Annotated in this window: 78 protein-coding genes, 4 tRNA genes, 25 pseudogenes and 1 riboswitch (2 of these 108 cut by a window edge); of the genes and pseudogenes, 51 read left to right on the forward strand and 56 right to left on the reverse strand. The window is 42.1% G+C overall.

The genetic code is table 11. From position 1 onward, the window contains the following. The 4 genes and pseudogenes from nhaC to purH form a co-directional block, all read right to left on the reverse strand. A protein-coding gene (nhaC, locus tag N4T56_RS00290; protein WP_261731822.1) for a Na+/H+ antiporter NhaC crosses the window boundary here: on the reverse strand, positions 1-367 show its beginning. Its footprint begins 1,133 nt before the window's first position; only the first 367 of its 1,500 coding nucleotides appear in the window; it begins with the start codon at positions 365-367; its stop codon lies beyond the left edge, outside the window. Between the two features lie 343 nt (positions 368-710). Beyond that, complete coding sequence (locus N4T56_RS00295; protein WP_261731823.1) at positions 711-935, reverse strand: hypothetical protein; 225 nt, start codon at positions 933-935, stop codon at positions 711-713. A 353-nt stretch (positions 936-1,288) separates the two neighbouring features. Beyond that, a pseudogene (gene purD / locus N4T56_RS00300) lies at positions 1,289-2,591 on the reverse strand (phosphoribosylamine--glycine ligase). Positions 2,592-2,677: 86 nt separating this feature from the next. Then, positions 2,678-4,267, reverse strand: a complete 1,590-nt coding sequence (gene purH / locus N4T56_RS00305) for a bifunctional phosphoribosylaminoimidazolecarboxamide formyltransferase/IMP cyclohydrolase (RefSeq protein WP_261731824.1) — start codon at positions 4,265-4,267, stop codon at positions 2,678-2,680. Positions 4,268-4,586: 319 nt separating this feature from the next. Here purH and zntR point away from each other — a divergent pair, with 319 nt between their 5' ends. Together zntR and N4T56_RS00315 are read left to right on the forward strand one after the other, a co-directional pair. Then, on the forward strand, positions 4,587-5,048 hold the full coding sequence (zntR, locus tag N4T56_RS00310; RefSeq protein ID WP_261731825.1) for a Zn(2+)-responsive transcriptional regulator: 462 nt from the start codon (positions 4,587-4,589) through the stop codon (positions 5,046-5,048). A 2-nt stretch (positions 5,049-5,050) separates the two neighbouring features. Further along, positions 5,051-6,466, forward strand: a complete 1,416-nt coding sequence (locus N4T56_RS00315) for an SO_0444 family Cu/Zn efflux transporter (RefSeq protein WP_261731826.1) — start codon at positions 5,051-5,053, stop codon at positions 6,464-6,466. A 99-nt stretch (positions 6,467-6,565) separates the two neighbouring features. Here the strand turns inward: N4T56_RS00315 and N4T56_RS00320 are convergent, their stop codons facing one another. Further along, the gene (locus N4T56_RS00320; protein ID WP_261731827.1) at positions 6,566-7,372 is read right to left on the reverse strand and encodes a S1/P1 nuclease; all 807 of its coding nucleotides are present in this window, start codon (positions 7,370-7,372) and stop codon (positions 6,566-6,568) included. A gap of 365 nt (positions 7,373-7,737) precedes the next feature. On the opposite strand from N4T56_RS00320, the gene N4T56_RS00325 reads away from it, so the two are divergent. Both N4T56_RS00325 and N4T56_RS00330 read left to right on the forward strand, forming a co-directional pair. After that, entirely contained in the window at positions 7,738-8,565 is an 828-nt protein-coding gene (locus tag N4T56_RS00325; protein ID WP_261731828.1) for a TonB-dependent receptor, read from the forward strand. Further along, entirely contained in the window at positions 8,543-10,798 is a 2,256-nt protein-coding gene (locus N4T56_RS00330; RefSeq protein ID WP_261731829.1) for a TonB-dependent receptor domain-containing protein, read from the forward strand. The genes N4T56_RS00325 and N4T56_RS00330 overlap by 23 nt, the downstream gene beginning before the upstream one ends. A gap of 88 nt (positions 10,799-10,886) precedes the next feature. Here N4T56_RS00330 and N4T56_RS00335 read toward each other — a convergent pair whose 3' ends face one another. Both N4T56_RS00335 and N4T56_RS00340 read right to left on the reverse strand, forming a co-directional pair. Then, entirely contained in the window at positions 10,887-11,009 is a 123-nt protein-coding gene (locus N4T56_RS00335; RefSeq protein ID WP_261731830.1) for a hypothetical protein, read from the reverse strand. A 221-nt stretch (positions 11,010-11,230) separates the two neighbouring features. After that, positions 11,231-12,175, reverse strand: coding sequence for a LysR family transcriptional regulator (locus N4T56_RS00340; protein WP_261731831.1), 945 nt, complete (start codon positions 12,173-12,175; stop codon positions 11,231-11,233). A 96-nt stretch (positions 12,176-12,271) separates the two neighbouring features. On the opposite strand from N4T56_RS00340, the gene N4T56_RS00345 reads away from it, so the two are divergent. The 4 genes and pseudogenes from N4T56_RS00345 (at position 12,272) to N4T56_RS00360 (ending at position 15,879) form a co-directional block, all read left to right on the forward strand. Then, the gene (locus tag N4T56_RS00345; RefSeq protein ID WP_261731832.1) at positions 12,272-13,366 is read left to right on the forward strand and encodes an HlyD family secretion protein; all 1,095 of its coding nucleotides are present in this window, start codon (positions 12,272-12,274) and stop codon (positions 13,364-13,366) included. 1 nt (position 13,367) lies between these two features. Then, positions 13,368-14,992, forward strand: a pseudogene (locus N4T56_RS00350) (DHA2 family efflux MFS transporter permease subunit). 91 nt (positions 14,993-15,083) lie between these two features. Next, positions 15,084-15,545, forward strand: a complete 462-nt coding sequence (locus N4T56_RS00355; protein ID WP_261731833.1) for a GNAT family N-acetyltransferase — start codon at positions 15,084-15,086, stop codon at positions 15,543-15,545. A 16-nt stretch (positions 15,546-15,561) separates the two neighbouring features. Then, entirely contained in the window at positions 15,562-15,879 is a 318-nt protein-coding gene (locus N4T56_RS00360; protein ID WP_261731834.1) for a putative quinol monooxygenase, read from the forward strand. Positions 15,880-15,966: 87 nt separating this feature from the next. Here N4T56_RS00360 and N4T56_RS00365 read toward each other — a convergent pair. Continuing rightward, positions 15,967-16,973 (reverse strand): annotated as a pseudogene (locus tag N4T56_RS00365) (porin). Between the two features lie 520 nt (positions 16,974-17,493). Between N4T56_RS00365 and tcdA the strand changes: the two are divergent. Both tcdA and N4T56_RS00375 read left to right on the forward strand, forming a co-directional pair. Then, positions 17,494-18,291, forward strand: a complete 798-nt coding sequence (tcdA, locus tag N4T56_RS00370) for a tRNA cyclic N6-threonylcarbamoyladenosine(37) synthase TcdA (RefSeq protein ID WP_390903984.1) — start codon at positions 17,494-17,496, stop codon at positions 18,289-18,291. 316 nt (positions 18,292-18,607) lie between these two features. Beyond that, a pseudogene (locus tag N4T56_RS00375) lies at positions 18,608-19,218 on the forward strand (superinfection exclusion B family protein). Positions 19,219-19,321: 103 nt separating this feature from the next. Here N4T56_RS00375 and N4T56_RS00380 read toward each other — a convergent pair. Next, positions 19,322-19,453: a DUF3149 domain-containing protein gene (locus N4T56_RS00380; protein ID WP_188926821.1), complete on the reverse strand. Its 132-nt coding sequence runs from the start codon at positions 19,451-19,453 to the stop codon at positions 19,322-19,324. 864 nt (positions 19,454-20,317) lie between these two features. On the opposite strand from N4T56_RS00380, the gene N4T56_RS00385 reads away from it, so the two are divergent. Then, positions 20,318-20,402: transfer RNA gene (locus N4T56_RS00385), tRNA-Leu, on the forward strand. Positions 20,403-20,532: 130 nt separating this feature from the next. On the opposite strand, the gene N4T56_RS00390 is transcribed toward N4T56_RS00385, so the two are convergent. From N4T56_RS00390 to N4T56_RS00425, 8 genes are all read right to left on the reverse strand, one after another. Beyond that, positions 20,533-20,871 carry a YegP family protein gene (locus N4T56_RS00390; RefSeq protein WP_261731835.1) on the reverse strand — a complete coding sequence of 113 codons (339 nt, stop codon included), beginning with the start codon at positions 20,869-20,871 and terminating at the stop codon, positions 20,533-20,535. 126 nt (positions 20,872-20,997) lie between these two features. Continuing rightward, entirely contained in the window at positions 20,998-21,402 is a 405-nt protein-coding gene (locus tag N4T56_RS00395; protein ID WP_261731836.1) for a DUF2787 domain-containing protein, read from the reverse strand. A gap of 18 nt (positions 21,403-21,420) precedes the next feature. Further along, on the reverse strand, positions 21,421-21,864 hold the full coding sequence (locus tag N4T56_RS00400) for a JAB domain-containing protein (protein WP_261731837.1): 444 nt from the start codon (positions 21,862-21,864) through the stop codon (positions 21,421-21,423). Positions 21,865-21,924: 60 nt separating this feature from the next. Continuing rightward, entirely contained in the window at positions 21,925-22,401 is a 477-nt protein-coding gene (locus N4T56_RS00405) for a hypothetical protein (protein WP_261731838.1), read from the reverse strand. A gap of 23 nt (positions 22,402-22,424) precedes the next feature. After that, a complete protein-coding gene (locus N4T56_RS00410) occupies positions 22,425-24,458 on the reverse strand; it encodes an AAA family ATPase (RefSeq protein ID WP_261731839.1) in 2,034 nt (677 codons plus the stop codon). A gap of 5 nt (positions 24,459-24,463) precedes the next feature. Then, positions 24,464-25,390 carry a tyrosine-type recombinase/integrase gene (locus N4T56_RS00415; RefSeq protein WP_261731840.1) on the reverse strand — a complete coding sequence of 309 codons (927 nt, stop codon included), beginning with the start codon at positions 25,388-25,390 and terminating at the stop codon, positions 24,464-24,466. 183 nt (positions 25,391-25,573) lie between these two features. Then, the gene (locus tag N4T56_RS00420) at positions 25,574-26,608 is read right to left on the reverse strand and encodes a hypothetical protein (protein WP_261731841.1); all 1,035 of its coding nucleotides are present in this window, start codon (positions 26,606-26,608) and stop codon (positions 25,574-25,576) included. 1 nt (position 26,609) lies between these two features. Further along, positions 26,610-27,425 carry a hypothetical protein gene (locus N4T56_RS00425; protein ID WP_261731842.1) on the reverse strand — a complete coding sequence of 272 codons (816 nt, stop codon included), beginning with the start codon at positions 27,423-27,425 and terminating at the stop codon, positions 26,610-26,612. Positions 27,426-27,968: 543 nt separating this feature from the next. Here N4T56_RS00425 and N4T56_RS00430 point away from each other — a divergent pair. From N4T56_RS00430 to N4T56_RS00450, 5 genes and pseudogenes are all read left to right on the forward strand, one after another. Next, complete coding sequence (locus N4T56_RS00430) at positions 27,969-28,409, forward strand: hypothetical protein (RefSeq protein ID WP_261731843.1); 441 nt, start codon at positions 27,969-27,971, stop codon at positions 28,407-28,409. 149 nt (positions 28,410-28,558) lie between these two features. Beyond that, positions 28,559-28,966, forward strand: a complete 408-nt coding sequence (locus N4T56_RS00435) for a LexA family protein (protein WP_192114302.1) — start codon at positions 28,559-28,561, stop codon at positions 28,964-28,966. Beyond that, positions 28,967-29,998, forward strand: a pseudogene (locus N4T56_RS00440) (Y-family DNA polymerase); the annotation flags it as partial. It lies immediately after the preceding gene. A 63-nt stretch (positions 29,999-30,061) separates the two neighbouring features. Continuing rightward, positions 30,062-31,228 (forward strand): annotated as a pseudogene (locus N4T56_RS00445) (IS3 family transposase). A 40-nt stretch (positions 31,229-31,268) separates the two neighbouring features. Continuing rightward, positions 31,269-31,496 (forward strand): annotated as a pseudogene (locus tag N4T56_RS00450) (DUF4113 domain-containing protein); the annotation flags it as partial. Positions 31,497-31,600: 104 nt separating this feature from the next. Here the strand turns inward: N4T56_RS00450 and N4T56_RS00455 are convergent. After that, positions 31,601-31,759: pseudogene (locus N4T56_RS00455) on the reverse strand (IS4 family transposase); the annotation flags it as partial. 194 nt (positions 31,760-31,953) lie between these two features. Between N4T56_RS00455 and N4T56_RS00460 the strand changes: the two are divergent. The 4 genes and pseudogenes from N4T56_RS00460 (at position 31,954) to N4T56_RS00475 (ending at position 37,784) form a co-directional block, all read left to right on the forward strand. Next, positions 31,954-34,491: a DEAD/DEAH box helicase gene (locus tag N4T56_RS00460; RefSeq protein ID WP_261731844.1), complete on the forward strand. Its 2,538-nt coding sequence runs from the start codon at positions 31,954-31,956 to the stop codon at positions 34,489-34,491. Positions 34,492-34,502: 11 nt separating this feature from the next. Beyond that, positions 34,503-35,033 carry a hypothetical protein gene (locus tag N4T56_RS00465; protein WP_261731845.1) on the forward strand — a complete coding sequence of 177 codons (531 nt, stop codon included), beginning with the start codon at positions 34,503-34,505 and terminating at the stop codon, positions 35,031-35,033. A gap of 341 nt (positions 35,034-35,374) precedes the next feature. Further along, positions 35,375-36,542 (forward strand): annotated as a pseudogene (locus N4T56_RS00470) (IS3 family transposase). Between the two features lie 543 nt (positions 36,543-37,085). After that, entirely contained in the window at positions 37,086-37,784 is a 699-nt protein-coding gene (locus tag N4T56_RS00475) for a TdeIII family type II restriction endonuclease (RefSeq protein WP_261731846.1), read from the forward strand. A 191-nt stretch (positions 37,785-37,975) separates the two neighbouring features. Here the strand turns inward: N4T56_RS00475 and N4T56_RS00480 are convergent, their stop codons facing one another. Continuing rightward, positions 37,976-39,247 (reverse strand): DNA cytosine methyltransferase, encoded by a 1,272-nt coding sequence (locus N4T56_RS00480; protein WP_261731847.1) that lies wholly within the window; start codon positions 39,245-39,247, stop codon positions 37,976-37,978. A gap of 144 nt (positions 39,248-39,391) precedes the next feature. Between N4T56_RS00480 and N4T56_RS00485 the strand changes: the two genes are divergently transcribed. Both N4T56_RS00485 and N4T56_RS00490 read left to right on the forward strand, forming a co-directional pair. Beyond that, on the forward strand, positions 39,392-40,102 hold the full coding sequence (locus tag N4T56_RS00485) for an Eco47II family restriction endonuclease (protein ID WP_261731848.1): 711 nt from the start codon (positions 39,392-39,394) through the stop codon (positions 40,100-40,102). Continuing rightward, on the forward strand, positions 40,089-40,472 hold the full coding sequence (locus N4T56_RS00490; protein ID WP_261731849.1) for a MazG nucleotide pyrophosphohydrolase domain-containing protein: 384 nt from the start codon (positions 40,089-40,091) through the stop codon (positions 40,470-40,472). The genes N4T56_RS00485 and N4T56_RS00490 overlap by 14 nt, the downstream gene beginning before the upstream one ends. A 110-nt stretch (positions 40,473-40,582) precedes the next feature. Here N4T56_RS00490 and N4T56_RS00495 read toward each other — a convergent pair. The 6 genes from N4T56_RS00495 to N4T56_RS00520 all read right to left on the reverse strand — a co-directional run bounded on the left by N4T56_RS00495 (position 40,583) and on the right by N4T56_RS00520 (position 42,387). Next, positions 40,583-40,658, reverse strand: a tRNA-Val gene (locus tag N4T56_RS00495). A gap of 31 nt (positions 40,659-40,689) precedes the next feature. Further along, positions 40,690-40,765: transfer RNA gene (locus N4T56_RS00500), tRNA-Val, on the reverse strand. A gap of 32 nt (positions 40,766-40,797) precedes the next feature. Further along, a tRNA-Val gene (locus N4T56_RS00505) sits at positions 40,798-40,873 on the reverse strand. Positions 40,874-40,984: 111 nt separating this feature from the next. Continuing rightward, a complete protein-coding gene (locus N4T56_RS00510) occupies positions 40,985-41,200 on the reverse strand; it encodes a hypothetical protein (RefSeq protein ID WP_261731850.1) in 216 nt (71 codons plus the stop codon). Positions 41,201-41,216: 16 nt separating this feature from the next. After that, positions 41,217-41,549, reverse strand: a complete 333-nt coding sequence (locus tag N4T56_RS00515) for a hypothetical protein (protein ID WP_261731851.1) — start codon at positions 41,547-41,549, stop codon at positions 41,217-41,219. 67 nt (positions 41,550-41,616) lie between these two features. Continuing rightward, positions 41,617-42,387, reverse strand: a complete 771-nt coding sequence (locus tag N4T56_RS00520) for a tyrosine-type recombinase/integrase (protein ID WP_261734724.1) — start codon at positions 42,385-42,387, stop codon at positions 41,617-41,619. 61 nt (positions 42,388-42,448) lie between these two features. Here N4T56_RS00520 and N4T56_RS00525 point away from each other — a divergent pair. Further along, positions 42,449-43,593 (forward strand): IS3 family transposase gene (locus N4T56_RS00525; protein WP_261731852.1). Its coding sequence is split into 2 segments (ribosomal slippage): positions 42,449-42,704 and positions 42,704-43,593, totalling 1,146 coding nucleotides; the frame shifts between segments, so codons are not numbered across the junction. Positions 43,594-43,633: 40 nt separating this feature from the next. Here N4T56_RS00525 and N4T56_RS00530 read toward each other — a convergent pair. The 6 genes and pseudogenes from N4T56_RS00530 to N4T56_RS00555 form a co-directional block, all read right to left on the reverse strand. Beyond that, positions 43,634-44,173, reverse strand: coding sequence for a phage integrase SAM-like domain-containing protein (locus N4T56_RS00530; RefSeq protein ID WP_261731853.1), 540 nt, complete (start codon positions 44,171-44,173; stop codon positions 43,634-43,636). An 836-nt stretch (positions 44,174-45,009) separates the two neighbouring features. Then, positions 45,010-48,645 (reverse strand): S8 family serine peptidase, encoded by a 3,636-nt coding sequence (locus N4T56_RS00535; protein WP_261731854.1) that lies wholly within the window; start codon positions 48,643-48,645, stop codon positions 45,010-45,012. A 234-nt stretch (positions 48,646-48,879) separates the two neighbouring features. Further along, positions 48,880-49,341, reverse strand: coding sequence for a transcriptional regulator AsnC (asnC, locus tag N4T56_RS00540; protein WP_261731855.1), 462 nt, complete (start codon positions 49,339-49,341; stop codon positions 48,880-48,882). A 110-nt stretch (positions 49,342-49,451) separates the two neighbouring features. Further along, the gene (gene rluA / locus N4T56_RS00545) at positions 49,452-50,129 is read right to left on the reverse strand and encodes a bifunctional tRNA pseudouridine(32) synthase/23S rRNA pseudouridine(746) synthase RluA (protein WP_261731856.1); all 678 of its coding nucleotides are present in this window, start codon (positions 50,127-50,129) and stop codon (positions 49,452-49,454) included. Between the two features lie 73 nt (positions 50,130-50,202). After that, positions 50,203-50,493 (reverse strand): annotated as a pseudogene (locus N4T56_RS00550) (hypothetical protein). Positions 50,494-50,508: 15 nt separating this feature from the next. After that, the gene (locus N4T56_RS00555; RefSeq protein ID WP_261731857.1) at positions 50,509-50,928 is read right to left on the reverse strand and encodes a hypothetical protein; all 420 of its coding nucleotides are present in this window, start codon (positions 50,926-50,928) and stop codon (positions 50,509-50,511) included. Between the two features lie 403 nt (positions 50,929-51,331). Between N4T56_RS00555 and N4T56_RS00560 the strand changes: the two genes are divergently transcribed. Both N4T56_RS00560 and N4T56_RS00565 read left to right on the forward strand, forming a co-directional pair. Then, positions 51,332-52,321: a 2-hydroxyacid dehydrogenase gene (locus N4T56_RS00560; protein WP_261731858.1), complete on the forward strand. Its 990-nt coding sequence runs from the start codon at positions 51,332-51,334 to the stop codon at positions 52,319-52,321. Positions 52,322-52,373: 52 nt separating this feature from the next. After that, on the forward strand, positions 52,374-53,111 hold the full coding sequence (locus N4T56_RS00565; RefSeq protein ID WP_261731859.1) for a dienelactone hydrolase family protein: 738 nt from the start codon (positions 52,374-52,376) through the stop codon (positions 53,109-53,111). 68 nt (positions 53,112-53,179) lie between these two features. On the opposite strand, the gene N4T56_RS00570 is transcribed toward N4T56_RS00565, so the two are convergent. Beyond that, the gene (locus N4T56_RS00570; RefSeq protein WP_261731860.1) at positions 53,180-53,719 is read right to left on the reverse strand and encodes a mechanosensitive ion channel domain-containing protein; all 540 of its coding nucleotides are present in this window, start codon (positions 53,717-53,719) and stop codon (positions 53,180-53,182) included. Between the two features lie 130 nt (positions 53,720-53,849). Between N4T56_RS00570 and N4T56_RS00575 the strand changes: the two genes are divergently transcribed. The 9 genes and pseudogenes from N4T56_RS00575 to N4T56_RS00615 all read left to right on the forward strand — a co-directional run bounded on the left by N4T56_RS00575 (position 53,850) and on the right by N4T56_RS00615 (position 65,462). Next, complete coding sequence (locus tag N4T56_RS00575) at positions 53,850-54,593, forward strand: spermidine synthase (RefSeq protein ID WP_261731861.1); 744 nt, start codon at positions 53,850-53,852, stop codon at positions 54,591-54,593. A gap of 211 nt (positions 54,594-54,804) precedes the next feature. Continuing rightward, positions 54,805-55,374: an alkyl hydroperoxide reductase subunit C gene (gene ahpC, locus N4T56_RS00580; RefSeq protein WP_188918820.1), complete on the forward strand. Its 570-nt coding sequence runs from the start codon at positions 54,805-54,807 to the stop codon at positions 55,372-55,374. Between the two features lie 111 nt (positions 55,375-55,485). Further along, a pseudogene (gene ahpF / locus N4T56_RS00585) lies at positions 55,486-57,052 on the forward strand (alkyl hydroperoxide reductase subunit F). A 310-nt stretch (positions 57,053-57,362) separates the two neighbouring features. Further along, a complete protein-coding gene (locus N4T56_RS00590; RefSeq protein ID WP_261731862.1) occupies positions 57,363-61,061 on the forward strand; it encodes an ATP-binding protein in 3,699 nt (1,232 codons plus the stop codon). Continuing rightward, positions 61,061-61,714 carry a condensin complex protein MksE gene (locus tag N4T56_RS00595; protein WP_261731863.1) on the forward strand — a complete coding sequence of 218 codons (654 nt, stop codon included), beginning with the start codon at positions 61,061-61,063 and terminating at the stop codon, positions 61,712-61,714. Before N4T56_RS00590 ends, N4T56_RS00595 begins: the two co-directional genes overlap by 1 nt. Further along, positions 61,711-62,930: pseudogene (locus N4T56_RS00600) on the forward strand (phosphoenolpyruvate carboxylase). Before N4T56_RS00595 ends, N4T56_RS00600 begins: the two are co-directional and overlap by 4 nt. A 31-nt stretch (positions 62,931-62,961) precedes the next feature. Next, positions 62,962-63,753, forward strand: coding sequence for a DUF7281 domain-containing protein (locus tag N4T56_RS00605; protein WP_261731864.1), 792 nt, complete (start codon positions 62,962-62,964; stop codon positions 63,751-63,753). A 2-nt stretch (positions 63,754-63,755) separates the two neighbouring features. Beyond that, a pseudogene (locus N4T56_RS00610) lies at positions 63,756-63,917 on the forward strand (hypothetical protein); the annotation flags it as partial. A 285-nt stretch (positions 63,918-64,202) separates the two neighbouring features. Then, positions 64,203-65,462, forward strand: coding sequence for a dicarboxylate/amino acid:cation symporter (locus N4T56_RS00615; RefSeq protein WP_261731866.1), 1,260 nt, complete (start codon positions 64,203-64,205; stop codon positions 65,460-65,462). A gap of 61 nt (positions 65,463-65,523) precedes the next feature. Here N4T56_RS00615 and N4T56_RS00620 read toward each other — a convergent pair. Continuing rightward, positions 65,524-66,515: pseudogene (locus N4T56_RS00620) on the reverse strand (class 1 fructose-bisphosphatase). A gap of 166 nt (positions 66,516-66,681) precedes the next feature. Between N4T56_RS00620 and N4T56_RS00625 the strand changes: the two are divergent. Then, positions 66,682-68,976: a S9 family peptidase gene (locus N4T56_RS00625; RefSeq protein ID WP_261731867.1), complete on the forward strand. Its 2,295-nt coding sequence runs from the start codon at positions 66,682-66,684 to the stop codon at positions 68,974-68,976. 76 nt (positions 68,977-69,052) lie between these two features. Here N4T56_RS00625 and arcA read toward each other — a convergent pair whose 3' ends face one another. Beyond that, on the reverse strand, positions 69,053-69,769 hold the full coding sequence (arcA, locus tag N4T56_RS00630) for a two-component system response regulator ArcA (RefSeq protein ID WP_188926210.1): 717 nt from the start codon (positions 69,767-69,769) through the stop codon (positions 69,053-69,055). A gap of 691 nt (positions 69,770-70,460) precedes the next feature. On the opposite strand from arcA, the gene N4T56_RS00635 reads away from it, so the two are divergent. From N4T56_RS00635 to N4T56_RS00645, 3 genes are all read left to right on the forward strand, one after another. Continuing rightward, the gene (locus N4T56_RS00635; protein WP_261731868.1) at positions 70,461-70,901 is read left to right on the forward strand and encodes a DUF3293 domain-containing protein; all 441 of its coding nucleotides are present in this window, start codon (positions 70,461-70,463) and stop codon (positions 70,899-70,901) included. A 286-nt stretch (positions 70,902-71,187) separates the two neighbouring features. Beyond that, positions 71,188-71,363, forward strand: a riboswitch (Lysine riboswitch). A gap of 134 nt (positions 71,364-71,497) precedes the next feature. Continuing rightward, positions 71,498-72,877: a lysine-sensitive aspartokinase 3 gene (gene lysC / locus N4T56_RS00640; protein WP_261731869.1), complete on the forward strand. Its 1,380-nt coding sequence runs from the start codon at positions 71,498-71,500 to the stop codon at positions 72,875-72,877. A gap of 3 nt (positions 72,878-72,880) precedes the next feature. Continuing rightward, positions 72,881-73,990 (forward strand): succinylglutamate desuccinylase/aspartoacylase family protein, encoded by a 1,110-nt coding sequence (locus tag N4T56_RS00645; protein WP_261731870.1) that lies wholly within the window; start codon positions 72,881-72,883, stop codon positions 73,988-73,990. Positions 73,991-74,042: 52 nt separating this feature from the next. On the opposite strand, the gene N4T56_RS00650 is transcribed toward N4T56_RS00645, so the two are convergent. From N4T56_RS00650 to N4T56_RS00700, 11 genes and pseudogenes are all read right to left on the reverse strand, one after another. Next, the gene (locus N4T56_RS00650) at positions 74,043-75,206 is read right to left on the reverse strand and encodes a site-2 protease family protein (protein ID WP_261731871.1); all 1,164 of its coding nucleotides are present in this window, start codon (positions 75,204-75,206) and stop codon (positions 74,043-74,045) included. Between the two features lie 279 nt (positions 75,207-75,485). Then, positions 75,486-75,860, reverse strand: a complete 375-nt coding sequence (locus N4T56_RS00655) for a DUF4144 domain-containing protein (protein ID WP_261731872.1) — start codon at positions 75,858-75,860, stop codon at positions 75,486-75,488. 37 nt (positions 75,861-75,897) lie between these two features. After that, positions 75,898-77,566 (reverse strand): annotated as a pseudogene (locus N4T56_RS00660) (DUF342 domain-containing protein). Positions 77,567-77,698: 132 nt separating this feature from the next. Next, positions 77,699-78,737, reverse strand: a pseudogene (locus tag N4T56_RS00665) (methyltransferase). A gap of 69 nt (positions 78,738-78,806) precedes the next feature. Then, positions 78,807-80,085, reverse strand: a pseudogene (locus N4T56_RS00670) (alkaline phosphatase). A gap of 106 nt (positions 80,086-80,191) precedes the next feature. Next, positions 80,192-81,139 carry a glutathione synthase gene (gshB, locus tag N4T56_RS00675; protein ID WP_261731873.1) on the reverse strand — a complete coding sequence of 316 codons (948 nt, stop codon included), beginning with the start codon at positions 81,137-81,139 and terminating at the stop codon, positions 80,192-80,194. Positions 81,140-81,176: 37 nt separating this feature from the next. Next, positions 81,177-81,915, reverse strand: a pseudogene (gene rsmE / locus N4T56_RS00680) (16S rRNA (uracil(1498)-N(3))-methyltransferase). Between the two features lie 50 nt (positions 81,916-81,965). Further along, positions 81,966-82,667 (reverse strand): endonuclease, encoded by a 702-nt coding sequence (locus N4T56_RS00685; protein WP_261731874.1) that lies wholly within the window; start codon positions 82,665-82,667, stop codon positions 81,966-81,968. A gap of 207 nt (positions 82,668-82,874) precedes the next feature. Then, complete coding sequence (locus N4T56_RS00690) at positions 82,875-83,453, reverse strand: SprT family zinc-dependent metalloprotease (RefSeq protein WP_261731875.1); 579 nt, start codon at positions 83,451-83,453, stop codon at positions 82,875-82,877. Positions 83,454-83,519: 66 nt separating this feature from the next. Then, a pseudogene (locus N4T56_RS00695) lies at positions 83,520-84,703 on the reverse strand (hypothetical protein). A 239-nt stretch (positions 84,704-84,942) separates the two neighbouring features. Next, positions 84,943-85,863 carry a LysR family transcriptional regulator gene (locus tag N4T56_RS00700; RefSeq protein ID WP_261731876.1) on the reverse strand — a complete coding sequence of 307 codons (921 nt, stop codon included), beginning with the start codon at positions 85,861-85,863 and terminating at the stop codon, positions 84,943-84,945. 128 nt (positions 85,864-85,991) lie between these two features. On the opposite strand from N4T56_RS00700, the pseudogene N4T56_RS00705 reads away from it, so the two are divergent. The 5 genes and pseudogenes from N4T56_RS00705 (at position 85,992) to fusA (ending at position 94,559) form a co-directional block, all read left to right on the forward strand. Next, positions 85,992-90,545: pseudogene (locus N4T56_RS00705) on the forward strand (ATP-binding protein). A gap of 180 nt (positions 90,546-90,725) precedes the next feature. After that, the gene (locus N4T56_RS00710; RefSeq protein WP_390903985.1) at positions 90,726-91,157 is read left to right on the forward strand and encodes a transporter substrate-binding domain-containing protein; all 432 of its coding nucleotides are present in this window, start codon (positions 90,726-90,728) and stop codon (positions 91,155-91,157) included. Positions 91,158-91,331: 174 nt separating this feature from the next. Further along, on the forward strand, positions 91,332-91,517 hold the full coding sequence (locus N4T56_RS00720) for a hypothetical protein (RefSeq protein ID WP_261731878.1): 186 nt from the start codon (positions 91,332-91,334) through the stop codon (positions 91,515-91,517). A 38-nt stretch (positions 91,518-91,555) separates the two neighbouring features. After that, positions 91,556-92,122, forward strand: coding sequence for a GGDEF domain-containing protein (locus tag N4T56_RS00725; RefSeq protein ID WP_261731879.1), 567 nt, complete (start codon positions 91,556-91,558; stop codon positions 92,120-92,122). 343 nt (positions 92,123-92,465) lie between these two features. Continuing rightward, positions 92,466-94,559 carry an elongation factor G gene (gene fusA / locus N4T56_RS00730; RefSeq protein WP_261731880.1) on the forward strand — a complete coding sequence of 698 codons (2,094 nt, stop codon included), beginning with the start codon at positions 92,466-92,468 and terminating at the stop codon, positions 94,557-94,559. Positions 94,560-94,619: 60 nt separating this feature from the next. On the opposite strand, the gene N4T56_RS00735 is transcribed toward fusA, so the two are convergent. Next, positions 94,620-95,522 carry a LysR family transcriptional regulator gene (locus N4T56_RS00735; protein ID WP_261731881.1) on the reverse strand — a complete coding sequence of 301 codons (903 nt, stop codon included), beginning with the start codon at positions 95,520-95,522 and terminating at the stop codon, positions 94,620-94,622. A 94-nt stretch (positions 95,523-95,616) separates the two neighbouring features. Between N4T56_RS00735 and N4T56_RS00740 the strand changes: the two genes are divergently transcribed. Beyond that, positions 95,617-95,769 carry a hypothetical protein gene (locus N4T56_RS00740; RefSeq protein ID WP_261731882.1) on the forward strand — a complete coding sequence of 51 codons (153 nt, stop codon included), beginning with the start codon at positions 95,617-95,619 and terminating at the stop codon, positions 95,767-95,769. 90 nt (positions 95,770-95,859) lie between these two features. Here the strand turns inward: N4T56_RS00740 and N4T56_RS00745 are convergent, their stop codons facing one another. The 9 genes and pseudogenes from N4T56_RS00745 to serA all read right to left on the reverse strand — a co-directional run bounded on the left by N4T56_RS00745 (position 95,860) and on the right by serA (position 107,693). Continuing rightward, positions 95,860-96,285, reverse strand: a complete 426-nt coding sequence (locus N4T56_RS00745; RefSeq protein ID WP_261731883.1) for a nitrate reductase cytochrome c-type subunit — start codon at positions 96,283-96,285, stop codon at positions 95,860-95,862. Continuing rightward, positions 96,282-97,197 (reverse strand): annotated as a pseudogene (napH, locus tag N4T56_RS00750) (quinol dehydrogenase ferredoxin subunit NapH). The gene N4T56_RS00745 and the pseudogene napH overlap by 4 nt, the downstream one beginning before the upstream one ends. Next, complete coding sequence (napG, locus tag N4T56_RS00755; protein ID WP_261731884.1) at positions 97,194-97,928, reverse strand: ferredoxin-type protein NapG; 735 nt, start codon at positions 97,926-97,928, stop codon at positions 97,194-97,196. Before napG ends, napH begins: the two are co-directional and overlap by 4 nt. Positions 97,929-97,962: 34 nt before the next feature. Further along, a pseudogene (napA, locus tag N4T56_RS00760) lies at positions 97,963-100,448 on the reverse strand (nitrate reductase catalytic subunit NapA). Between the two features lie 333 nt (positions 100,449-100,781). After that, positions 100,782-101,921, reverse strand: a pseudogene (locus N4T56_RS00765) (lipocalin-like domain-containing protein). Further along, positions 101,918-104,470: an ABC transporter permease gene (locus N4T56_RS00775; protein WP_261731887.1), complete on the reverse strand. Its 2,553-nt coding sequence runs from the start codon at positions 104,468-104,470 to the stop codon at positions 101,918-101,920. The pseudogene N4T56_RS00765 and the gene N4T56_RS00775 overlap by 4 nt, the downstream one beginning before the upstream one ends. Before the next feature lie 4 nt (positions 104,471-104,474). Next, a complete protein-coding gene (locus tag N4T56_RS00780; protein WP_188918718.1) occupies positions 104,475-105,179 on the reverse strand; it encodes an ABC transporter ATP-binding protein in 705 nt (234 codons plus the stop codon). 162 nt (positions 105,180-105,341) lie between these two features. Then, a pseudogene (gene ygfZ, locus N4T56_RS00785) lies at positions 105,342-106,303 on the reverse strand (tRNA-modifying protein YgfZ). Positions 106,304-106,463: 160 nt separating this feature from the next. After that, positions 106,464-107,693, reverse strand: coding sequence for a phosphoglycerate dehydrogenase (gene serA, locus N4T56_RS00790; RefSeq protein WP_261731888.1), 1,230 nt, complete (start codon positions 107,691-107,693; stop codon positions 106,464-106,466). A gap of 202 nt (positions 107,694-107,895) precedes the next feature. Between serA and N4T56_RS00795 the strand changes: the two genes are divergently transcribed. The 5 genes and pseudogenes from N4T56_RS00795 to katB all read left to right on the forward strand — a co-directional run bounded on the left by N4T56_RS00795 (position 107,896) and on the right by katB (position 112,607). Continuing rightward, positions 107,896-108,510: a DUF2238 domain-containing protein gene (locus N4T56_RS00795; protein WP_261731889.1), complete on the forward strand. Its 615-nt coding sequence runs from the start codon at positions 107,896-107,898 to the stop codon at positions 108,508-108,510. A 409-nt stretch (positions 108,511-108,919) separates the two neighbouring features. After that, entirely contained in the window at positions 108,920-109,588 is a 669-nt protein-coding gene (locus tag N4T56_RS00800; protein WP_261731890.1) for a helix-turn-helix transcriptional regulator, read from the forward strand. Between the two features lie 398 nt (positions 109,589-109,986). Further along, a complete protein-coding gene (locus N4T56_RS00805; RefSeq protein ID WP_261731891.1) occupies positions 109,987-110,424 on the forward strand; it encodes a PaaI family thioesterase in 438 nt (145 codons plus the stop codon). Between the two features lie 204 nt (positions 110,425-110,628). Next, positions 110,629-110,871: a hypothetical protein gene (locus N4T56_RS00810; protein ID WP_261731892.1), complete on the forward strand. Its 243-nt coding sequence runs from the start codon at positions 110,629-110,631 to the stop codon at positions 110,869-110,871. A gap of 275 nt (positions 110,872-111,146) precedes the next feature. Beyond that, positions 111,147-112,607, forward strand: a pseudogene (katB, locus tag N4T56_RS00815) (catalase KatB). Between the two features lie 277 nt (positions 112,608-112,884). Here katB and N4T56_RS00820 read toward each other — a convergent pair. Next, complete coding sequence (locus N4T56_RS00820; protein WP_261731893.1) at positions 112,885-113,862, reverse strand: CYTH domain-containing protein; 978 nt, start codon at positions 113,860-113,862, stop codon at positions 112,885-112,887. A gap of 238 nt (positions 113,863-114,100) precedes the next feature. Between N4T56_RS00820 and N4T56_RS00825 the strand changes: the two genes are divergently transcribed. Both N4T56_RS00825 and N4T56_RS00830 read left to right on the forward strand, forming a co-directional pair. Next, a complete protein-coding gene (locus N4T56_RS00825; RefSeq protein ID WP_261731894.1) occupies positions 114,101-114,781 on the forward strand; it encodes a TIGR00153 family protein in 681 nt (226 codons plus the stop codon). A 24-nt stretch (positions 114,782-114,805) separates the two neighbouring features. After that, on the forward strand, positions 114,806-115,343 hold the beginning of the coding sequence (locus N4T56_RS00830) for an inorganic phosphate transporter (RefSeq protein ID WP_261731895.1). The gene runs 731 nt beyond the window's last position; only the first 538 of its 1,269 coding nucleotides appear in the window; the start codon lies at positions 114,806-114,808; its stop codon lies off the right edge, out of view.

Below are 115,343 nucleotides of genomic sequence, written 5' to 3' on the forward strand. Positions count from 1 at the left end.
AATCGGGATTAAGAATTTGCATGCCATAGTAAATCATTGTTGGCACAGTGCCGGCTAAAATCCAGGTACCAATGAGCGAGCCCACGCTAAACAAAATTAATAATGCGCCAGTGGCAACACCAATGCTTTTAATAATGCCGCGTTCCATTTGGTTCCAGCTATAGCCATTTTTATAACCGATGATCATCGCAATACATGCGGCTAACACTAATGCTATTTGGTTGGCGCCCGATGAGCTGTCTGATGAAAACAGATATACCGCAGCACCAAGCATAATAACGAGCGCGAAAACAGGAATAAGTGCATCGAGTAGTGTGGGTTGCTTATGGTTGGAGGGTGACGGTTTTGAAGACGCGGCTTGAGACATACGATTTCCTTTATAATTATTATTTTGACCAATATCTCATTCGTGTGAGCTGGTTTAATGTTTTTTAATAACTTGGTAACGAATTTGTAACAGGTCGTATCCTGACAAAAAAAGGCCAATAAGTCGAATATTGTTATCGCGATCAAATGATTTGAATGAATGGCATTAAGTGGCGTTGTGCTTGGTTTGGTTAAATGTACTGATATTGATTGGTCGCTCGCATAAGCATCCGCTAAGGGTATATGGTGGAACCAGTGATACCCTTGCTAGGATCTCTCACTTTACTCAGTCGGATGAACGATGTGAGTGCGCGATATGAGATATGATTGCACGATATGAGTAACTACTTGGGGTTATTAAGGTGGTTAACTATGGCGGTTTCAGCTGCCTCTTTATTGGTTTTACCTTTCGCAGGAGCAATCCCAGTCATCGCGCTATGGCCAGTGATATCTTCAGCAATATGTAACCAATCAGGATGCCAATAAAAAGTGGCACCTTCTAATGTATTCCAACCATGCACGCCTGATTTTTCCCCTTTGTAAATAAGGTCTTTGATAGAGTATGACATTGTGTCCTCCAAAAATGATTTATAGGCCTTGGCAATGTTCAACAATCAGATTGATAAACATTATCCAATTCGTTTTATATTAGGGTGCACCTCATACAGTATTAAATTTGTGATCTAGATCACGCAAGGTGGTGTTTATGAACAAGGTGAATGATATTTAACCTTTGACGTTAATTGAAATATCAACCTTGCAGATCAGTCTTGGTTGGGACGTTAAGATCATAATACAAAAGTGTTTTAGTATTTATTCGGTTCACATGGAATTAAAGAGAGTTTATGGTCGTATAAATAAATACTCCCTGCGATGTAGCCATCGAAGGGAGTATTTTATGCTAACAAAATAAGCGAATTATTTACGCTTTACCTTGCTCACGTGCAATGGCGCGGTAAGCAATATCGGTACGGAAATAAACGTCATCCCAATGGATGGCATCCACTAAAGCGTAAGCTGCTTGTTGGGCTTCAGTTACCGTGTTACCTAATGCGGTAGCACATAATACACGGCCGCCATTTGTCACAACGTGGCCGTCTTTCATCTCGGTGCCGGCATGGAACACTTTGCCGTTTACATCGCCAAGGGTTAAGCCGTCAATCACATCGCCTTTATTGTAGGTATCTGGATAACCGCCTGCGGCCATCACCACACCTACGGCTGCACGTGAGTCAAACTCTGCGGTGACTTTGTCTAATTCACCACGAGTTGCAGCAAGACAAAGCTCAACAATGTCAGACTGTAAACGCATCATGATTGGCTGGGTTTCTGGGTCGCCAAAGCGGCAGTTGTATTCAAGTACTTTAGCGCTGCCATCTGGTGCAATCATTAAACCTGCGTACAAAAAGCCGGTGTAAACGTTGCCTTCAGCTGCCATGCCATCAACGGTTGGGCGGATAACATTGGCTATCGTCCAGTCGTGCACCGTTTGCGTTACAACCGGCGCAGGAGAGTATGCACCCATGCCGCCAGTGTTAGAGCCGTAATCGCCATTGTCGCGGGCTTTATGGTCTTGGCTGGTGGCCATGGCAAGAATGTTTTTGCCGTCAACCATTACGATAAAGCTGGCTTCTTCGCCTTTTAAAAACTCTTCAATAACCACGCGTGAACCCGCATCGCCAAATTTATTACCGGCAAGCATGTCATCAATAGCGGCATCGGCCTGGACTTGATCGGCGGCGATAATCACGCCTTTACCGGCAGCTAATCCATCGGCTTTAATCACGACAGGAAAGCCCGTTTTAGCCGTTAATGCTGCCGCATAAGCTTTAGCTGGTGCAATCTCAGTGAAGTTTGAGTAGTCAGCCGTTGGAATATTGTGTCGTGCTAAAAAGTCTTTAGTGAAGGCTTTTGACGATTCAAGCTGTGCTGCGCCTTTTGTTGTAGTCAAAAATAGGTAAACTGGCAGCATTAAAAGCATCGACAACGCCTAATGACAATGGCACTTCAGGGCCGACAATGGTTAGTTCAATCTTGTTGTCTTGAGCAAACTTAACTAAATCTGCGATAGCTTCAACTTGAATAGCCACGTTTTGTAATTTTGGCTCTAAAGAGGTTCCTGCATTACCAGGTGCAACAAACACTTTTGTGACTTGCGCAGACTGAGCAGCTTTCCAAGCTAATGCATGTTCACGACCGCCGCCACCAATGATAAGTACCTGCATTTTTAATCACCCTTTTCATAAATTAAATAATATGATTCTTTAAACGAAAAAAGCAGCCAAAGAAGGCTGCTTGTCTCAAGTGGAATTTAGTGGCGGAAGTGACGCATGCCAGTAAATACCATGGCCATACCGTGCTCATCTGCCGCGGCAATGATTTCTTCATCGCGAATAGAGCCACCTGGCTGGATGATACAGCTAATACCCGCAGCAGCGGCAGCGTCGATACCGTCGCGGAATGGGAAGAAAGCGTCAGACGCCATCACTGAGTTTTCAACCACTAGACCTTCATCAGCCGCTTTAATACCTGCAATTTTAGCTGAGTAAACGCGACTCATTTGGCCAGCACCGACACCGATTGTCATGCCGTCTTTGGCGTACACAATGGCGTTAGATTTAACAAACTTAGCTACTTTCCAGCAGAACATTAGGTCTTTTAATTCATCTGCCGTTGGCTGGCGCTTAGACACGACTTTAACGTCGTCTAGGTTTACCATGCCTTGATCGCGGTCTTGCACTAACAAGCCACCATTAACGCGTTTGTAATCAAGCGTTGTGGTTTTGCTATTCCACTGCCCACACTCAAGTAAACGCACGTTAGCTTTAGCTGCAACAATATCGCGTGCTTCTTGGCTAACCGTTGGTGCGATGATGACTTCAACAAATTGACGGTCAACAATAGCTTGCGCCGTTTGTGCATCTAACTCCTGATTAAAGGCAATAATGCCACCAAATGCTGATGTTGGGTCGGTTTTAAAGGCGCGGTCATAGGCTTCTAATAAGTTAGCGCCTAATGCTACACCGCAAGGGTTAGCGTGTTTAACGATAACGCAGGCTGAGCCTTCAAACTCTTTAACGCATTCTAGTGCAGCGTCAGTGTCAGCGATATTGTTGTAAGACAGAGCTTTGCCTTGTAACTGAATCGCGCTGGCAACTGAAGCTTCATCAATTTGGGTATCAACATAAAATGCGGCTTTTTGATGACTGTTTTCACCGTAGCGTAAATCTTGCTTTTTAATGAACTGAGAATTAAACGTACGTGGGAATGTAGAATCGTCGTGGCACTCATCGCTGCTGTGCGCTGGCACCATAGTACCGAAATAATTGGCGATCATGCCGTCGTAGGCAGCGGTATGTTCAAAGGCCGCAATGGCAAGGTCAAAGCGAGTTTCTAGCGTAGTGCTGCCATTGTTGGCTTGCATCTCAGCAATCACGCGACCGTAGTCTTTTGCGTTAACCACAATGGTGGTGTCTTTGTGGTTTTTGGCGGTTGAGCGCACCATGGTTGAGCCGCCAATGTCGATATTCTCAACCGCATCGGCCAAGGTGCAACCTGGCTTAGCCACCGTTTCAGCAAATGGGTATAAGTTAACAGCCACTAAATCGATAGGGTTAATGGCGTTTTGCTCCATTACCACTTCGTCAATGCCGCGACGGGCTAAAATGCCGCCATGAATTTTAGGGTGCAGGGTTTTAACACGACCATCCATAATCTCTGGGTGACCAGTGTAGTCAGAAACTTCAATTACCGGGATATTATTGTCTGCAAGTAACTTTGCAGTACCGCCCGTTGATAAGAGTTCAACACCTTGTGCATGCAGCGCTTGTGCAAACTCAAGGATTCCAGTTTTATCTGATACGCTTAATAGCGCGCGACGAATTGGTCTGACATTATTCATGTAGGTACAGGATTCACTAGTTTGATTTTAAGGATCTTTCGTAAAACAGAATTGCCTCAAGTCTGCTTTACCAAAGTCCCTCATGGTGTTGCGATAACACCACTAGATAACTGTCTTAATGATCAGGCGGGCGTATTTTATCGTAAAGCGCATGTATTGGGTGTTTTTTCTGTGTGATTTCACAATATTGAAATGAGAACAAAGATAATCAAAAATAAACCATAACTAACCCTTGACCTTGGATTAAACTCTAAGGTTTATACTTAAGCTAATTTCAGAGACTTTTAGCTGAATGCACTTTCTGAGTTGAGGTTAAATTATGTATCGAATAGGCGAGCTTTCTGCCTTGTACGACATCAAGGCAGACACATTACGGTTTTATGAAAAACATGGGCTGCTGTCTCCTTCGAGTCGCTCAGGCTCCGGCTATCGATTATATAATCAAGACGACTCTGAAAGGTTGAAGTTTATTTTACGCGCTAAAGCGGTGGGGTTTTCACTGAATGATATTGCTGATTTATTATCGATTGAAGTGGACAAGTCAAACCGAGCCTGTGCTGAAGTGAAAGGCTTGGTTGACACTAAGCTTGAACAGGTTGAAGCTAAGTTAGCGGAGTTACAACATTTTGCGACGTCGTTAAAAAGCTTATCGAACACCTGTTGCGGCGGCTCCGATAGCGCTGAACATTGCTCAATCTTAGAAGCGTTAGAGTCGTCTGATCAACATATTATAGCCAAAAAAGAACATCATCATTTCTCTCATTCAGGTCATAAGGACTAATTATGTTATTGACCAATTTTGTTCATTTATTTTTAGAGTCCGCGCCTTGGTTATTATTAGGCTTGGTGCTCGCAGGGTTGTTAAAAGTATTTGTGCCTATGGCCTGGATGCATAAACAGCTCGGTGGTCATGGCGTGAAAACCGTAGTTAAGTCGGCATTATTAGGTGCGCCTTTGCCATTATGTTCGTGTGGGGTAATCCCCGCCGCGGTTGGTTTACGTCGTGCAGGGGCTTCAAAAGCAGCAACCACGTCATTTTTGGTTTCAACGCCTGAAACCGGGGTTGACTCGATTACCGTATCTTATGTGTTACTGGCACCGTTTATGGCCATAGTGCGACCTATTGCAGCTATTACTAGCGCTATTGTGGCTGGGTTGTTAGTTGGCCGCGATGACGATGATGGAGTACCTTCAACGGTTAAAGCTGAATCGAACAATAAGTCTGTAGTTAAAGTTGAATCGTCTTGCTGTGCCAGTAAAAAGGTCGATATATCCAGTTCGTCTCAAGCACCTTTAGTTACTCACGATAACAATGCAGACACAGTTCAACATGCAGGCATTAAAATGACAGCTGTAAAAGCTGAGTCGGTATTAAGCCCTATGGCCTCAGCCAAAGTGCTGAGTGCTGAACAAGCGCCAAAGCAAAGCAGTTGTTGTGCGAGTAAAACTGAACCCCAACCTAAAGAGGTGAAATCAAGCTGTTGCAGCACCAAAGCCGAGCCAGAGGTCGCCGCAACAAGCAGTTGCTGCGCATCAACATCAGTGAAAGCAGATCATACAGAAAGCACTGCAGAGGCTAGCTGTTGCACGTCAACTCAAGATATCGCAACCGAGCTTAAGCAAAACAGTGTATTTAGCCGAGTGTTATCTGGCTTGCATTATGCGGCCACGGATTTAATTAAAGACACTACGCTATGGTTATTAGTCGGATTGTTTTTTGCTGCCCTAGTGCAAACTTATGTGCCAAGCGATTTTTTAGTGAAGTGGGGCGACGGCATTTTAGCCATGCTAGTGATGGTGCTTGTGTCTATTCCAATGTATATCTGTGCCACGGCTTCAACGCCGATTGCGGCAGGTTTACTGTTAGCGGGTGTCTCTCCTGGTGCTGTATTGGTGTTTATGATGGCTGGTCCAGCAACGAATATCGCGACACTGGGTGTTGTGACTAAAGAGTTAGGCAAGCGTGCGCTTTATGGATATTTAGGCGGTGTCATTGGTGTGTCGTTAATCTTTGGGGTGTTGGTTAACTATTTGGTTGATACCTTTGGCTTTAAAGTGATGCCACAAATTGGTGAAGAGCACGCATTATTACCACAAGGTGTGGTAGCTGTGTCAGGTATTGTGTTGGCTATCTTAATGGCGAAAGTGTTGTGGGATATGCTCCCAAAAGGCAATAAAGAGAAGAGTTGTTGCTCTTAATAACGAGCTTTAAGCGGCCTGTTTGGCTAGCGAGATAGTGTTATTTAAACGGGGATCCATTGATCCCCGTTTTATTTTGTTAACTGTTTTAACGGATGATTAATGAAAGATAGCATTCAGTTTTTCAGCTAAGCGGATGCCAGCTTGTTGCAGTCTTTTTTCAACAATAGGTTTATTGATAAACACATAGTTGTAACGTAAGTCGTCTTCACCTTGATAATTCTGTTCCAGAACATAGGCTTTTTTACGTAAAGACTTAGACTCTTGTGCCCAATCATAATAACTCTGTCCTGACCATTGTTGACGTTCAACATGACTAATACGATTCAAAAAGTGACTGTATTCGGTGTAGCTTAATTGCTGTTGCTCGATAATTTTGCTGTCCCAAACAGTATGCAGATTACTGTCTTGGCCAAACCATTTAAGTTTAACAGTATTGCCTCCTTTGTCGTGGTGATGACCAACGTGCAAAGGCTGATGGATGTCACCAACAAAATGTACATAAAAGGCCAGCGCTTGCCATTTATCCTGCTGGCTGGCTTGAGGGTTTTTTAATACATTTTCAAACCGTTGTAATCCTTCAATGATGTCACCATCAGGATTGCGCTTCACGCTTGTCCAGGTTTCGTCGTCAGCAATAGAAATATAGTGCCATGGCGCAGCGTGGTTCCAGTTTTTGTCTGAGCGAATTTCATCAGCCCATGTAGACATTTGTGCCAGGCTTTCACCATTTGTTAGTTGATCAATCTGTTGCTTCGCGTTATCGCTTAAGTGTTGTTGAGCCAAGTCACCAACAATACGATGCCCTAACTGACCGAAGGCAAAAGCAGAAGAACTTAGACTTAATGAGAGTAATAATCCACTTATTATCATGGCGCTTTGATTAACTAAAACTGATTTTTTCATGTGTGTTGCCCAATTTTTAATGTGGTACTTAGCTGCAATGAACCCCTGCTTTTTCAGCGTGAATATACAGTGTTTTTATGACAGTTTTGTGTAACAAATTAGTTAGTTAATTGTTGTGGTCTGTACGAATTTTGACATTAAAATGCAACAAAATCTCCCTAGAATCCCCTCTGCAGTTTTTGCTGTATTTCAATAACAAGGCTCAGCGGATTGGGTTAAACATTAAAATATAATAAATTTCAGGGGTTTGAAATGTTACTAAGTCATAAAATGAGTCGCCTTGCGCTAGCGACATGTTTTGCTATGGGGGTTGCGTTGCCTGCATCTGCAGCTGACACTGCATCAGACATACGTGGACAAATTAAGTGCCAGCAGGAAGTGCTGCTTCTGATGCTAAAATCACTATTATTCACCAACCAACCGGGACGGTTACCGAAGTGCCGGTTACTGCAGATGGTCAGTTTTCTGCACGCGGTTTACGTGTTGGTGATCCTTATATTATTAAAGTTGATTCTGATCAGTTTGCCGACACCGTTGAAGAAGATGTTTATTTGCAACTAGGCGAGACATTTCGCTTTAACCGCACTTTACAAGACGCAAACGTAATGGAACGTATTGGTGTCGTAGGCAGTGCGGGTTATTACCGTTCAGCGGGAGCCAATAGTGAGTTTGGCGAGCAAGATATTGCCAATTCACCTGGCCTTAACCGAGATTTAAAAGACGTATTGCGTCAAAACCCAATGGCTGTGGTTGGTACTGATGGTGTATCAATGAGCGTGGCGGGTTTAAATCCGCGTTTCAATACTTTTGTGGTTGATGGCATATCGCAAAACGATGATTTTGGTCTTAACTCAAACGGTTACCCAACACAACGTTCACCTATTTCAATCGATGCTGTTGAGAGCGTGGCGTTAAATGTATCGCCATATAGTGCGCGCAACGGTGGTTTTACAGGCGCACAAATCAATGCTGTGACTAAGTCGGGTACTAACGAACTATCAGGCTCAGTATTTTGGGAAACCACTAACGACAGTATAGCGGGTGACGGTAAAAACCAACAAACGGGCGAAACGTTAAAGCAAGATTTTGAAGAAACCACGTTTGGCGGCACAGTGGGTTTCCCATTAATTAAGGATACACTGTTTTTCTTTGGTTCGTATGAAAACTTCGATGCGCCAAAATCAGCAGAGTGAAATGCCAGCCGATGCAGGATATGCCAACGACTCGGATATTACTTCAGCGGAATTAACGCAAATTGAACAGATTGCCCAATCGGTTTATGGCTTAGACAGCATTGGTGGCTACACCACCACGCCACAAGAAAAAGATGAAAAAATCTTAGTGAAGCTTGATTGGAATATTAACGATGAACATCGTGCCAGTTTTACCTACCAATCAACAGAAGGTAACTTAACCAATAACATGAGCTCGAGCTCATCATCGTTAAAGCTATCAAGCACTTGGTACGATAAAGAAGAAACATTAGAAACCTATGCTGCTAATTTATACAGTGATTGGACTGATGATTTCAGTACCGAAATTAAAATAGCTTATAAAGACTCGACGACTAAATCGAAAACAATTGATGACTTAGGCATTGGTATGGTTTCTGTACAAACCTATGATCGTGCTAGCGATTATGTGGTATTCGGTACCGACAAATCACGCCAAGCGAACGAGCTAGATAATCAAAACCTTGAATTACGTTTTGTGGGTGATTATTACCTTGGCGATCATGAAATTGGCTTTGGTGCTCAGTACAATAGCATTGAAGTGTTTAACCTGTTTGCTCAAAACGTGGCAGGTAACTGGTCTTTTAACAGCATTGAAGACTTTGAAAATGCTAACGTCGATCAATTTTATTATTCTAACGCTGCATCAGGTATTGCTGATGACTTAGGTGCTAGCTTTAACATGGATACGTTAGCGTTATTTGCTGAAGATTCATGGGATATCACCGCAGATTTAACTCTCACATTTGGTTTACGTTATGAAACCATTAGTATGTCTGATTCACCTGCAATTAACCAAAATTTTGTCGAGCGCTATGGGTTTGCTAATAACGAAACCTTAGATGGTCAAGATATTTGGTTACCGCGTGTGGGCGTGCAATATGCACTGACAGAAGACATCAGCTTACATGGTGGTGTGGGGCGATATAGCGGTGGCTCACCAACGGTATGGATTTCAAACAGCTTCTCAAATGATGGTAACAGCTTACTCAGCTACAACGATGGCTGGAATTCTGCTTGGGGGACGCCTGATTTTGCTAATGTACCTTCTGAAGCGCAAGACGGTTTAGTCGGTGGCGACGGTAATGTGAATGCTATCGACCCTCACTTTGAATTACCGTCAGACTGGCGTGCCAGCATTGGTGTTGACAGCACCTGGGACTTTGGGGTGTTAGGTGATGATTGGTTTGTGGGGGCAGAGTTTTTATACATTCAAAAGGAAAACGATTTAGCCTGGGTTGATTTGGCTCGTCGTCAAGTGACGACCGATGATACTGGTCGTGTTGTGTATGAAACATGGGATCCATTGGCAAATGGTGGCTCCGGTGGCAATACTGACCGCTATGACATTATGCTTACTAATGCTGATGATGATGGCACCAGCAAAACCTTAAGCTTTTCGCTAGCAAAAAACTGGGACATGGGTTTAAGCATGCGCGCAGGATATGCTTATAACTCTGTGGAAGAAGGTAACCAAGGTTCATCTTCTACCGCAACGTCAAACTATCAATACACGCCGGTTCAGTATGATCGTAATAGCACCACAATGGGCACCGGCTATTATGAGACGCCGCATCGCTTTACCTTTAGTTTAGGCTATGATGTTGAAATCGTATCTGGGTATAACTCAAGCTTTAACTTATTCTATGAGGCGCGTGAAGGTAACCCGATGACTTGGGTGTTAGGCTCATATAAAGACGGTAACTTAGGCGATCAATCAAGTTTTGCTAATTCATCTTATTACTTACCGTATATCCCAACAGGTGCCGATGACCCTAATGTTGAGTACGATGGCGGGCTAACTTACGAACAATTTAAAGCGGCTATCGATGAGATTGGTCTAAGTCAATATGCTGGGGGTATTGCACCTAAAGGCACTGATAACCAACCTTGGGTGCATCAGCTTGATTTCCGCTTTACTCAAGAATTACCAGGCTTTACCGAAGATCATAAAGGCCTTTTATACTTTGATGTGAGCAACGTGCTTAATTTACTTAATGATGATTGGGGCGTGGTTGAATACCAAAGCTATGGTACATCTACACTTGTTGACCATGATTACAATGCCAGTACTGGGGTTTACACTTACTCAGTGCCGTACGGTCAAGATGGTATTGAAACCGATAATCAGAATACTTATGACATCAACAAGTCGGCTTGGCAGTTAAAAATTGGTGTTAAATACCTGTTCTAATTAGGCTAGCACTTAACAAAAAAATACCGAGCAGTTGCTCGGTATTTTTTATCTTGGTGAATTGCTATTAACTCAAGTGATAACGGTATTATTTACCTTTAATGACTGAGGTCGCTGGGGCTTTTTTCGCTTGCTTCACTGCACGTTTTTCTTTTAACGTCAGTTGCGGCTGTTTCTTCGACTCTTTGGCGTTATTACGTTCTTTGCTCATGTTATTTACTCCGTGTATGCACTGGGCTAGTAAAATGTTAAACAATTATTTGAATCACAATATCAAGTACAACTCATGCGAATATAGCGTTGAAATTAGCATCCTGTCGTGGCTAGGTTAAATCGATACTAGCATCAAGTTGCACAAAAATATCTATTATAGATATAGATTATTTAGTGCTAATCGTAGATGACAAAAGCATAATAAAACTCGCAAAATCGTTAACTATTTTGACGCACTTTAACATCAATAAATTCGGGGATCTCTAATACATTTTCGCCCCAATTTTCAATGAGTGCAGCGTAAAGGAACTCAATAAAAACGATATACTTACGTGGCATATATACCCGTTGGGGAAAACTTAAGGTCACTTTAGTTTGTGCCATTGGAAAGTCTTCTAAAATGGGAGTCAGTTGCTGACTCGTAATGGCTTCTTGGGCAATAATGACGGGTACAGCAGTGATACCAAGCCCTTCGATGGCGGCTTCTCGCGCAAACGTAACATTATTGACTTTTAGTTGCGCGGGCGGATCAAGATCGACCCATTGGTTACCATCAAATATTCGCCAGCCACCATTGATGTGTGCTGACTGTAATTTTATAGCAGTGTGATTGATCAAATCTTGTGGGACTTTTGGCGTGCCATGACGTTTAAGGTAGCCGGGGCTGGCCATCAGTTGTCTGTTGGCGATAACCAATGAGTAACTCTGTAACTTAGGGTCGTGAACCTCTGTTATTTGGAACAGAAAATCCACTCCTTCTTCAATCACATCGACTTTACGGTTAGTTAACTCAGCATCAATAGTCATGTTCGGGTAAGCAGCAAGAAAGCGTGCGAAAATACGTCCAAGAAATAATTGCCCTAATTCGATAGGGCAAATGATTTTTAAATTACCTTTAATGTCCTGCTGGCTAGCACTTAATAAGTCTTCTGCACTTTGTAAATCTTGTAAAATTTTATTAATTCGATGGTAATAACTCGATCCCGCTTCGGTGAGCTTTAATGCCCGAGTAGTGCGGAATAATAGCTGCACACCCACATAGGCTTCTAATTCAGCAACCTTACGGCTCACCGTCGCTTTGGTTATTCCTAGCGCTTTTGCAGCACCGGTAAAACTGCCTTGTTCCACCACTTGCGAGAAAATCTGAACGCGATTGAGATCCATATTGTTACACCTGTGAAACAGTGGGTTGAATTTTGCCTGTCTAATAAACTACAGGAAACAGTAGTAAACTAGAAGGTAATAAATTAGGAGTTAAGCATGTCTATTAATAAACGTTTTATCATTGTACCAAGCCTTATTCTGGCGGTCGTTATCGCAGGCGTTTATTGGTGGTTACAGGTGCGCTTTATTGAGTCGACCGATAATGCGTATGTAGAAACCGATATTTCAAGTATTAGCGTCAAAGTACCGGGGTATATTGTGCAATCGACGGTGAGCGATAATCAGCATGTCAATCAAGGTGAGGTGCTGGCACAGCTTGAAGACAGTCAGTTTGTAGCGCTTGTGGCTCAAAGTCAGGCCGTGCTGGCCAGTTCGCAAGCCAATTTACAGACGTTGGCGGCAAAAGTGGATTTACAACAAGCCTTAATTAATCAGGCCAAAGCGGCTGTGGTGGCATCACAGTCTGATCAGTTAATTGCTAAGCAACAATTAGCGCGCTCGCAAAAATTGAAAGTGAGCAATTACAGTTCGCAAAATGATGTTGATCAACTGCAAGCTAATTTTGATTCTGCTTCGGCGCATGTTGATGAAGCACAAGCGGCATTAGTGGCAAAGCAGCGTGAATTGTCGGTATTTAATGCCCAATTATTAGAAGCGCAAGCTGACGTTGACCAGGCGCAAGCCAGCCTTGAGTTAGCCAATATTCAATTAGCCGACACCCAAATTACCGCGCCCTTTTCTGGCATTATTGGTAAGCGTGGGGCGTTAGTAGGCCAGTACGTGCAACCCGGACAAGCGCTGTTTAGCTTAGTGCCTGACTCTCAGGTATGGATAACCGCTAATTTTAAAGAGACTCAAATTGAATATATGCAACCAGGTCAATCGGTTAAGGTTAAATTAGACGCCTACCCTGATGAAGAGTTTAACGGTTTTATCGACAGCTTGGCGCCTGCTTCAGGCTCTAAATTTAGTTTGTTGCCGGCTGAAAATGCCACCGGTAATTTTACTAAGATTGTGCAGCGTATTCCGGTGCGGATCCGTATTGATAATCATCACGCGGCAAATACCCCAATGCGTATTTTACCTGGGTTGAGCGCAGTAGTTAAGGTTGATACTCAGAGTGCAACACAAGCACATGCTACAGCCAAAGCGACCTTTAACGATAAGACCACTGTCACTGCAGGACGTTAATATGAGTCAGTCAACGGCAGAGTTAGATGTAACTCAAGTGTCTGTTGCCGATGTTAAACCTACAGGGTATCAACGTGGCAGTTACCGCTCATGGATTGCGGTTATGGGGGGACTTATTGGCGCATTTATGGCGATTTTGGATATTCAAATCACCAATGCATCAATGAAGGAAATACAAGGCAGTTTAGGGGCAACGTTAGAAGAAAGCAGTTGGATTGCGACCGCCTATTTGGTGGCCGAAATGATTGCCATTCCGTTGTCGGGTTGGCTCAGCACGGGTTTATCGACCAGACGCTACTTACTGTGCAATCACTGCAGCGTTTATTGTTGCATCAATATTGTGTTCAATGTCTTGGAATCTCGAGTCGATGATTGCCTTTCGTGCATTACAAGGCTTCTTTGGTGGTGCACTCATTCCTTTAGCTTTTCGGCTTATTCTCGAATTTTTACCCGACAGTAAACGCGCCATGGGCATGGCGTTGTTTGGCGTTACGGCCACATTTGCACCATCTATTGGACCAACGTTAGGGGGGTGGTTAACTGAGCAGTTTAGTTGGCATTATCTGTTTTATATTAATGTGCCGCCGGGCATATTAGTGATGGTTATGCTGGCGTATGGGTTGGAGCGAAAACCTATTATTTGGGACAAACTAAAAGATGCCGATTACTCTGGTATTATTACGATGGCGCTGGGAATGGGCTGTTTAGAAGTGGTGCTCGAAGAGGGAAATCGAAAAGACTGGTTTGGCTCTGATCTTATTCGTAACCTCGCAATTATTGCGGTCATCAACATTGGGTTGTTTATTTGGATCCAATTACGTAAATCTCAACCTTTAGTGAATATTAGGTTGCTGTAGCCAACGTGATTTTGCCTTGTCTACAGTGGCATATTTTTTATTGGGTATGGCACTATTTGGCGCCATTTATTTAATCCCACTATACCTGTCACAAATCCACGACTATACCCCGCTTGAAATTGGGGAAGTGATTATGTGGATGGGCTTTCCGCAATTATTAGTGTTGCCGCTAGTGCCTAAATTAATGCAGCGTTATGACCCGCGGTATTTAGCGGGTTTTGGCTTTGCGTTGTTCTCAATCAGTTATTATATGAATAGCCATATGACCGCCGACTATGCTGGTGATCAAATGATAGCATCACAAATTGTCAGGGCGTTGGGGCAACCATTTATTTTAGTGCCGATAGGTATTTTGGCGACTATGCACCTTACTGCCCATGAAAACGCGTCAGCTTCAACGGTATTAAACGTCATGCGCAATTTAGGCGGTGCTTTTGGTATTGCCTTAGTGGCGACATTAAGTGATAACTTAGCCCGAGTGCACCTTGCACACATAAAGGAAACATTACCTGCGGTGAGCGCGCCAGCCTACCAATACATCAATGACACCACTTTGTTATTGCAAAGTGCAGGTTCTGACGCGGTGAGTGCTAATACACAAGCTTATGCTTTACTTACTCAAAACATGAACCAACAAGCGTATATTCAAGCTTATAATGATGTGTTTTTCATTATGGCGTGCTTTTTATCTATTGCAGTTGTGGCAGTGTTATCAATTCGAAAACCTGCAGCATCAAATACGGCAGATGCTCCTAATGAAATGCATTAAGTATTTGTTGATAAGCATCAGTATAAATAGACTTGTATTGCCATTGTTGAATGATACCCTTGCTATAAATCTTTAGGCGAATGGGTATTTGATGACATTAACATGGTTAGATGTTGGTTTTGACCAGCTCAATGTTGAGCTTTTATACGGTTTATTGCAACTGCGGGTAGATGTGTTTGTTGTGGAGCAAAACTGCCCTTATCCTGAGCTAGATGGTAAAGATAAACATGTCCACACTAGGCATTTACTCGGCCTAAATGATCAACAAAAGATTGTGGCTTACAGTCGTGTTTTAGCGCCCAATATCAGTTACCCACAAGCCAGTATTGGCCGAGTTGCTGTGACAAAATCAGCGCGAGGGCAGGGCGTAGCAAATCAGTTAATGCAACGTGCGATAACCATTGCAACACAGCGTTGGCCAGATGATCATATTCAAATAGGCGCACAAGATTATTTACGCCATTTTTATCAACAGCTTGGTTTTGTGGTTAATTCTGAAGTGTATTTAGAGGACGGAATACCGCACCTTGATATGTTACTTACCCATTCATAAATTTTAAGGAAGATAAATGTCAGATTATGTCATTAACACTCAACAAATAGTGTGTGTTGCTCAATTTGTTGCCAAGCCCGGTCAACGTGATGCGTTAGTTGCAGCATTAGCAAGCTTAATTCCTGATACTCGTCGTGAATTAGGCTGTATTCGCTATGAATTAAATGTGAGTGTGGAAGATGAAAATAAAGTCGCCTTTGTGGAAAAGTTTGTCGACCGTGCTGCGTTTGACAAGCATTGCGCTAAAGACGCCATTGAACACTATTTTCATCATGTGATGCCAGAGTTAGTTGAGTCGCATCATGTGGAAGTGTTTAATCAGGTTATTGCTTAGTTTTTTGAAAGTCAAAATCAAAAATGCCAGTCGAGTAGACTGGCATTTTTAGTTTATGGTGTCATACCATAAAGAACATCAACTTGATTAGAAGTCGTAACGTGCACCAATAGTGAAGATGTTGTCATCTTCTAAGTCAATTTTTGCACCGTTTACAGTGTGCTCACCTTCGAACATAGCATAGTGGCCATAAACTAGAGTTGATTTAGACACGCGGTAATCAGCACCCACAGTAATTTGAGTTACTTCGATGTCAGTACCTGTGGCGTCTACACTGTTTGAGTAGTACTTACCGAAACCACCATCATCTTGACCGTATTCAGCTTTTAAGTTTACGCCGTTTAGGTTGTAAGCTACGTTAACGAAGAAAGCATCGCCTTCTTGATCAGTAGATTGGCTTTCAGTGTTTTGGAATAAACCGCCTACTTTAAAGTCGCCAAATTTAGCTTGTGCAACACCACGGTAAGAATCTGTTCCGCCAATTGTGTTGTACGCAGCAGCGAAGTAGTAGTTTTGCTTTTTGAATTTTTTATCACCAATAGTTGCACTTAATGCATATTGGTCTTCATCAGAACCTTCGTAGTTATCATCCATTAAATACGTTGCATTTAATGTAACTAAGTCAGCAATAACTGGAGAGTAGTACCAAATCGCATCAGCTTTACGATCTTGGTCATCCAGTAAACGGTCGATATCGGCATTTGAGTTACCGAATAAATCAATACTACCTTCAGACTGCTTGAATACTGTGTCGTTACGACCTACAAGTACGGTACCAGCATTAGTTTTTAAACCAAGGAAAGTGTTACGGGCTTTAAATACATCGTCATTTTGAGTGGTATTTTCTACTTGGAATTCCATTTGGTATAGAAGTTCAACACCATCAGCAATCTTTTCGCTACCTTTAACACCTAGGTGAGAAAAGTTATTTTCTAAAACTGTACCTTCTTTACCATTTTGAGTCGTAGTACCTTCATCAGAACTTGTTACTGATAAATCTAAACGACCATAGAAACTTGGCCTTCAGCAAGTGTAGCAAAAGAAACTAGTGTAAGTACTGAGGCTACTGATGCAGAGATTAAGGTCTTTTTCATCTTTCATGCTCCCTAGAACGTTATGTTCTATATTCCATTTTTCATGGTTGTAGTTAGTGAAGTCGTTGCAGATATTATTCTGTAACAATCTGGTGCAGAGTTTTACAGATTTAGCACTGTCATAGTGTGGGCTAGATCAAATAATTACCCCCTGACTAGAAAATTGTGAATCTTTCTGTGACCACAGCTGTGAATCACCAAAAAATATCACTTTTTGTGCGTTTATACCTCCTTAGGGATGTTCCAATTTGTTGCTAAATAGGCTACGGCACTAGCGAAAATCGGTAACGCAGTAGTTTAGCGTATGTTAATTTAATTGTTGAGTATATAAATGGTCTAGATCATTAGACCTTAGTCTATTGAGGTTAATAAATAATCAAATCAACAGCCTGTCGTAAATATTGCTGCTTCAAAATGGTGCAACACAGTCAGTTGCCCGTTTATTTTCAACAAACATTTAGCTTTAGGGGTAAATCGGCTAGAATCGCCCTGAAATTGGTCGTGAATTAGGGCGTAATCCATGTTGTCTGAATCTTATACTCTTCGTTTTGCTGGTGTTGGTCGTTTATATGGCCAATCCGCTTTGACGACTTTCTCGCAGGCTCATGTCGTGGTGGTCGGGATTGGTGGTGTGGGTACTTGGGTTGCCGAAGCTTTGGCGCGAAGTGGTATAGGCCAGATCACCTTAATTGATTTAGACGATATTTGCGTCACCAATACCAATCGTCAAATTCATGCATTAACCTCTACTATTGGCCAGTCTAAAGTTGAGGTGATGGCAAAGCGGATTAACGATATTAATCCTGAATGTGTGGTTAATGAAGTAGAAGACTTTGTAACGCTCGATAATTTAAGTCAATATTTTGTCCCTGTATCGCAAGGCGGCACGATTGATTATGTGGTGGACTGTATTGATGCGGTTAAGCAAAAAGCAGGGTTAATCGCTTGGTGTAAGCGTAACAAAATCCCGCTGGTGACAATTGGCGGTGCGGGGGGGCAAACTGATCCAACGTTAATTCAGGTTACTGATCTGGCTAAAACCATCCAAGATCCTTTATTGGCTAAAGTGCGCAACATACTGCGTAAAGAGTACAACTTTAGTAAAAATGTCCAACGTCGTTTTGCTGTTGATGCGGTATTTTCAAGCCAACATTTAGTTTACCCACAAGCAGACGGTAGCGTGTGCAATACCAAAGCAACGGCGGAAGGCAGTATGCGTATGGATTGCGCTTCTGGTTTTGGTGCTATTAGCATGGTGACGGGTACCTTTGCTTTTGTTGCGGTGAGTCGAGTACTTACTAAATTGGCGGCTAAATAAGCACGTTAACGCAGATGTTTTTGTCAAAGCACCTGGTCTTATATACCCTATAAACACTCAATATGTTTACGCCATTGACTATTTGAGTCTGGGAAATGCAGTTCAGTATCTCAGCAAAGATGAAGCGTAAAATATTGAGCGTCACCCACTGTCTACCTTTATTGGCCGTAAGATGAAAGCATGATTATTGTGGCCATTCTATCCTTTAACTTTTCTTAGTCATTGTTTTATACCAAATTCAGGTTATTGATACTCTCTTGGCACTATATTTGCTTTGTTGGGGTTAGGTTCAAAAATCTGACACTGTGAGCGAGCTATGATGAAAATGAATATAGGTATGATGAATTTACTGAACGGCAAACGTGTGTTGGTCAGTGTAATGGCATGGGGCGTTGTCACTTGCGCGAGTTTGTTGTTTGCCCCCCAAAATATTCTGGCAAGCTTATCTTTAGATCACCTTGTCACAGCCTATGGACAATTTATTGGCTTAGGATTGATTATTGGTGTGGCTTATTTTTTAAGTCAACTTTTTGCCTTTATTGTGGACGAAGCCATTGTCAATTTACGCCAAAAGCGCACAGTAGAAACCATTGAAGCAAAAGTTAAATTATTAGACCCTGCCGAGCGAGCCTTATTGCGAGAGTTCTTTTTACAAGGGCAAACTATTTTGACTTTGCCAAAAAATGAGTTAGCAGTGAAAAACCTAGTGGATACGAATATTTTAGAGGTGTTAGGTAATGAACGCCATTACGCTATTCAAGGCCTACCGCAGATTACAAGATTTCGATGCAAGCGCGTGTTTATTTAAATCGCGATGTGCTGCGTTTGCCGGCAGGAGAGCCAAGTGCTGAAGAAATGAGTTATTTGATTAAAACCAGACCGCATTTTATTAACGGGCTTGTTCAAGCGCGAAAACATGCAGCGTAACGTTAAAATTTGAAGAAAAAATGGGGGCTATAAAGCCCCTAATAGTATCATTCGCAAGGAAGTATTGAATAATGCAGTAAAATAACTTAACCGATTAAGAGACTCACTTAACCGGTGCAGACTTCACAATAAACATCCAAGTTAGATAAGAAATAATTCCCAGCGTACTGAAAATTACAATCATTGAAAGTAATCCAATTGGGTTACCAAACATTAAATCTAGCCAAAATGCCATGATTCTTATCCTCTGAATTATGAAATCGAGATCATCATAAAGTGAAATTGCCGCCTTGACGGTGATCTTGATCAATACTGTCGCTCAAGGTGTTATTGAAAGGTTAAATCTGCTAAACAGCTCACAAAAAAGCGTTTAGAACATGGATTAAGGGGATGCGAATGACTTTTGAGCAATCAGGTGATTTTTATAGAAAAGAATCGTTAAAGGGCTTGCCATTGTCACGAGCAAAGGTATAATCGCCCACACTTAATTGTGACAAATGCAATTGAGTTATGTTGTGCCAGTGTGGTGAAATTGGTAGACACACGGGATTCAAAATTCGCAGCGTGTACTCAACATAACTCAGTAAGTTGCTGATTGAATTAGTTATTAGATATTTATTAACGTTCAAAACCCTTGCAAAGATTTGCAAAGTTTTTTAGATTGATAATTATGTGCCTGTTCAATAACATTAGTTACCAACAGGGTTAAAAACACATAAATTAAGTACAATAAAATTGGTTTGGTTTTGCAAAGATATTTGGTCTTTTTAGATAACTTTGCAAAGCTAAATATAGCTTCAAAGCCTTTGCCTGAGTGATGAAATTGGTATACATGGGGGATTCAAAATTCGCAGCGTGTACTCAACATAACTCAGTAAGTTGCTGATTGAATTAGTTATTAGATATTTATTAACGTTCAAAACCCTTGCAAAGATTTGCAAAGTTTTTTAGATTGATAATTATGTGCCTGTTCAATAACATTAGTTACCAACAGGGTTAAAAACACATAAATTAAGTACAATAAAATTGGTTTGGTTTTGCAAAGATATTTGGTCTTTTTAGATAACTTTGCAAAGCTAAATATAGCTTCAAAGCCTTTGCCTGAGTGATGAAATTGGTATACATGGGGGATTCAAAATCCCCTGCTTCACGGCGTGTCGGTTCGAGTCCGACCTCAGGTACCATTATTTGAAAGCCCTGTTCTTAATTGAACGGGGCTTTTTTTATGCTTATAAATCAATGGTAAATACAGAGGTCTGTTACTTTCAACCGCTAGAGGGTAAAAATTATCTATAACGCTTAATTAGGTAGACTTTATCCAGCAGTTAGGTCTTTTATTGTTGATGTCTTTCCATTTTCCATTACTGAACGTATACCATTATCTCTACTCGATGTGCTCGAATACATTTGGCTTGTGCCAATGATTTGATGATTAGCCGCTTTAAGGTTGAAATAGGGTTTATCATTCTTCGCTGTTTCTTTCGCGAAATTAGCTTCACTTTGGGAGTTTGTTTGAACTGAGCTAATACCATTATTGGCACCAGCCTTAGCAGTGTAGAGTTCACTTGTTAATATGACTTCGCCATTGCCTGCCTTTAATACAAACTTAAACTGGCCATTACTGCTTTTACTTAATTCATACCATCCTGACATTATTTAGCTCCCTAATCGTTACGACACTGCCTATTCATAGCAAGGACAATTCCCTGCTTGAATATTAGTCTAGTTGGTTTCACTTATTTTGGAATATTAATTTGGTCGTATTTTGAGCATTTACGGTTAATCGGTTGAGATACTGACTTCAAACATTTCTAAATCCTGCCAATAGCACACGAAGTTTTGTTCCCATATAGGGTAAAACTCCATTGCGGCATCAAGTAATATTTCACCATTAATGCTTTGAAACACGCCAAAGTTAAAATCAAAGTCCAACGCTTTTACGAGTTCGGCATAACCACCGTGACCGACAAAGCAGAACTCGGTGATGTAACACAGGTGCCATTGTTCAGCCGTCTTTTCTAACCTGATTTCAACTGGATGAAAACCACCATGTTCGGAGCTGTAGTTTGGATCTCGAAAGTTAATGGTTAATGCATTATGAGTAGTGTTATTAATCAGCTTGGTTAACGGCAGCAGTAAGCTATCGGTAACAGGCAAAGCCAGTTCCTTATTAATGGTGTTCATTTTGTTATCTCACAGAGTTTAGAAGAGTTCGGGTTGAGTTTGACGTAAGCTGGTAAAGCGATTTAGGCCGATAATCACATGGTCGATGACTTCAATGTTGAGCACCTTGGCGCATTCAATCACCTTATGAGTAAAGTTAAGGTCACTTGTACTAGGCGTTGGATCGCCAGAAGGGTGGTTATGAACAAGGATTATCCCCGGCATATTGAGTATGACGGCCGTTCTGAGTACCTCCGATGGACGCATGCTGATACTGTTGATGCAACCTGTGGCAACGACTTCAACGCAGTTGATAGCTCGTTGGGTGGTGAGGTTAGCCACGATAAACACTTCCTTTGTTTCATATTTTAGGTAATCAAATACCTTTGCAGCATCTTCAGGTCGAAGCAGTGTCTTTTCTGCTAATTCACACTGACTTTCTCTGAACTGATACTTAACGTTAATTTCGCGTATTAATGCCATTGGCTTACCCTTACAAATAGCTTAAGCGGAGAGGGGATTAGTAATCCCCCTCAAATAGGATTACTTGGTTTTGCTGGGTTCAGTTGGTGGCTGATTACCTTTCTCTTTCTTACTTGGGAACTTAGGAGGTGGTGCAAGTAAGAACGTATCCAGCTCGCCTTTTTCTACCGCATCGATAATGACTTTAATGGTGTCTGGTAGTTTGGCTTTATCACCTACATCAATGGCGGGCTTATCTTTAACCAACTCTATGGGCTTACCGCTAATACGGACTTCAAGATAGTAATGTTCCTCACTGTCATAGAACCAAGGGCGAACGTTATAACGGCGGCGTATCTTCTTACGCTCACCAGTTTCAGCGTCTTTGATGCTCTTTTCACGGTAGGCTTCAAACTCTTTACCTTCAACAAAGCATTCGGCCATTTCTAATTGCTGCTTAAGCTTCTCTAATAAGCGTATGCGTTTACTCACAACGGGTGGCTTGGTCACAATTTCAGGGCGAGCGATTACCTTGAGCGAACTCAATAATGTGGTCATAGGATGTTCCTTTATGGGTTGGGTTAGCGAATAAAGCCGATGTGGCCTTTTGCTTGTTTACGGTTATTTTCTTCAGCCAGTAACGTAATGGCCGTTGTTCTATGGTTGTGGTTGGGTTGAAATACCATGCGCCTTGCTAAGATAGCGAAGTCGCCTGGGGTTAACTGGTTTAGCGTGTGAAGTTGGTCTTTCTCTGAATGAGTCAACTTAGTAATGCCAAGTACCTGGCGGTACATCGTGTGTCTCTGTGCTTCGGTGAGGTAGTCACATACTAACTTGAAGTCAAAGCGTCGCATCACAGCACTGTCGATTGATGCGAGTGCGTTAGTTGCTGCAAACACAGGAACGCTGTAGCATTCAAGTTGAGATAGCAGCTCATTGATAAGTTGTACTTCATACTGCGCTTGAGCGCTCTCACGCTTGCTCAGTAAGCTATCGACTTCATCAAATAGCATTAGCTTGTTTTCTCTATGTGCTTCTTTAAAGAGCGCTGCGATGTTCTGTTCACTCTCACCAACGTATTTACTCAGAACGTCAGAGCACTTGATGTGCATGATGTCCATACCGTGGTTTTCAGCCAAATGATGAACCCAGCCTGTTTTCCCCGTACCTGCGGGACCACTTAATAACACCCTTAACGGCAGACCATTTTCAATCGCGTCATCGATATCACTAATGATAGTTTCAGCATCTTGCCCATTTGTGGTGGTAAGGTTTAAGCAACTTGGGTCAAAGTTCAGCTGCCCCTCGTATTGCGGTAGTGCTTGCTCTTCACCACAAGCTTCAAGCATGGCATCCACGACTTCCAATACCACCGTTTCAGCGTGTTCACCTGTTAAGGCCAACGCATTGGCAACATGAGCAGCATTAGCAATAAAGGCGGGTGCTGCCTTTGTTTTATAAGCCAGCTCTAAACGAAAGGCATCAGATACCTTAAGTTGCTTGAGCATGGCTTTACTCATCGAATAAGCAAAGGATTCATCAGGGACGGGGATGTCCATCACCAACTTAAATCGCCTGATATAACTGGGTTCCAACATCGATATATGGTTGGTTATCCAGATGGTCGGTACAGGGTTTGTTTCAAGTAAACGCATTAAGCCCTCTTTGGAGTAATGCTCGTCGGCATGCTTAAACACGCTTTCACACTCATCAACCAGTAATAGGCTTCCATCTGTACCATTCAACAAACTTTGCATCAGGTTAAGGTAGCTAATCCGCTGGCTAGTAGGCTGTTTACTCAAGAACTCATTGGTTATATTGCCATCTTCAAACTGCACGCTTTGCACTTCAAGTAGGCTGCGCTTTAGTGACTTTGCCAAGGTACGTGAAAGCTCGGTCTTACCCGTACCAGCTGGATCATAAAGTAAAATGTTCACCCCTGTAAGACTCTGCTTGGCAGCAGCTTTGAGATACCGACACACTAAGTCGGCATTAACATGTTCAAACTGCTTAAGGGTGAACTTTGCCGCTGGGCTGCGTTTTATAATGGGCTCAATAAATGCCTCGCGGCTAGTCAATTTCTGAGTGACTAATATTCTTTTGTATGGAGTTGGTAGGGTCAAACGGTAAGGTAAATGTAATAACCCATCTTCAATAAGGTTGTTCTCAACTAAAGGCTGAAGTTGTTGTTCAATGGCGTAACGGTCTAGTCCAGTATCTTGCTCAAGCGTATGGATCAGAATGTCTGAATCATGGTCAGATAACAGACTAAGTAGCTCGTTTAGACCAAGGTTGGCATTCATTAAGATAATGAGTGTTATCACCGATTTCATCTTTAAATCTAGCTTAAACAAATCGCAGATAAACTCGGCGTTATGGTGCACTATTTGGGTGGTGGTCGGGTGTATATCCTTTATTGGGAACTCTTCTAGAGTACTTTCTATATCGTAATTAATGCCGTGCTGAAGCTTGATACCTACCAAGGCTGCTACAACTTGCGAGGGAACATATGCAAAGCCATAGCGCATTGCTGTTGTCAGTAAGGTTTCGGCAACCTGAGTAGATAGATAGTAACAATGATTGGCACGCTTAACGTTTAGCTTTGGCTTTATCATTGGCGTCATCGTCCCCGTTTAGTCTGCTTGAGTGGTGGTGTGTAATCCAACACGGATGCGGCCTGTTTCATAAAGGCATTGTCGCGTTTGTCATAAATGGTGGTTGTGCTGATATCGGCATGACCTGCCATTTGACGCACGGTATTGATATCCACATTTTGCTCAAGTAAACGAGTAATAAAGGTTCGGCGTAAATCATGAGGCGACACGTTATCTACCCCTATTTCATACAAGGTGTCTTTGACTAAGCGATAGAGTGAGGTTGGGCTTGTTGGTACGCCAAGCGTTAACTTACCCGTGAGTGTTGATTTACACAGTAGATAGCCATGTTGACGACTGCGTACTTTGAGCCATGCCAGCAGATTTTCTTCTACCCACACAGGCAAAAACAAGGTGCGGCTTTTATTGCCTTTCCCAGCTGCGACTACCAGTGAATGAGTTACGTTATCGTAGTCATGTAACATCAGCGCTGACAGCTCACTGCGACGTAATCCCGTACCCAGAAACAAGCTGAAAATGGCAAGGTTACGCATAGCCAACGTGCTACTTTGAGACTTGAAATATGTGAATACCGCCGTCACTTGTTCTGTGCTTAGCGGCGTACCTAGATGTTCTCCGTGTTTAACTTGATTAATGGTCTGTAAGTTGGCGACTTGTGATAACTCCGCTTTATCCATTAATGCAGCGACTTTAACGATATTCTTAATCGATATCATGGCGCGGTTAATAGAACGTGGAGACCACTTGGCGTGTGTCATGACAGCACGTATTTGTAAGGCTTGTTGATAGTCAATCTGGCATAGCTTGTCGTCGAGCATAGAATCTTGCCACTGCATTAGCCGTGCAATGCTGCGCATCTGTGAGCTGATAGAGCGTTGACTGTTAACAGACAGGCGGCTCAAATACAACGCATAGGGGGTCGCTGTAGTCATAGAGAACTCCAGTAGGGTAGATAGTTTGAATTGTGTTTAGAGGGTAGAACGAGAAGAGAAAAGTGATACTAGAAACACGTTCATAATATCACTTTTCGGACTAGATTTCAGTGGCTGTTTTTGACACGGTTGCGAACAATAAAAAGGGGAGCTAAGTTGCTCCCCTTTGACGTTAAACCCAGTTTACTTATTCACATTTTCAATAAGCATACTGTACAGTTTGTTAAACTCAGCCCTTAATTTATATGGTTTACATTCCTTTGAGGTTTTATTTGAATGTTCCATCATTAACCCCTTAACATTACACAATTCTTTGTTGACCGCTTCTTTGACGGCCTCACTGCACAGAGGTAATAGTTTGCATTGCTCTATGTAACGTTTCATCTTGCGGCGTTCATCTTTTGGCAAGCTCTGCAAAGCAGGTTTTAACCCGTAAGCTGTGATAGCCATAATGGTATGTGGATGTATATTAGTTAATGACTTCAAAGCATTTAAATCATATACCTCGATACGCTTAAGGTAATCACATGGACTTAAGAAAGCAGATAACTCATGTAACGTACAGTTAGGTTTTAATTGGGCTTCAAGGCGTGTTTCCTGCTCACCCGTAGTAGGCAGTTTTTTCGCCTTACAATTCGCAGTACGGTCATAAGCAACAAACCGAAATTTAGCCTTCCTATTTCCGACATAGTAACTTCCAATACCACCATTTTTAGCAAAAGCAATCATAGATGTTTGCGAACTAGCAAGGTTAAAACTTAGCTCATTTATATCAATCGCTAAATCATGAGCGATATCAATAGCTGTGACTTTCATATTATCGCTAGCTAGAAGTCCATGATCTGAAAATATATGTTCAAGCCATAACCTTGCTATGAAGAAGTGTTTTCGTTTCAGCGGAAACCCGTTAAAACTTAGCCTTATAAAAGGCCTACTCTCTGCATAGGGGTGAACTTGAATGAACAAATGAGGTACACCATTTTGTGGTCGTGCCCAATCTATGGTTTCTAGTAAAGGCAATTTAATACAGTAGCGATAGCCGCCTGAAGGCTTAAGAACTTGCGCATATGCTAGTTGATGGTGTTTAGCTATTGATTTAGCAATCTCAACAACGTTGTTGGCGATGTCATGCTTGCAAACATCATCTAGGCAACGCATAACGATTACTAACTTATCGAACAGAATGGCATTCAGAATATTAAATATAAGCTTACTCATGTTATGCCTCCAATTTCTGTAAGTGTTTGGTCAGTAACTTGATAGCTTTCTTGACGTTTTTTGGTTTTTTGCCTGCATCAGTTTTGATAAATGCAGTTATTATGGCTTTGCTACTTTTACATTTGGCAGCCTGCTTTTGGAATTGCTTAAGGAATTGGCGATGGTTTTTACTTTGTCCGTCTTCCTCTATGTTGGACTGTTTAACATTCGAGGATAGCTTGGGTGTCGATTTAGAACCTTGCTGCTTAGCTTTAGCAATAGGTTTAGTATCTTCACCTTCATCCTCTTCACTTACCGATTCATCATCAATATCATTAGCTGTTAGACCAAGTTCACGCATAGCCGCTTCAACCATCTTGCGGGTATATTTACCATTCATAGTCACATCATCACCATGTTCACTTTCAATTTCTTCAACTACATCTTCAATCTGCTCATTAGAAAGACCTTTCATGGCTAACATTGAGTTATCGCTAAAGAAGCCAATAGCATCGACCCCATTCACTACATAAGCCACTTTCGCAGCCCAAACTTGCTTGAGTGCGGCGTCATATGTAATGGTGAAATTCGCTTGGACGTAGTCTTTAAAGCTCTTACATTTGTAAAACTTATAACCTTTATTTTCATGGATAATGAGTAGAGCTAGCTTGATCTGAACATTTGACGAACTAACTAGCTTAGCTAGCCTTTTAAGATGCTTACCTGTGAGTTTGAACTTGCCTTCAACCGCAGATGCATAATCATGCTTATTTTTGAATACTGATTGAACTAACTCCTGTGTTTGTTCATGACGTGTAACTTTGCGTTTAATAGTCATTGTAAAACTCCTATTGGATCTGTTTGTTTGTGTGATCGGCGTTAACCGAACTTTTGATTTACAGATTGATTCCCTCATCTCAGGAACATCTTTTCCTGCAATCACAGATCCGTTTACAGTTTGTAATTAGCACCTCCTTTCTTACTTTTTATTTATAGTGTCTTAGGCGTATTTAACTGCGAGCTCTCAGTTTTAGCTACACTGATTACTTTAAATTACTACTATGCTGATATAGAGTGATGCTCTAGAATACCCTTATTAGACAATGTGTTAAGATATGTTTTTTGAAGGTTTTTTCATGTTTTTTTTGTCGGGACGACTTTTTGTGATAGTTTCGTTGCGAATTGTACGAACCAGTTTTTTAAGTCGTCCCGATAGTCTTTTTTTTGATAATCAAATATAAAAAGTTGAGATGAATATTTGCGGTTTTACTACGTTAATTTTTTGTATCTTTTCTGCTTGAAACGCATGTGAAAACACTATAAGTTGATATTGATTTAGTCATGTAGATAAAACTGCGGGCTCGCAGTTAAAGGAGATAAAATGAGTGATGGGATAAAATGGAAGTTGGCTATAATCAATAATTCAATTGAAAAATTAGTTAAGATTGTCGAGCAAAATGAAGATTCGAATAGGTTGCAAGAATTAAAAAGTTTTTTGGGAAAAGATAACAAATTAAAAGCTAGTTCATTTGATGATATTAAAAATTGGTTTGACCTTCTAAAGACTGAGACGCTTAAGGATTTTAAAAAAATAATAAGCCAAGTTAAATATGAAGAAAGCCATGAGAGAATTAGATTAGATGCTAGCTTATATTCAGCCCTTGAATCCATAAGAAAAGAAAAAAATCTTAATTCTATAGAGGACGTTATCTATAACTTAGTGATTTTTTTGAGAAACAGTGAACTTAAACATGGAAATAATACATTTTTATCGATGACAAAGGATGAAGTAAACAGCAAAGGATCTGTTTTTCCTCTGTAAAGTCGAACTAGAACATCAATATACTAGTTCTGCGATGTGTAAGAATCAAAGATGCTGATGTGCAGCCGCAGTAATGGGTGATTGAACGTATTGGCAACGTTCAGGGTTGATGCTAAAATAACTGTAATTATATACAGTGGTTTGTTGCTATGCGTGTTATCCCTATACCTGCAAGAGCAGGCATTACAGGTTTTGAAAGTCCCGCAGCTGAATACAGCCAGCTAGGCATGAGCTTGGATGATTTACTGATTGAGCATCCAAGCTCAACTTTTATAGGCATTGCTCAAGGCGAGTCGATGCAAGACGTCGGCATCTTTGATGGTGATATGATCATTGTTGATCGTCATGAGACTGCTCGAAATGGCGATGTTATCGTTGCCAACTTTAATGGCGAGTTTGTCTGTAAGATTCTAGACACCAAGCGGCGTGTCCTCCTTTCTTCTAACCAACAATACCAACCTGTCATTATTCATGAATACGATGATTTTAGTATTGAAGGCGTAGTTACTCGCTCTATTCGTTGCCACCGTCAAAGCCCTCTGTTGTGTGGTAATTAGATGTTTGCTCTAGTTGACGCTAATAGCTTTTATTGCAGTGCTGAACAAGTCTTTCGCCCTGATTGGCGCGGTAAGCCTGTTATTGTGCTAAGTAACAACGATGGGATGATTGTTGCTGCTAATCGTCAAGCTAAAGAAGCTGGCATTGGGAAGTTTCTACCTTACTTTCAAGTTAAAGCCTTATGCGCTCAACGTGGCGTTATTGTCTGTTCCTCTAACTATGAACTCTATGCTGACTTATCTAGCAAAATGATGGACATCATTGGCCGCTTTGCCCCTGAGCAACATGTCTACTCTATTGATGAAAGCTTTCTCTCTTTTAAAAACTGCTATCCCGCTATCAAATGTCTCAATACTCAAGGCAAGTTAATCCGCCGTGCAGTCTGGAAAGAAGCACGGTTAGCAGTCTGTGTGGGTATTGGTGAAACACTTACTCTAGCTAAAATCGCCAACCATGCAGCTAAGAAGATTGAGGGCTACAAAGGGGTTTGTTTCATTAGTAATGAGCAAGAGCGTATTGCTATTTTAAAGCAGCTTGGTATAGGGGATGTTTGGGGCATAGGACGCCGAATAAGTAAGAAACTTGAACTAATGAATATCCGTACAGCATTTCAACTCGCGTCTATGCCGCCGACACTGGCCAGAAAGCAATTTAGTATTGAAATAGAACGTACCGTTCGTGAGCTTAACGGCCAAGCGTGTAAAGTATGGGATGAAGCGAGGGCAGATAAAAAGCAGATATTTTCAACTAGAAGCGTAGGCGAGCGCATCACTGATTTTGAGTCGTTACAGCAAGCATTGAGTAAGCATGTTGCTATCGCAGCGAGTAAAGCACGTAAGCAAGGCTCACACTGTAAGACTATGCTGATTTTTGCCAGTAACTCACCTCATGATGAACGGCCAGTAAGCTACAAAGCTATTGTGCATTTTCCATGTCCAACCAACTGTACTGTTGAGCTAACCAAAGCTATGAGTGAAGCCGCACCAAAGCTTTTTCGTGAAGGCATACATTATTACAAAATCGGTATAGGGTGACGTGGTTTAATTGATACGACTAACCCAGTTAAGACATAATTGATTTAACTGGAGATTAAAATGAAAACACGTAAAACCTATTCAAAAGAATTCAAACTTGATGCTATCGCATTAGTTAGAGAGCAAAATTACAGTATTGCTGAGGCTGCTAGAAATTTAGAAGTAACACCTCAGCTTCTTGGCCGATGGATAAAAGAAGCAGAAAATTATGATGGCCATGCTTTTAGAGGTAACGGCAAGTTAACGTCTGAGCAGGAAGAGATCCGCAAGCTAAAAGCACAAGTTAAGCGTTTAGAAATGGAGCGTGAAATACTAAAAAAAGCGACGGTCTTCTTTGCCAAAGAAACGAAATAAAATACGCGTTTATTGCCCAAAATAAGAAGATCTGGCCAGTGATATTAATGTGTCACGTGTTGGGTGTGAAAAACAATAATTACTACAGTTATCAAAAGCGGAAGTCTCAGGCCTGTTGATACAGAGCATCAAGAGATGTTGCAGTGGGTGAAGAATATCGCCGAGTTTAGCGATAACACCTATGGACAAAGACGTATTCGAAAGGCTTTGAATTCACTTGATTACCCTGTTGGGCGTAAGAAAACAGCGCAGTTGATGAAAGAAGCAAACGTTTGGGTGCGCTATAAAAAGAAGTACAAGACAACAACCAACAGCGACCACAAGAAGCCTATATATGATAATGAACTTAAGCAGGATTTCGACGTTCAGCGCGCTAATCAAGCGTGGGTGCAAGATATTACGTACATATGGACTTCTGAAGGATGGCTGTATTTAGCGGTCGTAATCGATCTCTATTCGCGTAAAGTTGTTGGTTGGAGTATGGGCAGCAGAATGAAAGCACAGTTGGTTTGTGATGCCCTAACAATGGCAATATGGCAACGAAAGCCAAAAGCCGGATTGATCATACACTCAGATCAAGGCGTTCAATATGCGAGCCACCAATACAGACGGATACTGAGGCTACATAAGTTTGTCGGCAGTATGAGCAAAAAAGGCTGTTGCTGGGATAATGCAGTAGTAGAAAGCTTTTTCGGTAGCTTGAAGCAAGAACGAGTTCATTGGCGCAATTATCGAACGCGCTATGCAGCTCAACAAGATGTCTTGAATTACATCACAATGTGGTACAACAGCCAACGAATGCATTCTTACCTCAATTATCAAAGTCCCAATGAGTTTGAACGTATGGATAAGCATTTGAAGGATGTAGCTTAAGGAACTTAACTAGGTTGTCCGAATTCAGTTGACCAGGTCAGGGCTTATCGACTTAGCCAGCGAAAAGCATAACCAATTCGATTTGTTTAACCCTCCTAAAGCTAATCCAGCTTTGATGCATACGCTAGATGACATTAACCAACGTTATGGAAGTGATACGATGTTTCTAGCAGCGCAAGGCATAGATCATAATTGGTCAATGCGTCGTGATTTGCTAACGCCGCAATATACAACCAAATGGCTAAGTGTACCCAGTATTAAGTGCTGACAAGGTTTTGCCCCAAAACGAGTTTGAGATGCCAGACAACATACTTAGTTTTAGTAATGCTAAAGTGGGCAAAAATCAGTGGCGCTTGATGCAGAGCTTATAGCAGCCAGATTGCCTGAAATGTTACGGCCTAGTTGCGTTAAAGAGAGTTGATAGCCATCGAGTAATGACTTAGTTACAACCATCAGAGACATAAGAAGTTATTTGTGAATAGTCGGGAATTGCGAACCCATAGATTGATGCAGTATGGCAATGTTGCGTATGGTGTTGTTCTAGTTTGTTCCTGGCGAAATTGATTAGATCAAACAGCACTATGCATGTCTACATATTGATTGTAAGAGGAATTATCTGGGGATTCCCTAGAGTTAAGTGTTAACTGTAAAGTAGGTTTTTTTGGTAAGCTTTTGCTGGCGAACTATAGTTCTTACCTCAAATAAAGAATAACAGGGACGTTTAAATGAATGTAAGTGGTTTCATCGTTAATGAAGATTTGTGGCAAAGTCTGAGACACTGCCAGCAAGAAAGTATTCAAACGGCGTTAAGTTACTTAAAAAAGCCGTTAAATGACAACGCAAACTCTTGCCTTATTAGCTTGCCAACGGGTGCAGGTAAATCAGGTGTAATTAGTATCGTCTCTCACAAAGCAACCCAAAAGCGGGTGCTGGTTTTATGTCATCGACGTGCTGTGTGTGATCAACTCTTTAAAGAAATAGATGGGAAGTTTTTTAGTGATCGTGTTGAAGGTGAGGTTATCAAGCGCAAGGTTGTTTATAGTGATGTAAATGATACCTCTAAAAATGGCGTTTATGTTTCCACCTTCCAGAAACTACAAACTTTCGATAGTGCTCAGCTTGAGCGGTTAAAGCAAGATATTGATCTTATTATTATTGATGAGGGGCACGCTGAACCTTCTCCCGTATGGAGCACGTTGGTACGCGGTATTGATGCTCATAAAGTCGTTATAACTGCGACTCCGTACAGGAATGACTTGTATCAATTCGACGTTACCGAAGACGCTAGTTATATTTATACCTTTGAAAGAGCACTTGCTGATGGTGTTTTAAAAGAACCAACTTTTGAGTCAATTACTTTAGCAGAATTAAGCGGGAAAATCACAGACTTCTTAGAGGCTAATGATGGCACAAAGTGCATTATCAAATGTGAAAAATTCGAAGATATTAAAAGCTATTACGACTTGCTAAACGATGACTTTTCAGTATTAGCAATACATGAACAATTTACTAAAGATGAACGAGATAATGTAAAAGTTTCCGTGCCAGCGAACCTTAAGGGTTCTGATTACCAAGTCATTATTCACCAGCGGAAACTAGATGAAGGGGTCGATATTCCAGAAGCGAAGTTATTGGTTTTAGCCTATGCAGTTAATAGTGGTCGGGAACTAGTTCAAACCATCGGAAGAGTAGTTCGTCTGTACGGTGATATTGAGCCTAAGATTTTGGAGATTGAAAACGATGCAAATAGCCAAATGTGGCAAAACTACAGAAAATTTGATCGTTCACTAGATAGTGCTGATTCAGTTAAAAGATTCATAGCATCATTAGACAGTAATAAGTTGATTGAGCGTTACTTAGAAGCATTTCCTGATGTTAGTTATTACGGCAACCGCTTTGTTAGTAAGTTTGACTTTAATACGTTTAAACCTGAGCGCTCTCTTAATATCCCTACGGCATCAATTTGTTTTTTAAATCAGTCGCAGGGGTTCAGCATTCAGCTTTTATCAGACCATCTATACTGGCGCTGCAATAATGCTGGTGAACTCGCGAAAGTCTTTTCTACAGAATCTGGTATTCATGGTGTTATCTCAATCGCATTCAATAAGTCACGGTTTTTAACAGACCAGTTTTTCTTTGAGCCTTCATTTGAAATAACATTGTATAAACAGCTCTCGAACAACGTTGTTGCAATTTATGATAGCCGAGGTCGCAGATTTAATGGTGAGAAAGATTTAAAACTCGGCTCTGCTGTGTCTCTCGATAAACTGCTTAAGGTAATGTCATTAGGTGAATCAGCCTCAACGAGAGAAGCAAGTAGTAAATCGATTAGTTCTGCTAGAAAACGTCCTGAAAGCATCGCCGTAAAAGGAAAAGGTTTAGAGGAAATGGCTGACATGCAAGCCAATGCATCATATCGATTGGCCACAATGCGTTGTGATACCTATGATCAATATAATAGAAAGGATGATAATAAAAAGAAGGGTAGTTATTATATTGGCGCAGATTCTGGGCGAATCTCAGATCAAAAAGAGTCATCGTTTACTTTGGGCGATTTGAATGATTGGCTTACAGGTATTGATAAAGCCATATCTGCAAACATTAATATAAAAAACGCCCTAGTACATTCATATGCAAAGCCAATATCTGTTGATGAAAATGTTGAAGCTCACACTTTGATTTTTGATTTAACAGGACTAGAGTCTCCGATAAGTATTTTGATAGATGGAGAGCGATATACTCTTGACAACTCTTTTTTATATTTGATTTATGACAACGGTGCTTTGCTTATTGATAACATGGTTAAAAGTAGAGTCTTAGTCAATTTTAAGCAAGAAGAACCTTATCTAGAAATTGTATCAGAAGCGGAAATACTATATTCACTTGAAGGTGAAGAATACCAAGACATAACTGACTTTCTTAATAAGCACTTACATAAAGCTCTCTTAGCGAATGGGATCAGTTATTCAAAGGGTAAGTTTTATCAATTAACGCTTCCTGTGGCGGATAGTTTTGAATTAGTTAACTCCAACCTTGCCAATGTTGTGGTTGGGCTTGAACCTCTTATTGGTAGGGGATTAGATGAAAAAGGATGGCAAAAAAAGACAAAGCATCAAGATGGCTTTTATCAAATAGTAAATGGTGGCTTTAGTCCGAATTCTGTTTTTTATTTAGTAGATAAATTAAAAGCTAATGGATTAGATGACCCAACAAAAAACCAACTAGGCCATTTGCTCCCTATATACCTGACGCTGATTTGCTGATTAACACGGATATGGGTACTGAGCCTGCTGACTTCATCGTTTCGTCAAAAAATAAATTGGCTTTTATTCACGTTAAATGTGGCAGTGCAATAACCCCCCATTCATCGGCAGGTGCTCTTGCTGAAGTTGGATCTCAAGCCATAAAAAATATTGAAATGCTAATTAGTGGAAATGCCGAACTGAAACCAACAAATTGGAATAGGCTTCATACAGCTTGGCCAGCTCCAGAAGCAGCACAAAATATCGCTGAAAGAATTAGAATGTTCCAAGGTGCTACTTTTGTAGCTCAAAATGAACAGGAAAGATTAGAAAAACTTAATGAGCTGTGGGATACCGTTGCAATGAGAAGACGCTCAACAGCAGTAAAAAAGGAAATTTGGATTGTTGCTGCCAATAGCTTTTCGACTGCCCATTTTGAGCAACAATTAAAGTTAGGTTCAGAGGCAAATGGCGAAACCTTACAGGCTTTTCAATTATTAAATAGTTGGCTAGCGACTGCGCATAATAATGATATTGAGTTGAAAGTTTTTGTTTCACCATAGTTTAAGGCAAGAGCTAAGGAATAATGATGAGAGGTGGTCAAATTGCCTAGGGATTTTACAAAATATACTTTTAACGGGCAGACTCTTGGTAACGGGCGTTTGGTTTTAGCTGTAGTAAAAGAGTGAAATTGCACCTAAAGATAATCCACTTCACTCCCTGATTTGCACCGAGGACTGATCCGCATTTGGCGTTTTGATATACGAGACGTTATCTGAAACCTAGAAACAAGTCGGTGGTCGTAACTCACAATTGTCCACTAATGTGTTAGAGCACTGTTTGACGTGGTTTAATTGATACGACTAACCCAGTTAAGACATAATTGATTTAACTGGAGATTAAAATGAAAACACGTAAAACCTATTCAAAAGAATTCAAACTTGATGCTATCGCATTAGTTAGAGAGCAAAATTACAGTATTGCTGAGGCTGCTAGAAATTTAGAAGTAACACCTCAGCTTCTTGGCCGATGGATAAAAGAAGCAGAAAATTATGATGGCCATGCTTTTAGAGGTAACGGCAAGTTAACGTCTGAGCAGGAAGAGATCCGCAAGCTAAAAGCACAAGTTAAGCGTTTAGAAATGGAGCGTGAAATACTAAAAAAAGCGACGGTCTTCTTTGCCAAAGAAACGAAATAAAATACGCGTTTATTGCCCAAAATAAGAAGATCTGGCCAGTGATATTAATGTGTCACGTGTTGGGTGTGAAAAACAATAATTACTACAGTTATCAAAAGCGGAAGTCTCAGGCCCTGTTGATACAGAGCATCAAGAGATGTTGCAGTGGGTGAAGAATATCGCCGAGTTTAGCGATAACACCTATGGACAAAGACGTATTCGAAAGGCTTTGAATTCACTTGATTACCCTGTTGGGCGTAAGAAAACAGCGCAGTTGATGAAAGAAGCAAACGTTTGGGTGCGCTATAAAAAGAAGTACAAGACAACAACCAACAGCGACCACAAGAAGCCTATATATGATAATGAACTTAAGCAGGATTTCGACGTTCAGCGCGCTAATCAAGCGTGGGTGCAAGATATTACGTACATATGGACTTCTGAAGGATGGCTGTATTTAGCGGTCGTAATCGATCTCTATTCGCGTAAAGTTGTTGGTTGGAGTATGGGCAGCAGAATGAAAGCACAGTTGGTTTGTGATGCCCTAACAATGGCAATATGGCAACGAAAGCCAAAAGCCGGATTGATCATACACTCAGATCAAGGCGTTCAATATGCGAGCCACCAATACAGACGGATACTGAGGCTACATAAGTTTGTCGGCAGTATGAGCAAAAAAGGCTGTTGCTGGGATAATGCAGTAGTAGAAAGCTTTTTCGGTAGCTTGAAGCAAGAACGAGTTCATTGGCGCAATTATCGAACGCGCTATGCAGCTCAACAAGATGTCTTGAATTACATCACAATGTGGTACAACAGCCAACGAATGCATTCTTACCTCAATTATCAAAGTCCCAATGAGTTTGAACGTATGGATAAGCATTTGAAGGATGTAGCTTAAGGAACTTAACTAGGTTGTCCGAATTCAGTTGACCAGGTCAGTTATTCGATTATGAGAAAGCTGTCGTGATACGAAGTCGAATCTTCACTTTCATCTTTATCAAGCTATGACAGTTTCAAATGCAGCAAAATATGACTGTTTATGCAGTTTTGTGTGCATAAGTTCAGTTTTACTTTGAATCTGCACAATTACGCGCAGAATGCTCTGATTAAGCGCTAAAACACGTGAAAAGTGCACGTTAACAGTTATTAAAGTGCAGTAATTTTAGAATCAGAGATGTGCAAGCTAATTAGAATAGATTCTATCATGCTGGCTCATTTTTGCAGGCCACTACACTAGTCACGATAGAATTTTAAATCTCTTTTAGATAAATGTCCGGTTGTAGTTGACCAGAACAATTTACTGCGGTTTACTAGTCCTTTGAAAGTTATTTAAATCAATTGGTTAATAAGGGAATATGAAGGAATTAATTAAAAGTACTGTGGAAGGTTCAATAAATGCTTTTTTTCTAGGAAAGATGTAAAAGTTGAGCATGTACTAGATTTGATTTTTCCTAAAGAGAGAAGGATTCGCTCTTTAATAGGTGGACTTGAAACATCTTTAGGGACAAGAGTATGGGAGCCATTAGCAAAAGCCTTTGCTAATAACAATGGCTTTAGTGTTAAGGATGAAAAAATATTTAACTCAAAAGTTCCAGTTATTCCTGAAATGCTTAGACACTTCATTGACAATCTGAGGGCTGCCAAACAAGCCAATCCTTTAATTACTCATCAAGAGCAACTTGAAGAAATGCGTGAATTTATTATTGCAAACAACATAAAGCCCACTGAGTATAAGAAAATACCAAAAGGTGAGGGTATTGATATTTGGCTTGAAAAGGCGGGTGTTGAATATATTTATGATATTAAAACAACACAAATTAATGCTGGAAGCGAATCCAAGTTCTCTTCCAACTTTATGAATTGGTATGCATACAGGTTACTTGTTAATAACGCTTTGAAAATTGAGTGTAGATTAGCATTCCCTTTTAATCCCCATAAAGGTAAAAATTTTTGGGCTAAAGAAGGAGGGAAATCTATTCCATTATTACCTTCTATTGAGGCCGTTGTTGGGAATGAATTTTGGGATTTTTTACTTGGTCAAGAAAAAACTATCGAACTTATTTTTGAGTGTTTCAAAGAATTAGGTGAGGAGAATTTTGGCGCTAAATTTGACTCCGTATTTACCCCTAAATTAGGATAGTATTTGCCCTTAACTGTTTCTGGCTTTACCTTTAGCTTGTTTATCGAACTAAAGGTAAAGTCAAAATTATTGAGTAAATCAACTTATAATTAAATCAGAAAAGCAAAATGTTACCTAAACACGCTAAACTACAGCAGTATGAAGTTAGTAGAACTTTAAAGACCATAATTAAATTTAAAGATTGAATTATTTTACTTTAAGTCAATGGTTTCGGGTTTAATTTCATCTCGTTCTTCAATATCATTAAGAAGTTGGACAAGTGAATGCCCTAGTGCTCTTGCCAGATTTACAGGAACAGCATTACCAATCTGCTTATATGCTGCGTTCTTCGAGCCTTGAAACTCCCAATTGTCTGGAAACGTCTGAATGCGAGCATATTCTCTTACTTGTAAGGGTCTCGTTTCTATTGGATGACAACGTTCAGTTTGTTTTTGCGCCGGAGATGTTGTCAGAGTTAGGCTTGGTTCATCTAGCGATAATCGACGAGCCATGCCTGTTTTACCTCCACCTAGGAAGTAACTTCCCTGCATATACTCTCTTTGTAAATCATCCGATAGATCACGCCAGTACCCACCCTGAGGAACTTCAGACATGATTTCTTTTTTACGTAGCGGATATTCTTGCCCTGGAGACTCTTGAACATCAGTTGGGTAGAGCTCTCCAGCATAAAAAGCATCACGCAATGTCATCACTCTTTTGTAAGGTGATGGCCAATGAAATTTTACTTTTTGAGCCAAATCTTTTCGAATTGCAACTAAGATAAGACGTTCGCGCTTTTGTGGCACTTTATAGAAAATAGCCTTAAGTACTCTAGGTTCAACTAGTTCATAGCCAAGCTCATCTATAACATTCTTGATAGTTTCTAAGGTTCGGCCTTCATCATGGGTAAAGAGTGCTTTAACATTTTCTGCCATGAAGACTTTTGGTTGTGTTTCTTTGATGGCTCGTGCCATTTCAAAGAATAGAGTGCCGCGCGTATCCTCAAAACCTAAGCTTTTTCCAGCGTACGAAAAAGCTTGGCAAGGAAATCCGCCAGTTAGAATATCAACCTCTTTTGCCTGAGTGAAATCTACTTTCGATATATCACCCTCAATTACATTCCAATCAGGCCGATTGTGACGAAGTGTGTTACAAGCGTGTTTATCCATTTCGTTCAGAAGAACGCTTTCTAATCCTGCTTGCTCCATTCCAATAGCTAAACCACCACCGCCAGCAAACAATTCAACTAACCTATAACTACGGATTGGTTTTACTGCATGCTCTTCATCCCATTTAGTTAGAATCATTTTTTGAATTTCTGTATTCATTGAGACTTGTTCTAATGGAATTTTCCCTGAATCAGGGCAGGGAGTTAGTTCGCCGCGTTTGATGCGAGCTGCAATTGTAGCCTTAGATTGGGAAAGAATGTCCGCTAAGACTGCAATACTGTATTTTATTTCTGTTTTATTTTGGACATCAAACATACGACGCTTCCATTTAGTTGTACTGATACTGGTTAAATATACAGTATTAATGTTCAGAGAGTCACTATTTTAACGTTTTTTTTTCAAGTACTAATTTTTAATCTTCTGTTCCATAATAGCCTTTTATAATAAGAGGTTAAAAAAATGAGAGCATTTAATCGGGACAATTTAAAACATGCAATTAGAAGTAGTGTTCGTCGCGTGTACGAAGCGCAAACAACAACGCCAGATCTTTATCGTAATACACTTGATTGCTTTTCTGCTGCGATCGATTCCGTTGTACAAGGCATCAGTTTAGATGATTGGCTATTGCAGGAACGAGAACGTCAGATCCAGAAGACGAAACAGAATGCAATTGGTTCCTTACATGAAGAGGTTATGGGCTCAATCGAAGGAGTCACAAATCCCCCTGTCGGTAATTTGATTGATATAATTTGTCATGAAAAGAGAATAGTTGCTGAGGTTAAAAACAAACATAATACAACTAAAGGCAACCATAAAGTCTCTATCTACAGAGATTTAGCTACAGCTTTAATACAATATCCGGGTTATACAGCTTATTATGTTGAGATTCTTCCAGCAAATTGTGCTGTTTATAATGATGTATTTACTCCTTCAGATAATCAAACTAGATCCCGACTGCCTGAAAGACACGACATTCGTAAAATAGATGGACGTTCCTTCTACGCACTCCTTACAGGTCAGAGCGATGCGATTGATGAGCTTTATCGTGAATTACCTCATTTGATCGCAGAGATTATAAATGAGGAATTTGGTACACAATTAAATTCTAACGCGGTAACCTCATCAAATGCATTTGACACTAATTTTACGAAAGCATATGGAAAAAACTAAAGCAGGCCTTTTGCTTGAGCAGTTACAAATAGTTGCCCAAGAAAAAGCGCAAATTGACTTAATTGGGACGTGGTTTCAAGGTAGCCAAACATATCTTGATGCACTTGCTGAAGAAATTGTTGAAGTAAAAACGGAACTTCAACTCGGGAGACAATGTTATCTGGAGGATGAGCTGGCTGATCTACTTTGGAATATTGTTTGTTTGATTGAGCATTTAGAATTAGAAGAGAAAGTTGATCAAAAACAAGTTTTTCAGCGTGCTGTAAAAAAATACACAGAGCGAGTTACAGCACGTCTTCCTCACGAAACTTGGGATGACGTAAAAGTCCGTCAAAAATTAGATCTCGAAAAAGAGTTTAGTAAACAATGAAAGTAAACTTATCATAGCTTTGAATTTAAAATGATTAAATTTTAATAATGTTAATAAATAATTTATTGGAATATATAAATCGTTTAGGATTTTAAATGGTAGTTTAGATATGGTGGTCGCTACTGGGCTCGAACCAGTGACCCCCTCCTTGTAAGGGAGGTGCTCTCCCAGCTGAGCTAAGCGACCTGGGATATAACGCAGATAGATTAAATTGATATGGTGGTCGCTACTGGGCTCGAACCAGTGACCCCCTCCTTGTAAGGGAGGTGCTCTCCCAGCTGAGCTAAGCGACCTGGGAATATCAATTTATAAAGTATGTAAAACATGGTGGTCGCTACTGGGCTCGAACCAGTGACCCCCTCCTTGTAAGGGAGGTGCTCTCCCAGCTGAGCTAAGCGACCTCAACAAGAAAACTGATTATATGGAGTTTTTATTGGTTGTCAATTTTTTAATACCATATCAAACTTCTAATATATTTTTTCTTCATTTTTATTGTTAGATTATTGAACTGCTTACTTTGTTTTACTATTTAAGTTTGCAATAGTATCGCGAGCTGCATCAATTGCCATCTTGATATCAAACTCTATACCTTCATCGATACATTCATCATTCTTGCTTACAGACCAGCTATAGCCTTCGTTATAATGGTCTGGGTTTTCTTCAACATAGATTTCAAAGCCTTGGTATTCTTCTTCAAAAGGTATGGTAATACTTGGTGAGTTACTCATGGTTTTACCTTATATGTTAGTATGCAGAGGCTAGTTTTTTTAGATACGTAGTTAGCTCAGAGGGGCTTTCTGTTGTAAACACTACTTCACTATCTTCACTGGTGAAGATTTCTGGTTCATTATCGGTGCCTTCGTTTATAGCTGTCATGACAAGGTAACGCTCTTCTGATTCCTCTCGGTCATCAGGAGCCTCGAAGTCCACCCATAGTACTAAATGTTGAATACCCATTTTAAAGTAGAAGCTCGGGCACATGTCGTTGTGCCAGCTCTTATCAGTTAGCCACGGAAAGTCTTCAATGTTAAAGCCCAAGTTAAAGTTTTCACCAAACTCGCTTTTGTATAGTGCCATTTTTAACTCCTGAATTTATTACACATCTTATCATTGAGATACAAACACCAGAAGTATCCTGATGAATCTAAATACAACCACGCTGCTTGTAGCTGGCTTGCCATTCTTTAAACAATTCAGAAAGCCTCGCTTCATTTTGCTTACTGCCAGAAGTCTTTTTATCTTTTACTCTTTGTTTGGCTTTTCCTAAGTCAATACCTGATAGTTCTTTACTGTACATCTTGGGCGTTACATGACTGTAATGCTGTTCAATCATGGCAATGCTCGTTCCACATTGTTTAGCCAATACCTCTATGCTTACTCCAGCCAGTAGTTGCCAAGTAATATAAGTATGGCGGAGTGAGTAAAGCGTTCTAACGCCATGAGGAGACTCCTTTAAATCTGCTTTGATTAATGCTCTATCAAAGTTTTTGGTAAGTGCATTAGTTTGGTTGCCATCAAGCAAACAAAATAATTTGTCAGTAGGCTTCCTATTAGGAAATCGCTCTCTCAATGTTTGAATACTTGAAAAGATTTCATCGCGACAAACAACTTCTCTTGTACCCGTATGCTTGATTGTTTTCCCTTTTCTTACGGTGATATAAAAAATAATGTTATGAGCATTAGTATCAATATGTATATCACCCCAAGTGAGACCTTCCATTTCAGTTCCTGGTCTAATACCTGTATAAACGGCAAATTCCATATAATCGAGCAGTAGTTCGCGAATTTGGCGGGTTTTCTCCCTTACACTGTTTTCCTCTAAATGTATGACGGCATCAAAAACCTTTTCATACTCTTCAGGAGTAAAATGTGCTCTTCGCTGCGCACTAGCACCTTTTGTGGAAAGTTGTGTTATGGCTTAATGAATCTGTACACCGATATGGGGTAAACTCCCCTTAAGATAAATTGGTGTAAAAATGATGACAACTCAACCTACTTACTCAACAGAGTTCAAAATTGATGCGGCTAATCTTGTGATTAAACAAGGCTATAGCGTTCGAGAAGCTTGTGAAGCAACAGGCGTAGGCTCAACAGCTATAAGACGTTGGGTTGCACAACTAAAAGAAGAATTTAGTGGTATTACACCATCAACAAAAGCCCTGACGCCCGAACAAAAGAGAATTCAAGAGCTTGAGGCTCAAATTAAAAAGATTGAATGGGAGAAAGATATCCTAAAAAAGGCTACCGCTCTCTTAATGCAAGACAACATCAAACGATAGCGTTAATTGAGTCACTATCAAGAGAGCAAAGTATTGTTAAACAACTATGTCAGTTGTTTGAAGTGCCACGAAGTAGCTATCACTATCACCTAAAACAGCGCGGTATAGTTAACCCTGATTATCAGCGATTATGCCAGCAAGCTGTTGAGATACACAGTGATAGTCGAGGCTCTGCGGGAGCTAGAACAATTGCAGGTCAATTAAATCAGCAAGGCGAAAATATCGGTCGCTATAAAGCAGCAAGCTTAATGAAGCATGCAGGCTTGGTGAGCACTCAGCTCAGAAAACATCGATACAAAATAGCTAAAGGCGAGTCAAAAATAGCTCCTAACCTGCTAAAAAGACAATTTAATGTTAACGCTAAAAACAAGGTTTGGTGTGGCGATGTCACCTACATTTGGTCTGGAACAAAATGGTTATATTTAGCGGTAGTCATGGATTTATATGCGAGAAAAATAGTTGGCTGGGCTTGTTCTGATAGCCCGAATACAGATTTGACCTGTGCAGCTTTAAGAATGGCGTTTGAAAGCCGTGGATGGCCTAAAGGTCTATTATTTCATTCAGACCAAGGTTGTCACTACAGCAGTCTTCAGTATCGACAAATGCTCTGGAAATACCAAATCAATCAGAGCATGAGCCGTCGAGGTAATTGCTGGGATAATGCCGTAATGGAGCGTTTTTTTAGGAGCTATAAAACGGAATGGATGCCCAAGAATGGATATCAACATTTTGATGAAGCAAAACATGATGTGCTGAACTACATATTGAAACATTACAATACAAAACGCGGGCATAGTTACAATAATTATATGACCCCAACGGCAGCTGAAATGGCGGCATGATAATAACTCCCCTAAGCGTGTACAGATTTACTTGACCACATCATTGAGGTACTTGAGACACCAGCATCCATTTGCATTGAACTGCCTCTTTAAAAACCTGTTGGAAGGCAGCATTATGGTTAAGTAACGTTGATTTTGCAGGGGCTCGGCCAAGAAGTTCTTCGCGCCATATATCAAATTCGCTTAACTTGTCGCTATCAATCGAGGTAATGTAAATACGGTCGAAAAAAGGAATATGGTACTTTCTTAAAAGTTGAATGTAGGCGGTATATTTATCTACTAATGGATCCTTATCTTTGGCCTTACTTTTATTAATTAAAACTTGCATGGCATTGATGGCTTTTTCAGCCACATCCCTAAAACGTTTAGAGCTTACCAACTGATCATTATCAGCCATGAATTGGTATTCTATTTGAAGTCGATAAGCCATGGCGATGGCTTTCTCTTTTTCTTTTTGCTTAGTCGCTTTAGAGTGCCACTTACCAGCGACTTTGATACGGGCATACCAACGCTTGCTATTGTCTTGTAGGTAGACGTATAGTTCGTCTGAGATATCGTGTCTTTCAACCTGTTTGGTCATAGTATGATTCTGAATTGGTTTTGCAAAGAATTTGCAAAGTAAGATATTTATATCGTAACTAACTGATAATTAACAGTGGTTTTACACGCTATATATTCAAAATCCCGCGCCCTTAAAAGCGTGCCGGTTCGAGTCCGGCCACTGGTACCAAAACTTTAAATCAGCCTATGTGCTGATTTTTTGTTTTATAAGCTAAGAGCTGAATGGATATTGAACCCGTGACGGGATCCGCTTATTACAAAAGATGCCACGCCCTTAAAAGCGTGCCGGTTCGAGTCCGGCCACTGGTATCAAAACTTTAAATCAGCCTATGTGCTGATTTTTTGTTTTATAAGCTAAAAAACTATTAGTTAAAAGCTAAGAGCTAAGAGCTGAAAGGATGTTGAACCCGTAACGGGATCCGCTTATTACAAAAGATGCCACGCCCTTAAAAGCGTGCCGGTTCGAGTCCGGCCACTGGTGCCAAAACGTTAAAACCGACTTGAGAGTCGGTTTTTTGTTTTAAGAGCTAAGAGCTGAATGGATGTTGAACCCGTGACGGGATCCGCTTATTACAAAAGATGCCACGCCCTTAAAAGCGTGCCGCTTCGACTCCGGCCACTGGTACCAAAACGTTAAATCCGACTTGAGAGTCGGTTTTTTTGTTTTAAATTCACCAAAAGCAATTGCCAATGGCATTTTTTGTTACGTGGCTTAGTTTGAGAGCGTCGTGTTAACAGCACATGTGTGCCGTTATAGCCTATATCATCGATCATATTTGACGCATAAAAAAACCAGCTACTTGCGCAGCTGGTTTTTGATTAATTTGGGGTTACCAAATTATTAATTACTCAGAATTAGTGCTTACGACGACGTAATGCAGCTAATGGTAGTAATAATGCAGTTAACCACCCCATAGAACCACCAGAAGATTTCTCTTGTTTTTCGGTTACAGTAATCGTTGCTGTACCTGGCTCACTCTCTAAACGCGTGTCAGACGCCGTTACAGAGAACTTAATTGAGCTACTACCTGATGGTGCTGTAAAGTTAATTTTTTCACCACCATTGGTAAAGCTAACCGATGGATCACTTGTTTGTACCCAGTTGTACGTTAGTGTATCGCCGTCAGCATCGCTACCGTTCGCTCGTGCTGTAACAATAAAGCCTTCAGTACTTGTCATGCCTGTAGGCGCAACAGTTGGAGTCGTGTTGTTAATCATGACAGAAACCGTTGCCATTTCAGAACGGTTACCCATGGTATCGATAGCAACAACTTGTGCTTCCATCGTTTCGCTAGTTTGGTCAATGACAGCAGTATCGCTTAAGCTGACTTTACCTTTAGCGTCAATCATGATCATGCTTGAATTAGCGCTAATAACAATAAACTCTGACACTGGACTTGTTAGCATATCAGGGTCTGTAGCAACAACTTGACCAAGTTCAGTGCCTGCAGCAGCGCCTTTGTCTACATATAGCACTAGGTCTTCAATTGAAGGGGCTTCGTTACCTTCATCTGTTGTGTTTGCAACAACTGACATAGCACCATTATCAGACAGCAACATATAACCTAATGAGTTACCACCCACTTGACTAATAAGTATTGCGCTTTCACCTGGTTGTAGTTCAGTAACAGGTTCGCCATCTTCGTCAACTAAACCTGCAGTGACATCTGTACCGTCAAGCAATAACGTCGCTTCAGATTCATCTCCTGTTCCTGTTGATACAGGTGCCCAGTCAGCTTCTTCTACACGGAAACGTACTCCAATAGATGCGCCTAAATCCGTAGCTGCTAGCCCAATATCTTCAAAACAAGCTTTGATTGATAAGAAGTCATTACCGGTAACATGGTAAGCTGGAGAGAAGACTCCGCTACCTGTGCCATAATCAGTAACAAAGCCGTAAAGTGCTCGTGGGTATGTTACTGTGTCGCTGCTGAACCAATCTAAGTTGATGGTTTTTGCTGTGAAATCATAAACACCATCATTATCTATATCATAGTCAACGTTATAGCTAGCCACTAAACCATGTACAATTGGATCACGCATTTGGAAAGTGTTCCAAATTGCAATGCCTTCATCACATGTTGAGCTACCCGCTAATTCACTTGATGCATTGAGTAAGTCGTGACGTAAAGACATGTCAACAGGGCTCGTTGCGGTTAATGGGGCACTAAATGGAGCGGTAATTGCTGTTGCACCTACGTTAGTGAATGTTCTCACAATACCGTCTTCGGTGACTTCAGTTGAAACCGATGCAGCAGCAGCGGCTTTTGGTAGAATGTGATAAACAACATGCAATGCTTGCTCTTCACCATCCATAAACTTAATTGCACCATCATATTCTGATAATGTTAACGCATCAGAAGCCTCACTAGCAGTACCGCCTAACTCATATGATGAATCTAAGATCCACTCAGGAAGATTAGTAGGATCAATTGTGACCGTTACATCAAATGTTTTCGTTTGACCAGCAGGAATTTGGATGCTTTCTGGCATCTCAAAAGTCACCGCTTCTGAATCGATATCATTTTGGAAGCGCTGCTCTGCCATTAATGTGTACGTTTTCGCTTCTGCTGAGAAGTTTTTCACAGAAATGGTCTTAGTCATTGATGTTGTTTCACTTAATGAAACAAGACCAAAGGCTAAAGCAGCTTGCATGGTATCTTTATCGTATGCAGCTACAGGTAGGTTGATTGATTTCTCAATGTCAACAAGACCTGCACCAATGTAACTAATCGGTGCTAACTCAGCATCCTCATTTAATGAGGTTGGCTCTGCGGTCACATTTAAGTTTGCAGCATTCATCATCGTGGCTTTGATTTCAAGCGCACTGCGATTTGGTAATGCTTCTTTAATAATACTCATTGCACCAGCAGTAATAGGGCTAGAAAATGAGGTTCCGCTAATAGGTGTTAAGCCATCACCGAGCCCTGGGTGAGCAGTCATAATCGACGTGCCTGGAGCTGTGATTTCTGGTTTTAGTGTTCCAGCAATTGATGGTGCACGTGAGGTGAAGCTTGCCATTGCCCCCGCTGTAGTGACTTCTTCTGATATAATTGAGAATACAACATCTCCTTCAGCAAGTGCTTCTTTAAGCGCATCTCCTTCTTCTTTAGATATCATTACAGATGGGATGGTGATGTCTGAGTTTGTACCACCCATAGTGAATGCACCGTCACCCTCAACGTTATTGGCAACAATGACAAATGATGCACCATTTTCTTGAGCGTGAAAGACTTTATCTACAAAACCACAGCCACCTCGGTCAATGATTATCGTTTTACCAGTAAAGTCGACGTCATCTGCAAATGGGTCACAACCATTTAAGTTATCCGTAGGGAGTACTAATGGAGCAGTTGTGTTGCTAAATGAAAATTCATTAGTGGTATTAAATGCTGCGCTAATTGGGGCTAATTCAACTCCAGCAGCCGTTGCTGTGATTTTTCCTGCGGTCACGGTTGGGTGAGTCATTGCACCAACAGATAATGCATTCGCTGATGTACTTGGTCCGCCAACAACAAATGGTGTCGCGCCATCGTTACCTGCTGAAATCACGAGGTTTACACCTAGCTCAACCATTTCATCAATCAGTTCTTGAACTGCGCCTTCTTTAGAGTCACCGAAATCACCACCCAATGACATATTAACTGTGTCAACGCGGTCAGAGATATCACCATCACCATTAGGATCCATGGCGGCTTCTAACGCGTAAAGTTGTGCTAGACCAGGGCAACCTGAATCACATACAGAATAAACATACAACTCAACATCTGGCGCGATGCCTACAACTGAATGGCTTACATGAGTACCATGGTTATTATCAACATCAATCGGGTTAGGGTCGTTATTAATAAAGTCATAACCGCCAACGACTTTACCTTGTGGCCAGTTTGGCATATCACCTTCAGCTTCTACAGCGGCTTCATAGTCGGCAATATCGCCTGAACCACCTAATGCTGCGTGAGTGTAATCTACACCGGTATCTAATACGGCAACGGTTTGACCTTGACCTGATGCAGTTCCAGCTTCGATTACCGCAGTTGCACCGATATAATCTGCACTATCTGCTACATGCAGATCGTAGTCGTAAATAGGTAGAATATCTGCAACGTCAGCGTTTTTTAATAGTGATACTAACTGTGCTTTGTCAGCTTTTACTAAAATCGAGTTAACTAGGTTTGAGGTTTGTCCTACGACTTCAATATCAGCGCCCAGACTTTCAATTGAGCTTAACACTCGAGCTTGAGACTCTTGAACCGATGCAGCTGCTTGTGCTGATGAGACTTTTGATAAGCGTGATTGTTGTGATACTGACTGAGTATTTAATTTTATCATCCAAGCAGAAATGTTTGATTGCTTTTCTGATTTAGTGGCTTTTATGCCTGCATATTCATTATTAACTCTGTCAGTGGTGTTGTATTTACTTGCAGTTTCTGCAAATGCTGCACTAGAGATTAATGCGGCCGAGATGGCGATGGCTAGTTTTGTCTTCACAACGTCTTCCTTGTTATTAGACATCACTTAATTGGGGGGGTATCGTGCTAACACGATGATTATTAAGTGATGGTGTTTTTAATGTCATTAATTTTATGTTGCATTCTGTGATGCATCACTGCATTTGTAGCACAACTAATTAACAAAAGTCACACCATTAATTAATAAAAAAGTAATTAAATGTTAACTGAGGTTTGTGATGGGGGTCATACTAATGGAGGAGGCTATTGCATGTTAAGGCTTTACAGCCCTAACAATAGGGTTTTGTAGGCTAATTAAGGTTTCAGTTGATTGGATTTCATCAATCGATTGAATGCGATTAATAAGCACATGTTGTAAGCCATCGATAGATTGGCACATTACCTTTACAAAAACAGAGTAATTTCCGGTGGTGTAATATGCTTCAACCACTTCTTCAAGGGCATTGAGTTTGGCGATTGCCGAAGGGTAGTCACCGGCACTTTTGAGGTTTATGCCAATAAAACAACATACATCGTAGCCCAGAGCTTTTGGGTTAACAGTGATTTGTGCACCGGTAATAATGCCAGCTTGTTTCATTTTTTCAACGCGTACGTGAATGGTACCTGCGCTTACATTAAAGCGTTTTGCCAGCTCTGCAAATGGTGTGCGTGCATCTTCCATTAGTGCTGTAAGAATTTGATTGTCTAATTCGTCGCGTTGAAATGAGCTATCCATAGTATTGCACCTAATAAATCACTATTTGGCCATAAATTTACGTCTTTCATTGCATAATAGCCAGAAAAATTACCAGTGAAATTAACAATGTTTATCTTTATTGCTTAAGATTATTGGCTTGTTGAGGGGTCGATAAACTCTGCTGGTGATTCGAAGTGAATTTGCGCTTGTGTATACGGATGACGAATGGTTAATGCCGCCGCATGAAGCAATAAACGTGGAGACAAACTTTTTGCCAATGGATCGGCATAAAAACCATCACCTAAAATTGGGTGGCCAAGTGCCATCATGTGTACCCGCAACTGATGCGAACGCCCTGTAATCGGCGTGAGTTTTACCAATGTTGACTTAGCAGCATAACTGACGACTTCGACGAGTGTCTTTGAGGGTTTTCCAAGAATATGGTCCACTTTTTGTTTTGGGCGATTAGGCCAGTCACAAATCAGCGGTAAATCAATTTGAGTGACTTGTTTGCTCACATGACCAGCGACTCGTGCATAATAGGTTTTACTGGTTTCACGATCGCGAAATTGCCTTTTAAGTTCTCGCTCAGCATTGCGGCGCAGTGCCACAACAATGACACCAGATGTTGCCATATCAAGGCGATGAACGATTTGTGCATTAGGATGTTCGGCCAACACTCGCGAGTAAATACTGTCATGATAAATCGCTTCTCTACCCGGCACTGACAGTAATCCCGATGGTTTATTGATCACGATAATATCTTTATCTTGATGCAATATATCTAACCAAGGTGTGGTCGGTGGATTATAAATAAAGTCAGCCATTATGAGGTTCTCGTCGGTCAATTCGCGGCAACAATACCGCTGGACACCGAGATGTGCAAGTGTTGCACAATGATTAAGAAAAGGCGTGGCCGTTTACGTGCATTATGGTAAATGTCCACACCACAAATGCTAATGGAATATGCACTAAAGCATAGAAGCACTGATCGAGGCGCTGCATTCCTTTTGACATGATGATGAGGTATAAATGCGCCCCCATAACAACAATAAATAGTAAAAATAATGGATATAACGCAAACGGGCTCGCATCAGCGAAAATGGTATGGCTTAAAATGGCCTAAATAACCATAAACCCCGTCGTGAGGGGAGGGAGTGCGATGCGATATTGTTCTGGGTAAGGGAACATCCCATGTCCTTTTTGTTAACCTTTAATTTCTTTGCGACTCTGGATTACTTTGCGATGCACGATTGAGTAATGGCGCAATCCCGCAGAATCATGAGATACAATAACAGATAATAGAATAATAAAGATGACTAATTCAGATTTACACTGACTTATTTGAATAAAAAAGCCAAGCAGTACAACCTTTAATAACGTTAACACCCCTTTTAATTGAATAAGCCAACGCCAATCGCGTATGATTTCCCAGCTCATCAGTAACACTCCAGAGCAAACGGCGGCGAGCCAGTAGTTAAACCACAGTGATAAATCGAGATCAAACATAATCCCACCGCCGCTGCCAACGACGCCGATAATATGAATCGCCCTAAGGGATGTTTTACTGATCCGTTCTACCCAAAATCGCCCTTCAGATACCGGCATTTTATCTTTATTCTTCATAAGTGACTGTCTTCGTTTAACAACACTTTAATACTAACAAGTAATGCTAATGTAAACAGTGATTAGCTCGCCAATTTGTGGTTTGTTTCACACACAACAAAATTTAATTATCAGTATAAAAAATGACTGCCCATAGTGTTTGATGCCACCGATACGCTGTTATCGATAGCCAGATCAATCGATAATGTGAGTTAAATAAAGCGATTACAACAGGATTATGAAGAGTTAATTAGAGCCTGTAGATCTTTCGAGGTTGTTTTTACAGCGTAAACTGGATCACAATTTGATGTTTATCCAATGTGATATTAACGACAACAACGGTGGATTCACATACAATTAACCTATCTTTTAGGGGGAGGCACAGACTCATCCCCACCATCTACCACGGGTAATTTGGATACTTATGAGAATCGGATTTTTTAGCGCAAAGCCTTACGACATTGTTCATTTCAATCGTACTAATCAGCAATTTAATGTTGATATTGAATACTTTGATTACCGCCTATGTATGCAAAACGTCAAACTAGCAGAAGGTTATGAAGTGGTTTGCGCGTTTGTTAATGACTCATTATGTGAAGAAGTGTTAGTTGAGCTTGCTCAAGGTGGAACTAAAATTATTGCCATGCGCTGTGCTGGGTTCAACAATGTTGACCTTATTGCTGCCGAGCGTTTAGGCATGAAAGTGGTCAACGTACCAGCTTACTCACCTGAGTCAGTGGCAGAGCACTCAGTCGCATTAATGTTAACCTTAAATCGCAAAATCCATAAGGCATACCAGCGCACTCGTGATGCAAACTTTGCCTTGTCTGGCTTAGTGGGTTTTAACATGTTTGGCAAAACGGTTGGGGTGATTGGTACCGGTAAAATTGGTGTGGCAACGATCAAAATTTTACTGGGTTTTGGCTGTAAAGTGATTGCCTATGACCCTTATCCAAACCAGGCGGTCACTGATCTTGGCGTCGAATACGTTGACCTAGACGCTTTATATCCTCAATGTGACATCATCAGTTTGCACTGCCCATTGACTCAAGATAACCACCATTTACTTAATCAAACGAGCTTTAAGAAAATGAAACCAGGCGTAATGGTGATTAACACCAGCCGTGGCGGATTATTAAATGCATTTGATGCGATGGAAGCATTGAAAGATGGTCATATTGGTTCGTTAGGTTTAGATGTTTACGAAAACGAAAAAGGACTGTTCTTTGAAGATAAATCGAGTGAGATTATTCAAGATGATGTGTTTCGCCGTTTATCAGCATGTCATAATGTAATCTTTACTGGACACCAAGCGTTTTTAACTGACGAAGCACTCAATGCTATCGCATCGACTACGTTAATGAACGTCACTCAATTAATGTCTGGCGAAGTGTGTGACAATGAGTTGTTTTAGTATTGCTAACGGCTAACATTCATCACCAGCATGACAATGGAATGGGGACAATATGATTACTAAAACTGAAGTTCACGACATTGCAACGCCTACAGGCGTCATGCGTACTACATTGTATCGCCCTGATTGCAAAGGTCAGTTTGCGACGATTATTTTTTATTCGGAAATATTTCAGCAAACGGCACCCATAGCTCGCTCAGCGGCTATTCTTGCCGGTCATGGTTTTGTGGTGCTTGTGCCTGAAGTGTTTCATGAGTTAAACCCAATCGGTACCGTACTCGCCTATGACGAAGCAGGTAAAAATAAAGGCAATGCCGACAAATGGGCTAAACCACTAGAGCAGCATGACACTGACACTCAAGCATTAGTCGACTTTGCCCGCTCACAGTCATTTTGCTCAGATAAAGTGGGTGCAATGGGCGTGTGTATTGGCGGCCATCTAGCTTACCGCGCAGCTTTAAACCCTGACATCAGCGGTGCTTTTTGTTTATACCCGACCGACATTCATTCTAATACTTTGCCTTGCCAAGCCGGTAATGACTCACTGACCCGTTCAGGCGATATTAAAGGTGAGTTAGTGATGGTGTTTGGCAAACAAGACCCGCACGTGAGTAAAGAAGGCCGTAAGCTTATTTACCAGCAGCTTGAGCAAGTTAATGCTAATTTTACCTGGCTCGAAGTGAATGCTCAGCACGCTTTTATGCGCGATGAAGGCGAGCGTTATGATGCCGCAATAGCGTTGCAAATGTATTTGCAGTCGGTGGCGTTTTTTCAGCGCGTGCTGAACTAGCATCAATGGCTGGGGTAGGCATTAAAAAGGCGCATTAGCGCCTTTTTTGATTTATGTGGGTAAAAGCGTTATTGACGCTTTGGGATCGCTCTACGAGTGGTGGCTTTTTTGGTTGCCACTTGATTATTAGGAAGCTTGACCACCCCTTTTTGCAATAACAAACTGTTCGGGTAAGTCATCACATCACCGGACTCGCGTTTAAGTAAAATATGAAACAGCGAAATTTCGACAATCACCCCTGACATGTCTTCATCTTTTTCAACAATACGAATACGATCGCCAATACGATAAGGGAAAACAAAAAATATCAGCACGCCAGCGGTAATGTTGCTCAAAATAGACCACTGCGCAAATAACGCCACGCCTAGTACAGCAAACGCTGACGACACAAAAAGAGACACTTCCTGATAGCCTAAACCTAGCGACACGGCCATAACCGACAAGGTAACAAAAAACATAAAGTAGGATATTAATCGGGTCACCATTCTGCTGCGCACTTCATTAACTTGTTTTTTCTTAGCTTGCTGGCGGATCCAATGGCTCACCTGACGCTGAGCAAAGGTAAATACAGCCAAATACACAATACATATCAACAACGGATTAAACATGTCGGTTTCCTGCTAGAAAAATTCACGCTTATTAATGGCCATAAGCCACGGACTTGTGGCATTAACCTAGGGTACAATATGGCTTTGTTGCTGGCGAAACCCATTAGCCAAACCTGCCATAGAGTAAAGTATGTCCGATTATAAAGTATTGCATGTCGACAGTGATAGTTTTGGTGATTTTTGTGTGCTCGATGATGGCGATTATCGCGTGTTATCTTTTGGTGACAATGACGAACAAAGTAAACTGGATAAAACGCAGCCTTACATACCGCAACACACTTATGTGCAAGCGATGTTGTCTGTGTTGTTATTCACGCAACCTAAAAGCGTGATTATTTTAGGGTTAGGGGGCGGTGCCTTAGTTCACTCGCTTCGTCATGTTGATGCCGCGATTAAAATTACCGCAGTAGAATTACGCGAAAGAGTCATTGAAGTGGCCAAACGCTTTTTTCAGTTACCTTTGAGTAAAAAGCTTACGTTGCTCAACCAAGACGCCAACGTGTTTTTGGCTGATGGTGAACATAAAAAAGTGGATGTGATTTTTGCCGATATTTACAGTAACAAAGGTGTTGATAAGCAGCAGTTAACGGACTTATTTATTAAGCAAAGTAAACAGTTATTAAAAGCAGATGGTTTTTTAGTGCTTAATTGCTGGAAAGAGCATAGCCGTGATACACACTTACGCGACACGCTTTATAGCCACTTTACCCAGGTATACGCTTGTTTAACCGGTGGTGGCAACTGGGTGGTCTATGCCACTAATGGCTGTGGTAACTTTACAGGATCTAATAATAAACAAGCATTACAAAACTTATCGCAAAAGCTTGATACTAATATTAGCCGAGTATTAACCCGCTTTGATTCATGGCAATAAAGTGTGTTTACAAAAAAGAATGCTATGTGGTTTTATCGATTAATAATAAGTTCAATATAAAAAACCGATTAAGGTGATAGTTTTTATCCGTTATACTTAATCGGTCTCCATCGCTATTATGATTCACATCAGATGACGAGCAGCTTGTTCATCATCTCCGACACCACAAGGTTGTCGGGTTAATATGAATCTTAATCTAATGGAGTATGACATGACACAATCTATCATCAACAGCACTATCAAGCCATTCAAAGCAACTGCATTTCACAACGGTGCATTCGTAGACGTTACCGAACAAGATTTACTAGGTAAATGGTCTGTTGTCTTTTTCTACCCAGCTGATTTTACTTTCGTATGTCCTACTGAATTAGGTGACATGGCTGACCATTACGAAAAGCTACAAGCTATGGGCGTAGAAGTTTACTCAGTATCAACTGACACTCACTTCACTCACAAAGCATGGCATGCAAGCTCTGACACCATCGGTAAAATCACTTACCCAATGATTGGTGACCCAACTGGCGCAATCACTCGTAACTTCGGTGTGATGATTGAAGAAGACGGTTTAGCACTACGTGGTACTTTCGTGATGAACCCAGAAGGCGAAGTTAAAGTGGCTGAAATTCACGACCTAGGTATTGGTCGTAGCGCTTCAGAACTAGTTCGTAAAATTCAAGCTGCACAATATGTTGCAACTCACGATGGCGAAGTATGTCCAGCTAAATGGCAGCCAGGTGAAGAAACATTAGCACCTTCAATTGACCTAGTAGGTAAAATCTAACCGCTAAGTTCACCCTTAGGTTAGTAATTTCATCTCCAGTTAGTCGGTGTTCCCCCGGCACCGACTAACACTCTCCACTTTTCCATTATTTCCCTTTTTTTAGGAGTTGTTATGTTAGACGCGAATGTTAAAAATCAACTGAAAACCTATCTGCAAAACCTCAAGCGCCCAGTTGAACTTGTCGTGTCTGCGGATGACTCAAACAAAGCCAAAGAATTAAGCAGCTTGGCGCAAGATATTGTTGATTCATCTGACTTGGTGTCGGTGACATATCAACAGGGTAAACGTACACCCAGTATGAGTGTAATTAACCCACAAAATGGCACAAACATTACGTTTGCTGGCTTACCAATGGGTCACGAATTTACCTCACTTGTATTAGCGTTATTACACAGTGGCGGTCACCCAATTAAATTGGATGAGCAAGTCATTGAGCAAATTCGTCAGTTACCTGGTGAATTTCATTTTGAAACGTATGTGTCATTAAGTTGCCAAACCTGTCCAGAAGTGATTCAGGCACTGAACATGATGGCGGCAATTAACCCAAATATTACTAACGTGATGATCGACGGTGCACTGTTCCAAGAAGAAGTGACCGATCGCAATATCATGTCAGTACCATCAGTATTTTTAAACGGCGAAGCTTTCTCTGTCGGTGCCATTAGTGTTGTTGAAGTACTGAATAAATTAGATAAAAATGCAGCCGGCAGACAAGCCGAGCAATTAAACCAAAAATCAACATTTGATATGTTGGTTGTCGGTGGTGGCTCTGCGGGTGCAGCTGCCGCGATTTATTCTGCTCGTAAAGGCTTAAACACAGGTATTGTTGCCGATAAGTTTGGTGGCCAAGTGGCTGAAACCGTCGGTATTGAAAACTTTATCTCTGTGTCTAAAACCGAAGTGCCAAAACTGGTTGCCAATTTAGAAGCGCATGTTAAAGACTATGACGTCGATATTATGGCGAATCAACGCGCATTAAGCCTCGCTAAAAATGGCCTATTTGATGTGACGCTAGAAAGCGGCGCAACCTTAAGCAGTAAAACCGTATTGTTGGCCACAGGCGCACGTTGGAGAGAAATGAACGTACCTGGTGAGCAAGAGTACCGCGGTAAAGGCGTGGCATATTGCCCACATTGTGATGGCTTCGTTATTTAAAGGCAAGCGTGTTGCCGTTATTGGTGGTGGTAACTCAGGTATTGAAGCCGCGATTGACCTAGCTAACATTGTTGAACATGTTACTGTGCTTGAGTTTGACAGCAAGTTACGTGCAGATGAAGTGTTACAACGTAAAGCTAAATCAATGGGTAATATTACAATTATTACTCAAGCGCAAACTACCGAAGTCAAAGGCGATGGTACTCGCGTTAGCAGCTTGATTTATACCGACCGTGCTAGCGGCGAAAGTAAAGAAGTTATCTTAGCCGGTATCTTTGTGCAAATTGGCTTAGTGCCAAACACTGAATGGTTAAAAGGTGTGGTTGATATGACACCTCGCGGCGAGATTATCGTTGATGAGCGCGGTCAAACATCTATTCCAGGTGTGTTTGCTGCTGGTGATGTGACCCACACACCATATAAGCAAATTATTATTGCCATGGGCAGCGGCGCAACAGCATCGCTTGGTGCGTTTGATTACTTAATCCGACACTCAGAAGAAACAGATGTAAAAGCAGCTTAATCACCTCATATAACAGTTGTTATTATCAATGCCGCTCATATCAATGAGCGGCATTTTTGTACATTTATACCATTCTATTTAGCCAATCTTTGTTTTCTCACGTGCGAATTGAGTACTATCACAGCAATTGCACTTAATAGTTGTCATGTTAAGCGTCACTTGTTAATGAAATAGCGTATTATCAAGGCAATTTTTTAGCTGAAAATTGCCTCAAGACTGTGTTTGTTTTACTTTAATCAACAGACTCGGTTGCTCAGCACAATTTCGCTTATTTTTCACTGTAATGTGAGCTGTTTGGAAAAGGATTATCATGCCAAGCTTGATTAGAATCGTATTAATTAATACTCACCTGCCAGGTGTTGTTGAATTGCTATTAAAAGGCCACACCAACATTTGTGGTACTAACGCGTCAGGTAAAACGACTCTACAGCGACTAGTGCCGGTATTTTATGGTGAATACCCAAGTCGTGTGGTGCCGTCAACCCGTGACAGCTTTGAACGTTGGTATTTACCGCACGATTCTAGCTACATTATTTATGAATACCAAAAAGATGATGGCTTACTATATCAAGCAGTATTAGCGTCAGCTGGCGACGGTAAAGGGGTTAATTATCGCTTTATTGCCCGCGGTTTTGAGCTTGAGGATTACATTAAATCCCGCAATGGCGATACCATCATTTGCCACTCGATGGCTGAACTTGGCCGTGAAGTTAAACGTGAAGGCATCGCGCACACTAACTTACTTAATACTCGCGAGTTCCGTGCCATTATTCAAAACGATCGCAGTTTACTTAATACTGGCAGTAACCGAAACGAGCTGCGTACTTATGCTCGACAGTTCTCGTTATGCGATGGCGAACACAGCCTGCGCCATATTGAAAAGCTGGCTAAAGCAGTGCATTCAAAAGAAGGTAAAATGGAAACGGTCAAATCCATGATCGCCGCCATTTTAGAAGAAGACGGGGTGAATCCACCCACTTCACGCCTTAATCCGCAGCGGGTCGAAACCTGGATACGTGAGAGTCAGTTAGTACAAGGTTTTGAGCAAATTCGTCCAGAATATGACAAGCTTGAGCAAGAATTTAACCAACTACTGAGCGCCGAATTACGTTTAGCCAGTTTATCGCGCGGTTACCGTGACGATGAAACCCTTGAAGCAGATCGTCAAGACCGTAATCAAACCTTAGGCAAAGAACTTAATCTTAAACTGCGTTTACTCGACGACGAGTGGAAAGATGTCCGTGATGAGCTCAACCAAGAGTTGTCAGCCGCTAAAGGTGATGTCGGCAAGTTTGAATATGAGTTAGATGCGATTGAAGATCAGCACGCTGCTTTTTTAGATGCCGACATTGAGCAAGCTAAAGCCGATCTAGATAATCTACCTAGTTGGCGCAGTGACGTTGAAAACTTACAAGAGCGCCATAAGTTACAAACTGAAAAACACCAAGATATTGAAGCTGCTTTTAATGCTCGTCGCAGTAAAATTGCCGAGCAACTTCACCGTGAGCTTGAGTCGCTACATACCGAACAAGACACTCAACGTGAAGCCCGTGATAAACAGCGTGAGCTAGCCAGTGACGATTTAGCTAAATTAGAGCAACAATGGCGCGAGCAAACTGACGCGGGTAAAGCCAAGTTTAGTGAACAAGAATATCAACTTAAATTGCAGGCTGCAGAGCTTAAGCATCAAGTTGATGGCGTGACGTACACTGAAGATGAAAAGATGCGCTTGGCTATTTTTGATGAGCGCATCAGCCTTGCCGACGAAGAGCAAGAAACCTGTAATGCCAAAGTTGAGCGTTTAACCACCGAAGAACGTAAGCAGCGCGCTAAGCGAGACCAAGCTAACGAAGCACTGCGCATTGCTAGCATTCGCGTGAGTGAGCGCGAAAATGCCAAAGAAGAATTGCATCATATGCTGTTCCCGCAGTCGCATACGCTGTTGGAATTTTTGCGCAAAGAAGCCCAAGGTTGGGAGCAATCATTTGGTAAGGTTATTGCGCCAGAGTTGTTACATCGCAGTGATTTACATCCAAGCCTAACCAAAGACAGTAGCGACAGTTTATTTGGGGTACACTTAGACCTTAACGCCATTGACGTGCCTGAATACGCGGCCACAGAGCAAGATTTGCGTATCCGTTTTGCTAAAGCCGAAGAAGCACTGCAAAGCGCCCAAGAAATACATGCCGAAGCGGAAGATCAGCTGGTGGTCATGAACAGTGCGCTGGATGCCATAACCCGTGAGTTAACCTTCGCCCGTACTGCCTATAAAAATAGCCGAGAAGATTTACGCCGACTCTTTGATGAAAAGCGCAGCGAGCAACAAAAGATCAATCAAGCCGTAGCCGATCGCAAAACCGAATCTGGCAAGCGCTTAGTGCAACTTGACAACGAATTAAAGCAGCTGCATAACCAGCACCTTGAATGGCTAGCCGAGCAAAAAGATCAGGCGTTAGAAGCACGCATGGACAAAAATGCTTACTGGCAAGAAGTTGTGGGCGCTATCGACAATCAACTTGGGCAAATTAAAGCCAATATTGAACAGCGTCGTGCTAATGCCAAAACAGAGCAAAAAGCCTGTGAAACTTGGTACAAAAATGAACTGAAATCACGTGGTGTCGACGAAGGCACTATTTTAGCGCTTAAAAAGCAAATTCGTGAACTTGAGGCAAAAATAAGTCAGGCAGAACAACGTCGTAGCGACGTGTTACGTTATGACGATTGGTATCAGCATACCTGGTTAGCGCGTAAGCCTAAATTGCAAGCACAGCTGGCAGACGTTAAACGGGCTGCGCTTGAGTTTGAACAGCAATTAAAAGCCAAAACCGCTGAAATTAAACAGCGACGTACTAGCCTAGAAACCGATCGAAAAGCTTGTGATGCAGCACAGGTTGAAGCATCTGAAAACCTCACTAAGCTGCGCGCGGTAATGCGTAAGTTGGCCGAGCTGAAGTTACCTGCCAATAACGACGAAGCCATCGGCAGCATTGGCGAGCGCCTGCGCCAAGGCGAAGACTTATTGCTAAAGCGTGATTATTTAATGGGCTCGGTGAAGCAATATGTTGAGCATTTCGACTCTGTTATTGCCAGTAAATCGGGCTCAAGTTTGGCCGAGTTCTGGGAGCGCGCGCGTGACGAGTCTAGCTTTGTTAATGACAAAGGTATTCGCCTACTCGACTACCGTAAATTAGTGCCACAGCTTGAGCAGTTACTCAATGTGATGGTGCCGCAATCGCTAATGGCGATCCGCGAGCAAGGGCGTATTTTTGGTATCGACTTAACTGCGTTTTACGACGTATTAACCGACATCGACCGCCGCATTGCCAGCCAAAGTGCGCGCATTACTCGTGAAGTGGGTGAAGAATTGTTCCTCGATGGGGTTTCTGAATCTGCTGTACGCATTCGCTCGCGTATCAGTGAACTCGAGTTTTGGCCTGAGCTTGAAGTGTTTGTAAAAGCCTTTAAAGCCTGGAAAGCCGACGGCTTTAGCAAGCTACCCGATGAGCACTACACTAGTTCAATGCGTCGCGCCCTAGATATTATTGGCCGCGCGGCATTAACCGGTGGCATTGCCAAACTATTGGAAATTGAATTGCGCTTAAAAGAGGGCAATAGTGATTTGATCATCCGTACCGATCGCCAGCTAAATGAATCCTCTAGCCACGGTATGGCATACCTGATTTTATGTAAGTTCTTGTTGGCATTTACCCGTTTATTACGCGGTAAAGCCCATGTGACCATTCATTGGCCTATTGATGAGCTCGGCACTCTACATCACACCAACGTGAAGAAGATTTTTGATGCCTGTGAAAATAATAACATCAGCGTGTTAGGGGCATTCCCGAACCCAGAATCTGAAGTGCTTAACTTATTTGCTAATCGCTACATTATTAACAAACAAACCAAAAAACTGCAGGTGGTTAAACCTAAAACTAACCCTCTTGCAGAGCGATTGTCACAACGAAATGCTGAAACTACTCATCCCACAACGGCTAAGGAGCAAAGTTAATGTCAGACTCAAATGAAACAACCTTAGTGGGAACCAGTGCCTTAATCGAACAGTTGTTGCGTGGTGAGTTTATTTGTCGAGTCACTAACGAAGATGGTTGGCGCGCACTAAAAAACAACAGCACCCGCGAGCGAATAGAAACTTACTTAAATCAAATTAACCGCACTTTAGCCAGCGCAGGTGAAGGTGAAGTGTTCTTTTGTGGCTATTTACAGCTTGGCGATGCTGAGCGCAAAGTGATTTCATCGCAGTTTAAAGATATATGCTCGGCGTTGATCCCGCTGGTGGAATGGTTAGTGTTAGTGCAAGAGGCCAGCGGCCAAGATGCGCCATTAAGCGAAGGAGCACCGATCCGCTTAACTGATTTACAAGCTCGAATCGAAGATACTCCAGCCTTTAGAGAGCAACTGACAAAGCTTAGCCAGTACCGTTTATTTGGCTCTAGCAGCAGCAATGTCGATGGCCAAATTAAGCTAGTGTTTAAGCGTTTGGTTGAACTGGGTTATCTGACTAAACCCAACAGCGAGAAACAAATTTACATCGCCACCGGCAAGCTTGATTACTTATATGAAGTGATCCGTTTTATTGACGAAACCGAAGGCCTAAGCCTTGAGGTGCAGGCTGAAACGGCGACCCAAAGGGAGTTAATATGAGCAGCAACATACACCAGGCCGGGGTAAAGCTGCTCAAACAACTCGGGCGGCATGCCGATGTGATCATGGATGCTTATTTAGCGGGGTCGATTAACGACACCGCCCATGATGCAGGCGTGATTGAAAAACTCAAAAAAAGCGGCATTTTGTGGCGACCAGAGCCAGACCAAGAGCTGCGTTTAAAGCGCTCAGTCAGAGCGTTGCTTGAAGAGGCCTTAAGCGATGAGCGTAATCGTCAAATTGACTCTAATGTTGGCTCGTCTTTAGCGACCATTAAAACCCTGGCCGATCACTATAAAGAGGCGCGTCATAATATTGATCACAGCGCAGCAGAAGCTTATTTAGCGGACTTAAACGAACACGTTTACAGCTTTACCGATAGCTTACGCTATTCAATTAGGGTGTTATGGGCCGCATTAATAACGAGTTTGGTTATGTCGGGACGATTAATGCCAAAATTCGCGAAAATGAACTGGCGCAAAGCCAGGTGTCAGACTTGCTCAATGGCCTCGAAATGTTCCAGTTTAGTGAGCTCGGTGAAATTGCTGGCGACATCCGCGAACTACGCCGTTTATTAATGACCAGCCTACAAGAAACCCTAAGCCAATGTACTCAAGAGCTGAGTATTGTGCAGAGTAGGTTATATGAGTTATTAGGCCGCTTTAGACAAATTCAAGGCCGTACACGGTTACTCAAAGGCTGGTTACTGCACACTGACATGCACCCAGATTACCAAGTTGATAATCATGTTGGTCATAAAGCGATCCCCAATTTATTTAATTGTGCTGAAGCACTGTTGGCGCCAGCCAGCGTCGATGTGAGTAACCCACATCATGAGCTAGAGTTAATGGGTTTAGTTGCGCAAGTTAAAGCCATTAGCCGTGATGCATTACCGCACATTGCACGTGAGCAAAACGTTACCTTTGAAATGGGCGACAGTGAAGACTTTGATATCCCTGAAAACCCACTCAAAATTGCCGTGGATGAGTATTTCTGTGAGGTGATTGATTCTGGTTTACGTCAATCCGCATTGAGTTATTTAACCGAAAAACAATTACAATGGGATGCTGAAAGTTGGCTTTATCAAGTGATAGGTGGTTATGAAGGTTTGGCGGATGAGCATAAAAATTACTTTGAATTAGAACCAATAGGCAAGCCCGATCCTGTGTATAACGGTAATTTTATCATCCATGATGTTGAGTTATGGCTAGCCTAGGTTAGTCGGTGTGTTTACATAAGGACGGGTTATGGCATCACTTTCAAAACAGCAGCTTAATTTAATCGCCAATGTGGTGGTTAAGCAAGTGGCGAAAGTGAGCTATAAACGCAATTGGCAATCTATTTTTGCCTTGTTTGAAATCGGGAGCGTGAGCCCATCTGGCAAACATTTAGAGTTTCTCCCAAAGGACTGGGACTTACTTAGAGAAATGGCCTTAAAAGATTCAGGACTAGATGTGCTTGAACTCGATTTTGATGTGCCTCGTCAACAAATGGCGCAGCAAAGTGCTAATGAGAAATACGCGAATATCAGCCCCGATGCCGACCATGTGTTAATAAAGCTGGCACCTAACATTATTCAATCTCTACTCTCTAGAGCCGCAGCTGACCCTGTAGTGGATATGCTATCCATATTGAGTAGTTCGTTAAGATTAAAGGTCGATGCCGCAGTTACACTTTGTCAGCGACTCAATATTGCTCAACTCATCGTAGTCGAAAACCTCGACAGTTTTGACAATATATTTGCCTATACATTCACGCCCGAGTTACAGCCAATTATTGACAATTGCATGGTATTGTATCGTGGCAGTCACGATTATTCGCCAGCAGGGCGCAAGCATTTTTTACATTTAGTCGCCGCACTTAACTTGGATGTGATCGCCTTTACCGACCTTGATCCCGCAGGGTTGATGATTGCCAATACGCTTGAAAATTGTCACAGCATGATAGTGCCGAAATGGGTGCTCGATGCGCCAAATGAGTTACTGACCTCAAACAAGTTAATTCGGTTGGCGACTTTAATAAACAACATAAGCAATTAACTTATCTTGACAATATTATGTCGCAATCTACTCACAACACTGTGAGCCATACTTCCCAATGGCTCACGTTAGCACAGTGGGTTGGCCGTAATCATGTCAGTATTAAGCAGCAGCATATGTTAGCGAATGCATTGCCGCTCGCTCGCATTAGTATTGACTATTAATAGCGAAATTTTACTGTAGTTCTCGCTGATTCAACCCTTCTTAAGCAGTTTTTTGACTGGTTATACCATCATAACAATATTTTAAAATTTCATAATGCATTGTTATTTATTGTTTTTTCGCATCTCCTATTATTTTTGGTGTTTTTGTGTGCGCTTTTGTTTATCAAGTTGATTGAAATATCGTGCGCAATGTCTCAGTATTTCTGCGCTCGAAAAGAATAAACACCAGGATTGGTATAACAATAATCAGCAACATAAGTTGCCATTTCGAATGGGAAATAACAGATGACAAAATCACTTTCAGCCCGGATCTTTATTGGTCTTTTTTTAGGTGTGCTACTCGGCAGTATTGTGCAATTTTCGCTTGCCGATAATGCCTTTTTTGGTGGCACATTAGTCACCTTAGCAAGCGGTATTGGCACCATGTTCGTTAATATGATCATGATGTTAGTTGTGCCTTTAGTATTTGTCAGTATTGTAAGTGGTGTATGTGAGTTACAAGATTTAAAAAGCTTCGGTCGTTTAGGTGGAAAAACGTTTGGCTTTTACATTATTAACACTTTAGTTGCTATTCTTGCCGCATTTACGGTGGCAATGGTATTTGAGCCAGGTAAAGGCGTTGATATGTCGAGCAGTGGCTCAGTCGATATTACCGCAACAGAGCTGCCTGACTTAATGTCACTCATTGTGAGCATAGTGCCTAACAATCCATTTTCTGCGTTTACCTCTGGCAACATGTTGCAAGTGATTTTTATGGCACTGTTGATGGGCGGTGTCATTAAATCAATGGGCTCATCGGTTGAAGGTGCGGTGAAAGGCTTTCAAACTGCTAATAAAATTATGATGCGCTTAATTTCAGTGGTCATGAGCCTTGCGCCATACGGTGTATTCGCCCTAATGTTTAAATTAGGCGCCACCTTAGAACCTGAAATTTTTGGCAGTGTTGTCGAATATTTAGTGCTGATTTTAGCCTTATTATTGATGTGGATTTTTATTGTTTACCCTATTGCTGTGGGTGTGTTTACCCCCGTTTCGGCCAAAACCTTCCGCGACAAAACCCAAGAGCAAATCCTATTTTCGCTGTCAACGGCAAGCTCTAATGCCACTATTCCTGTCACCATGCGTACCTTGACAGATAAACTAGGTGTAAGTAAAGCGGTTGCCGGTTTTGGCGTGCCACTAGGTGCTACGATGAACATGGGTGGGGTATCGATTTACATCACCATCGCTATTTTCTTTGTGGCCAATGCGTTTGGTATGCCAATCAGTAATGATCAAATTCCGTCACTATTATTCAGCGTGTTTTTGCTCTCTGTTGGTGCGGGTGGTGTACCGGGTGGCGGTATGGTAATGATTGGGGTATTAATTTATCAAATGGGCTTGCCGGTAGAAGCGTTTGTGATTGTTGCAGCACTTGACCGGATTATTGATATGATTCTGACATCTTGTAACGTAGTGGGTGACACCGCGGTACTGACTATTGTTGACCAGACCGAGAAAAAGCATCAAGTGACAGAAGAGAGCTTAGTGACAGCGAAAGAATAAGTGATTTTGCATGATATAAAAAAAGCCGCTCAATGGTCTATTGAGCGGCGTTACAACCCGTTTAATCAATCGCTGGTTCTTCGCTGTAATCAATACCGTGATAGCTTAAGCAGGTATCAACTTCATTCGCGCTGCCTAAAATCACAGCTACGCGCTGGTGGATTTCAGTCGGTTGAATATCCAATATGGTCTCATAACCTGTAGAGGCTTTACCGCCAGCTTGCTCAACGAGCATTGCCATAGGGTTGGCTTCGTACATTAGGCGTAATTTAAATGGTTTAGCCGGGTTTTTATTGTCAGTTGGGTAGGTAAAAATACCGCCGCGACACAAAACACGATGCACATCACCTACCATTGCTGCAATCCAACGCATGTTAAAAGACTGCTCTCGCGGGTAAATTTTACCCAGTAGCAAGTCGGCAATATAGGTTTGCATTGGCGCTTCCCAAAAGCGCTGGTTAGACATGTTAATGGCAAATTCAGCCGTGTCAGGGGTGATTTGCACATTGTCGTTGGTCAGCAAAAAGGTTTGGCTGTCTGGGTCTAGGGTATAAAACTGTGTACCCTGGCCGGTAGTTAATGCCATCATAGTTGATGGCTATAAAGCACGTAACCTGCAGCAACTTGCTTGCGCCCAGCTTGTAAAAAGCTTTGTTCGTTAAATTCGCCAGCTTGTGCAGGTAATACTGAGAAAATGGTTCCCACTAACGAGTTAATGTCGATATTAGATGAGCCATCTAAAGGATCAAAACTTACTAGGTACTTACCTTGTGCATTGGCTTCTACAACATAATCTTCTTCTTCAGAGGCGATGCCGCGCACTGTTGCGTCAGCCTTTAAAGCGTCTTTAAGCATGTCGTTTGTGATCACATCCAGTTTCTTCTGGGTTTCACCTTGAACGTTTTCTTGCTCTGTTGCCCCTAATACACCTGCTAATGCGCCGTGACGAACGGCACCACTAATGGCGATTGAGGTTTCTGCTAAAGTGAACAGCAATTGCGTGAGTGACGTATTTACCGCTTGTGCGCTAAGAGTTTGGGCCAAAGTCTGCATGATTTTTCCTATGAGATTTTGCGAGGTTAAGGTCGATGTTATTCATTTTATAGGCAAATCATACCCCACAATGAGGCTAATTTCAGCGATTGTTATCTGAGGTTTTAGTTTTACTGCAAATTAAGGCAAAATGTTGACTGATTGATTGCCCCTAGGATTAATAATAATGACAACAACATGGAAGCAGCATGCTTTAGCGGCAATGACTGCCGTACCGTTTCTCTTTACTAGCCAGATTTCTGCAGCAAACCAAGGCAGTGCTATGACTTCACTTACTACCGCACCGTTAAATGCAATAAACGGCAATAAAACGCCACTCACTATTGAGCGTATTCATGCCTCTCCCGCATTAGCAGGTTCAAGCCCGCGTGGCCTGGCATTATCACCCGACGGTAAACGGGTGACCTATTTATCGAGCCGTGCCGATAACCAACATTTTTATGATTTATGGCAAATGAACATTGCTACGGGTGAGCGTAGCATCTTGATAAATGCAGATCTGCTAGCCAGTGGTGAACTGTCTGATGAAGAAAAAGCGCGCCGTGAACGTCAGCGAATTTATGGCGAAGGGATCATGGAATATTTTTGGTCTGAAAACAGCCAAAGTATTTTAATTCCTGCAGCAGGGCAATTGTATTTATATGATGTGGCTAGCAATAAAGTCACAGAGCTTAACACGGGCGAAGGCTTTGCCACCGATGCGCGTTTGTCGCCTAAAGGCCGCTATGTGTCGTTTGTGCGCGATCAAAATCTATATGTGTTATCGCTCAACACTCAAAAAGTGATCGCATTAACTACAGATGGGAAAGGCTATATTAAGAATGCCATGGCGGAGTTTGTTGCCCAGGAAGAAATGGATCGCATGACCGGTTATTGGTGGGCGCCGGATGAGTCAGCTATTGCTTTTACTCGCATTGATGAGTCAGGTGTTGAACTGGTGACACGAAATGAGATTTATGCAGAAGGCATTAAATTAACCGAGCAACGTTATCCTTATGCCGGTAAAGCCAATGTTGAAATCGCCCTTGGTGTTGTGAGTTTGCACGATAAGAGTATCAATTGGATTGATTTAGGCAAACAAAAAGACATGTATTTACCGCGTGTTGAATGGCTTCCCGACAGCAAGCATGTGTCTTTTCAGTTGCAAAGCCGTAATCAACAAGCAGTAGACTTACGGATTGCTGCTGTGAGCCAACCAGATCAAGCTAAGACGGTGATTGAAGAGCGCAGCCAAGCTTGGATAAACCTCAACGATGACCTGCATTTTTTAAAGCAGCAGTCAGCATTTATTTGGGGTTCAGAGCGTGATGGGTTTAACCATCTGTATTTGTTTGACCTACAGGGTAAACAGCTTAAACAATTAACCCAGGGAGATTGGGCAGTTGATGCGCTTGAGTTTGTCGATGAAGCCAGCGGTTGGGTGTATTTTAGTGGCCGTAAAGACAGTGTGGTAGAGCGCCATTTGTACCGCGTTAATATGAATATAGGCGTAGAGTCAATCGAACGTATTAGTCAAAGCGCTGGTATGCATGACGCGGTTTTTGCTGACAAAAGCCCGGTATATTTAGACTATTTTAATAGCCTGCAACAACCGCCACAGATCAGTTTACACAATGACTCGGGTAAATTATTAGCCTGGGTTGAGCAAAACGAAATCAATGAGACACATCCTCTTTATGATGTGGCTGGTTTATGGCAAATGCCTGAATTTGGTCAATTAAAAGCAGAAGATGGTCAGCCATTAATGTACCGTTTATTTAAACCTGTGCCGTTTGATGCCAATAAAAAGTACCCAGTGGTGGTGCGTGTTTATGGCGGTTCGCACGCCCAGTTAGTGGTTAACAGCTGGAGCGAAGCAGACTATTTTACTCAGTATTTGTTGCAACAAGGCTATGCAGTATTTCAATTAGATAATCGTGGCTCGACTCACCGTGGCACTGCGTTTGAATATGTGATTTATCAAAACATGGGAGATGCCGAGGTAAATGATCAAAAAGTGGGTGTGGATTACTTACGCAGCCTGCCTTTTATTGATGGCGACAACGTGGCGATTTATGGTCACAGCTACGGCGGCTACATGGCATTAATGAGCCAATTTAAGGCGCCAGATTATTTTAAAGCGGCTATTTCAGGAGCACCGGTTACCGACTGGCGTTTATATGATACCCATTATACTGAGCGTTATATGGGTAACCCTGAAACCAATAAACAAGGTTACGATGCCAGTAGCATTTTACCTTACGTAAAAAATTACCAGTCAGGTTTGCTGATGTACCATGGCATGGCGGATGACAATGTGTTGTTTGAAAACAGCACACGCGTTTATAAAGCATTGCAAGATGAGGGGAAATTATTCCAGATGATGGATTACCCGGGGTCTAAGCATTCCATGCGCGGCGAGAAAGTGCGTAATCACTTATACAAATCGTTGGCTGCGTTTTTAGACCAGCAATTGAAATAATCATAAACTAATCGTTAAAAGCGGGCATAAAAAAACCAGGTTAACTACCTGGTTTTTTGTTGGATAACCGCAAAGATTAGTCTTCTAAGTCACCACAAAAACGATAGCCTTCACCGTGGATAGTGGCGATGATTTCTGGCGTATCAGCTAAGCTTTCAAAATGCTTACGAATGCGACGGATTGTCACGTCAACAGTACGGTCATGTGGCTTTAACTCACGGCCAGTCATTTTTAATAATAAATCAGCACGAGTTAAAATCTTACCTGGGTTTTCAACAAAGTGAAGCATCGCACGGAATTCGCTGCGTGGTAGTTTATAAGACTCACCTAGTGGGTTCACTAAAGAACGGCTGTTAATTTCTAAGCTCCAGCCATTGAAGCGGTAATATTCAACAGAACCTTTTTCTTCGGTTTCTGCCGCAGCACTGTTAACACGCGTTAATAGGTTACGAGCACGAATTGTTAATTCACGAGGGTTGAATGGCTTGGTGATATAGTCATCTGCGCCGATTTCAAGGCCAAGAATTTTATCGACTTCGTTATCACGACCTGTTAAGAAAATAAGACCGATGTTATTGATTTCACGTAATTCTCGAGCAAGTAATAAACCATTTTTACCGGGTAAGTTAATGTCCATAACCACTAGGTTAATTTTATTATCTTGCATAGCTTTGTGCATTTCTGCACCGTCATTAGCTTCTGTAACGACATAGCCTTCGGCTTCAAAAATACTGCGTAATGTATTACGGGTTACTGCTTCGTCTTCAACAATCAGAATGTGCGGGTTTTGCATGATATTTACCTAATTTTATAAAATTCGACTCTAGCGTTTCGCTGCTAGGTAAGTTGTTATCGCGTATTAATGAACGCTGATACTCCAGTATTTTTATGGTGTTTATCTATGTCTGCCCTGAATAAAACACTCTTATTAACTCGTATGATGTAACGCTATATGGTTACTGAGTCGTCTCGCGTATAGTCAATCTCATTACGCCAATGCAAAATGCATGTTAGTGATAGTGCCTAATGAGTTAAATTTTTTGCCAACTGGCTTACTACTATGAATACGATTTAGGAAGATAGTTCCATTTGTTGCAAACTTAATTTAATCGTATTGCTGTTCTAGTCATTAGTTTATTAAATGTAGAACATAAATCGTTCATGTGTAAACTAAGCACATCAACGTAGTTAATTTCCAGTAAATTCGTTTAAAACACCGTAACGTAAAAGGTGGCTAAAGCTATTGTGACTGGCTTATCTAGGCGATTTAACAGTTGGTAAGCACTATTGTACTCGTTTTAGGCATTTGTTAACAAATTAAATGTTAAAAAATTAATTCACTGTCAATTATATGAAAGATTCGACTCCATAACGTTATAATTTTAAAACTATTTTAAATATTATACTTGTGACTGATGTCACAACCTTTAAGAATCCAAAAGCCTCTGCTAAACTGAATTTGGCTTAATTGACGAATTTATATTATGGAAAATGTTATCGATACATTGTGGCATGAGTACCAAAGTACGCATTTTTTGCTGACTCAACGCCTTTCACATGATTATCCATTTGCTATTGTTACTGCTCATAACCCCAGCGGTTTATTGCTCAATCCTTCGCAAAATCGTTTACTCGATCGCCAGCTTCAATCCAAAATCCAACAATACAAAAGTCCATACCGCTCATTAATCGGTGCGGCACCAGATTTGTCTCACATGGAAAAGAGCTGGGCTGTTTTTATTGATAAAGAACAGGCGCTTGAGTTGGGTAGGGAGTTTAATCAACATGCCATCTACTACGTTAGTCAGGGACGGTTATCTTTGGTCGCTTGTGCTGACTCGGCAATGCCCGAAGTTGAAATGGGCATTTTTAATCATAGGTTACGCTTAGTGAGTGAGTTGCCTGATATTGGTGCTTATATTTAATCTTTGCTTAGCGTTGATGTCTTCTTTAAGTGCTAACCATCTATTGCTCTATTTTTTGAGTCAATAAACTCTAATTGTCTCGGTTATGTTAATTTATTTGGCTTATGATTGAGATTTTGTCGGTTTTTTCGCTATACAGAACAATCCTGTTGTGGATAGTAGATTTTGGCAAATGGCCGGTATTGTTTGAATTAAGATGAAGATAAGTAAAATAGTGTATTTTTACTACGATTGTAGATTGACTTGTCAGTAGGTTTGTTGCTATTTTTCAGGTCCCTCCTTCGGGAGGCACAGAAGAGGAGCGTTAACTAGGTAGTAAGTTTGAGGATGCCAGTCCGATGAGAACTTATGATGGAGATTAGCGCCGAGGTATCAAATTGTGTGGCACACATTGGTACCGGTCGTATAGGCTGAATCCTAACGATTGTCACCTGTTTTTATTGGTGGAGAGCTTCTGGTGATGATTGCTGTTTCCCTTCTTTAAGGGTGCGTTATCTTAGCACCAGGCTCTTCGAACGTAGTGTGTTCGGAGCGTATATCATGTTAGTTAATCAAATCTTACCTTTTAGCCTTGCGCATTTTTCGGAGGCATCACTATGAGCGTAGTGTCTCAAGAATCTCATCCTGAGTTAGTGGTCGCTAAATTTGGCGGTACGTCGGTTGCCGATTATGCATCAATGAGCCGTTGTGCTGACATTGTATTAGCTAACCCCGCTACGCGTTTAGTGGTTGTGAGTGCCTCAAGTGGTGTGACCAATTTACTCGTTGAATTGACTCAAGCGAATGTGAATGATGAGCGCCGTTTAGTGCTGTTAAAGCAAATTGCGCAAATTCAATATGCGATTTTAGATGAGTTAGGCCGTCCGCAAGACGTTGCGGCGAATATTGATAAAATTCTGAGCCGAATGTCAGTGTTAAGTGAGTCGTTAGAGCTTGATCGCAGTAAAGCTATCATGGACGAGTTACTCTCTACCGGTGAGCAATGCTCATCTATTCTATTTTCTGCTGTTATCCGTGAAAAGGGTACTGCATCTGATCATTTTGATGTGCGTCAGGTCCTTCGCACTGACAGTCATTTTGGCCGTGCTGAACCACATATTGAAGCGATAGCGACATTGGCAGGCGATTTTTTAAAACCGCTACTCGCTCATTATGTCATCGTGACCCAAGGGTTTATTGGTGCAGATCAAGACGGTCGTACAACAACGCTTGGTCGTGGTGGTAGTGATTATTCTGCAGCGTTATTAGCTGAAGCATTGAATGCCACAGCGGTGGAGATTTGGACTGATGTTGCCGGGATTTATACTACCGACCCAAGATTGGCACCTAATGCTCGCCCAATTGCAGAAATTAGTTTTAACGAAGCGGCCGAAATGGCGACTTTTGGCGCCAAAGTGTTGCATCCAGCAACCATTTTACCTGCGGTAAGACAAAAAATTCAGGTGTTTGTGGGTTCCAGTAAAGCCCCTGAAATGGGTGGTACATGGATCCGTCATCAAGTTGAGGACACACCTGTTTTTCGTGCTGTTGCATTACGCCGCGACCAAACTTTATTGAATTTGCATAGTTTACAAATGCTTCATGCGCAGGGCTTTTTAGCTGAAACGTTTGCCACACTTGCACGCCATAAAATTTCAGTCGATTTAATTACAACTTCTGAAGTTAACGTATCGCTGACTTTAGATAAGACCGGTTCAGACTCAAGTGGTCAAGGTTTACTGAGTGAGTCATTGCTGCAAGAGCTGTCTCAGCACTGTCGTGTTCGTGTTGAAGATAATTTAGCGCTAATTGCGATTATTGGTAATCGCATTGCGTCAACCGCGGGGATTTGTAGCCGCGTGTTTCAGGTGCTTGAAAGACACAATGTGCGCATGATTTGCCAAGGTGCTAGTCCACATAATTTATGTGTTTTAGTGTCTGAGTCAGAAGCTCCACAAGTGGTAAATGCATTACATCAGAACTTATTTGAGTCGTAATTGATGACTAAGGTTATACCGTCAAGTATTCAAGTTGGCGAGCTTGCTACAGGGCAAGCTCTCACCATACCGCTTTATGATATTCAAGGCTCTGATAGCGCGGCACCAAGCGTATATATTCAGGCCAATGTGCATGGTGCTGAAGTGCAAGGTAATGCGGTTATTTATCAATTGATGACCTTGCTCGAAGGCTATGAGGTCCTTGGTGATATTCGCTTTGCTCCTTTGGCTAACCCGTTGGGGATTAATCAAAAAAGTGGCGAGTTTACCTTAGGACGGTTTGATCCGATCACTGGAGTGAATTGGAATCGTGAATACTTTGATCATAAAGTCGATTTAACTGCTTGGTATACCGAGCATCATCACTTAGCGGATGATGCATTATTTCAAGCATACCGAGCAACGTTAATCGACTCGTGTCAGGCAAGGCTTAACCAAGCGTTTGGGGTAACAACTGGTCATCGCCTAGCCATAAGCTTGCAAGCTATGGCGCATCAAGCGGATATCGTACTGGATTTACATACCGAGCCTAAGTCATGTAAGCATTTGTATTGCCCTGAGTATGACATTGATGCTGCCCGTTTTTTCTCTATTCCTTACACTTTGGTTATACCTAATAGCTTTGGTGGCGCAATGGATGAAGCGGCATTTTGTCCCTGGTGGCAATTGACTGATTTTGCGGCAAAGCATGGGCGCGAATTTGCTGTGCCAGTGTCGGCTTTTACACTAGAGTTGGCGAGCCAAGAGCGGATTGATTTAGCTGATGCATTAGTCGATGCAAAAGGCATTTTGGCCTATTTAAGTCACCGAGGTGTGATCCGTGAAAAAGTCGAGCCAGCTGATATGGCGCGCTTTGGTTGTTATTTGAAAGATTATAAAAAGTTTCATGCCCCTAAAGCGGGTTTAATTGAATATTGCGCAGCGGTTGGCCAGCCACTTAATGCCGGTCAACCATTAGTGAATATATTGCGTATGGACTTATATGGTAGTGATGAGGCGCATCAAGTGATTAGTTTGCCAATGGATTGTGTGCCCATTTTACATTTTGCGTCAGCGTCGGTGCATCAAGGCACTGAGCTGTATAAAGTCATGACCAATGTGTTTAGGTTATAGACGAGCGCAAGAAAAAACGCCTGCAATTTAGCAGGCGTTTTTATATTACTGACTAACTGCCTAAAATTTGCAGTGGAATGGCAAGCATGTCGTTCCCTGAGCTGGCAAAGTACCAAATAATCCCCACTAGGCCTGCAACTGTGAGTAGATACCATACGGTTGAGAATATTTGTCCATATCGGTCAAGCGGGAGTAAGTGGCTTTGATGACGACCGCGCCATTCAAAGACGATTTCAACACTACCAATCAGCAGTAAAAAGCCTAATAGAGCAAGGCCTAAACTATAGCTGATAAATACACCTGCAGCAGCCCCTAAAATACAGGCAATAAGGCCAACTAAGCTATTCATTGAAAAGCTGATGCTTTTTAAAATATGACCACCATCGAGTGGTAAAATCGGTAATAAATTAAACAGGTTGAGTAGCGCATTAAAGCTAGCGAGTCCGGCAAAAAAGAGATTACCGGTGATCCAGTAAAGGCCTAAGCTGATGACAGATAAAATCAGTCCAAAAGTCAGTCCCATAATCGAGATATAGACATCTTGCCAACGGGTGTTAATTCGCTCATCGCTTAAGGCTAATCCGCCAACAAACGGGATCAGGTAAATGCCTTTGGTTTTCATGCCAAAGTGTTTCATCGCCCTAATATGGCCGTACTCATGAAACACTAAACAACCAATGAGCGCTAACGCAAACTCTAACGAAAATAGCCATGAGTATGCCGCCACACTGGCACCTGCAAATAATACTTTAACCACTTTGGCGCTTTTAAGAAGCTTAAACCCCAGAGAAGCTAAACCAACAACACTGAGTTTTTGCGTTTTAGCGACAGGAACTTCAGGAGTTTGTTTTTCAATATCCGCTACTGTACGTTGCCCTTGGGTGATCTGTTCATCATCGACAAGTAAGCAGTAGTCGAGCTGAAAAGGTTGCCAGTTGACGTCTATTTCTAAGCGCACTGGGATTGCTTTGGTGTGGGTGGCCATATTCTCATTGGCCATATTCTCATTGAGACGGTCATTGGGAGCATCAACGGGATTAACCGGTTGAGAAAATTGTTGAGTGAGTTCAAACGAGTGAATATGAAAAGCCTGGTCACTCGCACTGGCTGACTTTTGCGAGACGAGTTGGTTGTCCCAATAAAGTTGCTGCCAACCTGCAATAGAGCCTTCTAGTCGCAAACGTTTACCAAGACATTCAATATTTAGTAATTCCATTAAGGATTCTCAGAGCTTATAGACGGTGAGTATGCGGGCATTTTGCCAGACCGCAGTTTGATGCTCAATGGGGCTAAAGAGTTTATTGTCTAATAAACCTCAGCTCTGGATAACAAACGCCTTTCAAGCAGTCCTTTGCCTTCCTCACTGCGTTGAATTAACTAGCTATTGACGCGTTAATTCGCCTTGTTAGCAAAACAAATCACAAGCTTGACAGTGGATTTTAGTCAATCTATTGATTTATATCGTTATCAATACATCTCTTATCCAGAGTTGAGGTTAATAAAGCTGTTCTAACTCAGCAACAGTGGCAATTCCTTGAGCTATTGTGGTGAAAACAATTTTTGCGCTGCAACAATGGCCTTGAAATTGACCGTATTGGCGTACTAAAGACAACATTTGCAATACGTTTATTGATTGAGGTTGTTTAACGAGGTGCGGCAGTTGTGCAACGCTCTTTTCAGCAGAGGTGGTTTCTGCAAGTGGCTTTTCTATGAGGTAGATATCGCCACAGCTGTCTATCAACTGATCTTGAAAACAGACAGCATATTGGTTGGCACAAATAAAGCTTAACCAATCTTGATGGTTGGCCAAATACATAAGCTCATCATCTTGATCAAACTTCAAAATAGCTGGCCAATGTATTTGTTGCATAATGAACAATAGTCTCAGTCGAATGTGTTTTTGTGAATTAACGATTACTGTAATCGTATGATATCTCATGATTGATGTTTTTTACCACACAAGAGCCATGTTCTCGTTGAGTACGATTAAAAGCATTACCTATGTGGATTTCAACGTTGGTGAAAATATGTTTTTCCGCTTTGATGAAGTAATTGTCATAGTAGTTTTCAACTTCGGTGAGTTGTTGAGTATATTCAACTTCCTCTTTAGCTTGCTCGGCCGACATTTGATGCTTTTGATCCAACATCATTTTCACTTGTTCAATCATGCCTGCATCGTTTTGCCACTCTGCTTTTGGCGGCAGTTTACGTAATCTTGCTTCGAGTTCAAGGCCGGCCACGACCATGGCTTTGATGCTGCCATCTAACTCTTTTAGTTGCTGCTTAAATTCGTCTTGATGCATAGCGCAATAGAGTACTGTTTTAGTACTTGCGGTGGCGCCAAAGGCAATGGCTCTTATCCCTTTATTGGCGGTAGCGATGCCGCCGACAATGTCACCACGCCGACATTGGGGATCACAGACGGTAATGAAACCATTGGAGGTTGAATGACTGTGCAGTAATTGCTTGGTGACTAAAATGTCGCCTTGGGCTTCTAAATGTGAGTATTGGACAAATTGAGCGCATATTTGGCCACTGGCTTTAATTTGAGTGCTGAGATCTTGCTCTTTAATTAAACGGCCAATGACGCCTTTACTCACAATCACATCACCCTGGGCTTCAATACTGGCTGATTCGACAAAGCCCATAACGGTCACATCGCCACTGGCTTTCACTTCCATACCTTCATGTACGTCACCGGTAATTAAAATACTGCCTTTGAAGTTGACGTGGCCATAGCGCACGTCAACATCTTTAACTTGTAGCATGTCATCAACTTGCATCCCTTTACGGTTTTCTACAGGCTGCCCAGATAAGGTTGCAATCAGTTTGTTAGGATCTTTAGGATGTATGCTGGTACCTGTTCCTGGCTCCATAGGCTTATCTTTGCCGGGTATTTGCTGCAGTACATCACCATGAACATTAAAACCTGGGGTGCCTATAGTCGCAGGGGTCTTTACCATTAATATATCATTAGGCTTTACCGTAATAAGAGCGCCTAAATTTCGCATGTCTACTGAGCCATCCTCACGTTCTTGAGGTTGCAGTAATCGTTCTCGGGCGAGGGCAACTTTACGGGTTAATATGGCATTTTCGCCATTTACAGCAGGTTTTCCATTAGCAATAATCCCTTCGCAGCTTTCACCTGGAGGCAGTATGGATAAGCGCTGCATTAACGCCATGATCCTTGGTTTGCTTAGGCCCATTTTGATTTTTTTGCTTTTTAGTGTCGTCAGAATATCAGGTAGGCTGACGTCTTTACCGCCCCAAGCAGAGGTGATTGTCATGCTAGCCTGCATTTTATCTTCACTGACGTCGATAATGACCGACCCATCCTTACGTTCAGCAATGACAAAAAAAGTTCATGGTCACCCATTTTTTGGCCACAAAGTGTATTAATTTCAGTAGCGGCTTTATTAATACCGGGAGAGATGGGGCATAGCATGACAAAATCGGGCTGGCTCAGTATCGTAGTGATATCTTCAACTGTCACCGGCTACCATGTGTATTGGGAATCACACGTAATTCTACTTTGGTTTTATCTGCACTTAATGTGGCTACTGAGGGCTCTAACATAACATCCTTTGTTTTTATTCAGCTCAATTAAAGAAAGCATAGAGTAACAATCGTAATAAAGAAAAAATGTGAGTCACTTAGCTTTCATCAATTTAGCTGATATCGAAATCCATTTCCAGCTACATACACTTATTAGGCTTGGTGTAAATACAACTTATATCTGTTATTTTCTGCTTGGACATTCACTTTGCCGAAATAAGCTGCAATGGTGTCAGCGTAAGGTAAATGTCTGTTAGCGACAATTTGCCATATGCCTTTAGCGGCTAAACTCGACGCACTGTGTTTAACAAACTGGGTTGCGATGTCTGTGGTGCTCGTTAACCCATCGTGAAATGGCGGGTTAGACATGATAGCGTTGAATTGGCCAGTGATTTGGTTAAAGCCATCTGATGGATATATTTTTGCTTGCATGTTGTTGGCGGCAAGCGTCAGCTGGCAAGAAGCAAGTAGCCATTGCATTAATGTCAATGCATTCAATATTGAGTTGTGGATTAGATTTAAGTAGTGCAGCGCTTATGACTCCTGCACCACAGCCAAAATCGAGCACGCGACCTTGGAGGTTATCGGGTAAATGTGACAACAATAATTCAGTGCCTTGATCGAGTCTTTTTTCACTAAATACACCCACTAAGTTACAGATTTGCAGTTGCCCTTGTGGGGTGTCTAGCGTGTATTGGCTTAGCCAGTCGGTCAGTGATAATGGTGGTGCAGCTTGTGTTAAGTAACTTGTAAATAACAAGCAATGGCGTGCGTTATCTTGTTTAATTGGCGCAGAAAAATACGCTGGCATGAGTTTAGCAATAGACTTAACCCCACCTTTGTTTTCGCCTATTACAACGAGCAACCCATCGATTGCCATATGTTGAGCCGCTAATTGCAACAAGTAGCCCATAAGCGGCTTAGCTTTAGGAAAATAGATAATCACACTGTCGTATTTTTCGTTGGCTAAGTTATCTGGTAATTGATGACCAAAGTAGCACTCTAATGTGTTGTTGGCATAAGGCGACAAGGTTTGATGATGGTTAAAATCAAAGGCTAATGCGGTAACATGGCTTGCTGATTCTAGGCATTGGCTAGCAAATGTATCGGCTTCATAATTGAGGATTAGCACTTTTTGCTGTTGAAAAAGCTCGCTATTTCTAATTAATGCTAGAGAAGGATTTGTTAGCACAGGGGTTACTCACGGTAAAGATAAATGAATAACAGCCCGTTGCTATAGGCAAAAGGCTGTTTCGAGTAGTTACTGTTTTACGGCTGATAAAGGCAATAAACTTATTACTTTGTTGGCGATGTCGATATTGTCTTGGTGACCGCTAAATAACCTTGCCCCCGATCAGATGAAAACACCTGAACGTCTACCGCAGTATGACCGCCGCTGATCCAGCCGGTGTTAGAGTGCACATCAATTAATTTACGCAGTGCAATAGTTAATGGCTCATTACCTTGCATACGCGCATTGTCTAATAATGTGTATTCAGCCGCGGTTGGCGTAAAACCAATGTGTGCGGCAATAACGTCTTGCCAATTGTTGTCTGCAACAGCGCGCGTAGCAATTTCATCTGGGCTGGCTTTGACTTTATGCAGCACTGCGGGGTTCCACTCATATTTGTCGTTTGCCCCAACAGACAATCCGCCAGTATTATGATCGGCAGTGATAACGACCAGAGTGTCTTTGCTTTGGCGAACAAATTGTTCAACCACTTCAATGGCAGCAGCAAACTCGTCCATTTCACCCATTGCGGTGGCAATGTCGTTACTGTGGCCGACCCAGTCAATTAAACTTCCTTCAACTAATAGTACAAAACCTTGTTGATTTTTCGACAGCAAGTCGATGGCTTTTTGTGTCATCTTGCTGAGTTTGTGACTTTGATTGTCGTTAATGGCTACCAAGGCAATTGTACATCGGCAAAGAGGCCTAATACCTTAGGAGTGCTTATTGCATCAAGCTGCGAAAACTCGTCAATGTGCTGATAGCCTTTGGCAGTAAATTGAGCCAATAATGAGTCAGAGAAATATTGTTGTCCGCCGCCTAAAATGACATCGGCGTCAGAGTCTAAATAGGACTCTGCAATGTCGATGTAGTTTCTACGGCTTTCGTTATGAGCCAAAAATGCCGCAGGGGTAGCATGGTTAACCTGTGAGGTCACTGCAACTCCGGTTGCTAACCCTAATGTTTTGGCTTTTTCCATTAACGTTGGCAGCGAACGTTTTTCAGTATCGACAGAAATGGCACCGTTGTAACTTTTGAACCCGGTAGCGAGCGCGGTAGCTGCCGCAGCTGAGTCGGTTACATAGCCACTGACGGATGCCGGATAAGTACTAGACATACCAACCAGTAAGCGATCAAAGACAGTTTGTTCTATCTCTTCGGTTTCAGGGTTATCTTTATAATAGCGGTACGCAGTAGTGTAAGCAGGCCCCATGCCATCACCAATCATAATAATGATGTTTTTAGGTCTGGCGGGCGCAGCAGTTGGTACGTTGCTATTAGCCGATCCAGTTACTGCCGGAGTAATCATGACATCATTTGCTGTTACACTTGCCACGCTAAGGCAAGGTAATAGCAATAAACAGCTTAATGAGCGTTTACATGTCGCTAAAAAATTCATAATGAACCCTAACTGGTTAAGCGTTAATACGTGCTTCAATCGCATCCATCAACATACCTGTGATGTTGACATCAAACGCAGCTTCAATTTCTTTAATGCATGTTGGACTAGTGACATTAATTTCAGTCAGTTTGTCGCCAATAACGTCTAAACCGACAAAAATTAAGCCACGTTTTTTGAGCTCAGGACCAATTGTGCGGGCTATTTTCCAATCGCTTTCAGAAAGCGGTTGGGCTAAGCCACTGCCGCCTGCGGCTAAGTTACCACGAGTTTCGCCTTTCATTGGAATACGTGCCAAAGCGAAAGGGACTGGTTCGCCATCAACCACAAGGATACGTTTGTCGCCTTGAGTGATCTCAGGAATAAACGCTTGTGCCATGGCGTATTGCTGACCATAACTGGTCAATGTTTCAATAATAACACCCACGTTTGGATCGTCTTTTTTCACTCTAAAAATAGAGGTGCCACCCATGCCGTCTAATGGCTTTAGGATGATATCTTGCTTTAATTGGTGGAATGCACGAATACGTTTAGCATCACGAGTCACAATGGTTTCTGGGGTAAATTCAGAAAACCATGCTGTGAACAGTTTTTCGTTAGCATCACGTAAACTTTGTGGTTTGTTAACGATTAATACGCCTTCTTCTTCGGCGCGCTCTAGCATATAAGTTGCGTAAATAAACTCAGTATCAAATGGTGGGTCTTTACGCATTAATATGACATCAAGGTCGGCTAATGGCGTGTCTTCGGCTTCGCCTAGGGTAAACCACTCATTAGCATCTTGCTTAACGGTTAACGGACGCATGTTTGCCATGGCTTTGCCATTGACCATTGCCAGATCGTGCATTTCCATATAAAACAACTGATAACCACGAGCCTGCGCCGCTAATAACATCGCAAAGCTGGAATCTTTTTTAATGTTAATGTCGCTGATTGGATCCATTACAATGCCGAGCTTAATCATGGATACTTCCTTTATATTAGGGGGAATAGCGGTTGAGTTAACCGATATCGCCAAATTTAACTTGTAGTGCGGTAATCGCGGTTAGCGATGCCGTTTCGGTGCGCAGCACGCGAGGCCTAACAATATATCGGTAAAATGGTGGTTTTCGGTCATGGCAATCTCTTCATCTGACAAACCACCTTCAGGCCAATTAGCAGTCTCACTTTGTGATTTCCCGTATCTAATTGCAAGCCATTTATACCGTGTGATGCGCGCGGATGTAAATTGAGCTTAACCGCATTGGTTTGTTCTTCACACCATTGCGCGAGCGTCATTGCTGGGCGCACAACTGGGACTATGCTGCGACCTGACTGCTCACAGGCGCTGATAACAATCTTTTGCCATTGCTGCAGTTTTTTCTCTAGGCGTTCACCGTTCAGTTTAACGCCACAGCGGTCAGAAAAAAGCGGGGTAATGGTGGTCACCCCTAGCTCTACTGATTTTTGCACCGTAAACTCCATGCGATCGCCACGCGAAATTACTTGGCCTAGGTGTAAATCAAGTGGTGACTCACTGTTATTGGCTTCACAGTTTAAGACCGTGACAGTGATGGATTTCTTACCTGCATCGATAATTTCGGCTAAATAATCATTGCCGTCGCCGTTAAATAAGCTGATGTGGTCGCCATTGCCCATACGCAATACTCGGCCAATGTGCGCGACGCCGTCATCATTTAACGTAACGGTTTGCCCTTGCTGTAGGTTGTCTATGGGCTGGTAAATGCGTGGAACTCTCATCAGTGGTGACCTTTTATCATTTGTGGCTCAAGTCAGTATGGGTTATTCAATTAATGGAACAAACCGTTATTTTGGCATTGTTTGAGTACAAAATCATTATGATTGCCTTGGCGAGAAGCGATTAAACTATCACGTTGGCATTCTGTTACTGTTACTGGGAACATTTTGTCCCAAGCGACAAATAGTTTTTGCTGACTGCTACTGATTTGTAATCCATATATTTGTTGCATATAAAAATATGTTCGGGCGATTTGGCCGCGAGCTCGCGCTGGCGGTTGTACCTTACGACCTTTAAAATCAACTATCATTTCACATTGACCATATTGACTCGCTTTTCCATTCCAATCACTAAAGCGATAATTACTGCGATCGCCGTTTACCTCACCGATTGCTGGCACTAAATTGTGTAGGTCAGCTTCCATCTTTTTAAACTGATCATTGTTTTTACCACAATTTTTACGGCCGCCGTCTTGCCAGCATTGTAATTGATGGCCAAATTCCCATGCGGGTACCACGTGTTCCCATTCAATTCTATTCGCGCGGATTATCTGTTTGCGAACACCATAGCCACACGTTGGATGGTCGGCTTGCCAAAGCTTGCCACTAATGGCGATATCACAACCACAATAAAAGGTGCTTAAAGGAAGATTTTGCTGGTAGATGTCTTTCGCAATGGTTTTTGCTTTGCGAAAACTACTCGGGTGCTCTGCAGCCTGAACGGTAGTTAAAAAAATGCCGCACAAAAGCGACACCCAAAAAAGCCATGAGTGATAGTAAGATAAGCGCAAAATAAACCCTAAAAATAAACTAAAAATCGTCAGGACTGGTGTTCTTTTGTATCTCGCTAGAAACAAAAGCAGGCTCTTATTGCGGAGTTAATCCGTCATTTTGCGCTGATGTTAAGGCATAGGGTGCGATGACGCAATTGATAAAATGTTACGCGTTGATGGCGCTAAGTGTTATTGCACCGCTTGAAGTGTTTGTTGACAGCGGCGACAGCGATACTGAGTTTGACCACGCACCACTCGATTATGCCGTCTAATAGAAAGTGTGGTGTTGCCACAGCCACAAAAATAGTCAAATTGTTGCCCGCTTACCGATTGAATATTTAGTTGATGGGTGGTTTTGGGTGCCACGTTAAAAGTAGACACCATAATGCTTTGCCATTCTTTGCCATGGGGTTTTACTCGGCCAAACAGCTGGTAACACAGTAAGTGGCTTATTTCGTGTGGCACCACCTCAGCCAAAAACACTTGTGGGTTTTCTGCTAATAATACTGGGTTAAAGCGTAAGCGGTTGGTTTGTAAATGGGCGGTGCCGGCACTTTTTCCGCGTAAACTAAATTGCACTACAGGGCGTGGAAACGGGCGACTAAAATGACGTTCAGCATGCTGGTAATCGCTTTCGACTTTGTTGAGTATTTGCTGTTGCAAAGCTGATTTGGCCGGGCAGGATGTTAATGCCGCTTTGGCGCTTGCTTTAGGTTTGCCCAACGCGGCTTGTTTGGGTGAGGTAAAATTAAATAGATTCTTTAGCATGGCTTCATTCTTGGCTTGAGTAGCGTTGGCTACTCAAGCGCTGGGTTAGCAATTGAGGTTATGCCATTACAAGCTCGTCGCGGCGGCAGCAATCATGGCCTTAATTTGCTCAACAATGTCTGATTCAACTTGCGCATCATAACCTTTTATTCGCGGAGTATGAATGTGCCCTACTGGCAAAGTTAAATTAAATTGGTCGCGCAATAAAATGCTGCGATAGGAAATTTCATTCGACAAGTAACCGCCGCCAGAACCTTCGACTGAGGTTTCATTTTGCAACTCGGCTAATGACGATGCTAAAAATTGCCCGCGTGAAAGGGTTCTAACCTGGTGGTTGTCATTCACTGTCCAATGGCCTTTAACGGCTTGCATTAATTCAACCGGCAATGAGAATTCAACAAATTCAGGGCCATTCAACTTGCCGTCGCTCGAGGTACCACTGGTAAATAGTGGCGCTTTAGGGTGGCTAAAATTGGCACCTGTTAATACATTTAAATTATCGGGAGCATCGGCACTACGATTGCGAGCAGGAAAGCGTTCAATATCAAAGTTTTCACGCCCCATGCTTACTGTAAATACCATGTCTAAGCTATTTTCTCGATAAAACGGTGTGAGTAATGATTCAATAATTCCGTTGTCGAAATCGCTAAAACGAACGGGGATCATCACAGTTTCAATTTGGGCTGTTTTACCCTTTACTGTAAAGCGGTAACCATCTAAGGCCAATGCCGCTAATCCCGAAGGGTTGCTCTGGCCAATATTACGGTCTAAAAAAACGGATCAAAACCGGTAAGTAGAATATTAATCTGAGAGTTTGCATCAAACTCGATGTCACTAAAACCACGTGATGATTTTTCTACGGTTTTGACTAAGATTTCGCGTTGCCAATCGGCAATATTAAATCCTACTTTATCTTGCTTAAGTGTGTTGCGCATACTTAAGCGACTCCAATACAGCGAGCGGTCGTCATGATAACCAGATTGCACATCTCTTACTGCTTGCTGCCATAAGCGGTGGCCTTGTTGCGCCGCCATTTCGGTTACCGACAATTCATCCGTTGAACTCTGCAGTTTAACTTCGAGCGTGTCGTTAATTGCTTGGTAGCGATTAACTACTTGCGGCAGGGTTTGGCCTGCTTTTGATACGCGCATTTCTTCGATATTTTTCGGCAGTTGTCCAGAAATGACAGAATTAGAAAAAGTGAGCAATGCCAATGAACTTAACACAACTAAAGTGTTGCACTTAATCATCATGGTTCCTTAAGGTCCTCAGGTGACCTTTTATGGTTATGTTTACAATCTTTAAGGGTATAAGTGACAGTTATATCACAGTTATAGCAGCGACTTAACTGTTCATTAGTGGATAAATGTTATCGCGTAGTTCATTTTGTAGCGGTGTAAAACCTAACGTTTTATCGTGATTGAATCGTTATACTGTATGCGATTTAAGCATTGGTTTTTTATAACCAATATGCCAATAGGGCAAACAATCAATTTGATTGCCCCATCATCGAATGCAAAGATTCTTGGCTGGTGTATCGTTTAGTGAAAAAGTCTAAAAAGGCACTGATGTTACTGGCGAGCTGGCGCCGACTTGAATACACCCCGTACACTTTAAATGATTCCATTGGCCAGTCTTGTAAAATGGGCACTAAGCTGCCTGCCGCTAATTCTTGTTTGCAACTCGTGTTCGATAACATCGCAATGCCAAAGTCATCTATTGCTAGGCGCTTAACCATGCTAGCACTGTTAACTCGTACTTTACGTTTGAAGGTGGCCATCATTTTTCGGTTACCTTTACCCAATGGCCAAATTGGGGCTGATAACGTGGTACCTAATAATATGCCATTATGTTGGGCAAGTTCTTGCGGCGTTGCTGGGCTGTTATATTTTTTGATGTAACCCGGGCTGGCCACTAAAATAGGTTGGCGTTCAAATAATAATCTGGCAACTAAATCGGATGACTGTAATGCACCATATTTAATCGCTATGTCGTAACCTTCACCCACTAAGCCGACATCGTTATCGGTAAACTGAATGTCGAGTTCAATGTTAGGGTAAAGTCGCATAAAGCTTGAGCATAAATGGCCAATCACATCTTGCGAAAATGACACAGGTATAGCAATGCGTAATGAGCCTGAAATGTCAGTATGGGTATTCTCTATAATCGCTTTGGCGGCTTCAATTTCGTGACTAATGGAATCGCAATGTTGATAAAACAGTGCGCCAACTTGCGTTAGACTCAAATTTCGGGTGTCGCGTTGTAATAAACGCACCCCGAGTTGCTCCTCTAACTGGGCAACTTTACGACTTATTGTTGATTTAGGTTGTCCGATGTCTCGTGCAGCTTGGGAGAATCCTTTGGCTCTTACAACCGCTGCAAACAGCATCATACCGTTCAAATCGGGCATTTTAGTCTCACTGTCTCATTAATGGAACAAAGCGTCCAAGGTAGTTTATATGGTAATTTGCCTACTAACAAAGTTATATTTACGAGCTATAAAAAATTTCAGAGGCTATATAAGCAGAGGATCTAAGGATGACCAGCAAAAAGCAGCCCGCTAACAAGACTCAAGCACTATCGGCTGACCCACTTTTCTTACAAGCTGAACACTTGGCTAAAGACTTTTCGTTATTTCCTGCTCATAACAAGCAGAGTTTATCTGAAGAAGTGAAAGGACTATTAAATGAAGACGCAATACAAGCTAATTTAAAAAGCTTAGCGTCTTTAGATGTTGACGGTTACGTGACTAAAGTCATTCAACCAACACTGGATAAAAACCGCCCAGGTGCGAAGCGTATGATCGCTGACTTGAAAGGCAAAATTATTGCCGAAAGTCATGCGGCCCGTTTTATCGTGCAGAGGTGGAGCTTAATTTTGGTACGCGTACCCGTCGTATCGGGTTTATTGCTCAAGAGCGTACAACCGCCAATGGCGCGTGGATGCCTGAGCATCACCTCGCTGCGTGTAAAGCGATACGTCACTTTGCTCAGCTGTCTATGCCTATTGTGTACTTAATTGATACACCAGGTGCAGATGCTGGTGAGGTCGCTAACAGCCAAAACCAAGCACACACCATTTCAAAAGCGATTGCAGAAAGTGCCAATGTTGATGTTCCTACTGTCGGTATTGTGATTGGTGCAGGTTATTCTGGTGGTGCGATTCCATTAGCTGCAGCTAACATTTTATTGTCGGTTCGTGATGGTATTTTCAACACGATTCAGCCGCAAGGTCTACAAAGCATTGCGCGCAAGTACAACTTGTCGTGGCAAGAGTGTGCTAAGTCTGTAGGTGTATCGCCAGAAGAGTTATATACCTCTGGTTGTATTGACGGTATTGTCGACTTCTCCCCGTCTGATAAAGATGAGCGTCAGCATAATTTGCGCCGCGCCATTATTAGCTCAATTGAAGCAGTAGAGCGCGCAGCAATCAACTTCGTGCGCGACTCTAGTGATTTAAAAGAGCATTATGACCGCAGCTTACAGCGTTTTTTAACGCCGTCTAAAAACCTACTAACGCTAGAAAATAATACTCGTTTATCGGTCGCCAGCGACCCGACCATGTACCACAATATTTTTGGTAGTGCGTATCGTTATTTGCGTTACCTAACGCTGCGTAGTCGTATTCAATCGATCTCGCTAGAGCAGTATGGCCGTTTATCGAAAGTGAGCGTACCAGAAGGTGACTTGCTAGAGCGTATTAAGCAAGAGCAAGAACGTGTATTCCAAGCTTGGTTAACAAACCCAGACAAATTGGTTTACGACGAAGAGCTTAACAAGCTTTGGACCACTTTTAGTGCCAAGCGTGGTGAGATTTCGACTGAACGTAACATGATTACGCGTTTTATTTTGGGTGAACCAAAAGAGAACTACAAAAAAGCGCGTAAAGCGCTGTTGTTTAACATTGGTTGGTCTTTGTATCACCGTTGGAAGAGTAACGCAGCAAACAACTTTAACGGCTTAATTAAATATTTAGAGTCATTACCAAAGTCGACAACTCAAGCGCCATGGCCTGAGCTAAACCAACTGACAGTACTTGATATTGTGGTTAATGACGAACTGCGTGAAGACTTTATTTGGCAATGCCATAACGTGCTTATTTTTAACGCGTTATATGACAACGTAGTGGGTAGCCTTGCGTCGATTTCGAAAGAAGCAATGATGTCTAAAAGCTTGTCACGCGAATCTGTCGATAAGCTGTTACACAAGTCTATCGACCATGCACTATCAACGAACGACAAAGCTAACGATAAAAATAAGTTCTATAAGTGGCTTAAATACTTTATGGACCAATCTAACCGTGCTGAACTATTAACACGGGTAGAGCAGTGGAAGAGCGTTGGTTTTCCACAGTTAAACGATTCATTATTCGTTATTTTGACTTACTTCTTTGAGCGTTTGTTGCCTGAGTATTTTGACAGTGAAGAAGATCACGACAAATACACCGGCACAATTAACCCTGTGCGTATTGGTCGTCGTAAGGATTTCTGGAACCGCTTGACCATGGGTTACCAAGACTTACTGATTCAAAAAGTACTTCGCGAAGAGAAAAAGCAAGGCAAGATGGGGTGGGAAAATATCATCAAACAGTTCTTTACTAAGTTTGATGAAGTTGATGCCGACAAAATGTCAGCTAACTTGCTTAACTTCCCGGGTTTCCGTTTATCAATTGAAGATGCCATTGATAAAAAGATCCGTCCTTGTGGTTTGATTACTGGCTTAGCTGATTTTGACAACAATGGCACTAAGCTGCGCGTGGGTGTGGCGGTTTCAAATACTGCATTCCAAGCCGGTGCATTTGATATGGCCAGTGCTGAGAAATTCAGCGCGTTATTAATTGAATGTGCGAAGCGTAAGTTACCGGTTATTTGCTTTATCAGCTCGGGTGGTATGCAGACTAAAGAAGGTGCTGCGGCGCTATTCTCAATGGCTGTAGTTAACGACCGCATTACGCGTTTTATTCGTGATAACGAATTGCCTGTATTGATGTTTGGTTTTGGTGACTGTACCGGTGGTGCGCAGGCGAGTTTTGTGACTCACCCATTAGTGCAAACCTATTACTTGTCTGGCACTAATATGCCGTTCGCAGGCCAAATGGTGGTACCGGCTTATTTACCGTCAACAGCAACGCTATCTAACTACTTGTCTAAAGTACCGGGTGCGATGACTGCATTGGTGCATAATCCATTCTGCGAAACACTAGATACACAGCTATCTGGAATTGATCCGTTAATGCCGCTACCTTCGGTTAACATTGAAGAGGTGATCAGCAAAGCATTATCTTCACTTGTGCCAGAAGTGGTAGAAGTAGAAGAAGAGATTGTGCAAGACGACCCACGTGCATTGATGAAGCCAATCGACAAGGTATTAGTGCATGCGCGTGGTTGTACTGCGGTTAAATTGATCCGTAAAGCGCATGATAACAATATCAATGTGGTATTAGTGGCGTCAGATCCTGATATGACCTCTGTACCAGCAGACATGCTGAAAGAAAACGATAAACTGGTTTGTATTGGTGGTAATACATCAGATGAAAGTTACCTTAATGCTTATTCTGTATTAAAAGTCGCAGAGTATGAAGATGTAGATGCATTACACCCAGGAATTGGATTCTTATCTGAAAGCCCACAGTTTGCTGCATTATGTGTTAACAACGGTGTTAACTTCGTTGCACTCAAGTGTGCACTCAATGACAACCATGGGTAACAAGTCTAACGCTATCCATACATCACAGGCGCACAACGTGCCAGTAGTGCCAGGTAGCCACGGTATTTTGACCAACGCAGAACAAGCGGTGAATGTGGCGTCTGAAATTGGCTATCCAGTTCTGCTTAAAGCGGTACAAGGTGGAGGCGGTAAAGGTATTCAGGTGGTTAAACGCTCTGAAGACATGATTGGTTTATTCCAAAAAACCGCAACAGAAGCCGCGGCTGCATTTGGTAATGGTGACTTGTATTTAGAGAAATACGTTACCTCATTACGCCACATTGAAGTGCAGTTGCTGCGTGACAAGTTTGGCAATACTAAAGTACTGGGTATTCGTGACTGTTCTGTACAACGTAACAACCAGAAAGTGATTGAAGAGTCTGGTTCTACAATGCTACCTGGAGAGCTTAAGCAACGCGTGATGGAATACACTCGTGCCTTAGGTGATGCGACCGATTACATGGGCGCGGGTACTGTTGAGTTTATTTATAACCTTGATGCTAATGAAGTGTACTTCATGGAAATGAACACGCGCCTTCAGGTCGAGCATCCTGTGACCGAAGCCACCTCTGGTATTGATATTGTGAGTGCACAGTTTGATATTGCCGCTGGTCGTTCAATTGAGAAACTCGAACCGGTTGAGCAAGGGTATGCGATGGAAGTGCGTGTTACTGCCGAAAAAGCAGCCCTTGATAGCCAAGGTATTCTGCAGTTGATCCCTAATCCAGGTAAGATTACAGAATGTGTTCTACCACAACGTGACGATGTAGAAATCATCTCGATTGCTGAAGCCGGTAAAGAAGTGTCGCCATATTACGACAGCTTAATTGCCCAAATCATCATTCGTGGTAAAGACCGTGCCGATGTCGTAGCTAAAATGTACGCTTACTTAGATAGCGTAGTGATTAAAGGTATTGCGACTAACATACCGTTGTTAAAGCTGATCCTTAAAGATCCTACTTTCAATGAAGGTGTGTATGACACGAACTACTTGCCACGTTTAATGGCTGAGTTAGATATTCCAGCATTGATTGCTGAAATGGAAGCTGCTGCAGAAGCAATGCCTGTGGATACTGAATCTTTACGTGTTGGCGAAAGTAACGAGCTTAAAGTCTTGGCACAAGGTGCAGGCATTTTCTATACCTCTCCAGCGCCAGGTGAAGCAGACTTCGTTAAAGAGGGCGATATTGTCACTGTAGAGCAAAATTTAGCGCTAATGGAAGCGATGAAGATGTTCTCTCAGGTGACGTTAGCTGGCTTTAATCGTCAAAGCGGTGTGTTATATCCTGAAGATCAAAAGTATCGTATTGAGCGAATTCTCAATAGCAATGGTCAACAAGTCTCGCAAGGTGACTTACTGTTTGTGATATCGCCTGTAGAGGCTTAACTCGCACTCGTGATTGTTGAATAAAGTACCCGCCCAATGGCGGGTATTTTTTTGTCATACTTTTGGTTGTTTATACTACACTTCACTCAATACAAACTGATTTTGAAATGTCATTGGGTGCCCGTAGTGTTTAATCATAAAGGTAGGGTGTTACTTTGTGCGTTGTTAACAAGCGCAATTGTGTTAGTTTCTCTCAACTTGATATCACCTACTTTTGCGTTTGCAGAAGCGGATAATTCGGCTCCTTCTAAAGATGACTATGTGGTTCGTTATTGTGTTGACCCTGATTGGTTACCCTACGAGGCAATTATTGATGGGCGTCATACCGGAATATCATCAGATTACCTTAAATTATTGACAGGTTATACCGAACTCAGTTTTGTGTTAGTGCCTACATCATCATGGCGACAGAGCTTGGAGTTGCTTCAACAGGGAAAGTGCGAGCTAACACCCATGTTGAATCAAACGCTTAAACGAGACGAATATCTGCTATTTAGTGACATTTTTTTAAATCCCCCAATGTACTTGTCTCACTCAAAAGCCAACCATTTTTACAAGGCTTTGAACATATTGGTCAGCGAACGCTTGCTATCCCTAAAGACTATCGTTTAGTTGAATACATTCAACAGTATTATCCTAATATCGATACGGTGTTAACAGATAGTGAACGTGAAGGTTTAGAGAAAGTAGCTCAAGGAGAAGTAGACGTATTTGTTGGTTCAATGTTTTCAGTGAACGCGTATATACAACAACAAGGTCTGACTTCATTAAAAATTGCCGGTTGGGGTGAATCCTGAAGACGAGCTGCGTTTAGGGGTCATTCATTCCAAGCAAGCTTTACTGGCAAAGCTTAATGCGGGGTTGGCAAAAGTAACACATGCAGATCATATTTCGATTTATAAAAAATGGCATAACATTACAGTGATAGAAGATATTGACTACAGTTTGGTCTTTCAGGTGCTAGGGCCTTAGGACTGTTTATTCTATTTTTATTGTATCGAACGATTAGTATGACTAAGTACAATCTTCACCTCACCGCAAACAATAAAGAACTACAAAAATTGCAGCATGAGTTAGAAATAAAAAACAGTGACTTAGACTTTTTAGCTCAGCATGACCCATTAACTAAATTGTATAACCGTCATTATTTCAACCAAACTTTTTTGAATGATGAGCGCGCATATGACAATGATCGTGTGAGTCTTGTGATCATCGATATCGATTTTTTCAAAACGATTAATGACATACATGGTCATGTCATGGGTGACAAAATATTGGTACAGGTTGCTCAAGTGTTGCAAGCATCGGTTCGCGATGCTGATGTTGTGGCTCGCTGGGGCGGAGAAGAATTTGTTATTGTTTGTCAGCATGTTGATATTCAAGGTGCCAAAGAATTGTGCCAACGAATTGCCCAAGAACTTCAAGATTTTTCATTTGATAACAATATTAAAGTCACCTGCAGTTTTGGGATTGCCATGCTCGGTGAACATGAGTCGATTCAACATTGCTTTGAACGTGCAGATATGGCGTTATTGCAAGCTAAAAGAACAGGTCGAAATCGATATTGTTGTGCTTAATTTTGCGTAAGCCTCTATTAAACCCATCTAAAACCATCGTCTATTTTAAGTGGTATTAACAATAATTGTGCCGTTTTTCTCTTAGAAGACCATTTTTATGAATTTTAAGCGTAAAAACTCAATAGATTAAAAAATAATCTATTATTTTTAATCTATTGTTTTATCGAAAATAACTGCATTTTTTTTGTGTTTTTTATGCTAAAAACAAATAAATATTGCAACAGCCATTTGCGCCCAGCAAGGTTCCAATTTACAATATGCGCCTTAATAACCTGATGTGCGGTGTGTCGGTTCTTTTTCGCATGCTCCGTCTACTTCTTAAACTAATCATTAAAGTTGAATCATGACCGAATTATCCAAATACAGAAACATTGGTATCTTCGCTCACGTTGACGCGGGTAAAACCACGACCACCGAGCGTATCCTTAAGCTAACCGGTAAGATCCATAAGATCGGTGAAGTACATGATGGTGAATCAACCACTGACTTCATGGAACAGGAAGCTGAGCGCGGTATTACCATTCAGTCAGCAGCAGTAAGCTGTTTCTGGAAAGACCACCGTTTCAACGTTATCGACACCCCTGGCCACGTTGACTTCACCGTTGAAGTTTACCGTTCGCTTAAAGTGCTTGACGGTGGTATCGGTGTATTTTGTGGTTCAGGCGGCGTAGAGCCACAGTCTGAAACTAACTGGCGTTATGCTAACGATTCTGAAGTTTCGCGTATCATCTTCGTAAACAAGTTAGACCGTATGGGTGCTGACTTCTTACGTGTTGTTAAGCAAACTAAAGACGTTTTAGCGGCTAACCCACTGGTTATGGTTCTACCAATTGGTATCGAAGACCAATTTACAGGTGTTGTTGACCTATTAACTCGCAAAGCGTGGGTATGGGACGAAACTGGACAAGCTGAAAACTACTCAATCGAAGATGTTCCTGCGGACATGGTTGACTTAGTAGAAGAATACCGTGAAATGTTAATCGAAACTGCTGTTGAGCAAGACGATGACCTAATGGAAGCTTACATGGATGGTACTGAACCATCAATGGAAGACATCAAGCGTTGTATCCGTGCGGGTACTCGTACAATGGCATTCTTCCCAACATACTGTGGTAGCGCATTCAAAAACAAAGGTATGCAGTTATTACTAGACGCAGTTGTTGATTACCTACCCGATCCAGTTGAAGTTGATCCACAACCACTAACTGACGAAGAAGGTAACGAAACTGGTGAGTTCGCAATCGTTGACGCAGATGCTCCATTAAAAGCATTAGCATTCAAGATTATGGATGACCGTTTTGGTGCATTAACATTCGTACGTATCTACTCAGGCCGTATCAAGAAGGGTGACACCATCCTTAACTCTGCTACAGGTAAAACTGAGCGTGTTGGCCGTATGGTTGAGATGCAAGCAGACGAACGTAACGAACTTGAATCAGCACAAGCTGGTGACATTATCGCTATCGTTGGTATGAAGAACGTACAAACTGGTCACACTTTATGTGACGTGAAACACCCATGTACTCTTGAAGCCATGGTGTTCCCAGAGCCTGTTATCTCTATTGCTGTTGCGCCAAAAGATAAAGGCGGCAGTGAGAAAATGGGTATCGCTATCGGTAAAATGATTGCAGAAGATCCATCTTTCCGTGTTGAAACTGACGAAGATTCAGGTGAAACCATCCTTAAAGGTATGGGTGAGCTTCACTTAGACATTAAAGTAGACATCCTTAAGCGTACTTACGGTGTTGAACTTATCGTTGGTGAACCACAAGTTGCTTACCGTGAAACTATCACTGCACAAGTTGAAGATAGCTACACGCATAAGAAACAGTCTGGTGGTTCTGGTCAGTTTGGTAAGATTGACTATGTTATCCGTCCTGGTGAACCAAACACTGGTTTCGTGTTTAAGTCATCTGTTGTTGGTGGTAACGTACCTAAAGAATTCTGGCCTGCGGTTCAGAAAGGTTTCGCTAGCATGATGAACACCGGTACTATCGCTGGCTTCCCAGTGTTAGACGTTGAATTTGAACTAACCGACGGTGCTTTCCACGCAGTTGACTCGTCAGCTATCGCGTTCGAAATCGCTGCTAAAGGCGCGTTCCGTCAGTCTATCGCTAAAGCTAAGCCACAACTTCTTGAGCCTATCATGAAAGTTGACGTGTTCAGCCCAGATGACAACGTTGGTGACGTAATTGGTGACCTTAACCGTCGTCGCGGTATGATCAAAGACCAAAACGCTGGTGTTACTGGTGTTCGTATTAAAGCTGACGTACCGTTATCAGAAATGTTCGGTTATATCGGTTCACTACGTACTATGACTTCAGGTCGTGGCCAATTCTCTATGGAATTTGCTCACTACTCAGCTTGTCCTAACAGCGTATCTGAAAAAGTAGTTGCTCAAGTTAAAGAGCGTAAGGCTGCTGAAGCTAAGAAGTAATTCTTAACTTTCTGCTGATAAAAACCGTTGCCTAGGCAGCGGTTTTTTTATGCCTGCGATTTACAAAGGATTTTGAGGGTTAGCCGCATTCGGCGTACTGAGCGATAGTAACGCTTGTGCTGGTGGCGTAAGCGGAAGATTTTGACGCCATATTAACGCAAGATCCCAAGTCATTGCAGGTTGCATTGGTTTAAACACTAACTTGCTGGCCGTTAAGCGCTGACAAATCGGTTCGGGTAATATGGCAATGCCCATATTGGCTTCAACCATGGCGGCGATAAAATCCCATTGACCACTCCTAAAAGCGATATTGAGTTGCACACCTGCTTTACGGCTGAGGCGATTAATTAATTTGGCTAATGAGAAGTCCTCGTTGTATAAAATAAACGGGTATGACTCAAAGTCGTGCCAAGTAATGTTAGCTTTGTGTGTCAGTGGATGGCCTTCTGGTAAGCAAGCAAGTAATGGGTACTTTGTTAATGGTTGATTAGCTAACTCATGTTTATGAGTTGTTGGTAGCGCGGTAAACGCGATATCAAGGCTATTGTTAATCAACGCTTGCTCGCAGCCAAACCCCCCGTATTCGTACATCTGTAGTGCGATGCCTGGGTATTTTTGTCGATACTGAGTCAGTAAGCCTATAATAAGACTGCTCATCATTGGGCATACGCCGAGTCTTAGTTCTCCGGACTTTAATCCTCGTAGGTTGCTCATGTCTTCTTGCAGACGATGCCAATGACCTAATATCTCTTGCGCACTTTGGGCAAAGATACGACCGGCTTGAGTCAGCTCAACACTTTGATTGTTGCGGATCAGCAATTGTTCGCCAACATTGTCTTCAATTCGCTGAATAATTTTGCTCAATGTGGGCTGAGTCATAAAACACTTTTGTGCGGCTCTGGTGAAGTTTTCTGTCTCAACAACGGTCAGAAAACAACGTAAGCTCTTGATTGGTATATTCATGCGATTTTGGAATCTAGTGAGAGTTAATTATTCATTTTACTGATAAACCGCAATCCATTACTTTGAACTTGTTAACAGAAACGGAGTAATCATCATGAAAACAACATCAAGTTTATGGGTTGGCGCATTGTGGCAAGCAGCGATGCCAATGGCACAAGAAGAGCAATCATCAAGTACCACCGCAAAAGTTGCCGAACCGAGTACATCAGTCACTCAACAAGCGCAACAAACAATAAACCCAGCATAAGCTGGGTTTTTTATTGGATATTGTTTTATAAATCGTAAAGAAAAAAACCGCTTGCAAGCAAGCGGTAAAGTCTTAATCGGGGGGAGCAGACTAGTTAAAGGTGTTTTCTACCAGTTGCTGTTTGTTTTCAGCTTGTGGTACATGGCATTGGTCGCAAAAGTAGTACATACCTTTTACAGTGCCCTTGTCGTCCATCACGTGTGATGTATCGACTGGTGTTGCTTTCATGCGCTTGGCCTTGTCCCAACTGTGGCAGCTTAAACAACCATTTTTATCAGTACTGATTGAGTAGGTCGCTTTATGCGGAATAATCGGTGGTTGATGTACAAAAGTACGTTCGACCGCGGTGCCACGTTTTGGGTAAACCGGCATTTCGTCAGCAGGGCGTACATCTGTTACTTGAGAGTCACCTGCAAGAGACGATAATTTTACAGGTTCTGGATTGGCATGTGCTTGCTGACCTGAGTAAGCGCTAATCGCTAGCATTACGGCTGCTAAAGTGATTAATTTTTTCATAACTTGCTCTCCACCTTAAGAGGAATTCTGTTCGAGTATTTTGAATTAAATCGGTTTTTATATTGGAATACGCGCGGTGCACAAACATCAATACAACGGCCACAAAGCGTACAGTCACTGTTTAATATAAATGGTTGAGTACTGCCTTTTTTAAGCACAGGTTTTAACACCTGACGTTCAGGGCAAACAGTAAAACAATCCATACAGTTGTCGCATGCATCAGCCCTTACGGCAGCTACTTTTACTGGGCTAACTTTACCTATCAGCGAAAATAACGCACCTGTCGGGCATAAATGGCTACACCATGCTCGTTCAACCACAAAGGTGTCGAGCAAAAAAATCACTGCCAATATCCATAATCCACTCCCTGCACCAAATAATAGTGCACGATAGACGATGGGTACTGGGTTCAACCATTCCCAAACCGTAAAACCTGTCAGGATAGGTAATATCAACACAAGTGCTAGCATGTAGTAGCGCAGATTTTGCGGTATTTCACTAGTACGAGGCAGAGATAATCTACGCCTAGTCCAGCTGGCTAAATCTGTGATGATATTAACTGGACATACCCAACTGCAAAATACTCTGCCACCCAGTAGGGCATAAATCCCTACTACGATAACGGCGCCGAGTAATAAGCTTAGCTCTGGCCAGTGGCCACTCATCAGCACTTGCAATGTGGCTAATGGGTCACTTAATGGAATAGTGTCCAGTAATAAACTGCTTGAGAGATTACCTTTAAAAAGCCATAAACCTAAAAAAGTAGCCAATGGCAAATAAACTCAGCACGCTAAGTTGCGACAATCTGCGCAAAATAAGGAAGCGGTGTGCTCGCCACCACCCTAATTCTGTGACAGCCGCATGGCCAAAACGTGTGGTTGATTTAGAGGCTGAACGATGTTGATTGATCATAAAGACAGCCCCTTATTTAACATCTCAAGTGTGGTTTCTTCGGTGTGTTGGTAAGTATCATGAGCAGCAGCTTTACCCAGTGCTATGTGGCTTGGTAATACTTTTATCACTGCTTGTTCTGTCACGCAGGCATGTTCACACTTGCCACATCCCGTACATACATCTGGGTTGATAGTGGGTAAAAACATTGCATGGTGACCGCTTTTTTCATTACGTTGCAGTTCTAATGTGATGGCTTTGTCAATTAATGGGCAAACCCGATAACAGACATCACAGCGTAAACCTCGATAATTAAGGCAATTTTTCTCATCAATGAGAACCGCAATCCCCATTTTTGCGTCGTCGATGTTGTCTAACTTGTGTTCAAGCGAACCGCTAGGGCAAGCTTTAACACAAGGGATGTCATCGCACATTTCACATGGAATGCTACGCGCAGTAAAATAAGGTGTGCCAGTTGCCGCGCCGTCAAACCAGCGAGCCAGTTTAAGGGTGTCGTAGGGGCAAGCCTCTACGCACAAACCGCAGCGAACACACGCCGAGAGAAAATCGTCTTCTGCCAATGCACCTGGCGGGCGAATAGCAAATGGGTCAAGTTGACTAGATTGAGTGGCAACCGTTGTTAGCCCCAATCCGGCCATACCCATCACACAACTGGCTTTAGCCGTTGTGGCAAGAAACTGTCTGCGGTTTACACCGCTTACACTTGCTAATTTGCTATTTGTTTTGCTCATAACATGACTTTCCGTTTATGCACTTAATTATTGACTAAGCCTTCATCACTTTTACAGGACACTTCTTGAAGTCTGTCTCTTTTGACAGCGGGTCAGTTGCATCGAGTATCAGTTTGTTGACTAATTGGCGCGCATCAAAGAACGGCATAAATACTACGCCTTGAGGTGGCTTGTTACGGCCTTTGGTTTCAACACGTGTTTTCACTTCACCGCGTGGAGAGGCAACAACAACTTCGTCACCACGTTTTAAACCACGTGATTTAGCATCTTCAGGGTGCATAAAGATTTGTGCATCAGAATAAGCGCGTTGAAGCTCAGGTACGCGGGCTGTCATTGAACCAGTGTGCCAATGTTCTAGTACACTACTCGTTGACATCCATAGGTCGAATTCTTTGTTTGGCTCTTCTGCGGCTGGCTCGTAAGGCAGGGCAAAAATAACCGCTCGACCATCTGGCTTGCCATAGAAGTTAAAGCCTTCGCCAGCCTTAACATAAGGATCGCTACCTTCAACAAAGCGGCGTAAAGTTTCTTTACCGTTAATGACAGGCCAGCGTTTACCACGGTTTTCATGGTAGTTGTCAAAGGCGTCTAAATCATGAGCGTGGCCGCGACCAAATTTAGCATATTCTTCGAATAGACCTTTTTGTAGGTAGAAACCGAAGTGCTCACTTTCGTCGTTGTATGCGCCTTTACATTGCTCAGCCGGATATTTGTTGACTTCACCGTTAGCAAACAATACGTCGTATAAGGTTTTATCAGCAACATCTGGTTGCTTGGCGATTAACTCTGCTGGCCATACTTCTGATACTTTAAAACGTTTTGAAAACTCAACCAGTTGCCATAAATCAGATTTAGCGCCTTCTGGTGGTTTAACTTGTTGATGCCACATATGAGTACGACGTTCAGCATTACCGTATGCACCCTCTTTTTCAACCCACATTGCGGTTGGTAAAATTAGGTCAGCAGCCATAGCACTGACTGTTGGGTATGGATCTGACACAACAATAAAGTTTTCTGGGTTACGGAAACCAGGGTAAATCTCATCGTTAATATTTGGAGCCGGCTTGCATGTTGTTGGTACACATGGTCCAGTAACAATTTAATTTGCCATCTTTTAACATACGGCTTTGCAGCACGGCATGATAACCAGGCTTCGGTGGAATTGTGCCTGCAGGCAATTGCCAAAGTTTTTCGGTTATTTCACGATGCTTAGGGTTTTTTACGACCATGTCTGCTGGTAAGCGGTGAGCAAATGTACCGACTTCACGTGCAGTACCACAAGCTGATGGCTGACCTGTTAACGAGAATGGACTATTGCCTGGGGTAGCAATTTTACCGGTTAATAAGTGGATGTTGTAAAGCATGTTATTTGCCCACACACCACGAGTATGCTGGTTAATACCCATTGTCCATAAGCTCATCACTTTCTGCTTAGGGTCGGCATAAACTTTGGCTAGCGTAATAAGGTTTTCAACCGGAACACCACTCATTTCTGAGGCGTATTCAACAGTATAAGTGCTCACAAACTTGGCATACTCTTCAAAACTAATTGGTTTAGAGCCACCGTTACCAGAGTTTTTGGCTTTCTTCTCTAATGGGTGTTCCGGACGTAAACCATAACCAATATCTGTTACACCAAGGGCAAAGTTAGTATGTTTGCTAACAAAGTCTTTGTTTACCGCATTGTTTTGAATAATGTAGTTAGCAATGAAGTTTAAAATCACAAGGTCAGTTTGTGGTTTAAAAATCATAGGGTTATCAGCAAGGTCGAAGCTGCGGTTTTCATAGGTTGATAACACATGTACTTTAGCGTCTTTATGGCTTAAACGACGGTCAGTTAAGCGAGCCCATAAAATTGGGTGCATTTCTGCCATGTTAGCGCCCCAAAGCACAAAGTTGTCACCGGCTTCAATATCGTCGTAACAACCCATTGGTTCATCAATACCAAAGGTACGCATAAACCCGCCTACCGCAGATGCCATACAGTGACGTGCATTAGGGTCGATGTTATTGGTTAAAAAGCCCGCTTTATGTAATTTTGATGCTGCGTAACCTTCCCAAACGGTCCATTGACCTGAACCGAACATACCTACTGACGTTGTGGCCTTTTTTGGCAATACTGGCTTTCCATTTATCAGCCATAGTGTCGAATGCGACATCCCAGCTGACAGGGGTAAAATCACCTTCTTTGTCGTATTTGCCATCTTTCATTCTAAGCAATGGCGTTGTTAGACGGTCTTTGCCGTACATGATTTTTGACAAGAAGTAGCCTTTAATACAATTTAGGCCTTTATTAACTGGGCTTTCTGGGTCGCCTTTGGTTGCGACAACTTTGCCATTTTTGGTACCAACTAATACGCTACAGCCGACACCACAAAAACGACATGGGGCTTTGTCCCATGTGATGTCCGTTTTGCCTTCTGCGGCGTGAACCATATTAATTGGAATAGCGATACCCACAGCCGATGCTGCTGCGGCAGCGGCGTTGGCTTTTAAAAACTCGCGACGGCTTATGCTCATGGTGTTCCTCACTCTTAGAATGTTGTTCTTGGTGCGTGATAGTCATTGGAGGTGACGTGATGAAATAAGTCTAGACCTTACTATTTTTATGGGTATACCTCTGAATGGGTATAGTGGTTAATAGTTGTTCAAGGTCACATTTTTTCGCGTGATGTAAATCTCACTTTAACAATTAGGGCAATCTTGTTTTAGACATAGCTTGTAAAGCTTAGTGCGTATGGGGTGTGGGTTTTATCGACGATTGAAGAATTGCAGCAGGTTTAGGTTAAGGTTAATGGCAGCCCGATTTACGTTAATCGTAAAGATAAATCTCTTTATAGGTAGCTCTTATGGTTAACGATACCCCGTTAACTCCATATAACCTTGGCCTTGATGGCTACCTTGAATATTAATGGGTCCTTCCCAGTACGAGGTGGACACTAGCATGTCACTATTGGGGTTAACGGCTTGGGTGGTCAGGTCAATGGCTTCGCTGTTTATACTAATACGCCAAGCAATGGGATGCTTACCAAGCGCGGTTTGTTGCCACTGTGTAGGCTGCATATCTATATCGCCTGGATTATCACGACTATTGATATTACGGCCGCTACCGTCGGCATACATACGTCTAGCACTGTAGAAATGATCTTGCTCTGTGTCGCCCCGCAACCTAAAGGCCATTAAGGTTGAGTCGTCATTTAACCTAAGAGAAAACCAGTCCCATCCTTGTTGCGCTTTAGTGAGAAATTGCGAACTCCACTCCCTATCTAACCAGGCTTTACCGCTGACTTTTTCGGTGACGCCATGGCGAGTTATCTCTCCTGTAACATCAATAAAGGGTTGGCTGTAATAATATGAGGCGACAGCTTGGTCAGCACTCTTACTGCTATAGCCTTTATCGCCTTGTAATTGAATAGGCTGTTGGCTACTGAGTTGCAGTTGATAATGAAACGCTGGGTTGTTGACCGTTAATGTCGCCGGAAACAGGCCATCAGATTGACTTTGCCATTGCCAGTTTTGCAGGTGGACGGTAAAGGGAGCTGGGCTGACACTGGCGAGTTTTGGATGTGCCCGTGACCATTTTTCAGCCGTAAGGTGCTCATCTTTTGACGTGACAGCTGCATGAGCTATGTAAAGTTGATTGCTACTCCAGTCGTTTTCAGTTGTTGCCTGTTGTTCGGTTGGCGGCGTCATACCTATCCTAAATTAGATTCACTGTACGCCGACATCTTCGCCTTTGCTGGTGGTTAAATTTGCGGTTAAATACCACCATTCAATTTTGTAGTCATTGTGGGCTAAATGATCGCGTGGAAATTGCAAGGTTTTACCTTGAACAACCTCACTGTAGCCAGCTGATGATTGTGCTGACATATTACTGATAGTTGTTGATTGTTCATGAGTCTCTGGCGCAGGAGAGCAGGCAGATAACAAAGCACCAAAGGCCATTGTGACTAAGCTGATACTGAACACTTTTTTGCCTGTAGCAGAGATCATAATGCTTCCTGTTGTAAACTGGATATTAAGGGTTTTCGGGTTTGCCAATATAAAGGTAAGCTCACCGCCAGTAAGCAACTGATGATCGCGATAACAACAACCTGACCATAAGCAGCCCAATCCCAAATCATCGCAATACTCCAACCAAAGGCTTGTAAGGTCACTTTATGGATCAACAAATAACCTAGCAATGCGCCCATTGGTAATGCCACGAGGCAGGTTAACAATACAATAAATAACATTTGCACAACGACCATTAAACGTAATTGATTGCGACTCACGCCGAGAGCATATAAGCGCGCCAAAGGCGCTTGCCTCGCCTGGGTGAGCATCACGCAGGCGCTGAATAAACCTATAGCGGCAACTAATAAAGTTAAGCTGTTGAGCACGACAGTAATTGAGAAAGTTTTATTAAATATGGTAATGGCTTCGGTTTTAATCCGTTGTTGACTGTACATGTACGCCGATGACAAGTTGAGCTGCTGACTAATGCTATTTTGTAATGTGCTTAGCTCACCTTGATAAGTGACAGCCAAACTGAAAGGTTTTGTCGGCAAAGGAGATTGTCGCCATAATGACTGGCTAATAAGGACTTCGCCTTTAGGATTGCCATAATCATAATAAATTGCACCAACGGTTAATGTATGTTGTTGCAGTTGTGATAATTGTACTTTATCGCCAATGTTGAGCTGATATTTTATCGACAATGGCTCACTGATCATAATGCTGTGACCTGCAGTAAATGCTGGCCAAAAATTATCCGCGGTTATCTTAAATACCGTTGTGTCAGTTAACGATAAATGGTCGCGACTGACAAGGTTAATAGGCACTTGAGTTTGCGGTGTTTCAGTCCGGCTGAGGCTGCTATCTACGGTCCATTGCTCATAAATAGCCTCCACTTTAGGATCGTTAGCCAACAGTATAATCAACGCCTCCATTTGATTCGGGTTTGGCCTAATATATAAATCAGCATGCAAACGTGCATCGAGCCATTTTTTTAAGGTGATTTCAAAACTACCAACCAAAGTGTTCATTGCAATATTGGCGCACAATGCCAGTAAAATGGCCATCATGGCGAGCGCAAGCGGGGCAATAATCTCTTTGGTTTCAGCAACCACGTATTGCCACAATCCTTTGGGCATGGCTGCACTGAGTCGATTTACCACCCAATGTAGGCATTGTGGCAATAATAATGGGATGGCGACGACTAACGCGCCTAATAACACTAAGCTATGGCGATATTGTTCGGTAAAGGCGAAAGCGACGCTGCACAGTAATAACAATATCACCGCGATAATAAACTGGCGTCGATGAATGATATTAAATTGTTTATTTTGCGGCTGTTTTTGTGCCCCTTGTGCAAGTGGGGTATTGACCAAGCTAAGCAACATTGGGATGCAGGCGGCAAAGGCGGCAGACAATGTCAGGGCAAGTGCTTGCGCAAACCATTGCCATTGCCAGTTACCCGGTAACAGTTTAGCGCCATACAACTGCTCTAGTGTAAGGGCAACCATGGGCTGTAACCATTGCGACAACTGTAAGCCAACAATAAAACCTAACACACAACCTATAAACACTAAGCAGATGATCTCAAGGCTTAAGGCAAGCATCACTGTGCGACGATCAACCCCTTGTTGCATAATTTGCACTAACAGTTTTTGGCGTTTCATTAAGCTATAACGCACACCGTTGTAGGCAATAAATAAGCCTACAACAAACGCCAACATGCTCATGGCATCCAGGTTTAAATGAAAACTGGCCGTTAACGCGCTAAGAGACTCACCCTCACTACTTTTGGTGGTAAAGCGTAATTGGCTGGTGTCTACGCCTGCTTGAGTTAAGGTGTATGTGAGGCGAGTGATAAGCTCGCTGTCGGTTTCAGCTTTACTGGCGTTGAATACCGCAATGTAGCTCAACTTGCCTTGCATGTTAAGCAGTGGCTGCGCTAACGAAATATCGGCGAGTAGGGCAGAGCCTAATCCCCATTGCTCATCAATGGTCACTATGTCTAGCGGGATATTATTTAAGGTGATAGTTTGCGATTGATTGGTCACCTTATTAATACGCTCCTGCTGACTTGCAGACATCAATACTTTGGGTTGGCCAGCGAGCAATTCGGCCAGTGGGATATTGACCGAAGCCACTGATGAGCTTGCTTGCTCATCCTGGGTTAACCCTGTGCTTATCGCGGCAATAATATCGCTGCTATTGACTCGCCATAAGCGCCCTTGATCATCAGTCGCCACGCCTTCAATACTCGCTATTGCGTCAAAACCAGCATTGGCTAGCGTAAAATAAATGGCTTCGTTGATAGTGTCTTGTGTGAGGTGACTAATGGATACCCTGGCTTGCTTGCTAAGCAGCTCCGACACATTGCCATAGCTTTGTTTGGCGTTGGCATTCGTGGCATACACACCAATCAGTAAAGTCACGGCCAGCATAATTCCGAGTAAAATGGCACTGGCTTGTAAAGGTGCATGGCGATAATGGCTGGCAAACAAGCGCAAACACAGTAGTAAGCGGCGAGCGGCGAATGCGTCTGTTTTCATTGGCTTACCCTTGCAGCTGGCTATCGGCAGGGTTGACGACAATTTGTTGGTTTTCAACGTGCCAGCGATGTTGCATAAACTGTGCACACTCTTCGCTGTGAGTCACCATCAAAATACAACAATTGGCTTGTTTAGCTAAGTCGGTGAGCAATTGCATCACTTGCAGCCCGGCGTGCTGGTCAAGGTTACCTGTGGGTTCGTCGGCCAAAATTAATTGCGGCTTGTGTGCTAAGGCGCGTGCAATGGCAACTCGCTGTTGCTGTCCGCCAGAAAGATTTTCAACACTGCGATCAAGTAGTGGTGTCAGTCCGAGTTGGTGGCATAATTCGTCACACCAGGGGCTCCAGCTCAATTGATTGAGAGCCAATGAAAATTGAATATTGTCGCGGACATTAAGGGGCGTCAGTAAGTTAAACTGCTGAAATATCACTCCAAGTGATTGGCGGCGATATTGGCTCCAGTGTTTGTCTTGCCACTGAGTCACCGAATGCAGCGTGTCACCTTGGCGGATTAACATGTCGCCACTGTCGATAGTTTCAAAGCCGCCAATAATGTTCAGTAAGGTGCTTTTGCCGCTGCCACTAGGACCCGTTAACGCAATGGTTTGCCCTTGGTGCAGTGTGAGGCTGACTTGCTGCAGTACACAATGGAATGACTCACCATCTCGAAATCCTTTGTTGATGCTGTCTAAGGTGACAATGCTGGTCATAGTCGCTCCATAACGAATGTGGTTACCGCTCCATTAATGCAGTCATATAAAACCGCTTAATGTCATCATAATAACAACAATATACGTCATATAAAGCGCAAATGTTCAAAAATAAAAAAGCGAACCTAAGGCTCGCTTTAATAGATTAACATGCTGATTTAATTAAGCATCGACTAATGAATATGGCAGCTCAATAATGCTTAATTGTGAGCATTCATCGTCTGCAATCCGCAGCTTTGCAGTGTTTTCGGTATCGTTAGCTAATACAGCGGTCAGCAAAACATTTTCACCTTGTTGTACGCACTCAATAATATTACCGCCACGACGGAAACCATCTTCTAAGGCGATTTCTAATTGGGTTTCGGTGTTAATGGCTGTGTTGGTAGTGCCAGACAAAATATACAGTGCACGTTTGTTACCTCCACGGTATTTCATTCTGGCAATGGTTTCCTGACCATATAACAGCCTTTATTGAAGCTGATCCCATCAATGGCTTGTAGGTTACACATTTGTGCAACGTATTGGCCTGAGTGGCTTGCGTCAATATTAGGGTAGCCCGCTTTGATTTCTAATGCTTGCCATGCCTTAGCGTCAACCAGTGTTTGTTGTGAGGCACTGATTAATGCCGCGGCTTTATCATGAGCAATGATGACAATAAAACGCTCACCATCGCGCAATACCGCACCACCATCAACCAAGGTTAACGCTGCTGATACATCACCAAATTGTTGGGTGATAAATGCTTGCGCCTCATTGCCCGCTACGCCAATAATTTGATATTGGCTACTGACATCGCTGAGCTCTGCTTTGCTAAATACCGCGTATTTTTTTAGTTGCGGTAAATCAAGCTCAAGGGTTGATGTTGGCATAAGCATAAACAAGCTGTCTGCAATGGCAAATGTACGGAAGCTGGCTAGCATTTTTCCTTTAGGATCGCAGTGAGCGCCCCATTTCCATTGGTCTGCCGTTAATGAGATAATATCGGTGGTGACTTGGCCATGGATAAAGCTGCGACCTTGTTCACCGGTTACTTCGATTAACCCCATATGAGATAAGCTCGATAACATTAATGCTGGAGATGTGCTGATGAAGTCCCAATCTGGTTGGTTTGCTGAAATGGTCATAACGATCCTTAACGAAAGAATAAGACGATATGGTTTGAAGTGTAACGGATTAACACAATACTCAATAGAGGGTTGAGGTTTAAAGGCAATAAAAAAGCTACCTTGCGCACAAGATAGCTTTTTGAACAACTTAATTAACCCCAGTTAATTTGTTGTTAGTTTAAAACAATACTCGAGCACGAATGGTGCCTTCAATTGACTTAAGTTCAACTAACGCTTCTTCTGCTTGATCTGAGTCGACTTCCATTACCACGTAACCGATTTCAGCAGTGGTTTGTAAGTACTGAGCGGCAATGTTAATGCCTTTTTCAGAAAACGCTTGGTTGATTTTAATCAACACACCAGGACGATTTTGGTGAATGTGTAATAAGCGTGAGGTGCCACGGTGCTGTGCAAGAGACACTTCAGGGAAGTTAACCGCAGACAAGGTTGAACCGTTATCTGAGTATTTAACTAACTTACCAGCTACTTCAATACCAATGTTTTCCTGAGCTTCTGCAGTACTACCACCAATGTGTGGCGTAAGCAGCACATTGTCTAAACCCCGTAATGGCGTGATAAATTCATCGTCATTTGATTTAGGTTCAACCGGGAATACGTCAATAGCTGCACCGGCTAAATGTTCTGAGTTTAATGCACTTGCGAGGTCTTCAATATCAACGACGGTTCCGCGTGAAGCATTAATAAAGAAACTGCCCTGGCGCATTTTGGCAAATTCAGCTTTAGCAAACATATCTTTAGTTTGTGGCGTTTCAGGTACGTGAAGACTTACAACATCTGCTTGAGCGAGTAAATCGTCCATTGAATGAATTTGCGAAGCATTACCCAGTGGTAACTTGTCTTCGATATCAAAGAAAATCACTCTCATGCCTAAGGTTTCAGCCAAAATACCTAGCTGAGTGCCAATATGGCCATAACCAATCACACCTAAGGTTTTACCACGAACTTCAACACTGCCACTGGCGCTTTTTAACCAGCCGCCACGGTGCGAAATAGCATTACGTTGTGGAATGCCGCGCATCAACATAATGATTTCGCCAATCACTAATTCTGCAACACTACGCGTGTTAGAAAACGGTGCGTTGAAAACTGGGATACCCAACTTTTCAGCGGTTGATAAATCAACTTGATTAGTGCCGATACAAAAACAACCAATCGCGACGAGTTTTTCAGCGTGGTGTAATACTTCTGCAGTCAGCTGAGTACGGGAACGTAACCCAACAAAGTGAGCATCTTTAATCGAAGCAAGTAGTGCCTCTTCGCCTAACGAGGCTTTGTGATATTCAATATTGGTGTAACCTGCACGTTCTAGTACATCAACCGCAGTTTGGTGTACGCCCTCCAACAGCAGGATTTTAATTTTATCCTTGTCAAGCGAGTGTTTCGCCATGATATGGGTACCCTCTTATCATTCAATGGTGCTTATGCTTAATGCATACACGATTAGTGTTAATGCATATACTGATAGTTATGATATAAATGCGGACTTCCGACGCAATGCCAAAGTAGCACTTTTTTTAGAGCTTGTGGAGGGCTAGATGGCTAAAGTAATATTTTAAATTAAGAACAATATCGTAGATGAGGAATTTAGGATGAAAATGCGCGTAATATGGATGGCTATTTACCTGATGGTATTGCTATGGTCTGTCAGTAATCCTAAAGACATCTTTACCTGGTGGCTCGAGGCTATCCCGGCGTTAATCGCGTTACCCATTTTATTTTTTAGTCGTAAAAGCTTCCCGCTGACATCATTGGCTTATGGACTTATTTTGGTTCACTGCTGCGTGTTATTCGTCGGTGCCCGTTTTACCTATGCTGAAGTGCCTTTATTTGATTGGTTAGCCCAAGTGATGGGCAGCGAACGTAATAATTACGACAAAGTAGGTCACTTTGCTCAGGGGTTTATTCCAGTCATTTTGGCGCGAGAAGTTTTTATTCGTAAGCAGGTGATGCAAATAGGAGCTTGGTGCCAATTTTTAGCGGTGTGTTTTGTGTTGGCATTTTCTGCTTTTTATGAACTTATTGAATGGTGGGTTGCTGCGGCGACAGGTGAGAATGCCGAAGCATTTTTAGGAACTCAAGGTTACGTATGGGACACACAGTCTGATATGTTTTTAGCGTTAATTGGCGGCATAGTTGCATTGTTATTGCTGACACCGCTTCACAATAAACAGATTACACAAATAATGGTTAATTCTAAACATTAGGGGTTGAGTTTCAAGGTTGTTGCTGCTCAGTTGATGCGCTGAGTGAATGTCTATAAAAGAGCGCTGCTTGTCAGTCTTATGACTTATTCATACTTTTGGTTGACATAATAACCCTATGCACTAGCAAAAATTTACTATTATTGCTTTATGAGAACGGTGTTTGTTAATTGAACCGCACCTGATTACATCAACTTATTGAGCGAATTAGCGGCCTAGCGTTAATTCGACTGATTAAGGCACTGCTTAGTGTTATTACTCTAAAGTATTAAATACAAAGCAAAATAAACAACAAGCAGGCGGCGCGTCTAAGACTTAAGGCTAGTCAAGGTATGAGCTTTACGTATAGAATGTTGCTCAGGATGTGCTCAAGTGTTAAAGAGCAAAAATAAGCTTTTCAGGGAGAAGAGTGATGAGTTCTAATATCGATGAATTGGTGTTTTTACATCAAATCGCCGCACCATGCCATTTAGCTATTTTAGCTGAATCAATCGGCTTAAAAACCCGAATTGTTAAGCATGCTGCTGAGCTTGAACTTGATAAAAATTCGAATAACTTTTATCTCATTTCACAAAAGGGTGCAGCGCTTGATGCAAAAGGCATCCCTTTGCTGGCGTCACGCTTAGTTAACCATGTTCCAGTGGCACTTTACCAAGTTGAACGTGGCTCGCTCGATCAGGAGTCTGCCTTACTGCTTGGCGTGCGCGGCTTATTGTATAGTGACCAGCGTATGGACTTAATGTTAACGGGTTTACGTAAAATGGTCTCAGATGAGCTGTGGTATGACAGACCACTGATTAGCAAAATATTTAGGCGTTTAGTACAACAACTTGACACCAATGTTGATGTAACGGAAGAAACTGAAGCCATTATGCAACGGCTAACAAACCGCGAACGTACCATTATTCAGTTAGTATCGAGTGGGGCACGTAACAAAGAAATCGCTCAGCGTTTATGCATTAGTGAGCATACGGTTAAGGCGCATATCTCTTCTATTTTTAGAAAAACTGAATCGCGTAACCGTGTTGAACTATTACGTTGGTACCAGACTTACCAAAGCCACTGCGAATTAGTCAGTTAAAACAGATGGCAATATTGATTACTCAAGGAGCTTCGGCTCCTTTTTTGTTTATCTTTAAAAATGTTAATTATAACAGTACACTAGGGTCTGTTGATCTTTCAAGGTTATTTTTGCAGCGAATTGTTGGCCATTTCTACAAGGCAGAGACTTTGAGTTGTAGTTATTCTACATAAAAAGTCGATAACGCAGTAAAAATGGCCAACAAACGCTGCCCGAAGGGTTCGGCTAAAAACGTTTTACTCTTTGTTGAATGATTCTTTGCAAATAAAGAGTTGCTTAGATTGCTAGGCATCAATCCATTCGCCTCGATTAACACGTTTTTAACTCGAACAAAATTTAACCAGCAAAGATCAACAGACCCTAGGTAGGATTGTTAATAACAAAAATGGAAAGCGGTCATGAGTATTTGGTTTAAAGATTTCACCTTAGAAGATTGTGCACGTTTAGATGCAGGGATGCAGGGAAAAGGCACATTAATGCAAACTCTAGGCATTAAAATTACCGAGATTGGCGATGATTATATGGTCGCAACTATGCCTGCTAACCCCTCGGTACATAATCCATTGGGGATTGTACATGGTGGCGCGAATGTCGCGTTAGCAGAAACGGTTGCCAGTTATGCGGCTAATTTTGTCGTTGATTTTACTCGCTACTATTGTGTTGGCCAAGAAATTAACGCCAACCATTTAAAAGCCTCTCGTAATGGTGAGCTAACGGCAGTCGCTAAGCCAGTACACCTTGGTAAACGCAGCTCTGTATGGGAAATATTAATCCGCAATAGTGCAGGCGAATTATGCTGTATTTCACGTATGACAGCAGCAGTAGTTGAACGCTAAGCTACATTTATTGGTCTGGGGATCATAAATGCAGCGCGGTGTATTTTTGGGGAATACACGATAAAGCAAAATGCTCACCTTATATCTTTATACCGCTTATAAGGTTTTTTGCTTAATTTGTTGTCACGTATTTATCGCTTGGCTGTCATAGACAGATAACAGCAGGCCGGTATTGTGACAAATCTATTATTTTAAGGAGAATCCATGGACAGTATTAATATCTGGGAGTGGGTTGGATATTTGGCTTCTGTTGTTGTCGCAATTTCGTTGATGATGTCAGACATTAAAAAACTACGCTGGTGGAACTTGATTGGTGCGGGCTTATTTGTGGCCTATGGTTTAGCCATTGACGCTATCCCGGTGGCACTGGTGAATTTTTTCATTGTACTGATCGATCTTTATTATCTAGTTAAGTTATACAGAGCCCCCGCACTTGAGAATAAATAGTCTATTTATCTGTTACTCTATAAAAGCCAATGTGTAGATGTTGGCTTTTATTTCCGACAATTTACCCACCTATTATCTCATCTATTTTTTCAATGCAAATCATATATCTTAATCTACTTAAGCGTTAACCCTTATCTGTTTTAATCGTTTTAATTAATTGTAATGTGCATTTATTATTACTCCATCGATTGATGAGTTGAGTAAGGAAAATCATCATGGCAACAGTTTACGACATCATTGAGCAGTGGGTTACAGACCGCACGTAGGAGAAATATATGAATCAAAATAACTATTTAACAAGTCAAAACGGTGCACCAATTGCAGATGATCAAAATTCATTATCAGCCGGTGAGCGTGAGCCGTTCTTTTACAAGATTGGCACTTAATTGAAAAACTTGCTCACTTTAACCGCGAACGTATTCCTGAGCGTGTCGTGCATGCAAAAGGGACCGGTGTTTATGGCACATTTACCTTAACCAAAGACTTAAGCGAATATACTATTGCTGACCATTTTAATGGTGTGGGTAAACAAACAGAAACATTTGTGCGTTTCTCGACAGTGGGCGGCGAAATGGGGTCTGCTGATGCTGAACGTGACCCACGCGGATTTGGATTACGTTTTTATACTGCACGTGGTAATCACGATATTGTAGGTAATAATACGCCAACGTTTTTTATTCGTGATGGTATTAAGTTTCCAGATTTTATCCACACTCAAAAACGTCATCCACAAACTAATTTAAAAGATCCACAAGCCATGTGGGACTTTTGGGCGCTAAATCCAGAAGCCATGCATCAAGTGACTATTTTGATGTCTGACCGTGGCATTCCGGCCAACTATCGCCAAATGCACGGCTATGGTTCACACACTTTCTCGTTTTGGAATGCAAAAGGTGAGCGTTTTTGGGTTAAGTTTCACTTTAAGTCGCAGCAAGGTGTAGCGAACTTAACAGGCGAGCAAGCGGATATCTTAAAAGGGATTGATCCTGATTCGTCACAGCGTGACATGATGGTGGCGATTAAGGATGCAAACTTCCCGCGTTGGACAGTTAACGTACAAATTATGCCTGAGGCTGATGCAAATACCTATGCCATCAACCCGTTTGATTTAACTAAAGTGTGGCCGCACAGTGATTATCCACTTATTGAAGTGGGTGTACTTGAGCTAAACCGTTTACCGCAAAACTATTTTGCTGAAGTAGAGCAAGTGGCATTAGCGCCAAGTAACTTAGTGCCAGGAGTGGGTGCATCACCAGACAAAATGTTGCAAGCAAGGTTGTTTTCCTATGCAGATGCACAGCGGTATCGTATTGGTACCAACTACAATCAGCTACCGGTTAACTGTCCACATGCCGCCAAAGCTAATCACCATCAACGTGCGGGTGCTATGGCAGGAACGGCATGTCCATACCAAGGTAGCCAAACCGGTGGTGACGCGAGTGTCAATTACGGCTACTAATACTCAGGCACCATTAACTGAAAATGTTGATTTTACAGAGCCACCATTACGTTTAGAAGGTGAGGCTGCTCGTTATAGCCGTTATAACCAAGACGACTTTACTCAAGCGGGTAACTTATACCGTATATTCAGTGAAGAAGAGAAAGTGCGTTTAGTTGACACTATCGCCAGTACCTTAAGCCAGGCAACGCTAGCGGTACAACAAACGATGGTCGATCACTTTACTAAAGCCGATGCAGATTACGGACAACGGGTAAAACAAGCGTTAGCTAAATAACTTCAGTAAATGCTTTATAAACAGTCATTTGTCATGCTGGCTGCGTTGAATCGACTGACAATAGATTAGCTATTTACGTGTCAATTCGCCTTGTTAGCACAACAAATGACAAGCTTGAAAGTGAGGAGGGGTAACATGCTGATTTTAAATAGCATAAGTTATACCTTACCCCGAATTCAGCTTGAAAATAGACATTGATACAACCCAATAAAAACAGGAAGGCTTGCCTTCCTGTTTTTTTGTCTCTCAAAACTAACCTGTAAAGAACAGCCAGGCTTTAATTCAGTAGCATAGCTACTAGCACTAATTGTAATTGCCCATATTGTGGTTGACGCCATAACGTTGCTAATGAGGAGTTTGATGTCGCCGTCGCCGCAGTCTTTACCGCGATTAAAACCGGATTAACAAGTGCATTAAGTTGGCTGTTTTTGGGATTAAGTTGTGTTAACAAGTTTTCAATTAATTCTATACACTCAATGAGTTGCGCCCATAGTGGTGTTTGTTGCACAAGCGAAGCCACGCTCAAGCGCTGCTCAACCAGTTGCCAACGTTCTAAAGCATTGGCAAGCGTTTGGGTTAATGCCTTCTGGCTTTGGATATCATCTACCGCTGGCAAGCTGTCCAGAGGTGATGTTGCAACTTTAGGAGATTTTCCGGCCAATTGATAACCTCGCTGTGCTTTACTGGCTTTACCGAGACGCACCGGAACAGCTCTAGCCACTGAAATAGCTAAAGGAAGTAAAGCGGCTGCTTGGCCTGAGAGTAATTCAAACTCAAGTTCGCAAATCGGTTCGGTGAGATCAGCTGCAATAATCTCACCGATATCCAAGGCGATTTCTACAACAGCTCCTTGATGTTCAATGTGCCAAGTTTGTCGTTGAAAATTGGTTTCAAAAATACATTCAAGAGATTCTGTGATCACATTAATGTTTTGCCCATCAGGCCAAATTTTAGACGGAAAAAGTGACAGGTCCGGCATTTTTTGATTAATGCTAATATTATATTCTGGTCGAGTATGGATACCCCCAACAACACTACCAGCTGTTTTTATGGTCTGTTCGAGCTGCTCATCAAAGCCTCTTACACGCAAACCCATATCCCAACGGCGCAGTTGTAAATCAGCGGTATCAAAATATCCGTTGGTTAATTTCTTTTGTCCTTGAGGGCACGAGTGAGGGAGCTCATTCAATGTTTTTTTCAATAAATCATAATCTTGCTGTTGAATGGAGAGCTTCAACTCTATTTCTGCGTCCATTTACTTTTTGTCCTGACTGTAATTAAATGTTCATTAATGCGTCACAATATGTTCATAATGTCACATTGCTGTCATAAAAATATCTTAGGATAGCTTTGCTCGCATCATATATAATGAGCAACGATAACTGAGAGTCTGTGTGATATAAAATTAAAAAACACAGTTTCATTATGCGGACGCTTGGGTTAACATGCGCCCGCTTTTTCCAAACTGGAATTCATTAAATAGGTAAACGGCAATGCCAGTAAACTCTATTTTAGGTGTGTTTGCAAAATCACCTCTTAAGCCTTTAGAACAGCATATCGACAAAGTACATGAGTGTGCATCACTTCTTGTTCCATTCTTTGACGCGACCATTTCAGGTGACTGGGATGAAGCGGTAAAGATCCGCAAACAAATTAGTTTGTTGGAAAAAGACGCTGATTCACTCAAGCGTGAAATTCGCCTAACATTACCTGGTGGATTATTTATGCCAGTTGAGCGTACTGACTTACTTGAGTTATTAACTCAGCAAGACAAAATTGCCAACAAAGCAAAAGATATCTCTGGCCGCATTATTGGCCGTCAATTAGTCCTTCCTCAGCCTGTACAAGCTGCTTTCGCTGCCTATCTAAAGCGTTGTTTAGATGCAGTGTCCTTAGCTAAGCAAGCGATTAACGAGCTCGACGATTTACTCGAAACCGGTTTCCGTGGTCGTGAAGTTGAGTTGGTTGCCAAAATGATCAATGAACTCGATATCATCGAAGAAGATTCTGATGATCTACAAATTCAAGTGCGTCGCCAATTATACGCATTAGAAGGTGGATTGAATCCGATCGATGTGATGTTCATGTATAAAATTATCGAATGGGTTGGAGGCTTAGCAGATCTTGCTGAGCGTGTGGGCTCCCGCCTAGAGCTAATGCTAGCTCGTAATTAATCACAAGGTTATCAAGGAAACAACATGGTTGATGTATTAGTCACCAACGGCCCAATGCTTATTATGATTGCGGCGGCATTTGGTTTTTTGATGGCATGGGGTATTGGCGCAAATGACGTAGCCAATGCCATGGGAACCTCTGTAGGTTCTAATGCCATTACTATTAAGCAAGCCATCATTATTGCAATGATTTTCGAATTCTCTGGCGCATTTTTAGCCGGCGGAGAAGTGACTAGCACTATTCGTAAAGGGATTATCGACGCGAGCTATTTTATCGAAGCACCTGAGTTATTGGTGTACGGTATGATTGCATCGCTATTAGCTGCTGGTATTTGGTTAGTGGTCGCATCGGCGCTAGGCTGGCCGGTATCAACTACGCACTCCATTATTGGTGCGATTGTTGGTTTTGCTGCCGTGGGTGTCAATATTGACTCTGTGTCATGGGGCGCAGTAGGTGGTATTGTGGGCTCATGGGTGGTAACACCTGCGATTTCAGGCTTTATTGCTTATATCATTTTCCAAAGTGTACAAAAGCTGATTTTTGATACTGAAGATCCGTTAA

The organism is Shewanella phaeophyticola (assembly GCF_025398315.1).
GTDB classification, from domain to species: domain Bacteria; phylum Pseudomonadota; class Gammaproteobacteria; order Enterobacterales; family Shewanellaceae; genus Shewanella; species Shewanella phaeophyticola.

What these genes read in the sequence shown, in the direction of transcription:
- N4T56_RS00295 (WP_261731823.1), bottom strand. Translation starts at nt 935, where the DNA reads ATGTCATACTCTATCAAAGACCTTATTTACAAAGGGGAAAAATCAGGC.
- purH (WP_261731824.1), bottom strand. Translation starts at nt 4,267, where the DNA reads ATGAATAATGTCAGACCAATTCGTCGCGCGCTATTAAGCGTATCAGAT.
- zntR (WP_261731825.1), top strand. Translation starts at nt 4,587, where the DNA reads ATGTATCGAATAGGCGAGCTTTCTGCCTTGTACGACATCAAGGCAGAC.
- N4T56_RS00315 (WP_261731826.1), top strand. Translation starts at nt 5,051, where the DNA reads ATGTTATTGACCAATTTTGTTCATTTATTTTTAGAGTCCGCGCCTTGG.
- N4T56_RS00320 (WP_261731827.1), bottom strand. Translation starts at nt 7,372, where the DNA reads ATGAAAAAATCAGTTTTAGTTAATCAAAGCGCCATGATAATAAGTGGA.
- N4T56_RS00330 (WP_261731829.1), top strand. Translation starts at nt 8,543, where the DNA reads ATGCGCCAAAATCAGCAGAGTGAAATGCCAGCCGATGCAGGATATGCC.
- N4T56_RS00335 (WP_261731830.1), bottom strand. Translation starts at nt 11,009, where the DNA reads ATGAGCAAAGAACGTAATAACGCCAAAGAGTCGAAGAAACAGCCGCAA.
- N4T56_RS00340 (WP_261731831.1), bottom strand. Translation starts at nt 12,175, where the DNA reads ATGGATCTCAATCGCGTTCAGATTTTCTCGCAAGTGGTGGAACAAGGC.
- N4T56_RS00345 (WP_261731832.1), top strand. Translation starts at nt 12,272, where the DNA reads ATGTCTATTAATAAACGTTTTATCATTGTACCAAGCCTTATTCTGGCG.
- N4T56_RS00355 (WP_261731833.1), top strand. Translation starts at nt 15,084, where the DNA reads ATGACATTAACATGGTTAGATGTTGGTTTTGACCAGCTCAATGTTGAG.
- N4T56_RS00360 (WP_261731834.1), top strand. Translation starts at nt 15,562, where the DNA reads ATGTCAGATTATGTCATTAACACTCAACAAATAGTGTGTGTTGCTCAA.
- tcdA (WP_390903984.1), top strand. Translation starts at nt 17,494, where the DNA reads ATGTTGTCTGAATCTTATACTCTTCGTTTTGCTGGTGTTGGTCGTTTA.
- N4T56_RS00380 (WP_188926821.1), bottom strand. Translation starts at nt 19,453, where the DNA reads ATGGCATTTTGGCTAGATTTAATGTTTGGTAACCCAATTGGATTACTT.
- N4T56_RS00390 (WP_261731835.1), bottom strand. Translation starts at nt 20,871, where the DNA reads ATGTCAGGATGGTATGAATTAAGTAAAAGCAGTAATGGCCAGTTTAAG.
- N4T56_RS00395 (WP_261731836.1), bottom strand. Translation starts at nt 21,402, where the DNA reads ATGAACACCATTAATAAGGAACTGGCTTTGCCTGTTACCGATAGCTTA.
- N4T56_RS00400 (WP_261731837.1), bottom strand. Translation starts at nt 21,864, where the DNA reads ATGGCATTAATACGCGAAATTAACGTTAAGTATCAGTTCAGAGAAAGT.
- N4T56_RS00405 (WP_261731838.1), bottom strand. Translation starts at nt 22,401, where the DNA reads ATGACCACATTATTGAGTTCGCTCAAGGTAATCGCTCGCCCTGAAATT.
- N4T56_RS00410 (WP_261731839.1), bottom strand. Translation starts at nt 24,458, where the DNA reads ATGATAAAGCCAAAGCTAAACGTTAAGCGTGCCAATCATTGTTACTAT.
- N4T56_RS00415 (WP_261731840.1), bottom strand. Translation starts at nt 25,390, where the DNA reads ATGACTACAGCGACCCCCTATGCGTTGTATTTGAGCCGCCTGTCTGTT.
- N4T56_RS00420 (WP_261731841.1), bottom strand. Translation starts at nt 26,608, where the DNA reads ATGAGTAAGCTTATATTTAATATTCTGAATGCCATTCTGTTCGATAAG.
- N4T56_RS00425 (WP_261731842.1), bottom strand. Translation starts at nt 27,425, where the DNA reads ATGACTATTAAACGCAAAGTTACACGTCATGAACAAACACAGGAGTTA.
- N4T56_RS00430 (WP_261731843.1), top strand. Translation starts at nt 27,969, where the DNA reads ATGAGTGATGGGATAAAATGGAAGTTGGCTATAATCAATAATTCAATT.
- N4T56_RS00435 (WP_192114302.1), top strand. Translation starts at nt 28,559, where the DNA reads ATGCGTGTTATCCCTATACCTGCAAGAGCAGGCATTACAGGTTTTGAA.
- N4T56_RS00460 (WP_261731844.1), top strand. Translation starts at nt 31,954, where the DNA reads ATGAATGTAAGTGGTTTCATCGTTAATGAAGATTTGTGGCAAAGTCTG.
- N4T56_RS00465 (WP_261731845.1), top strand. Translation starts at nt 34,503, where the DNA reads ATGGGTACTGAGCCTGCTGACTTCATCGTTTCGTCAAAAAATAAATTG.
- N4T56_RS00480 (WP_261731847.1), bottom strand. Translation starts at nt 39,247, where the DNA reads ATGTTTGATGTCCAAAATAAAACAGAAATAAAATACAGTATTGCAGTC.
- N4T56_RS00485 (WP_261731848.1), top strand. Translation starts at nt 39,392, where the DNA reads ATGAGAGCATTTAATCGGGACAATTTAAAACATGCAATTAGAAGTAGT.
- N4T56_RS00490 (WP_261731849.1), top strand. Translation starts at nt 40,089, where the DNA reads ATGGAAAAAACTAAAGCAGGCCTTTTGCTTGAGCAGTTACAAATAGTT.
- N4T56_RS00510 (WP_261731850.1), bottom strand. Translation starts at nt 41,200, where the DNA reads ATGAGTAACTCACCAAGTATTACCATACCTTTTGAAGAAGAATACCAA.
- N4T56_RS00515 (WP_261731851.1), bottom strand. Translation starts at nt 41,549, where the DNA reads ATGGCACTATACAAAAGCGAGTTTGGTGAAAACTTTAACTTGGGCTTT.
- N4T56_RS00530 (WP_261731853.1), bottom strand. Translation starts at nt 44,173, where the DNA reads ATGACCAAACAGGTTGAAAGACACGATATCTCAGACGAACTATACGTC.
- asnC (WP_261731855.1), bottom strand. Translation starts at nt 49,341, where the DNA reads ATGGATAGCTCATTTCAACGCGACGAATTAGACAATCAAATTCTTACA.
- rluA (WP_261731856.1), bottom strand. Translation starts at nt 50,129, where the DNA reads ATGGCTGACTTTATTTATAATCCACCGACCACACCTTGGTTAGATATA.
- N4T56_RS00555 (WP_261731857.1), bottom strand. Translation starts at nt 50,928, where the DNA reads ATGAAGAATAAAGATAAAATGCCGGTATCTGAAGGGCGATTTTGGGTA.
- N4T56_RS00560 (WP_261731858.1), top strand. Translation starts at nt 51,332, where the DNA reads ATGAGAATCGGATTTTTTAGCGCAAAGCCTTACGACATTGTTCATTTC.
- N4T56_RS00565 (WP_261731859.1), top strand. Translation starts at nt 52,374, where the DNA reads ATGATTACTAAAACTGAAGTTCACGACATTGCAACGCCTACAGGCGTC.
- N4T56_RS00570 (WP_261731860.1), bottom strand. Translation starts at nt 53,719, where the DNA reads ATGTTTAATCCGTTGTTGATATGTATTGTGTATTTGGCTGTATTTACC.
- N4T56_RS00575 (WP_261731861.1), top strand. Translation starts at nt 53,850, where the DNA reads ATGTCCGATTATAAAGTATTGCATGTCGACAGTGATAGTTTTGGTGAT.
- ahpC (WP_188918820.1), top strand. Translation starts at nt 54,805, where the DNA reads ATGACACAATCTATCATCAACAGCACTATCAAGCCATTCAAAGCAACT.
- N4T56_RS00590 (WP_261731862.1), top strand. Translation starts at nt 57,363, where the DNA reads ATGCCAAGCTTGATTAGAATCGTATTAATTAATACTCACCTGCCAGGT.
- N4T56_RS00595 (WP_261731863.1), top strand. Translation starts at nt 61,061, where the DNA reads ATGTCAGACTCAAATGAAACAACCTTAGTGGGAACCAGTGCCTTAATC.
- N4T56_RS00605 (WP_261731864.1), top strand. Translation starts at nt 62,962, where the DNA reads ATGGCATCACTTTCAAAACAGCAGCTTAATTTAATCGCCAATGTGGTG.
- N4T56_RS00615 (WP_261731866.1), top strand. Translation starts at nt 64,203, where the DNA reads ATGACAAAATCACTTTCAGCCCGGATCTTTATTGGTCTTTTTTTAGGT.
- N4T56_RS00625 (WP_261731867.1), top strand. Translation starts at nt 66,682, where the DNA reads ATGACAACAACATGGAAGCAGCATGCTTTAGCGGCAATGACTGCCGTA.
- arcA (WP_188926210.1), bottom strand. Translation starts at nt 69,769, where the DNA reads ATGCAAAACCCGCACATTCTGATTGTTGAAGACGAAGCAGTAACCCGT.
- N4T56_RS00635 (WP_261731868.1), top strand. Translation starts at nt 70,461, where the DNA reads ATGGAAAATGTTATCGATACATTGTGGCATGAGTACCAAAGTACGCAT.
- lysC (WP_261731869.1), top strand. Translation starts at nt 71,498, where the DNA reads ATGAGCGTAGTGTCTCAAGAATCTCATCCTGAGTTAGTGGTCGCTAAA.
- N4T56_RS00645 (WP_261731870.1), top strand. Translation starts at nt 72,881, where the DNA reads ATGACTAAGGTTATACCGTCAAGTATTCAAGTTGGCGAGCTTGCTACA.
- N4T56_RS00650 (WP_261731871.1), bottom strand. Translation starts at nt 75,206, where the DNA reads ATGGAATTACTAAATATTGAATGTCTTGGTAAACGTTTGCGACTAGAA.
- N4T56_RS00655 (WP_261731872.1), bottom strand. Translation starts at nt 75,860, where the DNA reads ATGCAACAAATACATTGGCCAGCTATTTTGAAGTTTGATCAAGATGAT.
- gshB (WP_261731873.1), bottom strand. Translation starts at nt 81,139, where the DNA reads ATGATTAAGCTCGGCATTGTAATGGATCCAATCAGCGACATTAACATT.
- N4T56_RS00690 (WP_261731875.1), bottom strand. Translation starts at nt 83,453, where the DNA reads ATGCTAAAGAATCTATTTAATTTTACCTCACCCAAACAAGCCGCGTTG.
- N4T56_RS00700 (WP_261731876.1), bottom strand. Translation starts at nt 85,863, where the DNA reads ATGCCCGATTTGAACGGTATGATGCTGTTTGCAGCGGTTGTAAGAGCC.
- N4T56_RS00725 (WP_261731879.1), top strand. Translation starts at nt 91,556, where the DNA reads ATGACTAAGTACAATCTTCACCTCACCGCAAACAATAAAGAACTACAA.
- fusA (WP_261731880.1), top strand. Translation starts at nt 92,466, where the DNA reads ATGACCGAATTATCCAAATACAGAAACATTGGTATCTTCGCTCACGTT.
- N4T56_RS00735 (WP_261731881.1), bottom strand. Translation starts at nt 95,522, where the DNA reads ATGAATATACCAATCAAGAGCTTACGTTGTTTTCTGACCGTTGTTGAG.
- N4T56_RS00740 (WP_261731882.1), top strand. Translation starts at nt 95,617, where the DNA reads ATGAAAACAACATCAAGTTTATGGGTTGGCGCATTGTGGCAAGCAGCG.
- N4T56_RS00745 (WP_261731883.1), bottom strand. Translation starts at nt 96,285, where the DNA reads ATGAAAAAATTAATCACTTTAGCAGCCGTAATGCTAGCGATTAGCGCT.
- napG (WP_261731884.1), bottom strand. Translation starts at nt 97,928, where the DNA reads ATGAGCAAAACAAATAGCAAATTAGCAAGTGTAAGCGGTGTAAACCGC.
- N4T56_RS00775 (WP_261731887.1), bottom strand. Translation starts at nt 104,470, where the DNA reads ATGAAAACAGACGCATTCGCCGCTCGCCGCTTACTACTGTGTTTGCGC.
- N4T56_RS00780 (WP_188918718.1), bottom strand. Translation starts at nt 105,179, where the DNA reads ATGACCAGCATTGTCACCTTAGACAGCATCAACAAAGGATTTCGAGAT.
- serA (WP_261731888.1), bottom strand. Translation starts at nt 107,693, where the DNA reads ATGGCGAAACACTCGCTTGACAAGGATAAAATTAAAATCCTGCTGTTG.
- N4T56_RS00795 (WP_261731889.1), top strand. Translation starts at nt 107,896, where the DNA reads ATGAAAATGCGCGTAATATGGATGGCTATTTACCTGATGGTATTGCTA.
- N4T56_RS00800 (WP_261731890.1), top strand. Translation starts at nt 108,920, where the DNA reads ATGAGTTCTAATATCGATGAATTGGTGTTTTTACATCAAATCGCCGCA.
- N4T56_RS00805 (WP_261731891.1), top strand. Translation starts at nt 109,987, where the DNA reads ATGAGTATTTGGTTTAAAGATTTCACCTTAGAAGATTGTGCACGTTTA.
- N4T56_RS00810 (WP_261731892.1), top strand. Translation starts at nt 110,629, where the DNA reads ATGGACAGTATTAATATCTGGGAGTGGGTTGGATATTTGGCTTCTGTT.
- N4T56_RS00820 (WP_261731893.1), bottom strand. Translation starts at nt 113,862, where the DNA reads ATGGACGCAGAAATAGAGTTGAAGCTCTCCATTCAACAGCAAGATTAT.
- N4T56_RS00825 (WP_261731894.1), top strand. Translation starts at nt 114,101, where the DNA reads ATGCCAGTAAACTCTATTTTAGGTGTGTTTGCAAAATCACCTCTTAAG.